112 protein-coding genes, 1 pseudogene and 1 other annotated feature (1 of these 114 running past the window's edge) are annotated in these 115,343 nt (G+C 35.2%); of the genes and pseudogenes, 87 read left to right on the top strand and 26 right to left on the bottom strand.

All coding sequences use genetic code 11. The features are described from left to right. The 4 genes from AB3I20_RS09330 to AB3I20_RS09315 form a co-directional block, all read left to right on the top strand. Window positions 1-1,561: the 3' portion of a DNA methyltransferase gene (locus AB3I20_RS09330; protein ID WP_367604306.1), read on the top strand. Its footprint begins 1,217 nt before the window's first position; the window shows 1,561 of its 2,778 coding nt (coding positions 1,218-2,778); the start codon falls outside the window, past its left edge; it ends in the stop codon at window positions 1,559-1,561. A 50-nt stretch (window positions 1,562-1,611) separates the two neighbouring features. Then, window positions 1,612-3,144 (top strand): BREX-3 system phosphatase PglZ, encoded by a 1,533-nt coding sequence (gene pglZ, locus AB3I20_RS09325; RefSeq protein ID WP_368027207.1) that lies wholly within the window; start codon window positions 1,612-1,614, stop codon window positions 3,142-3,144. After that, window positions 3,145-3,852 carry a hypothetical protein gene (locus AB3I20_RS09320; protein WP_367604308.1) on the top strand — a complete coding sequence of 236 codons (708 nt, stop codon included), beginning with the start codon at window positions 3,145-3,147 and terminating at the stop codon, window positions 3,850-3,852. A 713-nt stretch (window positions 3,853-4,565) separates the two neighbouring features. Continuing rightward, complete coding sequence (locus tag AB3I20_RS09315) at window positions 4,566-5,987, top strand: reverse transcriptase/maturase family protein (protein ID WP_367604309.1); 1,422 nt, start codon at window positions 4,566-4,568, stop codon at window positions 5,985-5,987. A 306-nt stretch (window positions 5,988-6,293) separates the two neighbouring features. On the opposite strand, the gene AB3I20_RS09310 is transcribed toward AB3I20_RS09315, so the two are convergent. The 5 genes from AB3I20_RS09310 to AB3I20_RS09290 form a co-directional block, all read right to left on the bottom strand. Next, window positions 6,294-7,529 (bottom strand): tyrosine-type recombinase/integrase, encoded by a 1,236-nt coding sequence (locus AB3I20_RS09310; protein ID WP_368027206.1) that lies wholly within the window; start codon window positions 7,527-7,529, stop codon window positions 6,294-6,296. A gap of 88 nt (window positions 7,530-7,617) precedes the next feature. Next, window positions 7,618-7,890 (bottom strand): DNA-binding protein, encoded by a 273-nt coding sequence (locus AB3I20_RS09305; RefSeq protein ID WP_201705517.1) that lies wholly within the window; start codon window positions 7,888-7,890, stop codon window positions 7,618-7,620. Continuing rightward, window positions 7,887-8,720 (bottom strand): Rep protein, encoded by an 834-nt coding sequence (locus AB3I20_RS09300; RefSeq protein WP_368027205.1) that lies wholly within the window; start codon window positions 8,718-8,720, stop codon window positions 7,887-7,889. The genes AB3I20_RS09305 and AB3I20_RS09300 overlap by 4 nt, the downstream gene beginning before the upstream one ends. A 203-nt stretch (window positions 8,721-8,923) precedes the next feature. Further along, window positions 8,924-9,427 (bottom strand): hypothetical protein, encoded by a 504-nt coding sequence (locus AB3I20_RS09295; protein WP_271027147.1) that lies wholly within the window; start codon window positions 9,425-9,427, stop codon window positions 8,924-8,926. After that, window positions 9,424-9,753, bottom strand: coding sequence for a hypothetical protein (locus tag AB3I20_RS09290; protein WP_271027148.1), 330 nt, complete (start codon window positions 9,751-9,753; stop codon window positions 9,424-9,426). Before AB3I20_RS09290 ends, AB3I20_RS09295 begins: the two co-directional genes overlap by 4 nt. A 183-nt stretch (window positions 9,754-9,936) precedes the next feature. Here AB3I20_RS09290 and AB3I20_RS09285 point away from each other — a divergent pair, with 183 nt between their 5' ends. Beyond that, window positions 9,937-10,767, top strand: a complete 831-nt coding sequence (locus AB3I20_RS09285; protein WP_271027149.1) for a helix-turn-helix domain-containing protein — start codon at window positions 9,937-9,939, stop codon at window positions 10,765-10,767. Window positions 10,768-10,865: 98 nt separating this feature from the next. On the opposite strand, the gene AB3I20_RS09280 is transcribed toward AB3I20_RS09285, so the two are convergent. Then, window positions 10,866-11,174, bottom strand: coding sequence for a hypothetical protein (locus tag AB3I20_RS09280; protein ID WP_368027204.1), 309 nt, complete (start codon window positions 11,172-11,174; stop codon window positions 10,866-10,868). A gap of 105 nt (window positions 11,175-11,279) precedes the next feature. Here AB3I20_RS09280 and AB3I20_RS09275 point away from each other — a divergent pair, with 105 nt between their 5' ends. The 11 genes from AB3I20_RS09275 to AB3I20_RS09225 all read left to right on the top strand — a co-directional run bounded on the left by AB3I20_RS09275 (window position 11,280) and on the right by AB3I20_RS09225 (window position 22,142). Beyond that, window positions 11,280-11,510 carry a helix-turn-helix transcriptional regulator gene (locus AB3I20_RS09275; RefSeq protein WP_271027151.1) on the top strand — a complete coding sequence of 77 codons (231 nt, stop codon included), beginning with the start codon at window positions 11,280-11,282 and terminating at the stop codon, window positions 11,508-11,510. A 46-nt stretch (window positions 11,511-11,556) separates the two neighbouring features. Further along, window positions 11,557-15,258: a hypothetical protein gene (locus AB3I20_RS09270; RefSeq protein WP_368027203.1), complete on the top strand. Its 3,702-nt coding sequence runs from the start codon at window positions 11,557-11,559 to the stop codon at window positions 15,256-15,258. Between the two features lie 290 nt (window positions 15,259-15,548). After that, window positions 15,549-15,752, top strand: coding sequence for a helix-turn-helix domain-containing protein (locus AB3I20_RS09265; protein WP_271027153.1), 204 nt, complete (start codon window positions 15,549-15,551; stop codon window positions 15,750-15,752). A 171-nt stretch (window positions 15,753-15,923) separates the two neighbouring features. Then, window positions 15,924-16,835: a ParA family protein gene (locus AB3I20_RS09260; RefSeq protein WP_271027154.1), complete on the top strand. Its 912-nt coding sequence runs from the start codon at window positions 15,924-15,926 to the stop codon at window positions 16,833-16,835. After that, a complete protein-coding gene (locus tag AB3I20_RS09255; protein WP_368027202.1) occupies window positions 16,825-17,247 on the top strand; it encodes a hypothetical protein in 423 nt (140 codons plus the stop codon). Before AB3I20_RS09260 ends, AB3I20_RS09255 begins: the two co-directional genes overlap by 11 nt. Further along, complete coding sequence (locus AB3I20_RS09250; RefSeq protein ID WP_271027156.1) at window positions 17,244-18,008, top strand: hypothetical protein; 765 nt, start codon at window positions 17,244-17,246, stop codon at window positions 18,006-18,008. The genes AB3I20_RS09255 and AB3I20_RS09250 overlap by 4 nt, the downstream gene beginning before the upstream one ends. Before the next feature lie 1,109 nt (window positions 18,009-19,117). After that, window positions 19,118-19,381: an uberolysin/carnocyclin family circular bacteriocin gene (locus tag AB3I20_RS09245; protein WP_067484535.1), complete on the top strand. Its 264-nt coding sequence runs from the start codon at window positions 19,118-19,120 to the stop codon at window positions 19,379-19,381. Continuing rightward, window positions 19,365-20,537, top strand: a complete 1,173-nt coding sequence (locus tag AB3I20_RS09240) for a hypothetical protein (protein ID WP_368027201.1) — start codon at window positions 19,365-19,367, stop codon at window positions 20,535-20,537. The genes AB3I20_RS09245 and AB3I20_RS09240 overlap by 17 nt, the downstream gene beginning before the upstream one ends. 71 nt (window positions 20,538-20,608) lie before the next feature. Continuing rightward, window positions 20,609-21,058, top strand: a complete 450-nt coding sequence (locus AB3I20_RS09235; RefSeq protein ID WP_368027200.1) for a hypothetical protein — start codon at window positions 20,609-20,611, stop codon at window positions 21,056-21,058. Next, a complete protein-coding gene (locus tag AB3I20_RS09230; protein ID WP_368027199.1) occupies window positions 21,058-21,648 on the top strand; it encodes an ATP-binding cassette domain-containing protein in 591 nt (196 codons plus the stop codon). The genes AB3I20_RS09235 and AB3I20_RS09230 overlap by 1 nt, the downstream gene beginning before the upstream one ends. Further along, entirely contained in the window at window positions 21,645-22,142 is a 498-nt protein-coding gene (locus AB3I20_RS09225) for a hypothetical protein (RefSeq protein WP_071869003.1), read from the top strand. The genes AB3I20_RS09230 and AB3I20_RS09225 overlap by 4 nt, the downstream gene beginning before the upstream one ends. 86 nt (window positions 22,143-22,228) lie before the next feature. Here the strand turns inward: AB3I20_RS09225 and AB3I20_RS09220 are convergent, their stop codons facing one another. From AB3I20_RS09220 to AB3I20_RS09205, 4 genes are all read right to left on the bottom strand, one after another. Next, on the bottom strand, window positions 22,229-23,539 hold the full coding sequence (locus AB3I20_RS09220) for a GHKL domain-containing protein (RefSeq protein WP_231885453.1): 1,311 nt from the start codon (window positions 23,537-23,539) through the stop codon (window positions 22,229-22,231). Further along, entirely contained in the window at window positions 23,536-23,694 is a 159-nt protein-coding gene (locus AB3I20_RS09215) for a hypothetical protein (protein WP_157495874.1), read from the bottom strand. Before AB3I20_RS09215 ends, AB3I20_RS09220 begins: the two co-directional genes overlap by 4 nt. Next, window positions 23,691-24,263 (bottom strand): accessory gene regulator B family protein, encoded by a 573-nt coding sequence (locus AB3I20_RS09210; protein ID WP_067484547.1) that lies wholly within the window; start codon window positions 24,261-24,263, stop codon window positions 23,691-23,693. Before AB3I20_RS09210 ends, AB3I20_RS09215 begins: the two co-directional genes overlap by 4 nt. 93 nt (window positions 24,264-24,356) lie before the next feature. Continuing rightward, complete coding sequence (locus tag AB3I20_RS09205; protein ID WP_218657998.1) at window positions 24,357-25,073, bottom strand: LytTR family DNA-binding domain-containing protein; 717 nt, start codon at window positions 25,071-25,073, stop codon at window positions 24,357-24,359. A 561-nt stretch (window positions 25,074-25,634) separates the two neighbouring features. Here AB3I20_RS09205 and AB3I20_RS09200 point away from each other — a divergent pair. After that, a complete protein-coding gene (locus tag AB3I20_RS09200) occupies window positions 25,635-27,083 on the top strand; it encodes a helix-turn-helix domain-containing protein (protein WP_067484550.1) in 1,449 nt (482 codons plus the stop codon). A 12-nt stretch (window positions 27,084-27,095) separates the two neighbouring features. Here the strand turns inward: AB3I20_RS09200 and AB3I20_RS09195 are convergent, their stop codons facing one another. Together AB3I20_RS09195 and AB3I20_RS09190 are read right to left on the bottom strand one after the other, a co-directional pair. After that, window positions 27,096-29,648, bottom strand: coding sequence for an HAD-IC family P-type ATPase (locus AB3I20_RS09195; protein ID WP_368027197.1), 2,553 nt, complete (start codon window positions 29,646-29,648; stop codon window positions 27,096-27,098). Window positions 29,649-29,793: 145 nt separating this feature from the next. Further along, entirely contained in the window at window positions 29,794-30,651 is an 858-nt protein-coding gene (locus AB3I20_RS09190; RefSeq protein ID WP_067484554.1) for an Rgg/GadR/MutR family transcriptional regulator, read from the bottom strand. A gap of 220 nt (window positions 30,652-30,871) precedes the next feature. Between AB3I20_RS09190 and AB3I20_RS09185 the strand changes: the two genes are divergently transcribed. The 5 genes from AB3I20_RS09185 to AB3I20_RS09165 all read left to right on the top strand — a co-directional run bounded on the left by AB3I20_RS09185 (window position 30,872) and on the right by AB3I20_RS09165 (window position 34,553). Beyond that, window positions 30,872-31,660 (top strand): hypothetical protein, encoded by a 789-nt coding sequence (locus tag AB3I20_RS09185; RefSeq protein WP_067484556.1) that lies wholly within the window; start codon window positions 30,872-30,874, stop codon window positions 31,658-31,660. A 5-nt stretch (window positions 31,661-31,665) separates the two neighbouring features. Continuing rightward, complete coding sequence (locus AB3I20_RS09180) at window positions 31,666-32,472, top strand: ParB N-terminal domain-containing protein (protein WP_067484559.1); 807 nt, start codon at window positions 31,666-31,668, stop codon at window positions 32,470-32,472. 441 nt (window positions 32,473-32,913) lie between these two features. Further along, window positions 32,914-33,354 carry a MarR family winged helix-turn-helix transcriptional regulator gene (locus AB3I20_RS09175; protein WP_067484562.1) on the top strand — a complete coding sequence of 147 codons (441 nt, stop codon included), beginning with the start codon at window positions 32,914-32,916 and terminating at the stop codon, window positions 33,352-33,354. 1 nt (window position 33,355) lies between these two features. Beyond that, the gene (locus AB3I20_RS09170; protein WP_368027196.1) at window positions 33,356-33,985 is read left to right on the top strand and encodes a nitroreductase family protein; all 630 of its coding nucleotides are present in this window, start codon (window positions 33,356-33,358) and stop codon (window positions 33,983-33,985) included. A 124-nt stretch (window positions 33,986-34,109) separates the two neighbouring features. Then, entirely contained in the window at window positions 34,110-34,553 is a 444-nt protein-coding gene (locus AB3I20_RS09165) for a DUF2798 domain-containing protein (protein ID WP_368027195.1), read from the top strand. A 40-nt stretch (window positions 34,554-34,593) separates the two neighbouring features. Here AB3I20_RS09165 and AB3I20_RS09160 read toward each other — a convergent pair whose 3' ends face one another. Further along, a complete protein-coding gene (locus AB3I20_RS09160; RefSeq protein WP_368027194.1) occupies window positions 34,594-35,109 on the bottom strand; it encodes a PadR family transcriptional regulator in 516 nt (171 codons plus the stop codon). A 112-nt stretch (window positions 35,110-35,221) separates the two neighbouring features. Here AB3I20_RS09160 and AB3I20_RS09155 point away from each other — a divergent pair, with 112 nt between their 5' ends. Further along, window positions 35,222-36,418 (top strand): MFS transporter, encoded by a 1,197-nt coding sequence (locus tag AB3I20_RS09155; RefSeq protein WP_368027193.1) that lies wholly within the window; start codon window positions 35,222-35,224, stop codon window positions 36,416-36,418. Between the two features lie 490 nt (window positions 36,419-36,908). Then, entirely contained in the window at window positions 36,909-37,238 is a 330-nt protein-coding gene (locus AB3I20_RS09150) for a hypothetical protein (protein ID WP_368027192.1), read from the top strand. Window positions 37,239-37,441: 203 nt separating this feature from the next. Here AB3I20_RS09150 and AB3I20_RS09145 read toward each other — a convergent pair whose 3' ends face one another. From AB3I20_RS09145 to AB3I20_RS09135, 3 genes are read right to left on the bottom strand one after another with little or no spacing between them, the layout of a single operon-like run. After that, a complete protein-coding gene (locus tag AB3I20_RS09145) occupies window positions 37,442-38,032 on the bottom strand; it encodes a helix-turn-helix domain-containing protein (RefSeq protein ID WP_095803868.1) in 591 nt (196 codons plus the stop codon). A 2-nt stretch (window positions 38,033-38,034) separates the two neighbouring features. Beyond that, window positions 38,035-38,235, bottom strand: coding sequence for a helix-turn-helix transcriptional regulator (locus tag AB3I20_RS09140; RefSeq protein ID WP_075491466.1), 201 nt, complete (start codon window positions 38,233-38,235; stop codon window positions 38,035-38,037). After that, window positions 38,225-38,533: a hypothetical protein gene (locus AB3I20_RS09135; RefSeq protein ID WP_075491467.1), complete on the bottom strand. Its 309-nt coding sequence runs from the start codon at window positions 38,531-38,533 to the stop codon at window positions 38,225-38,227. Before AB3I20_RS09135 ends, AB3I20_RS09140 begins: the two co-directional genes overlap by 11 nt. 171 nt (window positions 38,534-38,704) lie before the next feature. Here AB3I20_RS09135 and AB3I20_RS09130 point away from each other — a divergent pair, with 171 nt between their 5' ends. Next, entirely contained in the window at window positions 38,705-39,154 is a 450-nt protein-coding gene (locus AB3I20_RS09130; protein WP_368027191.1) for a hypothetical protein, read from the top strand. Further along, on the top strand, window positions 39,151-39,624 hold the full coding sequence (locus tag AB3I20_RS09125; protein ID WP_095803866.1) for a hypothetical protein: 474 nt from the start codon (window positions 39,151-39,153) through the stop codon (window positions 39,622-39,624). The genes AB3I20_RS09130 and AB3I20_RS09125 overlap by 4 nt, the downstream gene beginning before the upstream one ends. Window positions 39,625-39,914: 290 nt before the next feature. On the opposite strand, the gene AB3I20_RS09120 is transcribed toward AB3I20_RS09125, so the two are convergent. The 3 genes from AB3I20_RS09120 to proB form a co-directional block, all read right to left on the bottom strand. After that, on the bottom strand, window positions 39,915-40,259 hold the full coding sequence (locus tag AB3I20_RS09120; RefSeq protein ID WP_067484577.1) for a hypothetical protein: 345 nt from the start codon (window positions 40,257-40,259) through the stop codon (window positions 39,915-39,917). 116 nt (window positions 40,260-40,375) lie between these two features. Next, entirely contained in the window at window positions 40,376-41,623 is a 1,248-nt protein-coding gene (locus AB3I20_RS09115) for a glutamate-5-semialdehyde dehydrogenase (protein ID WP_368027190.1), read from the bottom strand. Between the two features lie 57 nt (window positions 41,624-41,680). Next, window positions 41,681-42,481, bottom strand: coding sequence for a glutamate 5-kinase (gene proB, locus AB3I20_RS09110; RefSeq protein ID WP_067484580.1), 801 nt, complete (start codon window positions 42,479-42,481; stop codon window positions 41,681-41,683). Window positions 42,482-42,720: 239 nt separating this feature from the next. Between proB and AB3I20_RS09105 the strand changes: the two genes are divergently transcribed. The 12 genes from AB3I20_RS09105 to AB3I20_RS09050 all read left to right on the top strand — a co-directional run bounded on the left by AB3I20_RS09105 (window position 42,721) and on the right by AB3I20_RS09050 (window position 53,023). Beyond that, window positions 42,721-43,254, top strand: a complete 534-nt coding sequence (locus tag AB3I20_RS09105; RefSeq protein WP_067484582.1) for a dUTP diphosphatase — start codon at window positions 42,721-42,723, stop codon at window positions 43,252-43,254. A 40-nt stretch (window positions 43,255-43,294) separates the two neighbouring features. Continuing rightward, the gene (radA, locus tag AB3I20_RS09100; protein WP_067484585.1) at window positions 43,295-44,668 is read left to right on the top strand and encodes a DNA repair protein RadA; all 1,374 of its coding nucleotides are present in this window, start codon (window positions 43,295-43,297) and stop codon (window positions 44,666-44,668) included. Window positions 44,669-44,697: 29 nt separating this feature from the next. Next, complete coding sequence (locus tag AB3I20_RS09095) at window positions 44,698-45,849, top strand: PIN/TRAM domain-containing protein (protein WP_067484588.1); 1,152 nt, start codon at window positions 44,698-44,700, stop codon at window positions 45,847-45,849. Between the two features lie 175 nt (window positions 45,850-46,024). Next, the gene (gltX, locus tag AB3I20_RS09090) at window positions 46,025-47,485 is read left to right on the top strand and encodes a glutamate--tRNA ligase (RefSeq protein WP_067484591.1); all 1,461 of its coding nucleotides are present in this window, start codon (window positions 46,025-46,027) and stop codon (window positions 47,483-47,485) included. Continuing rightward, window positions 47,482-47,693 (top strand) — a binding site (T-box leader). It overlaps the preceding gene by 4 nt. A gap of 79 nt (window positions 47,694-47,772) precedes the next feature. After that, window positions 47,773-48,309, top strand: a complete 537-nt coding sequence (epsC, locus tag AB3I20_RS09085) for a serine O-acetyltransferase EpsC (protein ID WP_067484593.1) — start codon at window positions 47,773-47,775, stop codon at window positions 48,307-48,309. After that, window positions 48,306-49,718 (top strand): cysteine--tRNA ligase, encoded by a 1,413-nt coding sequence (cysS, locus tag AB3I20_RS09080; RefSeq protein ID WP_071869012.1) that lies wholly within the window; start codon window positions 48,306-48,308, stop codon window positions 49,716-49,718. Before epsC ends, cysS begins: the two co-directional genes overlap by 4 nt. Then, window positions 49,715-50,110 carry a Mini-ribonuclease 3 gene (locus tag AB3I20_RS09075; RefSeq protein ID WP_067484597.1) on the top strand — a complete coding sequence of 132 codons (396 nt, stop codon included), beginning with the start codon at window positions 49,715-49,717 and terminating at the stop codon, window positions 50,108-50,110. The genes cysS and AB3I20_RS09075 overlap by 4 nt, the downstream gene beginning before the upstream one ends. Next, window positions 50,103-50,960: a 23S rRNA (guanosine(2251)-2'-O)-methyltransferase RlmB gene (gene rlmB, locus AB3I20_RS09070; protein WP_067484599.1), complete on the top strand. Its 858-nt coding sequence runs from the start codon at window positions 50,103-50,105 to the stop codon at window positions 50,958-50,960. The genes AB3I20_RS09075 and rlmB overlap by 8 nt, the downstream gene beginning before the upstream one ends. A 4-nt stretch (window positions 50,961-50,964) precedes the next feature. Next, window positions 50,965-51,495 (top strand): NYN domain-containing protein, encoded by a 531-nt coding sequence (locus AB3I20_RS09065; protein ID WP_067484601.1) that lies wholly within the window; start codon window positions 50,965-50,967, stop codon window positions 51,493-51,495. 75 nt (window positions 51,496-51,570) lie between these two features. After that, a complete protein-coding gene (locus AB3I20_RS09060; RefSeq protein ID WP_067484603.1) occupies window positions 51,571-52,152 on the top strand; it encodes a sigma-70 family RNA polymerase sigma factor in 582 nt (193 codons plus the stop codon). A gap of 107 nt (window positions 52,153-52,259) precedes the next feature. Beyond that, the gene (locus AB3I20_RS09055; RefSeq protein ID WP_067484607.1) at window positions 52,260-52,505 is read left to right on the top strand and encodes a Veg family protein; all 246 of its coding nucleotides are present in this window, start codon (window positions 52,260-52,262) and stop codon (window positions 52,503-52,505) included. 86 nt (window positions 52,506-52,591) lie between these two features. Then, the gene (locus AB3I20_RS09050; protein ID WP_067484610.1) at window positions 52,592-53,023 is read left to right on the top strand and encodes a GNAT family N-acetyltransferase; all 432 of its coding nucleotides are present in this window, start codon (window positions 52,592-52,594) and stop codon (window positions 53,021-53,023) included. A gap of 39 nt (window positions 53,024-53,062) precedes the next feature. Here the strand turns inward: AB3I20_RS09050 and mscL are convergent, their stop codons facing one another. Then, complete coding sequence (gene mscL, locus AB3I20_RS09045) at window positions 53,063-53,524, bottom strand: large conductance mechanosensitive channel protein MscL (protein WP_067484613.1); 462 nt, start codon at window positions 53,522-53,524, stop codon at window positions 53,063-53,065. A gap of 151 nt (window positions 53,525-53,675) precedes the next feature. Between mscL and AB3I20_RS09040 the strand changes: the two genes are divergently transcribed. The 8 genes from AB3I20_RS09040 (at window position 53,676) to rny (ending at window position 63,131) form a co-directional block, all read left to right on the top strand. After that, entirely contained in the window at window positions 53,676-54,944 is a 1,269-nt protein-coding gene (locus tag AB3I20_RS09040; RefSeq protein WP_067484616.1) for a pitrilysin family protein, read from the top strand. Further along, on the top strand, window positions 54,937-56,229 hold the full coding sequence (locus tag AB3I20_RS09035) for a pitrilysin family protein (RefSeq protein WP_067484618.1): 1,293 nt from the start codon (window positions 54,937-54,939) through the stop codon (window positions 56,227-56,229). The genes AB3I20_RS09040 and AB3I20_RS09035 overlap by 8 nt, the downstream gene beginning before the upstream one ends. A 1-nt stretch (window position 56,230) precedes the next feature. Continuing rightward, window positions 56,231-56,956 carry an SDR family oxidoreductase gene (locus tag AB3I20_RS09030; RefSeq protein ID WP_071869014.1) on the top strand — a complete coding sequence of 242 codons (726 nt, stop codon included), beginning with the start codon at window positions 56,231-56,233 and terminating at the stop codon, window positions 56,954-56,956. Window positions 56,957-56,978: 22 nt separating this feature from the next. After that, a complete protein-coding gene (locus AB3I20_RS09025; RefSeq protein WP_071869015.1) occupies window positions 56,979-57,863 on the top strand; it encodes a RodZ domain-containing protein in 885 nt (294 codons plus the stop codon). 154 nt (window positions 57,864-58,017) lie between these two features. Next, on the top strand, window positions 58,018-58,596 hold the full coding sequence (gene pgsA, locus AB3I20_RS09020; protein ID WP_368027189.1) for a CDP-diacylglycerol--glycerol-3-phosphate 3-phosphatidyltransferase: 579 nt from the start codon (window positions 58,018-58,020) through the stop codon (window positions 58,594-58,596). A gap of 96 nt (window positions 58,597-58,692) precedes the next feature. Beyond that, the gene (locus tag AB3I20_RS09015; RefSeq protein ID WP_368027188.1) at window positions 58,693-59,937 is read left to right on the top strand and encodes a competence/damage-inducible protein A; all 1,245 of its coding nucleotides are present in this window, start codon (window positions 58,693-58,695) and stop codon (window positions 59,935-59,937) included. 104 nt (window positions 59,938-60,041) lie between these two features. Continuing rightward, window positions 60,042-61,088, top strand: coding sequence for a recombinase RecA (gene recA / locus AB3I20_RS09010; RefSeq protein ID WP_067484637.1), 1,047 nt, complete (start codon window positions 60,042-60,044; stop codon window positions 61,086-61,088). Between the two features lie 486 nt (window positions 61,089-61,574). After that, window positions 61,575-63,131: a ribonuclease Y gene (gene rny, locus AB3I20_RS09005; protein WP_067484639.1), complete on the top strand. Its 1,557-nt coding sequence runs from the start codon at window positions 61,575-61,577 to the stop codon at window positions 63,129-63,131. Between the two features lie 42 nt (window positions 63,132-63,173). On the opposite strand, the gene proC is transcribed toward rny, so the two are convergent. Beyond that, window positions 63,174-63,989, bottom strand: a complete 816-nt coding sequence (gene proC / locus AB3I20_RS09000) for a pyrroline-5-carboxylate reductase (protein ID WP_067484643.1) — start codon at window positions 63,987-63,989, stop codon at window positions 63,174-63,176. Window positions 63,990-64,132: 143 nt separating this feature from the next. Between proC and mprF the strand changes: the two genes are divergently transcribed. From mprF to AB3I20_RS08960, 8 genes are all read left to right on the top strand, one after another. Continuing rightward, entirely contained in the window at window positions 64,133-66,706 is a 2,574-nt protein-coding gene (mprF, locus tag AB3I20_RS08995; protein ID WP_368027187.1) for a bifunctional lysylphosphatidylglycerol flippase/synthetase MprF, read from the top strand. 181 nt (window positions 66,707-66,887) lie between these two features. Next, on the top strand, window positions 66,888-67,739 hold the full coding sequence (gene ispE / locus AB3I20_RS08990; protein WP_071869017.1) for a 4-(cytidine 5'-diphospho)-2-C-methyl-D-erythritol kinase: 852 nt from the start codon (window positions 66,888-66,890) through the stop codon (window positions 67,737-67,739). Window positions 67,740-68,145: 406 nt separating this feature from the next. Beyond that, window positions 68,146-69,099, top strand: a complete 954-nt coding sequence (locus AB3I20_RS08985) for a metal ABC transporter substrate-binding protein (protein ID WP_071869038.1) — start codon at window positions 68,146-68,148, stop codon at window positions 69,097-69,099. 32 nt (window positions 69,100-69,131) lie between these two features. Beyond that, the gene (locus AB3I20_RS08980; protein WP_067484650.1) at window positions 69,132-69,812 is read left to right on the top strand and encodes a metal ABC transporter ATP-binding protein; all 681 of its coding nucleotides are present in this window, start codon (window positions 69,132-69,134) and stop codon (window positions 69,810-69,812) included. Beyond that, on the top strand, window positions 69,785-70,612 hold the full coding sequence (locus AB3I20_RS08975; protein ID WP_270608440.1) for a metal ABC transporter permease: 828 nt from the start codon (window positions 69,785-69,787) through the stop codon (window positions 70,610-70,612). The genes AB3I20_RS08980 and AB3I20_RS08975 overlap by 28 nt, the downstream gene beginning before the upstream one ends. A gap of 163 nt (window positions 70,613-70,775) precedes the next feature. After that, window positions 70,776-71,597, top strand: a complete 822-nt coding sequence (gene purR, locus AB3I20_RS08970) for a pur operon repressor (RefSeq protein WP_067484655.1) — start codon at window positions 70,776-70,778, stop codon at window positions 71,595-71,597. Between the two features lie 157 nt (window positions 71,598-71,754). Then, window positions 71,755-73,128 (top strand): bifunctional UDP-N-acetylglucosamine diphosphorylase/glucosamine-1-phosphate N-acetyltransferase GlmU, encoded by a 1,374-nt coding sequence (glmU, locus tag AB3I20_RS08965; RefSeq protein ID WP_067484657.1) that lies wholly within the window; start codon window positions 71,755-71,757, stop codon window positions 73,126-73,128. Window positions 73,129-73,220: 92 nt separating this feature from the next. Continuing rightward, window positions 73,221-74,189, top strand: coding sequence for a ribose-phosphate diphosphokinase (locus AB3I20_RS08960; protein ID WP_067484661.1), 969 nt, complete (start codon window positions 73,221-73,223; stop codon window positions 74,187-74,189). Window positions 74,190-74,300: 111 nt separating this feature from the next. Here AB3I20_RS08960 and AB3I20_RS08955 read toward each other — a convergent pair whose 3' ends face one another. Continuing rightward, on the bottom strand, window positions 74,301-75,077 hold the full coding sequence (locus AB3I20_RS08955; protein WP_095803862.1) for a hypothetical protein: 777 nt from the start codon (window positions 75,075-75,077) through the stop codon (window positions 74,301-74,303). A gap of 265 nt (window positions 75,078-75,342) precedes the next feature. On the opposite strand from AB3I20_RS08955, the gene AB3I20_RS08950 reads away from it, so the two are divergent. From AB3I20_RS08950 to AB3I20_RS08865, 18 genes are all read left to right on the top strand, one after another. After that, on the top strand, window positions 75,343-77,055 hold the full coding sequence (locus AB3I20_RS08950) for a patatin-like phospholipase family protein (RefSeq protein WP_270346727.1): 1,713 nt from the start codon (window positions 75,343-75,345) through the stop codon (window positions 77,053-77,055). Further along, window positions 77,025-77,243, top strand: a complete 219-nt coding sequence (locus AB3I20_RS08945; protein WP_067484668.1) for a YdbC family protein — start codon at window positions 77,025-77,027, stop codon at window positions 77,241-77,243. The genes AB3I20_RS08950 and AB3I20_RS08945 overlap by 31 nt, the downstream gene beginning before the upstream one ends. A gap of 16 nt (window positions 77,244-77,259) precedes the next feature. Then, window positions 77,260-78,150, top strand: a complete 891-nt coding sequence (locus AB3I20_RS08940) for a YicC/YloC family endoribonuclease (RefSeq protein WP_218657991.1) — start codon at window positions 77,260-77,262, stop codon at window positions 78,148-78,150. Between the two features lie 32 nt (window positions 78,151-78,182). Next, complete coding sequence (locus AB3I20_RS08935) at window positions 78,183-78,467, top strand: hypothetical protein (RefSeq protein ID WP_071869021.1); 285 nt, start codon at window positions 78,183-78,185, stop codon at window positions 78,465-78,467. A 234-nt stretch (window positions 78,468-78,701) separates the two neighbouring features. Continuing rightward, on the top strand, window positions 78,702-79,316 hold the full coding sequence (gene gmk, locus AB3I20_RS08930; RefSeq protein ID WP_067484676.1) for a guanylate kinase: 615 nt from the start codon (window positions 78,702-78,704) through the stop codon (window positions 79,314-79,316). A gap of 4 nt (window positions 79,317-79,320) precedes the next feature. Next, window positions 79,321-79,626, top strand: coding sequence for a DNA-directed RNA polymerase subunit omega (gene rpoZ, locus AB3I20_RS08925; protein WP_067484679.1), 306 nt, complete (start codon window positions 79,321-79,323; stop codon window positions 79,624-79,626). Between the two features lie 182 nt (window positions 79,627-79,808). After that, window positions 79,809-82,217, top strand: coding sequence for a primosomal protein N' (gene priA, locus AB3I20_RS08920; RefSeq protein WP_368027186.1), 2,409 nt, complete (start codon window positions 79,809-79,811; stop codon window positions 82,215-82,217). A gap of 13 nt (window positions 82,218-82,230) precedes the next feature. After that, window positions 82,231-82,722, top strand: coding sequence for a peptide deformylase (gene def / locus AB3I20_RS08915; protein ID WP_368027219.1), 492 nt, complete (start codon window positions 82,231-82,233; stop codon window positions 82,720-82,722). After that, on the top strand, window positions 82,715-83,656 hold the full coding sequence (gene fmt / locus AB3I20_RS08910) for a methionyl-tRNA formyltransferase (protein ID WP_270608429.1): 942 nt from the start codon (window positions 82,715-82,717) through the stop codon (window positions 83,654-83,656). Before def ends, fmt begins: the two co-directional genes overlap by 8 nt. Beyond that, window positions 83,656-85,014: a 16S rRNA (cytosine(967)-C(5))-methyltransferase RsmB gene (rsmB, locus tag AB3I20_RS08905; RefSeq protein ID WP_067484685.1), complete on the top strand. Its 1,359-nt coding sequence runs from the start codon at window positions 83,656-83,658 to the stop codon at window positions 85,012-85,014. The genes fmt and rsmB overlap by 1 nt, the downstream gene beginning before the upstream one ends. A 12-nt stretch (window positions 85,015-85,026) precedes the next feature. Beyond that, window positions 85,027-85,767 (top strand): Stp1/IreP family PP2C-type Ser/Thr phosphatase, encoded by a 741-nt coding sequence (locus AB3I20_RS08900; RefSeq protein WP_067484688.1) that lies wholly within the window; start codon window positions 85,027-85,029, stop codon window positions 85,765-85,767. Further along, window positions 85,764-87,800 (top strand): Stk1 family PASTA domain-containing Ser/Thr kinase, encoded by a 2,037-nt coding sequence (gene pknB, locus AB3I20_RS08895; protein ID WP_067484692.1) that lies wholly within the window; start codon window positions 85,764-85,766, stop codon window positions 87,798-87,800. Before AB3I20_RS08900 ends, pknB begins: the two co-directional genes overlap by 4 nt. 169 nt (window positions 87,801-87,969) lie before the next feature. Continuing rightward, window positions 87,970-88,866 carry a ribosome small subunit-dependent GTPase A gene (gene rsgA / locus AB3I20_RS08890; RefSeq protein WP_067484694.1) on the top strand — a complete coding sequence of 299 codons (897 nt, stop codon included), beginning with the start codon at window positions 87,970-87,972 and terminating at the stop codon, window positions 88,864-88,866. An 11-nt stretch (window positions 88,867-88,877) separates the two neighbouring features. Next, on the top strand, window positions 88,878-89,528 hold the full coding sequence (rpe, locus tag AB3I20_RS08885) for a ribulose-phosphate 3-epimerase (protein ID WP_067484696.1): 651 nt from the start codon (window positions 88,878-88,880) through the stop codon (window positions 89,526-89,528). 1 nt (window position 89,529) lies between these two features. After that, entirely contained in the window at window positions 89,530-90,168 is a 639-nt protein-coding gene (locus tag AB3I20_RS08880; RefSeq protein WP_067484698.1) for a thiamine diphosphokinase, read from the top strand. 167 nt (window positions 90,169-90,335) lie between these two features. Beyond that, window positions 90,336-91,193 carry a rod shape-determining protein MreC gene (gene mreC / locus AB3I20_RS08875; protein WP_067484700.1) on the top strand — a complete coding sequence of 286 codons (858 nt, stop codon included), beginning with the start codon at window positions 90,336-90,338 and terminating at the stop codon, window positions 91,191-91,193. Window positions 91,194-91,196: 3 nt separating this feature from the next. Then, a complete protein-coding gene (mreD, locus tag AB3I20_RS08870) occupies window positions 91,197-91,706 on the top strand; it encodes a rod shape-determining protein MreD (RefSeq protein WP_067484702.1) in 510 nt (169 codons plus the stop codon). Window positions 91,707-91,890: 184 nt separating this feature from the next. Further along, window positions 91,891-93,429 carry an NlpC/P60 family protein gene (locus AB3I20_RS08865; RefSeq protein ID WP_067484704.1) on the top strand — a complete coding sequence of 513 codons (1,539 nt, stop codon included), beginning with the start codon at window positions 91,891-91,893 and terminating at the stop codon, window positions 93,427-93,429. 123 nt (window positions 93,430-93,552) lie between these two features. Here AB3I20_RS08865 and AB3I20_RS08860 read toward each other — a convergent pair whose 3' ends face one another. Then, window positions 93,553-95,355, bottom strand: a complete 1,803-nt coding sequence (locus AB3I20_RS08860; RefSeq protein ID WP_368027184.1) for a M3 family oligoendopeptidase — start codon at window positions 95,353-95,355, stop codon at window positions 93,553-93,555. A 119-nt stretch (window positions 95,356-95,474) separates the two neighbouring features. Between AB3I20_RS08860 and AB3I20_RS08855 the strand changes: the two genes are divergently transcribed. Beyond that, a complete protein-coding gene (locus AB3I20_RS08855; protein WP_071869029.1) occupies window positions 95,475-95,981 on the top strand; it encodes a VanZ family protein in 507 nt (168 codons plus the stop codon). A 68-nt stretch (window positions 95,982-96,049) separates the two neighbouring features. Then, on the top strand, window positions 96,050-96,775 hold the full coding sequence (locus AB3I20_RS08850; protein ID WP_067484711.1) for a YebC/PmpR family DNA-binding transcriptional regulator: 726 nt from the start codon (window positions 96,050-96,052) through the stop codon (window positions 96,773-96,775). A gap of 50 nt (window positions 96,776-96,825) precedes the next feature. Here AB3I20_RS08850 and AB3I20_RS08845 read toward each other — a convergent pair whose 3' ends face one another. Beyond that, complete coding sequence (locus AB3I20_RS08845; RefSeq protein ID WP_067484712.1) at window positions 96,826-98,226, bottom strand: L,D-transpeptidase family protein; 1,401 nt, start codon at window positions 98,224-98,226, stop codon at window positions 96,826-96,828. A 200-nt stretch (window positions 98,227-98,426) separates the two neighbouring features. Continuing rightward, entirely contained in the window at window positions 98,427-99,398 is a 972-nt protein-coding gene (locus tag AB3I20_RS08840; protein ID WP_067484713.1) for an L-lactate dehydrogenase, read from the bottom strand. A 345-nt stretch (window positions 99,399-99,743) separates the two neighbouring features. Here AB3I20_RS08840 and pth point away from each other — a divergent pair, with 345 nt between their 5' ends. The 7 genes and pseudogenes from pth to tilS (AB3I20_RS08805) form a co-directional block, all read left to right on the top strand. After that, window positions 99,744-100,304 (top strand): aminoacyl-tRNA hydrolase, encoded by a 561-nt coding sequence (gene pth / locus AB3I20_RS08835; protein ID WP_368027183.1) that lies wholly within the window; start codon window positions 99,744-99,746, stop codon window positions 100,302-100,304. Between the two features lie 14 nt (window positions 100,305-100,318). Beyond that, window positions 100,319-103,840, top strand: coding sequence for a transcription-repair coupling factor (gene mfd, locus AB3I20_RS08830; protein ID WP_271027172.1), 3,522 nt, complete (start codon window positions 100,319-100,321; stop codon window positions 103,838-103,840). A 15-nt stretch (window positions 103,841-103,855) separates the two neighbouring features. Further along, window positions 103,856-105,454, top strand: a complete 1,599-nt coding sequence (locus AB3I20_RS08825) for an oligosaccharide flippase family protein (protein WP_083571974.1) — start codon at window positions 103,856-103,858, stop codon at window positions 105,452-105,454. 9 nt (window positions 105,455-105,463) lie between these two features. Then, a complete protein-coding gene (locus AB3I20_RS08820; RefSeq protein WP_067484722.1) occupies window positions 105,464-105,730 on the top strand; it encodes an RNA-binding S4 domain-containing protein in 267 nt (88 codons plus the stop codon). A 71-nt stretch (window positions 105,731-105,801) separates the two neighbouring features. Further along, complete coding sequence (locus AB3I20_RS08815) at window positions 105,802-106,227, top strand: septum formation initiator family protein (RefSeq protein WP_067484725.1); 426 nt, start codon at window positions 105,802-105,804, stop codon at window positions 106,225-106,227. Between the two features lie 44 nt (window positions 106,228-106,271). Beyond that, complete coding sequence (locus AB3I20_RS08810) at window positions 106,272-106,754, top strand: S1 domain-containing RNA-binding protein (protein ID WP_067484728.1); 483 nt, start codon at window positions 106,272-106,274, stop codon at window positions 106,752-106,754. A gap of 252 nt (window positions 106,755-107,006) precedes the next feature. Beyond that, a pseudogene (tilS, locus tag AB3I20_RS08805) lies at window positions 107,007-107,459 on the top strand (tRNA lysidine(34) synthetase TilS); the annotation flags it as partial. A gap of 183 nt (window positions 107,460-107,642) precedes the next feature. Here tilS (AB3I20_RS08805) and AB3I20_RS08800 read toward each other — a convergent pair. Continuing rightward, the gene (locus tag AB3I20_RS08800; protein WP_368027218.1) at window positions 107,643-107,771 is read right to left on the bottom strand and encodes a zinc-finger domain-containing protein; all 129 of its coding nucleotides are present in this window, start codon (window positions 107,769-107,771) and stop codon (window positions 107,643-107,645) included. Between the two features lie 138 nt (window positions 107,772-107,909). Between AB3I20_RS08800 and tilS (AB3I20_RS08795) the strand changes: the two genes are divergently transcribed. From tilS (AB3I20_RS08795) to lysS, 6 genes are all read left to right on the top strand, one after another. After that, window positions 107,910-108,329, top strand: coding sequence for a tRNA lysidine(34) synthetase TilS (tilS, locus tag AB3I20_RS08795; RefSeq protein ID WP_368027217.1), 420 nt, complete (start codon window positions 107,910-107,912; stop codon window positions 108,327-108,329). After that, window positions 108,310-108,855 (top strand): hypoxanthine phosphoribosyltransferase, encoded by a 546-nt coding sequence (gene hpt / locus AB3I20_RS08790; protein ID WP_067484734.1) that lies wholly within the window; start codon window positions 108,310-108,312, stop codon window positions 108,853-108,855. Before tilS (AB3I20_RS08795) ends, hpt begins: the two co-directional genes overlap by 20 nt. An 88-nt stretch (window positions 108,856-108,943) precedes the next feature. Then, entirely contained in the window at window positions 108,944-111,103 is a 2,160-nt protein-coding gene (gene ftsH / locus AB3I20_RS08785) for an ATP-dependent zinc metalloprotease FtsH (protein ID WP_067484737.1), read from the top strand. Between the two features lie 234 nt (window positions 111,104-111,337). After that, the gene (hslO, locus tag AB3I20_RS08780; protein ID WP_368027182.1) at window positions 111,338-112,225 is read left to right on the top strand and encodes an Hsp33 family molecular chaperone HslO; all 888 of its coding nucleotides are present in this window, start codon (window positions 111,338-111,340) and stop codon (window positions 112,223-112,225) included. Beyond that, window positions 112,226-113,224, top strand: coding sequence for a tRNA dihydrouridine synthase DusB (gene dusB, locus AB3I20_RS08775; RefSeq protein ID WP_095803856.1), 999 nt, complete (start codon window positions 112,226-112,228; stop codon window positions 113,222-113,224). 116 nt (window positions 113,225-113,340) lie between these two features. Further along, window positions 113,341-114,837: a lysine--tRNA ligase gene (gene lysS, locus AB3I20_RS08770; protein WP_368027181.1), complete on the top strand. Its 1,497-nt coding sequence runs from the start codon at window positions 113,341-113,343 to the stop codon at window positions 114,835-114,837. Window positions 114,838-115,343 lie beyond the last annotated feature (506 nt).

Genomic DNA, 115,343 nt, shown 5'->3' with positions numbered 1-115,343 from the left:
TGAGTTCTTGAATATTCTAAGGAGCAGTAATTCATACTCGACTAAAATGGTAAAAGTGAATGTTCCAAGGTTACTTGATAAAGGCGGAGTATTTTCATTTGGGTTTGTTAGCGGCACGTTGTATATTCCTAGTTTAAACGGCGAAAGACCAGTTCTGGATGCAATAAAATCTAAAACGAAGAGTATGATAGCAGTGATTGATGGTATTCAAAACTCATGTGTTGTGTCAAATCAAAGTACAACTGATTTAAGAAATATTCGAAGGAATAGTATTGATTATGTATTTGTTGATCCTCCCTTTGGGGCAAATCTGATGTATTCTGAATTGAACTATTCTTCAGAATCATGGATGAACTTATTCACAAATAATTCTCAAGAAGCAATAATGAATAACATGCAGAATAAAGCAATTGGTGATTACAAATATCTGATGAGCAGATGTTTTAGTGAATTGTATAGAGTTTTGAAACCGGGAAGATGGATGACAGTTGAATTTAGTAATTCAAAAGCAAATGTTTGGAACTCAATTCAGGAAGCCATTCAAAATGCAGGCTTTATAATCGCAAATGTCGCCGCATTGGATAAAAAGCAGGGAAGCTTTAAGGCAGTTACCACGACGACGGCAGTAAAGCAGGACTTAGTAATTTCTGCTTATAAGCCTACTGAAGAGAATATTGAGAAAATGAAGGCACAACGTAATAATGTGGAATCAGCTTGGACGTTTGTTACACAACACTTATCAAACCTTCCAGTATTTATGGGAGACAAAGGTGATGCGGTAATCATATCCGAGCGAACACCACGTATTCTATTTGATAGAATGGTTGCCTATCATGTTCAGCAAGGTCTACCAGTTCCAGTTTCTTCTGCTGACTTTCAATCAGGTATTGCTAGTCGTTATCCGATGCGTGATGGCATGGCTTTTTTAGACTCTCAAGTGGCAGAATATGATAAAAAACGAATTCTTGCAAAAGAGTTTGCTCAATTATCGCTATTTGTATCTGATGAAAATAGTGCTATTGAATGGATTCGTCAACAATTAATGAAAAAGCCACAATCTCGACAAGATATCCATCCGCAATTTATGAAAGAGATTCAGCATATTGCAAAGTATGAAGAATTACCTGAGCTCGATAAGTTGTTAGCACAAAACTTTTTATACTATGATGGAAATGGGGTAGTACCCAATCAAATTAGTACCTATTTGACAAAAAATTATCATGATTTACGTGGCTTAGAAAAAGATGATGCTTTATTAAGAGAAAAAGCAAAAAATCGGTGGTATGTGCCAAATCCTAATCAACAAGCTGATTTGGAAAAACTGCGAGAGAAGAATTTATTGCGTGAGTTTGGCCATTATCTTGATGAAATCAATAATAGCAAGAAGAAATTAAAAGCATTCCGTACAGAAGCAATCCGTGTTGGTTTTAAGAAGGCGTGGACAGAAAAAGAATATCAAACTATCGTAACAGTGGGTGAGCGTCTACCAGAAAAAGTAATCCAAGAAGACGATAAGCTCTTGATGTACTATGATAATGCTTTAATGCGAACAGAAATGTAGCAAATACTAATGATAAAGAAACTTGATAGATTCTACACATAGAGGAAGTGATGAAAATGAACTGGATAAACGAGATTACAGACAGGTTCCCGCAGAAAAAGATTTATCTTGTAAGAGATGACGATGGATTATTGATGATAGATAATGTTAAGGTCGAATTGTCTGAGTTAGATGTTTCTGTAATAACTTATGGAGATCCAGTTCATTTTCGTTATACATACGAAACTAAATTCGGTAGAAAATTTGATGGAACACTACTTATTCGCTTAGTAGATACTGGTTTTCAAGAGGTTCCTTGGGACGTGTATCAAAAGGCATTTCGGGAATCTATTGAAATTGCTGATATATTTCCCTTCCTGGATAGTAAAGCTGTGAAAGAGCTAGATATTGAAAAATGGGAGCAATTATACAATGCCCAGCAAAGTTTAACAACAAGACAAAATTATGTTTCTTCAATGAAATTTATAGAACGTGTGATTTACCATGAAGCTGAGGTACACATTTCAATGATACTTGATCCTTATGTCGAAGATCTTACGCTATTTAATAAAAAAGCTCCGGTCTTGCGTGAATGGGGCGAGATTGCTAGATTGATTGGTGAACATCGCTTATATCGTAGAATGGATGAGGAGTTTGAATTATTAGTCGATGGTGCCAATAAAAAATTTCAAGAGTATTTAAAAAAAGAGTATGATAGAAATCTTTCCCTCCCTCCGGCAAAACAGCCAAATTATGTAAATCAAATTTTGAATTATTTATACAGAATACAAGGTATTTCGGGTAGAAAATTAGCTTTGATTGTTATGGATGGAATGAGCTTTACTCAATGGAGTGTTGTTGAAAAATGGTTAGTTAATAAAAGCTTTGATTTCCGAACCGAGGCAACCATGGCGATGATTCCGACTATTACCTCTGTTTCAAGACAAGCAATTTTTTCTGGAAAAAGACCTAGTGAGTTCCCAGAAACAATTACCAGAACTTCCTCGGAGCCAATTCAATGGCGTAAATTTTGGAAAGAAAAAGGATTCCTCGAAAATTCAATCAAGTATCAGAAGGGTTTAGGGCACACAGACTATCAAGATACCGTTCTTGAGTTTAGATACGCGGGTACAGATATCTATGGGTGTGTCATCGATGTTGTGGATGGATTTATGCATGGTGCCAAGCAAGGTCTGGAGACAGTTCAATCAGAATTACGAATTTGGCTTGAGAAGGGATTCTTAGAATCTATGTTAAGTGACTTGATGAATTTGGATTATGATGTGTATATTACGTCTGACCATGGAAATGTGGAGGCAACTGGGATTGGACGAATTCAAGAAGGTATTCTTGCTACAGGGAAAGGTCAACGTGCTCGGATATATGACTCAGAAGTACTTAGGTCTAATACACATGATTTATATACTGAATCAACCATAGAATGGGAGAGTGTAACGTTACCGAATAAGGGGTATTTTTCGGTAATTGCTAAGGAAAAATTTGCATTTGTACCTGAAGGTGAAATAATTATGACCCATGGTGGAATGCATGTGGAAGAAGTAATTGTGCCTTTCGTAAAAGTTTTAAAAAGGGATGATCGATAGATGAAAAAAATGGTGGGATTATTTCGTGTAATGACATTTGAAGAGTTGGACAAAGCTGCTGAAGTGATGGTGAAATATTCACCTACAGACGCGTATCAAATATTAGATGAGACCTTTGCAAAAACAGTTAAGGGGGATACGTTCCGCAGAAAAGCTCTAAACAATTTAATGAAAGTATGGGGGAACGGCCAGAAGCCACTTTCTGATTTTCAAGAGAAAGTACTAGAACGATATGCTATTTCAAATTATGATGAGAAAAAATCGTTGCAAGTTTTGATGCTGCTTTATTCTTTTTCATTTTTTTCAGATACCATAAATATAATTGGGAAGTATCTACGTATGCAGGATACTTTTCAATCGAAAACAATTATGGAAGAAGTTCGTAGCACTTATGGAATGTCTGAGACAGTGAATAAAGGGTTGTTGACGGTTTTGGGTTCCTTGGTTGATTGGGGATTTCTATTTCGTAGCAAGCCTGGTGTATATGAACTTACGAAGCACAAAATTCTGATTACTGATGAGTTTATAAAGAACGTATTGATACGCTCTATTTTAGCTCATACGGATGCTGAATACCTTCCGCTAGAAATTATAAATAATCAAGCGGGATTATTTATGTTTGATTATCAGGTTAGCAGATTAGAAGTTCATCCTGATGATTTAAATGTGTTACGAGAAAGAACAGATACTTTCATAGGGTTAAAGTAACGATTATATGAATTGAAAGCAAACAACAATTGTAAGCTTTACATCAGTAATTTAGGGAATTTAGCAATTCGTTTTGCGAAATGTCTTCTTTTGAGTTGACACCATTCCGGATTGTATCTTTTGAGACAATTTACGATAGGCAATTTCACCGATTGGTATTTGAATGACGCTTTGTTTATTTACGTAGGGTCTCGCTATGCTGGTATTGGTATCGCTGTGAGTCAATGCCACAGAAGCCTGTTCCAGAGCTACATCAGATTGTTTGGTAAAATGCTGTTTTTCTATTGTAGTCATTGTGCTATAATTAACTAGCTAATACTAGCAATCATATTGTTGAGTATTAGGAAATTTGTATAACAAAGTAAAGTGATTTGACTTCAACAGAAGTAATTTGCCTGACGTATACAGAGCTTAATCTTAATATTAATATTAAGCTCTGCATACTAAGTATGGTAACCAAGACTGTCAGAAGAACCATTTCGCACCTCCAAGAGTAATAATCTGTTGGAGAAACTTTCTTAGTTATATTATATACTATTTGTATTTTGTGAGAATTTCTCACCCCGCCATATTACAGATGCGGTAATAGCCTTATTTGGCAGAAGTAGAGCCTAGGGGTCGCGCCTTAGGCAGTGTGCAAAGTAAATTACATAGTAGCGGGACTAAATTTACTGTTGTTGCTCCAATAAAATTAGTTGACCGAGGGACTCAAAATGAATAAAGATGTTTATAAATATTCAACAAAAAAATATCTTCATTTTGACAAAATCACTAGTTTTAATTCAAAGGTAGAAAAGTATGTGTATGAGTTTGAAAAAAATCCTACACATAGTTTCTTACCTTTGATTTTTAATGAAATCAATATTGAAAAATTTAGAGACTTAAAAGATGATCCTGAAAATGAAAATAAAAGTAGAAATGGACGGAAAGTCCCTGTCAAAGAAAAAAATAGACCAATTATGTACGCATCTCATATAGATAATTATATATATAAGCATTATGGGCTACAGTTGAATGAATTGTATAATATCTATGTAAGCGAAAAAAATTTTGATAGTTCTGTTTTAGCATATAGGACTAACAAACATGGTAAGAATAATGTTCATTTCGCAGCGGAAGTAATTAATTTTATAGCAGAGCATCCTAATTCTTTTGTTTACGTAGGAGATTACACAGGCTTTTTTGATAACTTGGATCATGAATATCTTAAACGAATGATTAATTGTTTATACGGTGATAATAGAATGCCAGATCATCAATTTAAGATTTATAAAAGTTTGACAAAATATTCGTACATTCACAAGGAAGATATAAACTATTTCGTTGCTCCAGATAAGGAAATTTATGCTAGTAGAAAAAATTTTTATTTTGCTAGTTTTGCTGACTTTAGGCGTTTCAAAAAAATGAAAAGTCATTATTTTAGTGATGGAAAAATAGTTGTTAGAACAAATAATGATGAAAAAGGAATCCCTCAAGGGACGGCGATAAGTGCGATATATTCAAATATATATATGCTGGAAATAGATGAATCTATTTCCAGTTTAGTAAATAATTATGGCGGAATTTATCGAAGATATTCAGATGATTTTATTATCATTTTGCCTGACATAAGTGAAGAATTATTCGATAGTTTAAGGCAAGAAATAGAAAATAATATTTTCGATAAAACTAAAATGTCTATTCAAAAAGAAAAAACTAATATAATGTATTTTGATGGTAAAGTATTGAGAAGAGTAAATGCGCATACGATGACTAAGCTAGACTATTTAGGTTTTGTATTTGATGGAACAAATGTGAAGATGAGGGAAAAAAGTATTACTAAGTTTTATAGAACTGCATATAAATTAATTAAAAAAGGAGAAATTGTCTCCAGACAGAAACGACATATTGGTGACAAAATGCGTTTAACATATAAACGTAAATTATATCAAAATTATCATCAACTTGGAGAACGCACTGATATTAAGTATCACTATAAGCAAAGGGAATTTGGAACTTTTATTACATATGCTCGAAAATCCCAGAAAATCTTTGATATATTATCACCAATGACTTGCAACCTCATGTCTTTTCAAATAAGAAATCATCAAAAAAATATTCAGAGAAAAATAAGAGATGCTGAAAAAAATTTATAGCATAAACAATATTCCGGCTCACATATTTTTGTTTAACAAATTGACACCATTGCTTTCAAATAAATTGAAAGTCAATAAAATTTTTTATGTTTCAATCTCTTTAAATCATTGCTATTAAAGCATTATGAAGCTGTTTGAAAAAATGGTTGGGCTAACCAGGTCTTAAAAAAGCTCGTAAAGCTTCACAATTTTCAAAACGTTAATATTCGCTATATGTCAACATTTCTGGCACTTTCCATATTTTGGAGAGTGTCTTTTTTTGTGTTTTTAGGTACGACAATGGGTACGAGCTTTTAAACCTGATATTCATTTTACATTTTTTGCCTTTGCTAATCTTTGTTCAAATTTTTCATAAGTAGATAGATCAACAATGTTTGGTGTGTTCACATAAACTTCTGTTGTTTTTGTATCAGAATGGGTGAGCGCTCTAGAAATTTGTTCCATGGTTGCGCCACCTTCATATGCTAGCGTACTAAAAGTATGTCTTAGCTTATGAGGGGAAGTTTTTATTAAGTGGTTGTGTCGACGTTTAACTGAATTGATGCGGTAGTTAAGGTAGTCTATGTGCACTGGAACATTCACATTTCCCTTTCTATCAATATAGGTGAAAAGAAATTGCTCTGCATTTTGTTTAATTCCAAGTTGTAAAAGTTCTTGTGCTTGTTCTTTTTTCCATTTCGTTAACAACTCTATAAGGGAGGAAGGTAGCTGGAATTTAGTGTTTTTTCTTCCTTTGGTAGGAGTTAAATTTCCTAGCTTGTCTTTGCTTTGGACAAGTAGTATTGTTCCATTCTGTAAATCAACATGTTTCCATTGCAGAGCATAACTTTCACTTTTACGATCGCCTAAATTCAATGTTAAGGTAAAAAGGACAAAATCTTGAAAGGCTAGATGTTTGTTATTGTAGTCTTGTTGAATAGCTTGAATCCACTCAAGAAGTTGTTCTGCGGTTAGTGCTTCTCCTTTTAGCGCTCGCTCCATTTTTCTACGTTGTTTTAGAGGATCTCCTACGTAACGAGTAATTTTAGCAACACGATTGTATTCAATGTAATCAAGAAGTTCTGCAATATCAAACAATTGATTTACATAGCTTTTAATTGTTTTGATATTTGCATATTTTTGCGCTTTCGCATTTAATTTTTGCAAAACTAGATCTTTATTTGTATTCAATTCAAAGAGAGAGTAACTACCAAACATAGGTAGAATATGAAGACGAAACAGATCTTTGGTGTTTAAAATTGTTTGTTTTGATGGAATCATTCGGTTTCTCCCACTAGAACCATTGCAATACATGTCTAGCCAGATCTGTTCATAAAATTCTTTGAAAGAAATGTTTGCTTTTAATTCAAAAGCTCGTTCATGTTTTTCAAGTTGTACTTTTTCAATTTTTTTAAGAATATCTTTTTCAGCTACCAGAGCTTCATTTTTGGAAGAGAACGTTTTTCTGTATCGCTGTGAAGTAACACCCAGAATTTCTCTTACTTCTTTAGGATAAAATACTTCGACTTTATAACTTCCGCTTTTCATTTTTTTGATTGCCATTAATATTTCCTACTTTCTTGCGTGAATCAGAACGTAGAAAGACTATCGTTTGATTATAGAGTAGACATTTGAACATTTATAGGTTGGTTTAAGCATATTTTTTTAACCAATTATCAATTTCTAACTTATCATAAAGTACTATTCCGTTAATACTGATTCGTGGAAGTCCAACTGTAATTAGTTTATCAATAGTATTATTGGAGAGATTAAGATATTGGCATAACTGATGCTTTTTAAGATAACGATTATTTAATCCTAAATCAATTTGAAATTGTGTGATTTCATTTTCTAATAGTTGGTGAATGGCTTCCTGTAATCTTTGTTTTTGAGTGTCAGACAATAAAATAGTGAGTTCGTTCATTTATGTGTTCCTCCATTTTTCTTGATTTTTGTGTAACGAACATTTTGTTCTTCAAAACCTATTTCTTTGTTTGGAATATTTTGTTCATTCCATTCTTGAAAGAAGATAGGTCTTTTACTTACATAATTGTTGGTAAATAAGACTTCTTGTTCTTTTACTTCATAAGGGCGATCTGTCAGTCTTTTTATTTCGAGTGGATGTTTCAAGTTTTGCGATTTAAAGAAGGCTTTTTTCTTATGCTCTTTTAGTTCTAAATCTTTATCAAAATACTTGCTGACATACCGTCCTCTATTTTCGGCGCTATCTACGTCAATTTTGTTGATTTTGATTAGTCCATGTCCCCAAATAGCTGTTAGTTCTGTATGAGGTAAATATGGAAAGCTGAATAAAACAACATGATAATGAATAGCGCCACGTTTTTGTTTCTCCCACGTAGCTAGGTACTTAATTTGGGATTTCTTTGTCTTGTATAAATGGTAGTTTAGTCGTTTCATAAATTTTTTGAACTCACTATTCGTATAGGTTATATCTGTTACATTCTTTTTAAAAGTTAAGGTTAAAAATTTTGTTTGATTATCAAAATTCGTATCAATGAGTCGAGCAACGACAAAGCGTTGATTTTTGTAATGTTTTTGTTTTCGCTTTAAACTGTCATATTGTTCTTGTGCGGTTAAATCATCAAATGTCTGTTTTGTATTTTTTAGCCAATCAGGTTTTTCTTTCTTTTCATCATTATCTGTTTTTCTTTTTGTTAAAATTAATTGTTCATATTCCCAAATTTCAATGTACGTAGGGGTTTCAATAATTTTTTGATTGTATCCATGTAGCAATCGCAATCACTCCTACTACAGAAATTGAGTGTTCTTACTGGTTATTCAATTGTCAAAGAACAAGTGCGAAACTTTTTGATTTTTCGCCAGATGGTGTTCTATAAATCAAGTTAAGTAGGAAGAAAGTCTACGTCTTTCTTCCAGAGCAACCATCCATCGTGTGGTTGATTTTCGAGCGGAAAGCGGCTTGAGCTTTGATGGCTCTACCGCTTCCGTCGAAACCACCCGCTGGAAGGATGCTCTTGGGTGGATAGTGATTCTTCAAGTTGAGCCAAGCGTTGTTCTAATGTTTGATAACTTCGTTCCAATTGTTGGTACTTTTTTGTTAATGCTTGAAATAACGCATCTTTGTTTGCCAACTTAATTTCAATTTGATTGATGATTTCAGTTAGTAATTCACTATGATTCATGGTATCTAAATGGTGTTTCTGATCAAAAAATTTTCGTAAAGAAGGGTCTCTACCCAATATAGGGATCAGTTCTATTACTTTTTGAAATTTTTGGATTTCTTCCAGTGAAAACATTCTGGTTTTACGGTGATTCATTGTTCTTTTAGTTTTTGTGTGACTGGCAAAACGAATATAATCATAGTGAAATTGGTAATCGCACTCTTTTTGAATAAAATTTGCCCATTTGTTTAAGGTAGAGAGGGAATTCAGCCCCTCTACTTTTTTAAGCACGTCATGGGCGGTGAAGTACTCAGTCATTTGTTTGGAACTAGTGTGGCTTTATTGGCTGTAGCAGCTAGTCCATAGCTAACAAATTGTCCATTTACACGACCCCAAGGTGTAATCGCAAGATTATCAAATCGAACGATTGCCATACCTTTTTCATCTAATGCTTCTTTCGTGATTACAGGAGCTTCACTTTTAACTTTGACACTGATTTTTTCAAATCGGAGTTTTGGAAGTACACATTCATACGTCCAACCCAACGCTTCGCCGTCTTTTTGCCAACGGGAGACTTGGACTACTTGGTATTCATTTTCAAGCTTTTCTTTTGGTAAAGTTAAATCGTTAATTTTTACTGCCATTTCATATTCCTCGCTTTCTTTTAGTACGTTTTTTAGTACAAATATAGTCTAATGGAGCTAGAAAGTTTTGTCAATATTTTTTAGTACAAAAAATAGTACAAAATTATTTTACTCTTAGTGCATTATTTGTTATGATTATTTTGATAAAAAATTGGCTTTTAACCATTGAGGAGATTGAGCTTTATGAAACCAAACAAAAAAAAAGTAGGCGAAAGAATTCGAGAAATTAGGACAAATCTAGGCTACAGTATGGACGAATTTGGAAGTTTATTAGGTGATTCTCCACGAAGTTCTGTGAACAATTGGGAAAAAGGGGTCAGTATTCCTAAAAGAGATAAACTAGAAAAAATTGCGATATTAGGGAATATGCTACCAGACCAAATATTATATGGTCGAGCAGATGAATATTTATATGATTTAATTGATAGCAGTTTCAATGTTAAATTCAGTGATAATATTCTTTATGAAATTTTTGAAAGTGTTCCGCCTGAAAAGCGATCTTATGATGATTTGATGTGGTTAGCCGTTGCGAAATATTTTATTGATAATGGTACATATGGAAAAGTTGTTGGAAAATTCAATTATAGTTCAATGCTAGGTATACCTAACCTTTATACAGGAAGCTATCAAAATGAATTTATTGAACAACGTGAAGATTATAAACAACAAGAAGTTAAATACTATGTATATGCAGATCCGGAAAAAAACATATTACACATTATGCCATTTGTTCCTAATGAGAAAAATATAGAACTGCTTTATGAATGTCCTGAATTATTAGAAGAACAAGCAGATCACGAAGTATTTACTTCAAATTTTGAACAAATTGGGCTTACCTTAAAAGATTCAACCATTATCTATTATGGAATCGATAAACAAAAATTAGAAGCTAAAACTCAGGCTTATAAATATGATGAAGCGGCTGATTTATATAGAGTAACTCAACTACCGGAAACTTTATCAATGTTTGATGATGAAATCCAAAAGCAAATTTCGATTTTAAAAAGTAAATAATTGCATATAAAAAGAAGTCAACAGTGTTTCATAACTGTTGGCTTCTTTGTTTTGCTATTCAGTTTATAAGTTAGGTCAGAACAAAATATATCGTAAGTCTAAATTCTAACCTTTTCTCTTCTTTTTAAATTTTCAAGCTGTTTTTCTAAACTCTCAGTACGTTGTAGAAAGTCATTGAGAAAGATTTTGAATATTTGGGCATTTGGATGGTATTTTCGAATGATCTTTTTTTTATTAATTGTTTCTTGTTCAAAATCAAAAAATTTGTTTAATATCTCTAATGTTGATGTCCATGATTGAAGTTGTTCAAGTGTTATTTCTAGCGCATTGATATCTTGTTGAGTAATGATTTTAATCGGCTGATTCTTCTTTGTTAGTAATTCTTTATTTTCTTTTTCCGATGTCATAAGGTTTCCTCCTGCTATTTTACAAAATCCATGTCTATACGAACAACAATCTAAAATTATTATACTATACCATGTTTATATAGACAACACGGGGAGTGAATATGAATGAACGAAAATGAAGGTGGTAGAAAAGTGGAAGTGCTGATCAACGATTTATTAGCAGAACGTCAAATGTCTTTAAGAGAACTCGCAAGATTGTCGGGAATTGAGCCTTCAAATTTAAGCAATTTGGCAAATGGAAAAAGACAGAAAATTTATTTAGAACACATTGAAAGAATCGCAGATGCGTTGGAGATTGATGATATATCGAGAATATTAAAGTTGAGTAGGAAGTAAATATTTACTTTTTTATGACGACATAAAATGTTAAGGAGATTGTACTATGACGGATTTAAAATTTGAGAAATTACTACCAGATAATAATGTAGATATCTCTTCGTATGAAGAAGCATTAGATTTTGCATTAAATAATAAAATGACTAATGTTGCTTTGTCTGGTCCATATGGTGCTGGGAAAAGTTCTGTAATTGAAACATACAAGAAAAAAAGACCAGAAAAAAATTACATGCATATTTCACTTTCTCATTTTGATGGTTCTAAAGAAATAGATACACAAATTCTAGAAGGAAAAATTATTAATCAATTATTACATCAAATCGAATATAAAAAGATACCTCAAACAATTTTTAAAGCTAAAGAAAATGCCAGTAGATTTACTATATCCGTTACGTCAATTGTTTTACTTTTAATTTTATTAAGTGGATTTATTACTTTCAAGTTTTCTACTTGGAAAAGTTTTATTGAGCAATTAAATATTGGAAAATTAGGGCGCTATTTTATTAATGATCAAATTCATGTTATTGTTGCAGTCTTTTTTTTCTGCTCAATAATATACTTAACATTTAGATTTGTCTCTGCTCAATTAAATCAAAAATTATTTAAAAAAATTATGCTTAAAGGAAATGAAATTGAAATTTTTAAAGATAGTGAAGAATCTTACTTTGATAAATTTATGAATGATGTGATTTATCTTTTTATAAACTCCGAGAAAGATATTATAATTTTTGAAGACTTAGACAGGTTTGATGACCCCACAATTTATGAGCGTTTACATGAAATCAATACCTTAATAAATAAAAGGTTAAGTATAAAAGACATAAGTAAAAAATTAGTTTTTATTTATTTAATAAAAGATGACACTTTCAAATCAAAGGATAGGGCAAAATTTTTTGACATGATAATTCCGATTGTACCAGTAATTGATGCATCAAATTCTTTTGATAAATTTTTATCTATTTTTGAAGAAAGTAATGTAAAAGAAGATTTTGATATACAAACTTTAAAAAAGATATCTTTATATATCGATGATATGCGTTTATTAAAAAATATAAATAATGAATATCTTATATATAAACAGAGATTATCAAGCATAACGTTAGATTATAACAAGCTTCTAGCAATGATTACCTATAAAAATCTTTTTCCAGAGGATTTTTCTTTATTTCAATCAGGTGTAGGATATATCAATAAAGTAATTAATAGAAAAAGTTATCTAATTGATGAAAAAAAACGAGAAATAGAAAATAAAGTTGATGAAATAAATGCAGATATTCAATCAGCCAAGAAAGAGATGTTAAATAATATTAATGAATTAGATGCTATTTACTTAAGTTCATCACCACAATATTATTTTACTGTAAATGGTAAAACTGAAAATGATTATTCTAATCGTAGTGAATTTATTAAAGCAATAAAAGAAAATAACTATGAAGTCTTTGTAAATAAACCTCAAGTTAATTATTATAGTCTTCAATGGAATCCAGAAAAAATTAACTTATTAGAGACATTCGAAGCTTTCAAATCAGATGAAAACTATAAAAAGAGACTGAAAAAAATAGAGGATAAAAATAAAATAGAACAGCTTGAGCAGGAGAAAACCAGGTTAATGCAGGAGCAGATGAAAATTGAGGGAAGCAACTTATCACTGTTACTTAACAATGTGGGAAATAATTTTTTCGAAGTCAAAGAAATTTTTAATCAGAAATTTCATTACTTATTCTCAAGTCAGTATTTTCCTTTAATAATTTTTCTATTAAGAGAAGGATTAATTGATGAAAACTATAGCGATTATTTGACATATTTTTATGAAAATAGTTTACGAAAAGAAGATAAAGAATTTCTTAGAGGTATATATGATAGAAGTCCTAAAGCTTTAACTTATGAACTTAAAAATTTAGAATTGATTATCTCAAATTTAGTTGCAATGGATATTATCACATATAAAATAAAAAACACTTATTTAGCAAAATATTTGCTTATTAATTCATATCAATATACTGACTATGTAAAAAATACAATCACTATTATGCAAGAAGAAAAAAATAATGATTATTTATTATCTTTGTACCAAGAGAGTTCTGATCATGAAGATCTTAGAGTTATTATCAGTGTTGTATTAAGTTTATGGCCTACAGTTATAGAGAATGTGATTAGTAAAAGTACCCACACTAGGGAAGAGTTAGAATTTGTTTATGCGTTGTCTTCATTCACTATGCTTGAAGGGTTGAAGATCAACAACATAGATAATATGTTAGCTAATCATATAGGAAATCGAGAGATAATGTATTTAAATAAATTATCATTATCAGAACAAATATCTTTGTTGAAGAAATTTGCATCTATAGGGGTAAAATATACTAATTTAATAAGTACTAAAGTTGGAGAACAAGAAATTAAAGAAGTTGTGAAACTAAGATTATTTACTATTTCTAAAGATAATTTACAAGATATCTTAGATATATATAGTGTTAATTACACTGAAGAAGAATTTTCAACAAGTAATATAAGTTTATTAGCAAAAACAAATCCAGAAAAAATTTATGATTACTTTTTTAGAGAAGAAATAGCTAACTATATAAATGCATATTTAGATTTTGGGTCAACAAAGCTAGTGGAGGATTCTAGATTTATTGTAAAAATACTTAATGAGAGTGAAATAGGGATAGACTTGTCAAAAAAATTATTGGACAGAATATATTTTACTGAACCTTTAGAAGATATAAGTATTATTGAAAATAAAGAATTATGGGACATTTTATTAGAAAATAAAAACTTGGAAATTACAGGAAATAATATACTCCATTTCTACAAAGAAAAAGAAGACAATATCACGGAAGAAATTGTACAAGCAATTAATGCAGAAGATGTCATGATTAGTTTTACAAAAGATCTTGATTCCATTGAAGATGTAAATGTATTTTTTAATGCAATAGCTAATAACGCCAATATTGTTACGAAACAATATATTTCAATGCTTAAAAGTTTAAATAGGGTTTATATAGAAGGATTCTCTTTGAGTGTTTCTCGTGAAAAAATCAAAAATTTGATTCAAGAAAAAATAATTAAATTAACTCAAAAAAATTTATATGAAGTAATCGAGAAGTATCCAGAAAACATAATAGATTTTGTGTTGATAGACATAGATGTATTCTGTGATATTTTTTCTAATGAAGACATATATAACCATAATATTCTTTTAAACTTAATAGATAATCCAACACTTACTGATATATATCGCAAAAAGCTTATTGATATTTCTGATCAAGATATTTCAATTGTAGGTAAAGAATTCTCTACAGGACTTCAATTGTATATTTTAAAAAATAAATATTCAGAGAACGATTTACAACTTATTGTAGAAAATTATTCTACTTTTGACAAAACAGTGAAAGCTGAAATAAAAAATATTTCTATTGAAAATATAGACAGTATAATAGATAAACAATTTAATATAGATACCATGCTGTTAGATGATTTGTTAGTTGATGAACAATTTCAAGGAAAACAAAAATTATTTTCTTGGTATATACAAAAATACAATGATAAACAAGTAATACATTATATAGAGAAGCTAAACTTTCCAAATGAATTTATTTCTGTTTTAAATAGGAAACGTCCTAAGTTCATTAACTCCGATTTAAACAATCGAATTTTAGAAGACTATAGAAGAAGAGAATGGATAACAAAAATTGATACAGAAGATGGCATGTTAAGAGTACAAGGGAGAAAAATTTTGCCTTTATGATTATAAATAATCGTACGACAGATATATAGCTTCCATAAAATGATATGAAGCTGTTAAACAATTAAATTTTTATAATTGTGTTATTTTTTATATTGACCTCATTAATAATAAAAAATTAGCATAGCTCAGGGCACTTTCTAAATTTGGAAAGTGTCTTTTTGTATAGGGGTAATACAAGAATAAATATGAAAATTCGAATTTTTCTTGGTAAATATTTTAATTTCATCTTTATTACAGATAAAAAATGTTATCTTTATTACAGATATCTATAATGATTGTAGGTGAGTAAATTGAAGTATAAGAATATTCGTTCAATAAGAGAAGATAATGATATGACACAGCAACAAATGGCTGAAATGTTAAATATTTCTCAAAATACTTATTCTCAATATGAGACAGGCAAAATTGAGTGGACAGCAAGTACATTGATTAAGATAGCTGATTATTTTGATGTTAGTTTAGATTATTTACTTGATAGGACAAAGAAAAAATGATTAGTTACTTAATTTTTATGTGAACTAAATAAAGTCTGTATAATTATTTCCTTTTATTTAATATTTGATACATGAAATATTAGTAATATAGTAAAAGAAAGAGGCAGAGATTTGTGACATATGTATAAATATAGAAGAGTTTATTAACGAAGAAATGGAGTGTGAGGTAATATGTCTAGTACAATAATATCAGTATTAAATATGAAAGGTGGTGTTGGGAAAACGACTTTATCATGTAATATTGCTATTGAATTAGCAGATCGAGGGAATCGTGTTTTGGTTATAGATTCTGATCCGCAGTTTAATACAACTCAAACCCTGTTTAAGTTTTATACTAATAGTGTAGATAAATATAATGAATTACGAGAAGAAGAGTTAACTATCAAGAGTATATTTAATCAAAACCAAAGAAAAAGTAGATTAACACGAGAAAAAGAGCGAACAGAACAGAGTTTAATATATAGCTTTCCCGACGTGGAAAAAGAATGGGGAATACAAAAAGGTTTATCATTGATACCCGGTGATTTAAGTTTAATAGTAGATATTAATGCAGCAGGAGCTGACCGATTTAAAGCATTCTTTTTTAAAGAAAAACTTAGTGAGAATTTTGATTTTATCATTATTGATTGTCCGCCAACTTGGGGAGAGTTAACTTCAATATCATTAACTATATCAGATTACTATTTAATTCCTACAAAATTAGATGAATTTTCTACTATAGGTATAACAATACTTTCAGAGTTATTATCAGAAAAAGTGGCTGCTTCAGAAGGGAATCTGAAGTGTTTGGGTGTCGTTTACATGATGTTAAATGAAACAACTGCTGAAAATGGGATTGCTCGAAGAAATAGACCTTTTAAAGAAGCAATAGAGAACTATTTTCCAGAAATGAGTGAAGAAGTTTTTTCTGATGTCAAAGAATTTCAAACTGTTATTTACACTAAACAATCTATAGCTACTTCTTCAGTTGTATATAAAGTATATAATGATAGGTATCCAGAACTTTCAGAAAGAATCAAAGATTTAGTGGATGAAATTGTTGGAAGATTAAAGCTGAAGGAGGAAGAGAATTATGGACAATAAAAACTCTACGAATTTATTGAAAAGTAGTAAATACTCTATGCGTGAAAAAAGATATGTATTTATAGGTACTCTAACAGAAATGATTTTTGATAAAAAGCTATTTCCAAAAAATAAGGATTTACATGAATATATAAATATATATGAAAACTTATTGGGAATAGATCCTTATAAAGATTATCTATACAAATCAAGAACCAACTTAGCAGCTAGAATAGTTAAAGACTTATTCTTTAATGCGAATGAAGAATTTATGGATACAAATGAAATATTAAAAAAGTCAATTTCTCAGCATCTATTTTTCCTGGAAAATCATTCGGAGCAAGTAGTAAATGATTCAAAAATTTTGAAAAGAAAAAAAGAAGCAACTTTATTGGATGATGTGATTAAATCAAAACAAGGTAATCGTAAATGAGCTATTTAGATGAAGTTGGTGCTGACTATAAGAGACTAAAAAGAATTTTAAATGAGTCTTTTGGAAAGTTACAGTGTTTTGTAGATGAAAATTTTGAAGAATATAAATTAGTAAGTTATCATTCTGGACTTTTTAAGCTTAGGGAACTCATATCAGAAAGTGAAAACCTTCCTAAAGAAGCTATTAAAGGACTAGATAATGGAATTAGTGATTTTTTAGACTTTATTTGGTTGATCTATGTAGGAAGATACAAAGCATCTATTGCTTCTTTAAGAAATGGTCTAGATATTTTTGGAAGAGGGCTAATAAGAATGAATAATAGTTCTTTAGAGACAAATTCTTTTTCAAATAATATCGAAAAGGTTCTTAAAGAAGCACGATTAAGAGAAGAAGCAAAACTTCACGGTGTTAAAAACAAAAAAGCGCATAAAAAATATATCAATGAAGAGTTTACAGAAAAAATTGTGAGCATGTATGGGACCTTGTCGGACTCCATACATGGTAAAGATGAAACTACTGCTAATCTATCTCACTATATCGAAAGTAGTTTAGACTTTTCTGGTAATCAGGATGCAGAAATATTTAATGAAGTTATTGAAATTGCTGGCGAAGTAATCCGATCATTATTATCAATATTTATTTTCACGAATTATAACTATCTATATAGTAGAATGAACACTTACAAACTAAATTTGATTATAGATACACTAGGAGACCCCTTCAAGAGTTATAAATACAAATATTTAAGTGGTGTGTCCTAAATATTTGTTTTTTTTTCATTATTTTTGATGTGATAACCATGCGAAGTAATCCTGTTTTTATCAATGAAATATCTTTGGAGCAAATTGTTAAAATGAGTATAGTATATTATGCATTAGAAAGTGAATTTAAATATTATGGAGAAGGTATGGTTGTTGAAATAGTCTTATTCTGATTCACGCATATTTTTTTGGTACGTCTTTAGGTACGAAGGTCTTAAAATGTGGTGAAATCCATTAAAACCATACCTGTTGAAAAGTTGCTCGATCCATTGCTGTTAATGGGTTTTCCAACTGTTTCAAAATCTCTGATACAGAACCAGGTCTTAAAAAAGCTCGTAAAGCATCTCAATTCTCAAAACGTTAATATATCTTATATATCAACATTTCAGACACTTTCCAATTTTTGGAAGGTGTCTTTTTTTTATTTATTACGACTTCGAATCTATAGGTTAGAGGCAACTTGCTTCTAATTATCATCTTTTTCGTCTAATCAGTGAAAAACTAGTTCTGCTCGTCCAACAAAAATTGAGGATCTAACAAATGAGATACGTTATTTCACGAAAATTGTAGAACAGTGAGCCTCTTTCCAAAAACTTTCATCTTCGTAGACTGAACTGCGCAATTCTCACTACACGGTTTTTGTACATTTTTGAACTAACTTGAGAAATTTTCCATCTTTAGAATTTTGTAAAGTCTTGTTGAGCCAAGCGTGATCTGTTTTTCATAAAAAAGTCTTTTTTAAAGAAAACAAATAATAGTTTATGGATAAGTACACAATTAAGCATGAGATCATCCAATGAGAAAGGATGAGATTGAGTCTAAAAGCACCTAGTACGTGCTAATAGGCTATCGTGTTTTTTAGTACGGCTGTAGATTGCTAGAAATTAGGATACTTTACCAATTAGGCACTTTAAACTGTTATTTAGGTAATTTCTAAAACATGGAACTTTTCAACGAATAAACTAAAAATATCTTATTAATTGATCAATATAAGAAAATAGCTTCAAGGAGATGATGAACCTGCTTTCTCACCTATTTATGGATAGCTAGGTGATTTATTCAGTGGTGGTAGTAACAGTTTTTAAATAATAAAACATGGAGGAAGTATTATGAAAAAGAATTTATTATTAGTTTTACCAATTGTAGGTATCGTAGGATTATTTGTGGGTGCACCAATGCTAACTGCTAACCTTGGGATCTCTTCTTATGCAGCAAAAAAAGTTATTGACATAATTAATACTGGTAGCGCAGTCGCTACAATCATTGCTCTTGTCACTGCTGTTGTTGGAGGCGGCTTGATTACAGCTGGGATTGTTGCTACAGCGAAATCATTGATTAAAAAATATGGAGCTAAATATGCAGCAGCTTGGTAAAAACGTATTAAAGGCGACTATCAAGTCGCCTTTAATTTTCCCAAAAAAACTTCTTTTAGCGCAATATCGGAAACGAATAAATTGGCCATGGTCAACAAAATCATTATTTTTTGTCGCTTCGAGTGTTTACCTTATTTCAGCACTACTATTGGGATTTTTTGATTCCGTTTTTTCTAATGTCATATTTTCATTCAGTGTTTTCGTCTTGCTACTAAATTATAATTTGCCTTTGACTAGTGATGTCTTCAACATGAAAAAATTCAGGGTAGTATTAGCGAATAATCATGGAAAAAAGAGATTTCTTTTATGGTTAATCCTTTATTATAATCCTTTTATTTTAGTAGGCGTTCTGTTTTTTGCTTCTTCTGTATGTGCTAGTTTCATTCAAGGTAATTTTATTCATTCGATTGATCTATTTTTTCTATTCATTCTGTCAATTCAAGTGTTGATTTCAGAAATAGTTATGTCAAGAAGAGGAAAGACAGTCACAACACTTCAATTAGTCTTTTTTTTAGCTACAACTATTTTGCAGATGAATCTTATTATTAAATATGTGCTTTATCTTTTATTGTCAATAATTGGTTATTTGTTTTTTAGGAATCCTAACGATTTTTATTTTCAAAAAGTAACTAAATCTAAAAATAGTACTAGTCGTTCTGTCTTAAAAACGATGTTATACAACGTAATATTCAGTGATAAGAAGCAAAAGATATTCATGCTGGTGCCAGGGGTGATTGCGCCATTAATCGCTAATAAATTAGGTGCTTCGTTTTCCCCTGCAATTACTTTTATTTTAATGTTACTTGTCCAATACGAAATTGTAATTGATAATCAGCTAGAAGATTTCGAAGTACCATTAGCAAAAATTAAAGCTCTAAAATCTGCAAAAATTTCATTTTTTAAAAGATTTGTTTCAACTCTATATTTTAAACTGTCAATGTTCACTATTTTTATTATTTTGATTGCAAATTATTTTTACTCTCGAAATTTTATTGAGTTTATTATTCCGAGTATCGTTGAGACTATCTACATACCGTTAATGTCCATGTATTATTTTTTCTTTTTGGAAAGAGAATTGATGACAAGATCTCATATAAATTCAGTTTTGCGTGAATTTTTGCCGATTACGATTATCTTCACTTTCTTTATTTTTTAGGATGGGGAGGAATTCTTATAGATACTTTAGATGTAAACATTAATATAAAGAAACGGGTAATACTATTTTTTGTGGTTTCAATTTTTATTTTTCTAATTCTATTCTTGTTTTACCAATATAGTGGAATTTTACAAACTGAAGAGTTAGTCTCAACCCCTCCTGTAAAAGGGATAGAATACGTTGAGGCCATTGTTGTCAACAATCTACTAAATTACTTACAGTATTTATTTTTTCCAGTTGCTCCGGTATTAATTATTAAAGACGATATCCTTCTTTCTGTACCTATTGCGCAATCTGCAATCAATTTTGGGGTGATTCAAACATTAAAAAATTTATTTCCTCATGGATTTTTGGAGATACCAAATATTCTTTGTTTTCAATTTTTGTCTATAACCATGTTTTATCAATTATTTTTTAAAGGCTGGAAAACTTTAGTACCAACTTTTATGAAGCTTCGAAAAGTATATTTAGCTTCATTATTAGTTATTTTAATTGCTGCAATAGTAGAAGGGGTATTCTAATGATAGAAATAAAAAACTTGAAAAAAAAATATACAAATAATCAAATTCTCAATGAGCTGAATTATACTTTAAAGGATGAAATTTACGTGCTATACGGAAAAAACGGAGTAGGAAAAACTACGTTAATGAATTTATTAACAGGGATAGAATCCCCAGATTCAGGAGAAATAAAAAACGAGTCAGGATTATCTTCCTTATATTTAGAAGCGGTAGGAATAGGAATGTCTGATATGTCAATCAGAGATAATATTAAATTGCTTTACTGGTTATATGGGGAGCGATGCACAGATGAAATTCTTGAATTGCTTTCAGAAACTTTATATAGTAAAGAACAGCTTGATACTGAGTATGCTTTAGCTTCTTTAGGAATGAAATTAAAGGTTGGTTTATCACTACTATATGCAGCCAAAGAGTGGGGATTGATCGTACTTGATGAAACATTATCTGGAATTGATCCACAATCTAAGAAAGTTATACTTGAGCAACTAAAAACTAAAAAATGTCCAGTAATTATAGTATCTCATAACTTTGATAATATAAATTCATACAAAAAAATTGAGCTAACGAAAGAAGGAATAGTAAATCAATGAAAGACAATATATTTTTTAAAGTGATTATGTCAGTTTTCTACTCAATTGTATTGATGTTGATGTTAATAGAGCTAATTACGAAACCGATATTCAAACCTGTATTTGATATAGCTGTTCACGAAACGGGAATACCTGCTAGTAAATTGCTAATAATTTGTGGAATTGCAATCTTTTTGTTTGGTTTTGTTTTACTTTTTTTTCAAACTGGAATTTATTTTATGGGACTTAAACTTTTTAACACTTCAAAAGAGAATCTAACTAAAATCTTTCCTTCAGTGACGCTTTCGATGAGTATTGTTGGAGTGATATTTTTATTTGTTTCAATGTTTATTGACGTTACTAACTCACTAGTTTTATTGACTACCCCAGCAATCGTTTTACTTTTAAATAGTATTATTTATTACATTCTTTCGAAAGATAGAAAAGGATTTTTAATCATATTGGTTATCTCAATGGTAATGTATGCTATGAATGGTTTAGTAAATAGAATATAAAAAAGAGGCTGTGAATATTCTGCATCCTTCAAAAAAGTTAGGTTTTAGTCTAACTTTTTGGGGCGGTGCATTCACAATCTCTTTTTTTATATTTTTATGGTTAATTTTTGAGAGAAAATTTGGTTTTCAATGGTTGTTTCTAAATCGTAGTTATCGTTTTCTTTAGTTATTTGATTTACATAAAGTAGTCCTAGTCCATGATTGTTTTTATCGCTTTTTGTGGTATATCGTTCTTTTTTTTTGTTCATTTCAGGGAAGGTTCCTTCAAAAGAGTTTTCAATAATAAAATTAGTGCTATTGATATCTTTGTTGATAGATATCCAAAGTGATTTATCTTCAGTAGGGATCGTATTTTCAATCGCATTATCTAATAGAATAGATAAAATACGTACTAACATGACTAAGTCAACTGTTTGATCAAAAAATATTGGCTGATTGATTGAGAGAAAAACGGATAGGTTCCTTCTTTTTGCATACTCATATTTATAACTAACTAAGCTTTTTATTTCAATATTTTTAATTTTTGAAAGAGCTGTATTTTGTTTACTTATATTTAAAAGGAACTTTTCTGTAGGTGCCAGCACATGCTCATAAGTATCCTTAATTTGCGCCAGATCCTCATTAGCAATAGCTATTCTAAGTGTGTGGAGTATATTTAAATAATCATGCCGAAACATTGCTAAATCATCATTTAAACGCTCAATCTCGTTATTGTAGTCACTTAGATTTCTCAAAAGTAAGATATTCTGTTCGTTCTCTGTGTGATGTTTTCCAAATTGGATAAGTACCAAAAGTGTAAATAATCCAAGTGAAAAGAACAAGTACATTAGTCCCTTGTCATTCAAAAATAAATCTTGGATAAATTCTATTGGAGCATAACTTGTTGTCAATTCAGAAAACAATACGAGCAAGAATATATTTATAAGTATCATTGGGATAAGATACTTATTGGGTCGTAAATAATCTCGCATTGAAGCGACTTTGTCTGGCTTTGCTACCCTGATTATAAATATATTAAAAGTAAGAAAAATGATGTTTAAAACAGAGACTATTAGTTCTTCTTTTGAATAATTCCTAAAGATGATTGTGTTGATAGATTGTTCGGTAAAATTCAAAAAGGCCGAAATCAATACAGTAAATATACTTAAAAATATGACTAAAGTTTTCTTTTCCTGTTTTTTTAAATAAAAACCAATCAGAACTAAAATTGCAATAACAAAAATATACTGAAATTGAGGGAAAGAGGAGGAGCCAATTACAAAAAGAAAAATAAAGATCAGTATAGCTGAAATTGCCTTATGTTTAAATTTAGTTTGAGAACTTCCTAACAGAAAAAAGTATAAAGAGGTAACAAAGTAACTGGATAAAAATGCCCCAATTAAGTAGAAAATAATCATTTTTTTATTTTAGGTTTTTCTACTTCATAAAACCATTGCCCCATAAATTTAGGTGATGTAATAGCAGTAACATCAATCGCTCCCTTTTCAGCTAACACAGCTGCATCCACTTTCTTTTCAATTTTTTCTTTGAAGTAAGATTTTAAACTTTTCATTTGTAAGCATCTCCTGTAATAAATTTTTTTAATGGAGGATAAATCATTAACGATTGTAATACTAATGTGTAAACAAGAAGATTTTGAATTTCATTAGGACAAAAGATGGAAATGATGAAAATGCCTAAATTTACACTGATCGCTTTAACTTTTGTATTCAAATTTTTTTCTTTTGTAGTTTTCATTTCTGCAGCGTTAAACTGTGGGGCATAAATAGCAGTTAGCACTAAGACTACAATCCCTATTATTGCTAAAGCAAAATAAGAAATTTGGAAATTCATTTTTCCAATAAAATAGGGAATAACTACATAAAAAAGTGCATTTAAAACGGAGCAACCCAGTTTAGATTTTGAATGCCAACCTTTTGAATATTTGCGCGTTACTGTCATTAAAAAGCCTACAATAATGGTTTCTTTGAAAGTCTTAAATAAAGCAGCCAATATGATTATTTCGCAAAGCTTCTGTAACCCTACTAAATAGCATTCAATATAATATCGAGTGTAAATTGATCTTTCGTCGTTATCATCTACTGAAATAAGGAAAATTTTTTGTGCGATGTAGTTTACCATTAAAACTTAATCCCTCCATATAAAAAATATAATAACCCAAATTTTCCCCATTTTAAGATGATCGTCCTATTTGACCATTAAACACTCCTAACATCACAGTATTAACTGTGTGATCTCTTTATAATATTTTCTAGAAATAGGAATTTGGTTCCTACTTTTGGTTTTAATAAGTTTATTTTTACGATCGATATCAGTAATATTATTTATGTTAACAATATAAGAATGATGTACTCTTTTAAAACTTTGATGTAACGGTAATATCTCACTTAACGAACCATAAAACTCCTTATAGAAAGATATACCGTAGATAGCAATTTTGTGCATTCCGATACTTTCAAAATAGCATATAAGAGAAGGATCGAGTCTAAATATATTTGATTTGGTTTCTATTGAGATGAAATCAGAGGTATTAGTTAATGCTTTTGAGTTATTATATGCTGAAACACAGTTAGCAATCTCAGTTGTAAATGTCTCTAAATCATCATTTTTATTGATGAATGTATAAGCATTTACGAGATATTTGTATGATTTCAAGGCAAGTTCATAGTGACTTGAAACAAAAACGATTAGCCCATCTTTATCAATTTCTCTAATTTTTTTCGCCCCATTAAAACCGCCTTCGATTTCTTTGTGTAGATCAATGTCAATGAAATACAGGTTCATTTCACTGTTTAAATATATTTTTTCATATATGCTTTCGATGTCTGAATGAAGATGAATTTGTTCATGAGGATCAAGTATCTTTTTTTCAAGAATTTGCTTTAAATAGATACCCTGAACAATATTGTCTTCTAAGATATATATAGCCAAATGATCACCCCTAAATTCATTATTATCATTAAAAACGTTTTATGCTTAATTATCGTACGTATTAAATATAAATAGTATATCATCTCATGGATTTTAATAGAACCCGTCTTTAACTGCTAGAGTCGTTGCGAACTCATTCGCTTACGAATATAGTATGGGACAGAGACTTTTAAGGCAATCGAGTACCATTCCATTCTATTTTTTCAAGGCACTTTCCAGGTTTTTGGAAGGATTATTTTTTATGAATGTTGCTTGTAATGAAAGTTATTCTGGAAAGTAAGTACTAATTAACTACCAAAATTCAAATTTAGTTTATCCCTTACCAAGTTAAGTCTTTCCATTTTATTTATTTAAAATTATACTTAGTAAAGTAATGAAAACGATGTCGGAAACCATGAAACTGCTACAAATCAGGGAATATCGAATCAAAATTCAATCATTTAATTAAAGTATGGATATAGATCAAAAAGATGAAATAACTATTTTTCAGTTGGTTTACACATAAAAAATTTGTCACACCAATTTTTACGAGCTGATTATTTTTTGGAAAGGGGGCTCCGTATGTACTCATTAGTGAAACAATTTATAACAGAAAAAGATTTATATCGACAGGTGTTATTGTTGGAACAACTTCTTAATAATTCACAAGTTACAGTCAAAGAGTTAGCCGAAAAAATCGAAACGACGGAACGAACCGTTTTTTCAGATTTGAATTCCGTTCGTAGTTATTTACCTTCTGGTTGGGAAATAGCTACAGACAATAATGGCATCAAATTGATTAGTGAAATTACAGTTGCAACAAATGATATTTGGGAAGTCTTCTTGCCACACTCGATTACTCTTCAATTAGTCAAGGAGCTACTCTTTACAAAGGAATTAAATTTATCCGATTTTTTGTATAACACAGGAATCTCAATGGAAACACTCAAACGCCACACCACAAAGGTCAATCAGAAACTAAAAAATTATCATATTCGCATTCGTTTAAAAGGCGGAACAGCACAGCTAGTTGGAGAAGAAAGCTCAATTCGGATTTTTTATCATAGATTACTTTTGCCATTTACCCATAATAATTATTTTTTTGAAGACTATTTTATTCACGAAGATCATTATCAATACTTTTTAGCGAAAGATATCTCAACTAAACTGAAAGTTGAAACAGAACAGATATTTGGCATTTGCTGGTTCTTTATCAATACGATCAGAATCAAGGCGGGTTGCCAGATCAACCAATTTTCATTTAATCAGAAGGATCCACTGTTATGTTTATATGTCCCATCATTAAAAAAGTTGTATAAAAAAGAAGGCATTTATCTTGAAGAATCAGAACTGTTTTTTGCTTTCTTCTGTTTTTTTGAAAGCTGGAATTATAACAATGAATTTGGTGAAGAAGTGAAGACTGTTTTAAATACTGACTATCCTAACTTACTTGAGAAAGCACAAGAAACGGTTCAAAAATTGGCTGAAAAACTCAATCTTCCCAAATTACACGAGACACACTTGAAGTGTAATTTATTGATCCTATTATTGAAATATGCTGAGTCACCCAGTCTTTCAGAGCAGTTTCAATTAGAGTATCAAGAACTGTTGATTCAACAAAATGAAGCATATCCCATCGTCCAAATGATAGGGGAAGAACTATTTCAAGAATTATTGAAAGTCGCATCGATTAAAGAGCAAGCATATTTTGTGAATATTTTTCTTTTGTTGTGCCAGCAAGCAATTTTCTCAATCAAAACACACACCATAACTATTTATCTTATTTTTCAAAGTGAACCTGCTTGGAAATTATTTTTACAACAAGAGTTGTCTGATTATTTAGGCAAACGGATTCGCATTGAACCAATTGAATTGACTCAATTAAATGAGCTCACGTATCAAGCCGGTGATTTGATTGTTTCAAATATCCCAATTGATAGTTCTCCGTTACCGGTTTTTTATCTTTCATTGATACCTACAAAAAATGAGCTCAGTCGGTTGACTGAACTCACGAATCATTCTTACATCTAGCCAGGTCTTCTCTTAGGAGACAGACTCATGGTTAGGTGCTTTTTTTTTGCTTAAAAAATTTTTACTGATTTTTTTCTCAAGCTCAACGATGAAAAACAGAGCCAATGCGTTGCCAAAAATCAATAATTGTTGGTTAAGGGATAAGCTAGTTGTGCCAATCAATTGTTGAGCAGCTGGTAAGAAAATCACGATTGCTTGAAGGATGAACAAGATGCCTAGTGAAATAAACAGGGCTTTGTTTTTCCAGATGCCTTGGTTGAGTGAAGGATCAAGTAATTCGCGACAATTAATCATGTAGACTGCTTGACCTAAAACGATGCTTTGTAACAAGACAGTTTGTTGTAATGCAGCGCCATCGAACTGAATGGATAAGAGGTAGGCAGGCACCATGATTAACAAGGATACGTAGAATATCCGAAAGCCATTATACAGTGACAAGATGCCAGCATTTGTTTCTCTAGGAGGGCGCTTCATCACGTTTGGACTTGCTTTTTCAAATCCTAAAGCGTAGGAAAGTGTAATGGTCGTAGCCATATTGACCCACAAAATTTGAACAGTAGTTAGGGGAAGTGGACGGTTCAACAATAAAGCAACAATCACGATTAGCCCTTGTGCTAATGCGGTGGGTAAGAAGAAATTGATTGTTTTTTGCAAATTATCAAAGAGTCTGCGTCCTTCTTTGACTGCTTTAGCAATCGTATGGAAGTCATCATCAGCTAAAACCATGTCTGCGGCTTGTTTGCTGACCTCACTACCTTTGATTCCCATAGCGATTCCAACATCTGCTTTCTTTAGTGCTGGCGCATCATTGACACCATCACCAGTCATCCCAACAATTTCGTCATTTTTTTGTAAAGTTGTGACGATTCGTAACTTATGTTCAGGCGTTGTTCGAGCAAAAACATCAACTTTTTGGACTTGTTTAGCAAGTTCTTCATCTGATAACAAATCGATGTCGACACCTTCTAACACATTTTCTGTGTGCTTCAATCCAATTTGAATGCCAATGGCTTTAGCTGTTTCTTTGTGATCTCCTGTGATCATTTTGACTGAAATTCCAGCTTGCTGAGCTTCTTTGACGGCTTGGATCGCACTCTCTTTTGGAGGATCAATGATACCAGATAAACCAACGAAGTTCAGATTGGTTAAAAGCTCATGGGTTAATTCTGTAGGCTCTGTGAAGGTCTTGTAGGCGAAACCAAGAACTCGTTGGCCTTTTTCTGCTAATTGTGTAGATTGTTTTTCCCAATTTAATTTTTCTTGTTCAGTTAATTGTGATTTTTTCATCAAAACTTCTGGTGCGCCTTTGATAAAAACAAGAAATTGCTTGTCGATAGAATGTGCAGTGGCCATGTATTTGTAACTTGAGCTAAAAGGAATCTTGCCTAGAACTGGTTTTAAAGTTAACTCATCATTTTTGACGTAGTTTAGTAAGGCTAATTCTGTTGGGTTCCCTTTTAATTGCTCGATTGGTTGATCGTCTTTAGTCTTTAATTCTTGACAGTTGTTCATGATCTCTTTCATCATTTGTGGTTCATCAGTTAAGACGTCCATCACGGTCATTTCGTTTTTGGTCAATGTTCCTGTTTTATCGGAGCAAATGACGGTCATCGAACCTAGTGTTTCAATTGTTGGCATGCCTTTGATGATAGCATTTTCTTTTGCCATTTCTTTGACGCCCATTGAAAGGATCATTGTTAAGACAGCGGGTAATCCTTCTGGAATCATTGAGACAATCAGTGCAACTGAAGCAGAGAACATCAGATTCAATTCCAGTCCGTATCTTAAACTAGAGAAGAAAAGTAAGAATACGATCAGGGCCAAAATGCCTTGAAAAATGTATTTATTTAATTGGTGCATTTTTTTAATAAGAGGGGTTGTCTGCACTTGTACAGACTGAAGTGCCTTGTTGATTTTCCCAATCTCAGTTTGATTTCCAATTTCGACAACGATACCTTGGGCAGAGCCTGTTTGAACTAATGTGCCAGAAAATGCCATATTCACTTGATCTCCTGTTGGTGATGTTTCTTCAATCGTGGCACTTTGCTTTTCAACGGCTAAAGATTCCCCGGTCAAAATAGCTTCTTCAATGGTTAAATCGTGTGTGTCAATCAAACGTAGATCTGCCGGGACAACATCTCCTGACTTTAGGATAACAATATCTCCTCGGACGAGTTGTTCCGCATCAATCGTTTCTTGAATACCAGCACTAAGGACGACTGATTCTTGTCCCATCATATTTCTGAGCCCATCTAAAGAGTCTTCAGCTTTTCTTTCTTGCCAGTAACTAATCAACCCATTGATAACGACTACTAACAAAATAATACTCCCGCCAATGATATCTCCGGTGAAAAACTTGAGTAATGCGGCAATCATCAAGACAATCATCAATAAATCCGTAAAATGTTTCGCAAACTTTTGCCATGGCTTCAATTGTTCTTGCTTTTCAATTTTATTTAATCCATCAGTTTCTAAACGAGCTTGACGTTCCTGTTGTGTCAGTCCAGCTGTTTCAGCACGTGTTTTTTGCTTCACTTGTTCAGTTGAAAGTTTATACCATTTCATCTTGTTTCCTCCTGTAATTATTTACTTGATACCTTAAGTATATAGAGAAATTTTCTGATTTCTGGTCGATAATTTCAGGGGAGGGTGAAAAAGATGCGTAGAAGAAAAGTATCTTTTAAATTATAAAAAATGAACGTATTAAAAATCAATAATCAGGATAAAAATCATGAATCTCGTCTTGTAATGATTCTGATAAACGATTGTTTGCTACTATGCGGAGCAATGTTAAACCATCATCTATATTCTTTCGATTTTTTGTGCAAATTCCTATTCTTACCATGGCTACTGCAATAAAATCTACCCTGTTTAATTTTTTAGCTAAAGATTCTGCTTGGTTTAAATAAATCATGCTATTCTTGAATAATTTTTTTTGCATATATGTAAAAGATAAATTAAGTAATAAACTTGTATGTAAAATGTTCACGTTTTTATAATTAGTATATTTATGTAAAGAAGTTATAAGTTTTGGTATTAGATGAATGATTGTATCAAAGTCTAAAGAATAGAAAATAGAATTTATCATCCTGATATCATCATAGGTCCAAGTATCAATTTTTTCTAATCGTTCCCATACTTTATCAACTAATTGCTTGGTTGATTTTGAAATGTGCTTAGAAGTATCTGAATTTAATTCTATTAGCGAGGTCAAAATAGTATAAATTTCTCTAATTTTATTATCTTCATATTTTTTTAAATAGTTCGAACAGTCTGTTTTCAAACAATTTATTTTTTCTATTTCAGCATTAGAAACTAATGAATAGTAATCAGTAATTATTTTTTCTCTAGCATCTGGTTGAAATTCATTACAAATATATTCAAACTCTTCCAAAGATACATTTATTTGATTGAGGAGATGTTGCATTGTTTCAAAACTTGTATTTTGGTTATAATTTTCAATCCGTGTTAGTGTCCCGCGATTCAGTTGTGGGTGACAAACATCTGTTTGAACGAGTCCTTTTCCTTTACGTATCGATTTGTAAATTTCGCCGTAGTTCCATTTCATTTAAAGTTCCTCCTTAGAAAATGTGCAGATATGCAACATAATTAATGAAACGTTTTCTTTTATTTTACACTAAAGAAAATAAAAAAATATAGGAGGACTAAATGACATGAACTTAGTAGTTGTTGTTGATGGATATAATCTATGGTTTATTGGTGCAAATATCCACAAGTGAAATGTTTTTTGATAGCTTGAAACTTTTAGGTGGAATGGAGGATAAGTAGTGGAACTAGTGGGGAAGATTTATATAACAAATGATTATAGTCAATTTAAAAAATTAATAGGTAATCGTAGAGTAAAGAAAAATATTAGTTTAGAGAAATCAATTGCAAAAATTGGAATTCTTGTACCGATTGAAATTAATGAAAAATTTGAAATTCTGGATGGTCAAAATCGTTTTGAAATAGCTAAAAAACTGGGTAAGGAAATCCTGTATCGTTTTATTGACGGGGGAGACATCCAGGAAGTTATTGAGCTGAATTCAATTACTAGATCTTGGACAGTTGAAGACTATATCAATAAATATGTAACAGATGAAAATAGTGAATATCAAAAATTAATGGATCTAATAGTCCAGTATGACAAAATACCTATATCTTCTTTAATAGCTGCTGCGGAAGGATATCTTACCTTAAATACAAGGTCACATAATAGTATTAGAGAGGGTAATTTTCAGTTTTATAATTATGAGGTCTTTTGCTTATTTTTAACAGATTATTATTTGTTTTTAAGTAAAACAGGAATTAAAGTTGGGCAAACCACTTTCTTTGCATTTTTAAATTTATATACGGTAAAAATTTTTAATTTTGAACACTTGGTCAAACATATCTATACTAAAGTAAAGATTATTAATGAAAATGTGAATGTGAATATTGTGACTGAGATTTTTTTAGAGGCTTATAATTATAAATTAGAGAAAACACCAGAGATGGTAATTATGTATGAACTTAACAAGAAAGAAAACCCAGTTATTAAGTCGAAAAGAAATACTATTTTACTGAATACGAGGTGACAAAAATGAACAAGGTTTATGGAGAAATTTATTTAGCAAGTGAATATGACCAGTTCAAATTAATTAAAGGTAATAGAAAAATTTCGTGTAATGCTAAATTAGAGAAATCAATAAAAGAAAAGGGGATACTAAGGCCTATTGCAGTAACAAGTAACATGGAAATTATTGATGGGCAGCATAGGTATATGATTGCTCAAAAATATAATATTCCTTTACCTTACTACATGAGTTCATCAAAGAATATTGATGATATTATTGACTTAAATAATGCTTCACATAAATGGACAATTGAAGATTACGTACATAAATATAAGGAGGATGGATTAGTTGACTACATTAGACTTGAACAATTAATAAAGCAGTATAATTATGTTTCATTGGGAGACTTGTGTTCTGCAGCAGAAGGTTATCTTAATAATTCACATAAGTCACTAAATAATATTAAAGAAGGGAAATTTAAATTTTATAATTACATAGAATTGACTAACTGTTTAGGAGAGTTTGAGGAATTCATTTATCAAACACAGGTAAGAAGTACTGCGGGAGTGTTTAACGCTTTTTTTAATATGTATATAATTAAAAAATTTGCTTTAGAAAATTTTGTTAAGCGAATAAATATGAAAGATGTAAAACGAAAAATTATTGGAATAAGAGATTCAAGAAAAATATTAAAGGAGTTTGTTGAAGCATACAACTATAACTTAACTGAAGGATCAAAAAATTATATAGAGTATAAATTAAATAAGGATAGAAGTGTTACTATTTTATCAGAAAGAAACTTTCAATCAATTCAGCTAGATTCTCAATCCTAATTATTTTTACTTTACTGCATTTTTTAATAAATAAAGAATAAACAATTTCACAATCTTACTCTTTTGGCAGTTTAATGGTTTAAAAATATAAACGGAGGATGCAAGATGGCTGACTTTACGAATTTAAAATAAAAATTCTCAGAAGTGAGTGATTTTTTGATCGCTTTGGGTGAGAAATTAATTTAATTAACGAACTAGCTAACTAACTTTCTTACGTTGTTGGCTAGTTTTTTTGTGCAGTAAGCTAATACCCTCTTGTCAAAAATATCACTAAGTTATTAACTTGTTCATATACATTATTAAAAAATATTAGTGGTTACATCTTGAATCGCCAATAAAAAAATTATTTAACAAGCAAAAATTCTTGCGTTTCTCAACAAATCGCTTTATTATTGACGAGTCAACGATTGACAAGTCAATGGTTAGTGTGAGGAGGAACAGATGTCTTTAGAAGAAATTAGTCATGTTTTATATCAAATTAAAGTAGCAGATCAAAAGATTATTCAAATTTTTGAAGAGAATATTGGATTGAGTTTGACGCGTTATGAATTATTAACGCTTTTAAGAGAAAAGAATCCTTGTTCACAAAATACGCTACAATCATTCTTACAAATCGATCAAGGAGCGGTAACTAGGCACCTGAAATTATTAGAAACAAAGGGTTACGTTACACGACAACGAAATCCTTTAAATAATCGTGAGGTAGTTGTTACCCTCACCGCTAAAGCAGAAGAGAAACTTTCAAACTGCGAAAGAGAGCACACGGATATGGCTAGCATTTTATCGCCGGCATTTGAACCAGAAGAAATGTCACAGCTATTAGTGTTGCTTAATAAATTAAATACGCAATTATCAGCAATCAAAACGAAAGAAGTGGAATAAAATGGAAAAAGCAAAAGATTTTTCAACAATTATGTATGGCAGAAAATCCGTCCGAGTGTACGATGAAACTTATAAAATCCCCCATGAAGAAATGTTAACCATGATTCAGAAAGCAACAACAGCTCCTTCTTCAGTGAACATGCAACCATGGCGTTTTGTTATTGCAGAAAGTGACGAAGCAAAAGAAAAATTGCGTCCACTGATTCGTTTCAATACAAAACAAAATGATACATCTTCAGCTATGGTGATGATTTTTGGTGATCTAGAATGTTATGAATATGGTGAAGAAATCTACAATCAAGCATATGAAGCTGGCAAGATGCCAAAAGAAGTTCGTGATCATCAATTGGCAGCAATCATTCCTTACTACAAATCATTTTCTAAGTCAGAAATGAACGATATAGTCAAAGTTGATTCTAGTCTTGCTGCAATGCAATTCATGTTGGTCGCACGTGAACACGGGTACGAAACGAATCCAATTGGTGGATTTGAAGCAGACCAACTAGCAGAAGCTTTTGATTTGGAGCAAGAAAGATACGTACCAGTAATCATTTTATCCATCGGAAAAGCAGTAGAAGAAGGGTATGAGTCTGTTCGCTTAGCTGCTGACAAACTAACTACTTTCAAATAAATTCTCATTTTTTAAGTACTCAAGTCAAGATTTATTTATTTTATGATAAATAAAATAAATGCTTACGAGAATTTTTTGTCTGTGCTACGATAATCCTCGTGACAAAATGAAAGGAATGATTTGAGTGCCTACAAATAAAAAAGAAGGAATTATTTTTACTACGATGATGTGCTTTTCAATGGTTTTTGGAATGAGCATCTATAATTTATGGTTACATCAGGAGCTTTACTTGACAAAATTTATGATAGGGCTACTTCCAGGATTTATTGTTGCCTTCATATTAGATGTTTTTGTCATCGGTGTTTTAGCAAAAAAAATTGTATTTAAACTGCCACTGAATCCAGAAAAAAAAGTACCTATTATCTTAACAATTTCTTGTTTAATGGTCACTGGCATGGTTACTTGTATGTCACTTTTTGGTGTAATAATGGAACAAGGAATCTCGGATAATTTATTACCGGCGTATCTGAACGCTTGGAAAATGAATGTCATTGTAGCTTTACCTTTACAACTCCTTTTCGTAGGACCTTTTTCTCGAAAAGTATTGAACATCATCCAAACAAAATAAAAATAGAGTGTGTCATCTCAACAGGTGACACACTCTATTTTTATTCAAAGAAAGCTTGCATTTGATCTCTTACCTGTTGGCACCATAAAATTTCTTGTTGGCAAAGAAGAACTTTTCGTTTGATGACGACATAGCGTCCAAAGTCTTCTTTTTTCGTTGAGGTAAGGCCATCTAATTTGGCTTGGTTTTTTTGAAGTATTTTATTCAATTGTTGTTCACGTGTAAATAGCAAACCATTTGCTGTGTTTTTATCTAATGTAGAAAAGGCATAGATTTTTGCTAAAAATTCGTCTTTTTGTGTTGGTGAGGGTGTCTCTTCCTTAATCCATTCTTCAACGAGTAAACGTCCTTCATTCGTTAGCTCATAAATTTTTTTCTGTGAATGTTGCTCGTTATCTAAGATAGACAAGTAATCTTGTTGCTCGAGTTTCGCTAAAGTTGTGTAAATTTGACTATGGTGTGCCTCCCAGAAAATATTAATCAATTGTTTTAACTCATAGCCAGATCGTGGCTTTGTTAAAAGAACACACAATAGAATATAAGATAAAGTATTCACTGAGTAATACTCCTTTCTCCGTTTTTTTTTATTATATCATAAAAAATATACTCAAATTACATGTGCATATTGACATGTAATTTGAGTCATGTATGATGCTAGGTAGAGGGGAATGATAAATTTGGAGAATAAAATTGAACTGGAAGAACAAACTTCCGAGAAAAATTCAGCATTGGTTGTGGCTGCAACCTGTATGATTGCTTTTATGGGAGTAGGATTAGTTGATCCCATTTTAAAAACAATTGCTTTACAATTAAATGCGACGCCTGCAGAAACCACGCTTTTATTTACGAGTTATATGTTAGTAACAGGTGTAGTCATGTTATTTACGGGATTTTTATCTAGCAGAATTGGTTTGAAAAAAACATTGATGATGGGCTTGTTGATTATTGTGTTATTTTCCGGACTAGGTGGATTATCAAATAATATTGGTTTATTGATTGGCTTGCGTGCTGGTTGGGGGATCGGTAATGCACTGTTTGTTTCAACAGCGTTAGCAACAATTGTTAGTATTTTGGTAGGAAACACAGAGAAAGCAATCATGATGTATGAAGCTGCAATTGGCTGTGGAATGGCAATTGGTCCGTTGTTAGGTGGCGTACTAGGAAGTGGATCATGGAGATACCCATTCTTTGGTGTCGCCTTTTTAATGTTGTGTGCTTTTGTTGCATTGGCTATTTTATTGCCTGAAATTGAAAAACCGAAACGTAAGGTTCAATTTTTAGAAGGAGTGAAAGCTTTAGCTAATCATAAATTACGTTCAGTTGGTTTAATTGCATTACTATACAATTTTGGCTTTTTTACTTTGCTGGCATATGCGCCCTTTCTGTTAACTGGTTATACTGAGATGCAAGTGGGATTTGTCTTTTTTGGTTGGGGTGTGTTGTTGGCAATTTCTTCCATTTTTGTAGCACCATTTTTAGAAAGAAAGTATACAACGTACCGTACAATCATGACTGCTTTTGTTTTCTTTACATTTTGTTTGATCCTACTTGGTTTGGGAACATCAATTCCGATACTTGTACCAATCAGTATTGTGTTAGCAGGATTTTTCCAAGGAATCATCAATACATTGTTAACAACTATTGCGATGGAAATTCCAGGTTTGGAGAGAAATGTGGCTTCTTCTAGTTATAGTTTTGTCCGCTTTTTTGGGGGAGCTTTGGCACCATTCATTGCGGGGAAAATAGGAGAAATCTTTGATGAAAAATATTCGTTTTATTTTGCAGCAATTATTGTTTTGTTAAGTTTAGGATTTATTGTTTATCATCGACAATATTTTGTAACAGAAGAAGGAAATCAGAAATAAAAATAAAAAAGATTCTAGATGCTTCGTTATAAAGTTTCTAGGATTTTTTTTATTTTCTTGCTGCGCTGATCTGTACCTTGAATCAAAGTAGATAACGAAGCAATACCTAAATAAATCCAGCTACGCAAATTGAGTATTCTTACTCAAATACTATAGCCAACTCGTTTGAGCCACTAGTAAAAAAGAATAATATCCGCTAAAATCAAAGGATAAAAGCTAGCGAGGATAGTATTTAAAAGAGAAGTGAGAGAAGATAATAGCAACCACATGCGCTAATTCATTAAAGGCAGAACAAATGCCAACTCTAAAAGGTTAAATAAAAATATAAGATGGAAATTAAATCTAATGTAAATATTTTTTCTCTTATTGAACCAGTAGCTAACAGGTAGCAATAAAAGAAATAAGATAGGAGTCATAGTTATCCTCCTAAATTAGTGTTATCTATTAATGTATCAGGTTTAGTGGGGAAATAGCGAGGAGTGAAGAAAAAATGTTTGAAGAAGATTTTCGTGAAGTGGGGCTAACGCTAGTTGAATTACCCATTGAATTGATTGATGGACGACCAGTGTATCGAAGCTATCTTAAAGAATTACCGACAATCAATGCACAAGGTGAGTCTAGAAAAGTCATGCAACAAAAATTAGCAACGATTTATCAAGCGTATCGTACAGAGATGCTGGAAGAATTGGAAGAAGAAAAAGAAAAGACGATGAACTTATCTGTTGATGAGTTGCTTCGATATTACGACGGAGAGACATTTGATGGTTTTTCAATTAATGAAGGAAGTTCTGAGACAGATTCAGAAAATCATTGGAGTTAATTAAATTAGGGAGTGGATAGCGTGGGGATGACTATAGTAATCTAAAAAAATTATCGTTTTTGGAGTTTTCTCTTCAGATTACTCTTTTTAAAAATTTAATGGAAGTTTTCTAGGTTAATCTATCTTTTTAGTAATAAAAATAACCGCACAGAAATTAGGTCAATGAGTTGATTTTTGTGCGGTTATTTTAGTTGAAGACGATTTTATAGTAGTGCATTTTTCACTGATAGGAGAGTGAAGTGATCTTTAGAAAATTCTTTTGTTTTCGGAGTTGATAAATGTAAATGACAAAATCGATCAAAAATATTTTTTTTGAACAATTCACTTGAATAGGGATAGTATAAGCTAATCAGTAAGACTTCAATATGACCAATATACTCCCACTCAAACATCAAAGATTCTATCTCTTTTTGTGTGATCAATGATTTTTCTGGTAGGCTAATCAAGTTAGAAATACTAAAGGCTATTCTGGATAAAGTGCAATCATGGTACAACAATTTTTGTTGAATGGGTTGAATATCCCCATTATTTTTTACACATAAGTTTAGTTCTTCTACAATGGACATCAGTGAGGTTTTTGTGTATTCTCTATCTAAAAATTTTGCTAATTCTGTAAATTCTTCAATACTAACTCCCATCTTGTCAATAAGCGCTAGAACTAAATCAAATGATACATTTGTCTGCTCATTTTCTAACTTTGAAAGAAATGAAGAAGAGATTATATTATTTGCTAATTCTGTTTGACTAATTCCTTTTCTAGTACGTATGAATTTTAATGCTTTCCCAACTAACATAGCTAGTCTCCCACGAAAAAAATAAATAGTTCATCTACGCTAGTATTTAATGATTTAGCTAATGAAAAGGCTAATTTCAAACTAGGGTCATATTTATCATTTTCAATTGCGATAATAGTTTGTCGAGTTACGTTTGTCATTTTTGCTAACTCGGATTGTGTCATTTTTTTAGCTTTCCGCAATTCCTTTACATTATTTTTCATCTTCAAAATACTTTCTGCTTTCCACTTTTAAATTAATAAAAATTATAATTAAAATTACAACTAAGATTGACCATAATTGATTATAAGAGGTTAAAAATGAAATGTTCAATAAATTCCCAATTAAATCTGCTATCAAAGAAATAATTATTAATCCGAGCGTCAGGAGCATTGATTTACTTAAAGCATTTTTTAATATCATCTTTCCTAGTTCATCTTTTTTCTTACCAATTTTAGAAAGTGTTGCACCAATAAGTAATGCAGTAGTGATTATTAAAATTACAGATAGTAGGTATACCATGTATTAATTCTCCTCTCAGTTTCCTTATAAAAATTAAAACATCCACTAGACAAAAAGTAAAGAACGTTTTACTTTTTTAGACTTGAACATATTCACTTTTTCTTCAAATAGGAAAATTACATTCGTTAAGTTCAATTATGTATTACTATTTTGAATAGGAGGAAAATAATTATGAAAAGGAGTAGCAGGAGAAAATTATTTATTTTTTGCTTTGTGTTTGTTCTGTGTTTTTTAGTTGTAAATAAAGGTGAAACTTTTTTGAGTTTAATGAAATATCGTTATCAATCAAGTGATTTTATTTCGATCACATCTATTTCAGAGATTAGCAATACAAAAAAGAATAGTATTATTTACTTAGGTCGAGAGACGTGTCCAACTTGTCGTGAATTTGTTTCACAAGTAAAAAAGGTAAATTCATCAGATAGACAAAAAATTTATTACATAGACACAAAAAAACAAAGTAATAATCCGCAATTTAAAAAATTCATAAAAAAAGAGAAGATAAGTACAGTTCCTACATTAATTTATATCAAGAGAAATAAGATTATTAAGATTTATAGTTATCCAGATTTAAATAAAAATAAACTAAAAATTATACTTAAGGGAGATATTTATTTATGAAATCAATCATTGAGAAAATGCCAATTTTAAAAATTATGATTATTGCAGTCGTATCGGCGTTACTTTTGAATATTGGATTTACCACAGCTAGTGTATATGCTTCTGAAGTTAGCAGTAAAGAACAAGTTGAATTAACAAATTCTTTACTTAAAAGTATCACCTTTGATAAAAATACCAATAAACTATTTATGGATGAAGAGAAGTTAATAAATACAACTGAACTTACTTCTACAGAAGCGAGTAAATTAGCAACTGAATTTAATTCTCTATCTAGTGAGGAGCAAAAAGACTTGATGAAGGATTTTAGTAAAAACAATACCGCTCGTGTTGCTCCTATTATAATTTGGGCAGCGGGAGTACTAGGTGGTTGGCTAGCAACTAAATTATTAAACTGGGGAGCACATAAATTCTGTAGTTCATATAAAAACTATAATTCTATTACAAAATATGTTTGTGAGGTTATTGATTAATTTAAAAAATATTATTTTGAGTAACTCAATTATTATTTTTGTTTTTAAGTAATGAATAAATAAAATGTTGGAAGCAACTATTATTACTGAAAGAAAAAAGCTAGTAGATTCAAAAATCTACTAGCTTTTTTTATGTTCAAATTCAATATTATTTTGTTCAGCTTTTTTAAATTGAACAGGGGGTAACAGCTTAATCCTTAAATTAATAGTGTAATGAAAATCTAACGTTCAGAGATTAGGTTGGAGGTTTAATTTCTAAAGAGTGGCTCATTAGCTACACACTGCCTAAATTAATGAAATGTGTGTTTCAAATGATCTTTATTCAATTGATATTTGTAAGTTAAATGGAAAAAACCTGCAATTAAAAGTGTGAATGTATATGGTAGCGAATAATTAAAAAATGATACGTAATTAATCGCTGCTAATAAACTCAAGGCTAACATATAGCTTACATAAAGCCGGATTAGTAATCCTTTTGGGCCGATTTTTTCAAAATACTTTGTCCATTTTTCTCGCTGCATGCCTTGACTTCTTTTTTTTATCTGAAAGAAAAGTGTTAGTAAAGCTACACCAAAAAAAGCGGCAATGTTTAGGGAAAATAAATAGACTAAAAAGACGGTTAAAATTTCAAACATGAGAATACCTTTCTATTAGTTGAATCATTAAAAAATAATTTAACTTTTTTTGCATAACTTATAGTGAGAGGAAACAACATATGATAACAAATGTTTCTTGTGAAACAAATTAGCTGTTACTCACGGACTTGGCCTTCGCCATAAATGATATATTTTGTTGTAGTTAGTTCATTAAGTCCCATTGGTCCTCTTGCGTGTAATTTTTGCGTGGAGATACCAATCTCAGCACCAAATCCAAAAACAGCACCATCAGTAAATCGTGTAGATGCATTAACATAGACTGCTGCGGCATCTACTTGATTTAAAAACATTTGACTAGCAGCATAGCTGTCTGTAACGATTGCTTCCGAATGTTTTGTGTTGTGGCGGTTGATATGGGTGATGGCTTCGTCGATTGAGTCGACGATTTTTACTGCTAAAACATAATCAAGATATTCTGTATCCCAATCTTCGTCTGTTGCTAAAGATGCCGTTTCTAAATATTCTAGGGAGCGTTGATCTGCGCGTAATACAACGCCACTGTCGACTAATGCTTTTTCAATTACTGGCAAGAAAAAAGGAGCGACTTCTGCATGAATCAATAACGTTTCAGCAGCATTACAAACAGAAGGACGAGAAGCTTTTGCATTGACGATAATTTTTTTTGCCATTTCTAATTGTGCGTCTTTATCAATATAAATATGATTGTTTCCTGTACCAGTTTCGATAATTGGAACAGTTGCATGAGCTTTGACTCGTTGGATTAAACTTGCTCCCCCACGAGGAATTAAAACATCTAAATAATCAGTCAGTTTCATCAGTTGATCAGCAACCTCGTGAGAAGTGTCTGTCACAAATTGAATTGCGCAAGGAGAATGTCCATTATCCACCAAAACTTGTTGTAGGATTTCTACCAGTTTTTGATTGGACACAAAGGCTTCTTTTCCACCGCGTAAGATAACTGCATTTCCAGATTTGAAAGCTAAGCTGGCAGCATCTGTTGTGACATTTGGTCGTGATTCATAAATAATTCCAATAACACCAAGAGGCACGCGTTTTTTTCCAATCAGCAAGCCATCCTCATTTTTCCACATATGATCAACTTTTCCGATTGGATCGTCCAGTTGGGCAACCTTTCTCATTTCCTCTGCCATTGAATGAATTCGTTCAGATGTGAGTCTTAATCGGTCTTGCATCGTCTCGCTAATTTTATTTTGTGTTGCATGAGTCAAGTCTTCTTTGTTTGCTTCGAGAATAGCCACTTGATTTTCTTCAATCGCATCCGCCATTTTAAGTAACAAGTCATTTTTATCCGTTGTACTCATTAAAGCTAAAGTAGTAGCACTGCTTTTAGCATTTTCTCCGAGCTGTCTTAAATCGATCATCATAAATCCTCCTTTGTTTTTATAAAAGTGGGTCGAGTTCTCTCATCGAAAGGTCTTTTAGTTGTGCTTGAAAAAAGTACCGATTTCTTTACCGGCTAAAATATCAAAAATGATTGCTGGATTTTTCCCGTTTGCAAGGACCATAGAGCGGTTTGCATCAAAAATCCGTTTTGCAGCTTGTAATTTGCTGTGCATACCACCTGTTCCAAATGTACTTCCCGCACCACCAGCTTTTGCCATTAAATCGTCATTGATTTCTGTGACCAATGAGTACAGTTCAGCTTGAGCGTTAGTTGAGGGATTGTCAGAATAAAAGCCATCAATATCAGATAAGACAATCAATAAATCCGCCGTAACTAATTGAGTTACGATTGCAGAAAGTTGGTCATTGTCTCCAAATTTTGTCGAATGATCTAACTCATCGACTGCAACGGTGTCGTTTTCATTTACAATGGGGATTGCACCAAGAGCGAGAAGCTGCTCTAAAGTATTGGTTACGTTTTTTCTGCTTTCTGGAAAATCGATTACGTCACGTGTTACTAAAACTTGTGCAGTTTGCTGACCGTAAGTTGCAAACCGTTGATTATAAATATTTATCAACTCACCTTGACCAATCGCGGCGATTGCTTGTTGTTCAGGAATCGTTTGTGGTCTTTGATTCAGATTCATTTTTGTCATTCCGACCCCGACAGCACCAGAGGAAACCAAAATGATTTCTTTTCCGCGATTGCGTAAATCGGTTAAAACAAAAGCAAGTTGATCAATCGCAGCGAGATTTACTTTTCCATTCGGATAAATCAATGTGCTTGTTCCTACCTTGATGATAATTCGTTTTGCTTGAGTTAGTTCTTTGCGCATGAGACACCTCTAATAATTATTTGAATAAATTTTGTATGTAATTTTTTTCTATTCTACTTGTTTTAGTGTCTAAAGTCATGTTTAAAAGAAGAAGTTTTTTTCAATTAAGAAGAAAAAAAGGTCTATCTTTGAAAACTTTTCTACAGGATAACAGAATTTCTTGAAGATTTTGCAAAGAAAGGCCTTTGGTAGTGTGAATATGGTAAAATAAAACATAGTTTATTCTAGGGGGAAGATTCGTGAAAAAAAGAGGTTTTGAAGTTGTTTCTAACTATGCGAGTCAAGAAATCAATTTACCAAAAAGAGCAACACACCACGCTGCAGGATATGATTTTGAAGCTGCGGCAGATATTATTATTCCAAGTATTTGGAAGTCAGGTATAAAAAATGGACTTACTACATTGATAAAATCAATGGGAGAAGAAGCAACAGCAATTGATGAAAAACAATTAAAACCTACTTTGGTGCCAACAGGTATCAAATCCTATATGGGAGAAGATGAATTTTTACAATTAGCTAATCGTTCAAGTAATCCTTTAAAACGGTTTTTGGTTTTAACAAATGGTGTTGGGGTCATTGATAGTGATTACTACAATAATCCAGATAATGAGGGACACATTATGTTCCAGTTTACTAATTTTGGTTTTAAAGATGTGATGATTAAAAAAGGTGAACGAATTGGTCAAGGCATTTTCTTGCCGTTTTTTAAGGCAGATCAAGATGAAACAACAACAAGTCGAGAAGGCGGGTTTGGTTCTTCGAATAAAAACTAAATTGGCCAGAATTTATTAGCTATTTAAAGGAGGCGAGACAATGGCAAAAAAATCAAAGACACAATTTGTTTGTCAAAATTGTGGTTATGTGTCGCCTAAATTTTTGGGACGTTGCCCAAATTGTGGAAAATGGAATACGATGGTCGAAGAGATTGAACAAGATACAAGTGATCGTCGAGTACGCACCAGTTTAACTGGTGAACGAGCAAAGCCTACCAAAATCGACGAAGTAGTCCCTAAAAAAGAGCCTCGTGTACAAACAAAGTTAACAGAGTTAAACCGTGTACTTGGGGGTGGGGTAGTTCCAGGCTCAATGGTATTGATTGGTGGAGATCCGGGGATTGGGAAGTCAACGTTGCTTTTACAGGTATCTCAGCAATTAGCAGCTATTGGGGGAAAAGTTTTATATGTTTCTGGTGAAGAAAGTGCGGAACAAATTAAGCTTCGTGCGGAACGATTAGGAAACATCGATACCGAATTTTATTTATATGCTGAAACAGATATGAATGAAATTAGTCATGCAATTGAACAGCTGAAACCAGACTATGTTATTATCGACTCGATTCAAACAATGACTCAACCAGATATTACAAGTGCGGCTGGTAGTGTTAGCCAGGTAAGGGAAACAACTGCTGAATTGTTGAAAATTGCGAAGACTAATGGTATTGCTATTTTTATTGTTGGACATGTTACTAAAGAAGGCTCGATTGCGGGACCAAGAATGTTGGAGCATATGGTGGATACTGTTTTGTATTTTGAAGGAGAAAAGCATCACAGTTTCCGAATTTTACGTGCGGTGAAAAATCGTTTTGGTTCAACGAATGAGATTGGTATTTTTGAAATGCGTGAACATGGACTAGAAGAAGTATCTAATCCTTCTCAAATCTTTTTGGAAGAACGTTTAGATGGCGCAACTGGCTCAGCAATTGTTGTTGCAATGGAAGGTACTCGTCCAATTTTAGTGGAAATCCAAGCTTTAGTTACACCAACTATGTTTGGAAATGCGAAACGCACGACTACAGGGCTAGATTTTAATCGTGTTTCTTTGATTATGGCAGTTTTGGAAAAACGAGCAGGATTGCTGTTACAAAATCAAGATGCTTACTTAAAAGCGGCTGGTGGAGTAAAATTAAATGAACCAGCAATTGATTTAGCGATTGCGGTAAGTATTGCATCAAGTTATAAAGAAAAAGGAACACAACCAACGGAATGTTTTATTGGCGAAATTGGGCTTACTGGTGAGATCCGACGTGTGAGTCATATTGAACAACGTGTCAAAGAGGTTCAAAAATTAGGATTTACGAAAGTCTATTTGCCAAAAAATAATCTAGGTGGGTGGAAGGCTCCTGTGGGTATTGAAGTTATTGGAGTCGCAACATTAAGCGAAACGCTTAAAAAAGTATTTCAAGCATAAAAATAAAAAAATGAAATGGAGGAACAACTATGCAAAAACGCGTCATTACATTGTTGATGATCATTGCGGGAGCAAGTCTAGGTATTTCTTTTTTACCAGCTGCTTGGCAAGCAATCGGCCAACAAACCAATGGCTGGCTGAACAATACGTTTACTAATAGCCTGTTAGGTGCACTTATTTTCTTTATTTTATCTCTGCTATTAGCAAAACATATTGCTGCTGTGCTGAAACAAGTAGAAGAAAAATTGAGTGAGATTAGTTTAACTTATTTATTGTTTGGAGCAATTGGTACAATTATTGGGTTAACTTTAGGGGTAATTATTTCAACTCCTCTTTACAATATGGAAATTCCATTTGTAAATAGTGTTTTACCCATTCTATTGATGATCTTTTTAGGTTATTTTGGTATGAGAATGGGCACAACTCGAATTGATGAATGGAAGAAAATCTTTGCGCCACGAAACAAGAAAGTGGAACAAGAATTACCAAATCAGTTTGAAAGCCAGTTATTAGAACGTAAATCAGGCGATAATTTCCACAAATATAAAATTTTAGATACGAGTGTTATCATTGACGGGCGAATTTATGATATTGCTAAAACAGGTTTCTTAGAAGGAACGTTAATGATTCCAAATTTTGTTTTATATGAATTGCAATACATCGCAGATTCTGGTGATAGTTTAAAACGAGTTCGTGGACGCCGCGGGCTAGATATTTTAAATGCTTTACAAAAAGAAGAAGGTATCTCTGTTGAAATGTATGATGGAGACTTTGAAGAAATCAGTGAGGTTGATAGTAAACTAATTAAATTAGCTAAACTGTTAGATGGCGTGATTGTTACTAATGATTATAACTTGAATAAGGTCTCTGAGTTTCAAAATGTGCCAGTCTTAAACATCAATGCGTTAGCAAATGCAGTTAAGCCAGTTGTGATTCCTGGTGAGACAATGAATGTTTTAGTCGTAAAAGTCGGAACAGAGCGTCAGCAAGGTGTTGCTTACTTAGATGATGGAACAATGGTTGTCGTTGAAGATGGCCAGCATTATATGAATGAGCATCTTGAAGTTGTCGTAACTAGTGCGTTGCAAACAGCAGCTGGTCGAATGATTTTTGCTAAACCAGCGCATGCAGGTCGGGGTATTGATAACAAAAAAAATTCTGAAACGAAGACAAAATCTTAATTTCATAAATAAAATGAGCCAACTGATGAGGAAATTCAATCGGTTGGCTTTACTATTTGCACTAGAAAAGGTAAAATTTTGCTGAGTGACTTTAAATAAATAATGTTTTTAAGGTCAAAGCTGACGGATTTTTGCTGTTAGTCACATAAGTCTAGTTTGAAAGAAGAGGAAGAAAATGACGAAAGTACGCGTACGCTATGCACCAAGTCCAACAGGGCATTTACATATTGGAAATGCACGAACTGCATTATTCAATTATTTATTTGCTCGCCACAATGATGGAGAATTCATCATCCGTATTGAAGACACTGACCAAAAACGTAACATTGAAGATGGAGAAAAAAGTCAGTTAGAAAATTTAGCTTGGTTAGGAATGGATTGGGACGAGTCTCCTGAAAATCCTGGAGAATATGGTCCTTATCGTCAATCTGAACGTAAAGAAATTTATCAACCACTGATTGATCAATTACTTGCAAGCAATCGAGCTTACAAATGTTACTGTACAGAAGAAGAATTAGAAGCGGAACGTGAAGCACAACGCGCTCGTGGTGAAATGCCTCACTATGGTGGGAAATGTGCAAACTTAACGCCAGAAGAACAAGCTGAAAAAGAAGCTCAAGGGCTAGAGTCAGTTGTTCGTTTCCGTGTGCCACGAAACACAGAATATAAGTTCAACGATATGGTCAAAGGTGAAATTTCATTTGAATCAGATAATATCGGCGGAGACTTCGTCATTCAAAAACGTGATGGCATGCCAACCTATAACTTTGCTGTAGCAGTGGATGATCACTTGATGAAAATTACTCATGTTTTGCGTGGAGATGACCATATTGCAAACACACCAAAACAATTAATGATCTATGAAGCATTTGGTTGGACACCACCAACATTTGGTCACATGACACTGATTATTAACAGCGAAACTGGTAAAAAATTAAGTAAACGCGATGAATCAATCCTTCAATTTATCGAACAATATCGTGAATTAGGTTATTTACCTGATGCAATGTTCAACTTTATTGCATTGCTTGGTTGGTCACCAGTAGGCGAAGAAGAAGTCTTCAGTCAAGAAGAATTAGTGAAAATGTTTGATCCAGAACGTTTGAGCAAATCACCTGCAGCATTTGATGCGAAAAAATTACAATGGGTAAACAACCATTACATGAAAGAAATGGATTTAGCTGAATTAACAGATATGTGTTTACCATATTTGATCGCAGATGGCCGAGTTGAAGAAAATCCTGATGAAAAAACAATTGAATGGGTGAAAAAAATTGTTCAATTATATCAACCACAAATGAGCTATGCTGCGGAAATCGTTGAAGTGTCAGAGTTATTCTTTAATGAACATCCAGTTTTAAATGATGCGGCAAAAGAAGTATTAGCTGGTGAAACAGTTCCAGCTGTTTTGACAGCATTTAAAGCACAGCTAGAAGAAATGGAAGTTGTTGATGCTCCAACAGTTAAAGCAGCTATCAAAGCTGTACAAAAAGAAACTGGTGTTAAGGGCAAAAACTTATTCATGCCAATTCGTGTTGCTGTTTCAGGACAAATGCATGGTCCTGAATTACCAGACACAGTTGAATTATTAGGCCGTGAAAAAGCACTTGCTCATTTAAACCAAGTAATAAAATAAACACGAAGAACAGAAGAAGTAAACAACTAGTTTGTTTTTAGAGAGGCGACGGAAGGTGAAAGTCGTTACAAAGTAGGTGTTGAAATGCCTCTGGGAGTGGTTTTAGCGAACACAAGTAGCTAAAAACGGGTAGCAGACGTTATTTTGCTTCGAGGTAATCTGTTTTGATTATGAAAAAAAGTGGAACCACGCCATTAGCGTCTTTTATTTAAGGAAACTTATTTAAAAGACGCTTTTTATTTATAGTTTTGGTTACATAAATCTGTTATGGAAAGGAGTGAAGGTGAATGAATTGGTTTACGCGAATAATTACTGCTACGAAAAAAAATGATCCTGCTGTACGTTCGACTTTAGAAATTGTTCTAACATATCCAGGATTCCATGCGTTACTTTGGCATCGTCTTTCTCATTTCTTATACCAGCATCGTTTGTATTTATTAGCTAAAATCATTGCCCAATTCTGGCGCTTTTTAACTGGGATTGAAATACATCCTGGTGCACAAATTGGTAAAGGCGTCTTTATTGATCATGGAATGGGCGTAGTGATTGGAGAAACGGCAGAAATTGAAGATGATGTGGTCTTGTTCCATGGTGTGACTTTAGGCGGGACAGGCAAACAAACAGGTAAACGACATCCTACAGTTAAACAGGGCGCGTTGCTCTCTGCAAATGTACAGATTTTAGGTCCAGTGACAATTGGGCGGCATGCAAAAGTCGGAGCAGGAGCAGTGGTACTTAATGATATACCAGATGATGCTACAGCAGTTGGTATTCCGGCAAAAGTTGTTCGGATTAAAGGTGAAAAGATAAGGAGAACAGAATGATAAAAATATATAATACGCTTACTCGAGAGAAAGAAAAATTTGTTCCTATTGTAGAAGGTCAGGTTGGAATGTATGTTTGTGGGCCAACCGTTTATAACTATATCCATATTGGAAATGCGCGGAGTACCATTGCATTTGATACAATTCGTCGTTATTTTGAATATCGCGGCTATCAAGTGAAATATGTTTCGAACTTTACGGATGTGGATGATAAAATCATCCGCGCAGCAAAAGACTTAGGGATCACAGCACCAGAAGTTGCGGATCGTTTTATCCAAGCATTTGAGGAAGATACTAAGGCGTTAAACGTGGAACCAGCAACCTTACATCCAAGAGTAATGGATCATATGCCAGACATTTTGTCGTTTATCCAAGTACTGATTGAAAAAGGCTATGCGTATGAAGCGCAAGGTGATGTTTATTATCGGACACGTCGTTTCAAGGATTATGGTCAGTTGAGCGATCAGTCAATTGATGAGCTTGAAATTGGTGCGAGTCAACGAACGGGTGAAGAACAACAGCTGAAAGAAGATCCATTGGATTTTGCTTTATGGAAAAATGCCAAACCGGGAGAAATTTTTTGGGAGTCGCCATGGGGAAATGGTCGTCCAGGCTGGCATATTGAATGCTCTGTTATGGCTACAAAACACTTGGGTGAAACAATTGATATTCATGGTGGTGGACAGGATTTAGAGTTTCCTCATCATGAGAATGAAATTGCCCAAAGTGAGGCCAAAACGGGACAAAAATTTGCAAATTATTGGATGCACAATGGTTATGTAACGATTGGCGAAGAAGATCAAAAAATGAGTAAGTCTCTTGGTAATTTCATTACTGTCCATGAAATGATTCAAACAGTGGATCCACAAGTTTTACGTTTCTTCATGGCAACAACGCAATATCGCCGACCAATTCGTTATAGTGAGGCAACGATAAAGGAAGCGGCAACAAATCTACAACGCTTAAAGAATACGTATGATAACGTTCAATTTCGTAAAGATAGTGCTGCTAGTTCATTGACAGATGATAGTGACAAAATGGCAGAATTAACTGAGTTAGAAACGCGCTTCATTCAAGAAATGGATGATGATTTCAACGCAGCAAATGGAATCACAGTTGTTTATGAGCTTGCAAAATGGTTAAATACTTATTTGGAACAAGAACAAGTTTCCCTACCAGTTTTAGACCAAGCAATAACTTTATATGCGCAATGGTTAGCGATTTTTGGAATTTTCTTTACTTCCGAAGCGTTACTAGATGAAGACATTGAACAATTGATTGAGGAAAGAAACCAAGCACGCCAAGCGAAAAATTTCGCGCGTAGTGATGAGATTCGGGACTTATTTAAAGAAAAAGGGATCATCCTGGAAGATACACCGCAAGGAACCCGTTGGAGAAGAGAAGTATGAGAGATTACACGCAGCTAAATGGTTTAGCTCTTGCATACGTTGGTGATGCAATTTATGAGATTTATATTCGAGACTACTTGATTGATCAAGGACAAACCAAACCAAATAAATTACACCATACGGCAACAAATTATGTATCTGCTAAAGCACAAGCTTATTTGATTCAAAAAATGTTAGAAGAAAATATTTTAACAGAAACAGAAGATATTTATTATCGTCGCGGTAGAAATGCCAAAAGTCATACAGGTGCTAAAAATGCAGACATCACGACTTATCGAATTGCTACAGGCTTCGAAGCGTTGATGGGGTATTTACATCTAACAAAGCAAACCGAACGAATGGAAGAATTGATTGAATGGTGTATTCAGAAAATAGGTGAAAAAAATGGATAGAAAAAATAATTTTAAAAATAAAAAACGACATACTAACGACTGGAGCAAGCAATCAAAAACATCTCAAAAAAGAACAAAGCAAGAATCAAATCATACGCAAGAAAAAGACGAATCAATTGAAGATAATTTTGTCTTTGGTCATCATGCTGCTGTGGAAGCACTTCAACAAGGACGAGGAAATAAATTGTTTCTCCAAGAAGACGCTCATGGCGAGAAGGTAGATGAGTTAAAAATAATTGCTCGTGACCAAGCAGTTCCCGTGAAATGGGTTCCTAAACAAAAATTGGATACATTAAGTGATCGAGGTGTACACCAAGGTGTGGTGTTGGCTATCACACCTTACGAATACTTATCGTTAGAACAGTTGCTTGAACAAACAAAAACAAAAAAAGAAAATCCTTTCTTTTTGATTTTAGATAGTCTAGAAGATCCTCACAATTTTGGCTCGATTTTGCGAACAGCTGATGCAAGTGGTGTGGACGGCGTAATTATCCCTAAGCATCGCGCAGTAGGAATCACACCAATCGTTACCAAAACGTCTACTGGAGCAGTTGAGCATGTGCCGGTAGCAAGAGTAACTAATTTGATTCAAGCAGCTCAGCAACTAAAAGAAGCTGGTTTTTGGATTTTTGGAACAGACATGTCTGGAACGAATTTTCAGAATTGGAATGCAAAAGGTTCAATTGCATTAGTAATTGGTAATGAAGGGCGCGGTATGAGTCAAGGATTGAAAAAAGAAATGGATGAATTATTGACAATCCCGATGGTAGGGCATGTTCAAAGCCTGAATGCAAGTGTTGCAGCAGGTCTGTTGATGTATCAGGCGTTTTCCCAACGACAGGGGGAGTAAGCTGATGAAGAAACAGTTATTGATTGTCGATGGTTACAATATGATTGGTTCTTGGCCAGAGCTTGTTTTGTTAAAGAAGCAAGACAAAATGGCTGATGCACGTGAAGCCTTGCTTCATCGGTTGTCTAATTATGCAAAATTTGAAGGAATTGAAGTAATTGTGGTTTTCGATGCGCAGCTGGTTCCTGGAATTCAACAAAACTATAAAAAATATCAGCTAGAAGTTGTATTCACCAAAGAAGATGAAACAGCAGATAGTTATATTGAGCGAGTAGCGGGTACGTTGAATGATCGATTGACACAAGTAACAGTTGCTACAAGTGATTTGGCTGAACAATGGGTAGTGTTTTCACAAGGAGCCTTACGAACTTCTGCGTATGAGTTGTATAAAACAATCAAAAAAACAGAAGAAACAATAGCCCAAGAGAATATAAATATGCGTTTTATTGATTTTCGACGTAATTCTCCTTGGAATGATGAACAATTGCATAAATTGTCTAAAAAGTTAGACGATTTAATGAAAAAGGACAGATAACCACGTTATCAGATTAAATAACACGATTTTTGATGCTAATATTCCTCCATAATAGAGATTATGGAGGATTTATTTATGCCTGAGGAGTTATTACGTGCTGCACGCAATGGTGATGAAGAAGCATTTTCTACCCTTTATCAGAAATATTATCCACTTTTATTACGCTTAAAAAATAGTTATTATGTGCGGAATTTTATGAATGAAGATTGGGAGCAAGAAGCACGTGTTGCGTTATATCAAGCATTAAAAACCTATGAAAATAACAAAGGAGTTAGTTTCGGTAGTTATTACAAAAGCGTTATTACTAACCAAATTTATTCGTTATTAAGGAAACAAAACGCATTAAAACGCAGAGATCAAAAAGACGAAGTTTCTATGGAACAGAAAATGGAATCTGAAGGACCAGATTTCTTAGCAGAAGTGACAACTCAAGAACCTGTAGCAGTCCAACAACTGCTGTTGAATGAAGCAATTGAAACATGTGAAATCCATTTTTCAAAAAGAGAAGCGCAAATTTTTCATCATTACATGCAAGGAAGTGATTTTTCCTACATCGCAAAAGATTTATCAATGGATATTCAGCAAGTAATGAGTGGATACAGTCGTGTAAAACAGAAAATCAAGAAGCATTTGAAAGCGTACAGTGAAGAATGCTAGTTAACATTCTTGTTTCAACTGTTTTTTTTTATTGCATTTCTTTTTTTTATATGGTAGACTTGAAAAGTTTTGGACTATCTGTTATAATCGATAACGAGGTGAACTGTATGCCAACAACTTTAGCTACAATCAAGAAAGATTTAGAAGGTCGTATCGGCAGCCAAATCATGTTGGTTGCTCAGACAGGAAGAAAGCGTCAAACAGAACGCCGCGGCGTTTTAACAGAAACCTATCCTTCAGTATTTGTCGTTGACTTAGATCCTGAAGAAAACTCTTTTGAACGAGTGTCTTACAGCTACTCTGATGTATTAACTCGTACAGTAGAGATTGAATTTTTAACAGAAGCAGTTTAAAAGCTGACGGGCCTTGTGTGGTTCGTTTGCTTTTTTATTTTTGAACAAGTAATCTATAAAAAGAAAACTTGTTAGGAGGCTACTGAATGAATTACCAAGTGAAAACATTTGATGAATTAACGACAAAAGAATTTTATATGCTAGTAAAAGAAAGAATTGCCGTTTTTGTGGTCGAACAAAATTGTCCATATCAAGAAGTGGATGAAATCGATCCTGAGGCATTGCATACGTTTCTGACAGATGAGCAAGGAAATGTAGCAGCTTACACACGAATTTACAAAGAAGAAGATGCTGTTCATTTTGGTCGAGTCTTGGTAGCCAAGGAACATCGTCAATCGGGATTAGGTAAGCAAATTGTTCAACGGACGTTGGAAGTTATTGAACAAAAGTATCCAAATACGCCAATTATTATTGGTGCACAAGATTATCTACGTTCGTTTTACGAATCATTTGGTTTTAATGCCATTTCCGATGTTTATTTGGAAGATGACATTCCTCATATTGATATGAAAAAATAAAAAAACTTGAAACAACAAATCTTGTTGTTTCAAGTTTTTTTATTTTGTGGTTGATTCGTCTTCTACTTTTGCTTGAAGTGTTGAACGACCATTATCTTCAGCTACTTGTTGTGCCAGTAAATCACGAATGTCACTTAAGTATTGTTCAGCAGTTGGCTCATCAAGAACCTCTTCTTCTGTTTTACGTAAATCTTTTGCACTGTTGGCTGCTTTGACCACTAAGAACAAAACAAAACCTGTAATTAAAAATGTAATAATAGCACTAACAACATTACCAAATGAAAAAGTTACGCCTTTGACAGGTGTGACATCTAATACAGACAATGCTCCGTCCAAATCAGAAGTACCAGTGACAAGAGCAACTATCCAACCAATTAATGGTGTAATCAATCCTTCTACGATTTGATTAACGATTCCCGTGAATGCACTCCCAATAACAACCCCAACAGCTAGGTCGAGCACGTCGCCACGCATAATAAACTCTTTAAATTCTTTAATCATAAAACCCCTACTTTCTTTTTCCTTACCCTTAGTATATCTAAGAATAAAAAAATATAAAAACAATAAACGCTTTTGTTCGCGAAATGCTTGAATATTAACCTTCTATGCTATACTAGAAACAACTGTAACGATAAAAGGAGCACAACGACTTATGACGAATAAATTGGCGGAGGGCGTGAATTTACATGTCCTGCAAACAAAAAAATATAAAACGATTCGAATCTTTATTCGATTCACAACACGTCTTGATCGAGCAGTCATTACGCAACGGTCATTACTGAGCAGTTTGTTAGAAACAAATAGCTTAAACTATCCAGATCAAACACAGCTTAGCGCGAAATTAGCTGAATTATATGGTGCAAGTTTTGGCTGGAATGTAAGCAAAAAAGGAAATTTGCATTGGCTGAACGCAGGCATCAGTTTTGTTAATGGTGATTATGTAAATGACTCAAAGATTCTGCTCCAAGTTGTTGACTTTTTGAAAGAGGTTATCTTTGCACCAAATATTGTGGCGGGGCAGTTCGATAATCAAACGTTTGATTTAGAAAAAAATAATTTGAAAACTTATTTAGAAAGTTTGGACGAAGATAAGCAAACCTTAGCTTCATTAGCACTACAACGTCTTTACTTTGAGCAAACAGATGCTCAAAGAATCCCTAGTTTTGGAACAGTAAAAGACTTAAAAGAAATTACAGCAGAGTCACTTGCTACGTATTACCAGAAAGTCTTAGCGGAAGATCAAGTCGACATTTTTGTAATTGGAGATGTGAATGAGACGGAAGTTACTGAAGCAATTCAAACATTACCATTTACTGACCGCGAATTTGTACACCCAGAAATTTTTTATGCGCAACCACAATCAAATGTAATCAAAGAACGCCAAATGCATGAATCTGTTGTACAAGCAAAGTTAAACTTAGCTTATCAAACCAATGTTTATTACAACCAACCTGAGCGTTTTTCATTAATGGTGTTCAATGGTTTGTTTGGTGGGTTTCCGCATTCAAAATTATTTATGAATGTGCGCGAAAAAGAAAGCTTGGCTTACTATGCTTCTAGCAGTGTGGACACGTTCCGTGGATTTATGACTGTTCAAACAGGCATTGATGGGAAAAATCGCGAAAAAGTTTTACATTTGATTCATAAACAATTAGAAAGTTTACGAAATGGAGAAATCACTGACCTTGATTTAGCTCAAACAAAAGCAATGTTGAAAAATCAATACTTGCTATCACTTGATGCACCTCAAGCAGCGATTGAATCGACTTATTTAGATAACTGGCTACCAGAAACCAAATTAACAGATGACGAGTGGCTAGCTCGACTGGAAAGTATCACAATCAAAGATGTTCAAAAAATTGCAGATCAAGTAGAGCTTCAAGCAATTTTCTTTTTAGATGGAGGAAGCATGAATGAATAAAACTGAGTATTCACAAATTAACGAAACGCTTTATCATGAAGTGCTACCAAATGGGTTGACCGTTTACTTGTTGCCAAAAAATGAGTACCACAAAACTTATGGCTTATTTAGCACCAATTATGGCTCAATCGATAATGAATTTATTCCTTATGGAGCAACTGAAAAGATAAAGGTACCTGATGGAATTGCCCATTTCTTAGAACACAAATTATTTGAAAAAGAAGACGGAGATGTTTTCCAATTGTTTGGACAACAAGGTGCGTCTGCAAATGCATTTACTAGTTTTACCAAAACAAGTTATTTGTTTTCAACGACGGATCAAGTGGAAAAAAATTTATTGACACTATTGGACTTTGTACAAGCACCTTATTTTACTGAGGAAACAGTCAACAAAGAAAAAGGGATCATTGGACAAGAAATTCAAATGTATGAAGATGATCCTAACTGGCGTCTATTTTTTGGTATTTTGAATAACTTATATCCAAACCATCCTTTACACATTGATATTGCAGGGACGGTTGATAGCATCGACAAAATTACTGCCGATGATTTGTATACTTGTTATCACACGTTTTATCAGCCAAGTAATATGGTTTTGTTTTTAGTTGGAAATTTAGATCCAGAGAAACTAATGGAAGTTATTAAAGAAAATCAAATGAGTAAAGAATTTCCACCAGCACAAGAAATCAAGCGATACTTCCCTGAAAATAATGATGAAATTATCGAGGAAAGTCGTCTGAGAGCAGCTGTGACACGTAAAAAATTCGTATTGGGAATTAAAGGTGTTGACGAGTTGCCAGCAGATGGCTATCAATTGATGCGCTATAAAACAGCATTGAATCTCTTATTCCAATTACTGCTAGGAAATACTTCCCAAAACTATTTGAAACTTTACAATGAAGGAATCATTGATGACAGTTTTGGTTTTGAATTTAGTTTAGATCGTGAATTTCATTTTGCTGATTTTAGTGGTGATACGGATGAACCAAAACTTGCTGCGCAGCAAGTACGGAAAATCATTCTTGGTTTTGAGAAAGATCCAGAAGTAAATGAAAAAAATCTTGAATTATTGAAGAAAAAAATGTTAGGGAAATACTTCCAATCACTTAACTCCATTGAGTATATTGCTAACCAATTTACCCAAAGTCTTTATGGTGCATATACTTTATTTGATTTGCCAGAAGTGATCGAATCAATCCAATTAGCTGATGTATTAGCTGTTGGTTCGGCATTTTTAGTGGCAGAGACGTTTAGTGAGTTTTATATGGAACCACAGGGTGAGTGAGATGCCAACGGCGTTAGTTATGGGAGCTAGTGGGGATATTGGTGAAGCGATTTGTCGTCAGTTGGCGCAAGAGGGCTGGTCATTGTATTGTCACTATCATCGCAATGAAAAAAAAGTATTAAATTTCGTTTTAGACTTGCAAAAATGTTATCCGCTGCAAGATTTTTTTATGGTATCCTTAGACATGTTAAGCATGGAAGAAATACCGAAATTTACACAAGGATTATTTCAAGTTGACAGTGTCATTTTTGCATCAGGATTTACGAAATATGCTTTGTTTAAGGAGTATACGGAATTAGACATGGACCAGCTTTGGCAAATTCATGTGAAATCTCCGCTATTGCTTTTGCAAAGGCTAGAAACAAAACTTGCTCGGTCTGATTATGGCAGAATTGTGTTTATTGGTTCTGTTTACGGGATGCAAGGAAGCAGTATGGAAACAGTTTACAGTGCTGTTAAAGGTGCCCAACAAGCATTTGTTAAAGCATATGCAAAAGAAGTTGCAACATTAGGAATAACGGCCAATGTCATAGCGCCAGGAGCTGTCGCAACAGCGATGAATCAGGACTGGTCTAAGACAGAATTAACGGAATTAAAAGAGGCAATCCCGCTAGGAAGACTAGCTCAGCCAAAAGAAATTGCTGCTGCTGTCACATTTTTATTACAAAAAGAAGCGGCCTATGTCACCGGAATTACACTACCAGTAACGGGTGGTTGGCTAGAATAAAAAGACTGGAGAAGATGAACGAGTGGCTTTTGAAACCATTGGGGAAAAATTACGGCAAGCTCGTCTAAATAAAAAAATATCTTTAGACGAATTACAACAAATTACAAAAATTCAAAAACGTTACCTTGAAGCAATCGATAACGACGAATTCGATCAACTTCCTGGTAAGTTTTATGTACGTGCATTTATTCGTCAGTATGCGCAAGCTGTTGGAGAAGATGGCGATAAACTTGTGGATGTTTTCGATGGAAAAAGAAAATTATCTGATGGCTCAGAAATTAAAAGACCAGAGCCAGAAACTGTTAGTGGTTCACGAAAAGCAATGCACCAAGAAGAATTTAAACCAAGTAAATTTTGGACAAGTCTGCCTGTTGTTTTGTTAGGATTGGTTGCAGTTGCAATCGTGATTGTTGTTGGTTATATGACGTGGCAAGATCGACAAGCGGCACCAATTATTAGTGAAGCGAGCTCATCAATGACAGTCGATGGATCAATTGAGGAAACAAAGCAATCCTCACAATCAAGTGAATCAACGTCAGCACAATCTTCGACAGTTGAATCCACGACTGAAGAAAAGAAGATGACGATTACTGCTGGTACAGATACAACGAATGCAATTGATGTGAACATTATTGATGCAACGGAGCCTTTAACACTGGAATTCACAGCGAAAGATCGTGTGTGGGTAGGTGTGATGGTTAATGGTGCGTATGTTTACCAAGGAACACTTGCAACTGGTGAATCACAGAGTACACAGATTGCTGCTAATGTGCCTAATGCAGTTGTGACAATTGGTGCAGCAAGCAATATTTCAATTAAAGCAAATGGGGAAGATGTTCCAGTGAATGCTGGAGAAAATAATTTAAGTCCCAAAAACGTTAACCTTGCTATCCAATACGCAGAATAATTCAAACAAAACTGCAATAAAAATCCACTCGATTTTTATTGCAGTTTTTCAATAGTAAAATGAATAATTTTTTTCGTGAGTGAAAAAAGTAAGTTATTTCTGTGGAAACTTTAGTGAGACTCACGTAAAATGAACAAGAAAGGAGTGCAATAGTGTGAATTTACCAAATAAATTAACTGTATTAAGAATTTGTATGATTCCAATCTTTATCCTTGTTGTAGGAATACCTTTGGATTGGGGACAATTGACGGTGGGAACAACAACTGTTGCTGTAACACAAATAGTTGGAGCAATCATTTTTGCAATTGCAAGTATTACTGACTGGCTTGACGGGAAAATTGCTCGTTCTCAAGGTTTAGTAACAAACTTCGGGAAATTTGCCGATCCTTTAGCAGACAAAATGTTAGTTATGACAGCATTTATTATGTTAGTTGGTCAAGATAAAGCACCAGCATGGGTTGTTGCGATTATTGTTTGCCGAGAATTAGCGGTAACAGGTTTACGCCTATTATTAGTTGAACATGGTGAAGTAATGGCAGCTGCATGGCCTGGAAAAGTGAAAACTGCTACTCAAATGGTTGCAATCATTTTGTTGCTTATCAATAACATTCCATTTAACTTGATTGGTCTTCCATTAGATCAAATTATGCTTTATGCATGTTTAGTATTCACAATCTATTCTGGTGTTGATTACTTTGCCAAAAATAGTGCTGTGTTTAAAGGCTCAATGTAATTTCGATAAAAGCTTGGTGACAATTTTGTCCCAAGCTTTTTTAAATAAAAAAATATTTTCGTTATAGCGTATTAATTATTAGGGAGAGGAAAATTTATGAAAGCAGAGATTATTGCAGTAGGAACAGAGCTACTTCTTGGTCAAGTGGTCAATACAAACGCAACTTTTTTGGCTGAGCAGTTAGCAGATCTTGGTATTGAAGTTTACTATCAGACAGTTGTTGGGGATAACAAACAAAGACTAGATGAGTTGATAGGCTTAGCAGAGTCACGAAGCGAGTTAATTATTTTGTGTGGTGGGTTAGGTCCTACAGAGGATGACTTAACCAAAGAAGTAACCGCTGACCATTTGGGGAAAGGGTTGGTTCAAGATAGAGAAGCCTATCAAAAATTATTAGAGTTTTTTGAAACAACCAAGCGTAAAATGACTGCGAATAATTTACAACAGTCACAAACTATTGAAGGAGGTATTGTTTTACCAAATCGTACAGGGCTAGCTGTTGGGACATTTATCCAAGAAGAATCTCATGCGTATATCTTACTCCCTGGGCCACCAAGTGAACTGAAACCAATGTTCATTGAGCAAGTGCGTCCATTATTGATCGAAAAATTTCCTTCAAAAGAAAAATTAATTTCACGCGTCTTACGTTTTTATGGCATTGGTGAATCACGATTAGTTACAGAACTAGCCGAACTAATCTCAACACAAATCAATCCGACGATTGCACCCTATGCGAAACCCAATGAAGTTACCTTACGTTTAACGGTTAAAACCAATGATATTCATGCCGGTAATCAAGCATTGCTTGCACTGGAAGAAAAAATTCAGGAACGGGTGGGCAAATATTTTTATGGCTATGGAGATGATAATTCGTTAGAAAAAGTTGTAGTCGATTTGCTAAAAGAAAGAGGGAAAACAGTAACTGCTGCTGAAAGTTTAACTGCAGGAGAGTTTCAAGCAACATTAGGAAAACTTTCCGGTGTTTCTGAAGTTTTTCCTGGAGGATTCGTGACATACTCAGAAGAAACAAAAGCCGATTTTTTAAACATCGATCCGCAATTTCTGGAAAAATATGGAACTGTGAGTCAAGAGTGTGCCGAAAAAATGGCTGAGCAAGCAAGAAAGTTAGCGAAAACGGACTATGCGGTATCGTTTACAGGCGTTGCAGGACCAGGTATGCTTGAAAACCAATCCGTCGGAACAGTTTGGATTGCTGTAGCTTCAGCTGAGGAAGTAAGTGCAACTAAGTTTCAATTTACGCGCGGACGTGAAGCAATTCGTCGCAACTCGGTAATGGAAGGTCTGAATATGTTACGTAAGCGGATTTTAAGAAAAAAATAAAATGCGAATATTTGTTCGGTTTTTCTTGCTTTTTAATTCTAAAACCGCTATGATAATTGTATTGAAATGACGTTGTTAATGTGAATATAAGGAGGATTATCGTATTGGCAGATGATCGTAAAGCGGCCTTAGATGCTGCGTTAAAGAAAATTGAAAAAAGTTATGGTAAAGGTTCTATTATGAAATTGGGCGAGAAAATCGACCAACAAATCTCAACAATTCCAAGTGGTTCACTTGCTTTAGATGTAGCATTGGGAGTAGGTGGTTATCCACGAGGAAGAATCATCGAAGTTTACGGGCCAGAAAGTTCTGGTAAAACAACGGTTGCACTTCATGCAATTGCCGAAGTACAAAAAAATGGTGGGACAGCAGCCTTTATTGATGCTGAACACGCATTGGATCCTCAATATGCCCAAAAATTAGGCGTTAATATCGATGAATTGTTGTTATCACAACCAGATACAGGTGAACAAGGATTAGAGATTGCTGATGCATTGGTTTCAAGTGGTGCAGTAGATATCGTTGTTGTCGATTCAGTAGCAGCGTTAGTTCCACGAGCAGAAATTGATGGTGAAATGGGTGACGCTCACGTTGGATTACAGGCTCGTTTGATGTCCCAAGCTTTGCGTAAATTGTCAGGTTCAATTAATAAAACAAAAACAATTGCGATTTTTATCAACCAAATTCGTGAAAAAGTAGGCGTAATGTTTGGTAACCCAGAAGTAACACCTGGGGGACGTGCATTGAAGTTCTATGCAACGATTCGTTTAGAAGTACGTCGTGCAGAACAATTGAAACAAGGGACAGATATTGTCGGAAACCGTACGAAAATTAAGGTAGTTAAAAACAAAGTTGCACCACCATTTAAAGTAGCAGAAGTTGATGTAATGTATGGACTAGGAATCTCACAAGAGGGAGAACTACTTGATATGGCGGTAGAAAAAGATATCGTTGATAAAAGTGGCGCTTGGTATTCATATAAAGAAGATCGTATCGGCCAAGGACGCGAAAATGCAAAAATTTATATGTCTACTCACCCAGAAATGATGAATGAAATTTCTGGCTTGGTTCGCGAAGCTTATGGAATTGGTGAAGGTATTGAAACAGAGGAAAAACCTGAACAGGAAGAATTACCTTTAACAGAAGAATAATGAATTTGACTTTCAAAGGTCGGGACAAACTGTCTCGACCTTTTTTGTCGAGGGTGAAACTAGAAGTTAGAGTCTTCATCAAGAGTAAGAGGTTTTCTCAAAAATAAAAGAACATTTGTAATCGTTAATTTATATTTATAGGACAATTTGCATTCGGATATAACAGTTGCGGTTATCTAGTTCAACGGAAATAATCGAAAACTTGACTTTTATCTGTGAAAAGAAAAAAGGATTAAGTCTAGCGAATAAACCAAGTGCTATCAAGACCTCTTTCTGTCGGTAATGATAAAAAACCACCGTTTAATATAAATTTAGAAAGCAGTTTCTTTGTTTATTTAAAGTTGACACTAAGGGGTACAAACATTAGAATAAACTTGTGTACTTTTTGTGCACATATGCAAGTAGGCATATTGATAAGATTAAAATAGTTTATCAGAAAAACTACGTGATTGATAAAATGAAAAAGATAGTATGGAGGTGGATTTTATGGTATTCAACATTCTCCTCGCTATCATCGGTTTAATTGTCGGTCTTGGTTTAGGGTTGGTCGTTGCGAAGTCACGTCACGAAAAAGAGATAGCTGGTGCAAAAACATCAGCTGTGGGTATTATCGACAGTGCAAAGAAAGAAGCAGAGACTCTAAAAAAAGAAGCATTGTTGGAAGCTAAGGAAGAAAATCAGAAATATCGTTCTGAAGTTGAAAGTGAGCTGAGAGAAAGCAAATTAGAATTAAAATCTCAAGAAAATCGATTGATTCAACGTGAACAAACATTGAATCGTAAAGATGACTCATTGGAAAAACGTGAGAACTCACTTGAAAGCAAAGAAGAAATACTTAGTTCAAAACAGCAATTAATTGAAGAGCGAGAACAAGACGTTGAAAAATTGATTGAAGATCAACAAAAAGAGTTAGAGAAAATTGCTGGTTTATCTAAAGAAGATGCAAAGGATGTTATCATGAAGTCAACCGAGGAAGAGTTGAATCATGAGTTAACTGTTATGGTGAAAGAATCTGAACAGCGTGCAAAAGAAGAGGCTGATCGTAAAGCGAAGAACTTGCTTTCATTAGCTATTCAACGTTGTGCGGCAGATCAAGTTTCTGAAACCACAGTATCAGTTGTTACTTTGCCAAATGATGAGATGAAAGGTCGCATTATTGGTAGAGAAGGTCGTAACATTCGCACATTAGAAACACTAACAGGAATTGATTTGATTATCGATGACACTCCTGAAGCAGTTGTTCTTTCTGGTTTTGATCCAATTCGGAGAGAAATCGCAAGAATGACGTTGGAAAAATTAATTCAAGATGGGCGTATCCATCCAGCTCGTATTGAAGAAATGGTTGAAAAATCACGTAAAGAAATGGATGAACGTATTCGCGAATATGGAGAAGAGGCTGCGTTTGAAGTTGGTGCGCATACACTCCATCCAGATTTAATTAAGATTTTGGGACGATTACGCTTTAGAACAAGTTATGGTCAAAATGTGTTGAAACATTCAGTGGAAGTTGCTAAACTATCTGGAATTTTAGCTGCAGAATTAGGCGAAGATATCCAATTAGCTAAACGAGCAGGCTTGCTACATGATATTGGGAAAGCACTTGACCATGAAATTGAAGGTTCTCATGTTGAGATTGGTGCAGAATTAGCTGCCAAATACAAAGAAAATCCAGTGGTTATCAATGCGATTGCTTCTCACCATGGTGATGTGGAAGCGACATCGGTTATTTCAGTACTTGTTGCTGCAGCCGATGCTTTATCAGCTGCTCGACCTGGTGCACGAAGCGAATCTTTAGAAAACTATATTCGTCGTCTTCAAAACTTAGAAAATATTTCTAATAGTTTTGCCGGCGTAGATTCAAGTTTTGCTGTACAAGCAGGACGTGAAGTACGTGTAATGGTAAAACCTGAAGAAATTTCTGACTTAGAAGCAGTTCGTTTGGTTAGAGATATTCGTAAGCGAATTGAAGAAGAATTAGATTATCCTGGACACATTAAAGTAACTGTTATTCGCGAAACACGAGCAACAGATTACGCTAAATAAAAAAACGACCAATGACTATTTTAGTCATTGGTCGTTTTTTTATTATTGTTGATTTTTTTGTGCAAGCATTTCTTGATCTTTTTCAATGGTAGTATTGATTCCCTTGATGATTGCTGGAATAAACCCAGCTTCTTCAAGTGCAACGACCCCGGCAACTGTTGTTCCTCCTGGAGAGGAAACTTGGTCAACTAATTCCCAAGGATTTTCATTGCTCTCAAGGAATTTTTCGCACGAACCTAAAATTGCTTTGGCAGAGATTTCAGTGGCTAATTTTTTGGGTAAGCCATTGAACACCCCGGCTCTTCCCATAGCGTCAATGAGCATGTAAACAAACGCAGGAGAACTTCCAGCCAAGCCAATAAAAGCACTAAAATCTGCTTCGGCTAAAGGATAGACGCTCCCGATTGCTTCAAAGATTCGTGTTGCGTGTGCGAATTGTTCTTCGGTAGCAACAGAATTTTTACAAATGGCAGAAACTCCGGCACCAACGCTGACATTGACATTTGGCATGACGCGGATTATCGCAGCTTGCGAGCTATTTAAGGCTGTTTCAAGATCATTTAAAGTTGTGCCAGATGCAATAGAAATAAAAAGAATTTTTTGACTATAGTCTTGTAGTTCATGAAGTACGGTTGAAATAATTTTAGGTTTTACTGCGAGTAGAAGAATGTCTACTTGTTCAGCGACTTCTTGGTTTGTTTGACAAGCAGTGACTCCTGTTTGCTTGGCAAAGGCTTGTGCGTTTTCAAAATGGCCACTCGAAACAAAAATTTCATCTTTTGAAAAAGTTTCTTTTTCAAGTAGCCCACGAATAATTGCTTGTGCCATATTTCCTGTTCCAATAAATCCAATGTTCATTTTATTTCCTCCCTTTTGATTTTAGAATAGCTTTGTTTGTTAGGAATCGCAAGCAACGTGCTAAGCAAAAGTGGAAAATTATAATTAAATAAGCTAACATTAGTGTTATGAAATGAAAGTACATGAGTTTGGAAGGTAAAAATGTGAAAAATAAAATACAATTGATTCTTCAATGGATGAAAAGTCATAGTCTGATTTTAAAATTGATTTTTTTTGGTTCAGTATTAGTCTTTGTCGCGAATCAGGTTGCTAATATCGCAAATGGTATGAGTTGGCAAGATATTTTGGAAACAATGGATAAGCAGAATCACCTAACAATTGTTTTAATGACGTTGCTTGGATTACTGGGTGTGTTACCAATGCTTTTATATGATTGGGTGACACTTAGAGTATTGGAAAAGCAAGGAAAGCCTAAGATGCCAAGGCAAGAATTTTTTCTAGCGGCTTGGATTACGAATACAATCAACAATTTGGCAGGATTTGGTGGTGTCGTGGGTGCAAGCTTGCGCGCTAATTTTTATGGTAAGCAGGCGGATCGAAAAAAGGTACTGGCAACTGTTTCAAAAGTAGCAGTCTTTATGATAACAGGTTTATCTGTGTGGTCGCTGTTCACTTTTGTGGATGTCTTTTTCATTCAAACAGAGAGTATTTTTCGAAGTTATTGGATTTGGTTACTAGGTGGAAGTTTTGTTGCACCGGTCATTTTCTTTTTTGCGTATCTTAAAAGAAGGACCTTGTTTTCAGAATTTTATCCAAAAGGCTTGGTGGGTTTGTTTTTTGCCTCGTTTGGTCAGTGGACAGGTGCGCTAACCGTATTTCTATTAATCGGCAAGCTGATGGGAATCAACGTATCCCTTCATTCGATTTATCCCATGTTTATTGTGGCAACGCTGATAGGTATGTTAACGATGGTTCCGGGTGGCATGGGAACGTTTGACGTGTTGATGATTCTTGGTATGAGTCAGTTAGCTGTTCGTCAAAATGTAGCAGTTGTTTGGTTATTGTATTATCGCCTATTTTATTATGTAGTGCCATTTTTAACAGGTATTCTTTTGTTTATCACGCATACTGGTGTGAAAGTGAACAGGTTTCTTGATAATATCCCACGGTTGTTTTTCCAAAAAGTGGCACATATCATTTTAGTTAGTGCTGTTTATTTTGCGGGTATCATGATGGTTTTACTATCAACAATTACAAATTTATCTGCGATTAGTCGCCTATTTCAAATTTTGTTGCCTTTTTCATTTAATTTCTTAGATCAGACACTCAACCTACTTGTCGGATTTTTACTGTTAGGCTTGGCTCGTGGTTTAGCGATGAAGGTGAAAAAAGCGTATTTGCCAACAATCACCTTGTTGATTTTTGGTATTTTAAATACGATTACTCGAACGTTGTCGTGGGAATTGATTTTAGTTTATGTCCTTATTTTGTTAGCAGTTTGGCTGGCACGCAAGGAGTTTTATCGCAAAAAATTTGTCTATTCTTGGGGAGCAATCGCTTTTGATGCTTGCTTATTCGGGTTCTTGTTTGTTGTTTATGCAATTGCAGGTTATCATAGTGATCAATTTTGGGTAGGACGAATGACTGCGAACAATTTTATTCTGTTTCCTTCAGATGAGGTCTGGTTTTCTGGACTGGTTGGTTTAGGTATTTCGTTGTTAGCGCTGGTGGCGTTATATCAGTATTTATCTACGGCAACGGAGGAGCTTGGAACGGAGCTAGAGGCAGAGCGATTGGATCAGCTGATTGATCAATATGGTGGAACAGCTTCTAGTCATTATTTGCAATTGTCGGGATATAAATATTTTTATTATCAAGAAGGTAGCAAAGATCAAGTAGTTTTTGGCTATCAGGTGAAGGGAAATAAATGCTTTGTGCTTGGAGATCCAATTGGTAATCCAGCTATGTGGCGAACGGCAACCAAAAGCTTTCTGAAAAAAGCTGATTGTTTAGGTTATCAGCTGGCTTTTTATAAGGTGTCAGAAAAATATGTTGTGATGCTGCATGAAGTTGGGTTTCGTTTTGTTAAAGTAGGGGAAGCAGGGATTGCTGACTTAACGATTGCAGATGTTCCTTGGCTGAATCAACAATTAGAATATCAACGATTAACAAATGAAGGTTATCATTTTACTTGGTATGATGAAATTCCTGAGGAACTGCTTGCAACACTGGGAGAGGTGTCACATGCTTGGTTGAACGGCGAAACAGAGAAACATTTTTCTGTTGGCCGATTTGACAAAGAGTACGTGAAGACCAGTGGCGTGGGTGTTGTTCGAAAAGACCAACAAGTAGTTGGTTTTGTGACGGCACAACCGATGACACAAACACAAGCAGGATATGATTTGTTGCGAGTGTTGCCGGGAGAACCTGTCGCATTGAGTGACTACCTGTTAGCAAATTTGTTTGTTGTGTATCAAAAACAAGGTTACTTGGAAGCAAATCTTGGTCTAGCACCTTTGGCGAACGTTGGAGAAACAGATTTTTCATTTATTCAAGAAAAAATGATGAACATCGTTTATAATTATGGAAACTTTTTCTATGCTTTCCAAACGACTTATGAAAGAAAATCAAGGTATGTCAGTCGTTGGGAAGGACGTTACTTTGCTTATATGAAAGGTAGCAATTTTGTATTCGCAACTCTTCAATTATTTATTCTGATTGGTCGCGGGAAAGGGAAAAATCCAAGCTTAGCTCAAGAAGTTTTGACTGAACTATAAATAGGTAATGAGAATAAAAATCGATTTGAAAGATTGAGAGGATAAGAATGAATAACGTCTTATCCTCTTTTTTTCTTTTTGCTTCAGTTGAAATAGGAATTTAAGGCGGAAGTTAGCTATACTTTTATTTTCCCCTATGATAGAATACTTTCGACTTAGACTTTTCGAATGGGTGAGAGGTATGGAACTAATTGAAAAAGCACCAGCCAAAATAAATTTAGGATTGGATGTATTATATAAACGGCCAGATGGGTACCATGAACTTGAGATGGTTATGTCGAGTGTGGACTTAGCAGATCATTTGATTTTTGAAGAATTACCTGAAGATCAAATCGTGGTGGAAACAAATAAAGCTTTCTTGCCTGTAGATCAACGAAATAATGTCTATCAAGCAGCCGTATTACTGAAAAATAAATTTAATATCAAAAAAGGCGTTAAAATCGTTGTTCAAAAAAATATCCCAGTGGCTGCTGGCCTAGGTGGAGGCAGTACTGATTGTGCCGCAGCCTTGCGCGGAATCAATCAATTATGGGATTTGGGCTGTTCCTTAGAAGAATTAGCAGCAATCGGCTTAGAAGTTGGTACAGATGTTCCTTACTGTGTATATGGGAATACGGCATTTATTGGTGGTAAGGGTGAGGAAGTAAAACTTATTCCATCTATGCCACAGTGTTGGGTTATTCTAGTCAAACCAAGAATGAGTGTTTCTACACGAACAGTGTTTAGAGATCTTGACACGCAATCCATTCAGCATCAGGACGTCGCTGGATTGGTGGAAGCAATCCAACAACAAGACTATCAACAAATGATTCAAAAAATGGGAAACAGTTTAGAAGATGTGACTGGGAAAAGGCATCCTGTCATTCATCAGATCAAAGAACGAATGATTAAATATGGAGCGGACGTGGCTTTGATGAGCGGTAGTGGACCAACAGTTTTTGGTTTGTGCCAACACTATTCGAGAGCACAACGAGTATATAATGGATTAAAAGGGTTTTGTGATGAAGTTTATCTTGTACGCACATTGCGTTAAAGCTTAAGTGAATTTCGGAAAAGATTTTTGTAGTCGATTTAATAACTGAGAAGCAATTAAAAAGCATATAAGTTTAGTTTTCTTTTGCGGCTAAACTTATGTGCTTTTTTTTATTCCAGGGAAATGGTGGAAGCATGACCTTTATCCAATTGTAACAATTCATGGGATCACCCCTTTCGTAAAGTTTACGCCATTTTATCTGAGAATAGAATGATGGTCTAGTTGCTGAAAAGAAAGCCTATTCTATGAAAAAGTATTCAAGTGTTTTACGGTTTACTTCTAAATATGCGTTGTAAATCAGAAATTTTCCGAATCCTATTGACTGCGATTTTTTATTTTGATACATTAGTCCACGTTGACAAATCGTAAAATTCCGATTTGCTATTTTAGAAAGGGGTAAACAATGATTAAAAAATATGTATGGGCAACGATAGCTGTTGCAGGAATGTTGTTATTTGCTGCTTGTGGACAAACTGAAAAGAAAAGTGAGTCAAAGACAGACGAATTAACCATTATTACTTCTTTTTATCCAATGTATGATTTTACGAAGGAAGTTGTTGGTGACGAAGGCAAAGTTGAGTTACTGATACCTGCAGGAACAGAACCCCATGATTTTGAACCAAGTGCAAAAGAGATGGCAAAAATTTCAGATGCAGATGTTTTCGTGTATAATAGTTCAGACATGGAAATTTTTGTTGATTCAATAAAGAAATCAGTTGATCAAGAAAAAACATTGATGATTGAGGCAGCTAAGGGAATTGAACGCTTAGAAGGAACGGAAGACCATGATCACGAAGCTGAAGATGAGCATGAAGAGAGCCATGACGGACATGAGCACGAATATGATCCTCATGTATGGTTAGACCCAGTATTAGCAATTCAAGAAGTTCAAACCATTGCGAAAGAATTGGGAGATAAATATCCTGAAAAGAAAGCGACATTTGATAAAAACGCGGAAGCTTATATCAAAAAGTTAGAAGAGTTAAATCAAAAATACGCAACAGAATTAAAAGATGCAAAAAATCGGACATTTGTTACGCAACATGCTGCATTTGCTTATTTAGCTAATCAATATAACTTAACGCAAAAATCAATTTCAGGTATTTCACCAGATCAAGAGCCGACACCAAGTCGCTTGGCAGAACTGAAATCATTTGTTGAGGAAAATCAGACAAAAGTCATTTATTTTGAAGAAAATGCTTCTTCGAAAGTGGCTGAGACGCTAGCTGCTGAAACAGGCGTGAAGCTTGAAGTGCTAAATCCACTGGAAAGCTTAACGGAAAAACAAATGGCTGCTGGTGAGAATTATATTTCTGTAATGGAAGAAAATTTAGCGGCATTGAAAGAAAGCATTAAGTAAGTTATCGAGTAAGTTTAGAAGGAGGTCTTGTGATGCATTATATCGAAGTATCTGATTTGACCTTTTATTATGAAGAAGAACCAGTATTAGAAGATGTATCTTATCATGTTGATGCTGGGGAGTTTGTCATTTTAACTGGAGAAAATGGAGCAGCAAAGTCAACGTTGATTAAAGCAACTTTGGGATTATTAAAGCCCACTAAAGGAACTGTCACGATTGCTACGGAAAATCAAGAAGGAAAAAAATTGAAGATTGGCTACATTCCCCAACAAGTAGCATCATTTAACGCGGGATTTCCAAGCACAGTAATTGAATTAGTTCGTTCAGGACGGTTTCCTAGAGGTAAGTGGTTCAAACGTCTGACTAAAAAGGATCACGAATACGTGAAGCTTGCCTTGGAGTCTGTTGGAATGTGGGATATGCGGCATCGTCGAATTGGTGAGCTGTCAGGCGGACAAAAACAACGAATTAGTTTGGCACGTTTGTTTGCAACTGATCCAGATTTATTTATTTTAGATGAACCAACGACAGGGATGGATGAAGAATCTAGAAATGAATTTTATCGTTTGTTGCGACATAGTGCGCATGTGCATGGAAAATCAGTTTTGATGATTACTCACGATCATGAGGACATCAAGCAGTATGCAGATCGACAAATTCGTTTGGTAAGGAAGGAGGATTCTCAATGGCGTTGCTTTCATATGAATTCATGAGAAGAGCATTTCTTGCTGCGATTTTTATTGCGGGAATTGCCCCAATGCTGGGCGTTTTCTTAGTAATTAGAAGACAGTCGTTGATGGCTGATACACTTTCTCATGTTTCGTTAGCAGGTGTGGCGTTGGGGTTCTTTCTCAATTTGAACCCAACAGTTACCACAATGATTGTTGTGGTCTTAGCAGCAATCGTTTTAGAATATCTACGTACGATTTATCGGACGTACTCTGAGATTTCGATTGCAATTTTAATGGCCGGAGGACTAGCGTTAGCGTTAGTCTTGATGAATTTGAGTGGTGGGAATTCTGCAACGAGCATTCAATCTTATTTATTTGGATCAATTGTGACCATCACGTGGGATCAAGTCATTTTTTTAGGTATTTTATTTGTAGTCATTGGTATCTTATTTGTTTTATTCAAACGTCCAATGTATGTCCTAACTTTCGATGAAGATGTGGCGCATGTTGACGGATTGCCTATCCATGCGATGTCGATGATGTTTAACGTGATCACAGGTATTGCGATTGCGGTAATGATTCCAATTGCAGGGGCATTGTTGATTTCTGCAATCATGGTGTTACCAGCAGCAATCGGCATGCGCTTAGGTCGGAGCTTCAACGTCGTGATTGCAATTAGTATTTTTGTTGGCTTTGTCGGGATGCTTTCTGGATTAGGTAGTTCCTTTTACTTGGACACACCGCCGGGAGCAACAATCACGTTAGTCTTTATTGCATTATTCTTAATCGTTAATATAGTGAAACGACTATCAATTGGGTTAAAACGAAAAAATCGAGCATAAAATGTGTTGAAAGAAACGGCGGAAACGAAATATTTCCACCGTTTCTTTTTTTATAAATCAGAAATACCGAACTATTTTCTTATTTTTTTATAAAATGCTCGAATTTTTGAAAAAAAACTTATATAATGAAAAACGACAATTTTAAAAAAGGGAGCTGGAATATGTGAAAGTACGTCGCAGTGAGCGTCTTGTTGATATGACTCAATACTTATTAGATCATCCACACGAATTGATTTCGTTAACAAGTTTTGCCGAACGTTATGAATCTGCTAAATCTTCCATCAGTGAGGACTTAGCGATTATCAAGAAAACATTTAAAGAAAGAGGTTACGGCACACTAGAGACAATTCCTGGTGCGGCGGGTGGTGTCTTGTTTATTCCCGAGATTCCTTACGAAGAAGCAAAAAAATATATTGAATCTTTAGCCGAACGTTTATCAGAACAAGATCGCTTGTTGCCAGGTGGCTATGTTTATCTATCAGATTTATTAGGAGAACCTGAGTTATTAAGACAAGTTGGGAAAATCATCGCATCAAAATATTTAGGTGAAAAAATTGATGCCGTGATGACAGTTGCGACAAAAGGTGTACCAATTGCCCAAGCTGTTTCTTATTATTTAAATGCTCCGTTTGTCATTGTTCGACGTGATTCAAAAATCACTGAGGGCTCGACTGTGAGTGTAAATTATGTTTCAGGCTCATCTGAGCGAATTGAAAAAATGGAACTTTCAAAAAGAAGTTTGAAACGTGGTTCAAGAGTTCTTGTCGTCGACGACTTTATGAAAGGCGGCGGAACAGTCAACGGAATGAAGAGTTTGATTGAAGAATTCGAATCTGAATTAGTTGGTATCACTGTTTTTGCAGAATCAAAATTCCATGGACATCGTGCAATCGATGATTATACTTCACTACTTTATGTGAAAGATGTTGATACAAAAACGAAAAACATCACAGTTGTTCCTGGAAATTATTTCTCAGAAGAATAACTTTATCAGCGAAACGAATCAAGTTAGAAGAGGTTGGGACAAAAAGCTGTCCCAACTTTTTTATTTTTAACGCAATTTTTTAAAATAATCGTTAGTTGAAAAAAAGCGAGCACTGGGCTAAACTTAACACAGGAAATGATAACTAGGAGTGAAGTAAGTGGAAGCACGTTATGCAATTATTTTGGCAGCGGGAAAAGGAACTCGTATGAAGTCAAAATTATATAAAGTATTACATCCAGTTTCTGGAAAACCAATGGTCGAACATATTATCAATCGAGTAAGTGAAACTAATCCTGACGAAATCATTACCATCGTTGGTCATGGGGCTGAACAAGTAAAAGCACAATTAGGTGAACGTAGTGAGTATGCTTTACAAGCAGAACAACTAGGCACTGGGCACGCAGTTTTACAAGCAGCCTCTTTCTTAGAAGGCAAAAAAGGAACAACGTTAGTCATCAGTGGTGACACACCATTATTAACAACAGAAACACTAAACAATTTATTTGAATACCATCAAGGAAAAAATGCTAGTGCAACGATTTTAACAGCACAAGCACAAAATCCTACTGGTTACGGACGAATCATCCGCGACCATGTTGGAATCGTAGAAAAAATTGTCGAACAAAAAGATGCTTCACCAGAAGAAGCACGCGTAAAAGAAATCAACACAGGTACTTACTGTTTTGACAACGAAGCATTATTTACTGCCTTGAATAAAGTGGGTACGAACAATGCCCAAGGTGAATATTACTTAACTGATATTATTGAAATTCTAAAAGAAGATGGCAATACGGTTGCTGCCTATCAAACAGAAAATTTTGAAGAATCAATGGGTGTAAATGATCGTATCGCATTGGCAAAAGCAAATGAAATCATGCGTAAACGAATTAATGAAGCACACATGACTAATGGTGTCACTTTTGTTGATCCAGCGTCAACTTATATTGATGCGGGTGTTGTTATTGGTTCAGATACAGTGATTGAAGCAGGCGTACAATTACAAGGCGAAACAGTCATTGGGATGGATTGCATGATTGGTGCACATTCACGAATTGTGGACAGTGTGATTGAAGATAACGTTGTAATTACTAATTCTGTGATTGAAAGCAGTCATGTGAAAAAAGCAGCAGATGTTGGCCCATTTGCTCACTTACGTCCAAACGCTGAAATTGGTGAAGGGGCGCACATTGGAAACTTTGTTGAAGTGAAAAATGCTGAGATTGGCAATCATACAAAAGTTGGTCATTTGACTTACGTTGGTGATGCAACATTAGGTGAGGACATCAATGTTGGTTGTGGTGTGGTTTTCGTTAACTATGATGGTAAACAAAAACATCATACAAAAGTCGGTGCCCACAGCTTCATTGGCTCAAACTCAAACATCGTTGCACCGGTGACAATCGAAGATCATAGTTCGATTGCAGCGGGCTCAACCATTACAAATGATGTTCCTGAATATGCACTTGCAATTGCACGTGCGCGACAAGTAAACAAAGAAGGATATGCGAAAAAACTCCCTTATCTCAATTAGTTTTTTGTAAAATAACTTGATTTATTTAAAAAATATGTCTACTATTTACTAGGAAGAATTCCAGAGTTGTGAAAAAGAAAGTGGAGGTCCCCATGTCAAATCATTATTTTGATCCAAGATTAAAAATTTTTGCATTAAACTCAAATCGCCCATTAGCTGAGAAAATCGCTGCAGCTGTTGGTGTAGAATTAGGTAAATCATCTGTTACTCAATTCAGTGATGGTGAGATTCAAGTAAATATTGAAGAAAGTATTCGTGGTTCACATGTGTATGTTATCCAATCAACAAGTAGTCCAGTAAATGATAATTTAATGGAACTGTTGATTATGATCGATGCTTTGAAACGCGCTAGTGCAAAAACAATTAATGTAGTTATGCCGTACTATGGTTATGCTCGTCAAGACCGTAAAGCGCGTGCGCGGGAACCAATCACTGCTAAATTAGTTGCAAACATGATTCAAAAAGCAGGAGCAACAAGAATGTTGACCCTAGACCTTCACGCTGTTCAAATTCAAGGTTTCTTTGATATTCCTGTTGACCATTTAATGGGTGCACCATTAATTGCTAATTATTTCTTAGAAAAAGGAATCAAAGGCGACGATGTTGTTGTTGTTTCACCTGACCACGGTGGCGTAACTCGTGCGCGTAAATTGGCTGAGTTCCTAAAAGCACCAATTGCAATCATCGACAAAAGACGTCCTAAAGCAAATGTTGCAGAAGTAATGAATATCATCGGTAAAGTTGAAGGAAAAACATGTGTCTTGATCGATGACATGATTGATACTGCAGGTACGATCACCTTAGCAGCTAACGCGTTGAAAGAAGCAGGAGCAACAAGTGTTTATGCTTCTTGTACACATCCAGTCTTATCTGGTCCAGCTTTGCAAAGAATTGAAGATTCAGCAATTGAACGCTTAGTTGTAACGGACTCAATTTATCTACCAGAAGATCGTAAAATTGATAAAATCGACGAAGTTAGCGTTGGTGGTTTGATGGGTGACGCAATTAAACGTATCCATGAAAATAAACCAGTTAGCCCACTTTTTGAAACAAAAAAATAAGCACTTAAAAAGATTGAACAAAGAGCCTATGGCTTTTTGTTCAATCTTTTTTTGCGAAAAAAGGAACGTAACATCTAACTGTTACGTTCCTTTACACAGGTAAAAAATTTTTTAATTTAGTGTACCGTAGGCAAAGTCATCCACATCACTGATTAGACGCCAACGTCGGTCAAGTGTGTTGTAGACGAGTGTACCAATTACAGGTTCTTCACGGTAGCGAGTCCCTTTTAATTTCCAAATGTAGTCTTCGATCACATAGATGGGGATTCGATACTCATCATTGATCAATCCAGCTTGTTCAAATGAAAAAATAATGCCTTCTTGCATCAATGGACGCATTTCTTTTAGTAAATCACCATTGATTTTTTCAACAGTGATGCCACGGCGAAAGAATGATTTCTTTTCGTTGATTTTATCTGCAAGAATTTGACTCATCTTGTCTGCAAAAATTCGGTAAAATTCATCCAGGTAACGATAATAAATTCGGTTCAACTGATCGCTTAAATCAAAATAAACAAAATTATTTTGTAATTTATAGAAAAATGGTGAGTGCAGATGCGTTTTCATATGCCCAAAATACAATAATTCTGAAATTTCTAATGGTGATAGTTCTTTTAGCATAGTTAGGTCTGTAAAATCGATCCACTTTAAGTCGTCCGCATTATGACGATTACGAAGTGAGGAGAAGAAATGTTGAATATTTTCTGTTCCACGAATGATTTTCAAACCAGTGTGAGGTTCATATTCTCCTGCTGAAGCAGCAGGATCTAATAATAGCAAGTTTTGAGGATAATGCACGATGCTGTTTGAAAAATCATTTGCAGTTAATCCTTTGGTTAAAACAGCGTTACTAGTTGTGTCGATATGTACATAAACTGAATCAGTCATCATGCTCCTCCTTACTTGATTTCTCAACTATTTTATTTTACAACAATTGTAAGAAAAAAGCTTGTTTCTTTTATTTTAAAATTCCATTACAAAGTCACGTTTTCATTGAAAATAATCGTAGCTTTCAAATTGCTTTAAATTTGATATCAGTTATTTTTTAGAAAAGATAAATGAACTCTTTTGTTTTTGTAAAGGATAGGCGCAATTAGTTCAGACAAGAAATTTTTTTCAGAGACTGCTATACTTGGAGAAAAAGGAGAGAACGATGGATATCCAACCAATTTATTGGTCAGAAAGGCAGCGTCTACACAATGAAAGTCGAAAAATGGAACAACCATTTCCGTTTTTCAATGAACAACAAAAAAGTCGTGATTCTTTTTGGCAAACGGCAAAAAAGAAAAATGCATGGCGAGTCAAAGCTGGTAAACTAGTGCTCTACTTTGAGAAGAAAACAGGAGAAGCAAGTGAGTCAGATCATTTGGTGATAACAAATGTGTTAGCCAACGAATCTTTCCGGCAATGGCGTCAATTATTTACATTGCTGGAAAGTTGTGCGCGCTACTTTTTGAAATCGGCTTGTCAGTTTTCCTTTTCACAACCACTTTCTTCCCAAATGACCGAATTATTTATTCAATTTGGGTACCAAACAGTTGATACCAGGACTACTCAGTGGGTGAAAAATGTTTCTGGAAAATCTGCTGTGGTTTTTGGCGGGGGCGGCGCACATGGGGCCTACCAAATTGGTGTGTGGAAGGCATTACAAGAAGCTGGCTTTTCGATTGAACTTATTACCGGCACGTCAGTTGGTGCAATCAATGGCGTCTTGATGTTGCAAGGTGATTTGGATCAAGCTGAATTTTTATGGACGAATTTATCCACCAATCAGATTTTGGCTGTACCAGAGAACGTGCCTTTAACTGATTTGCGTCAACAGTTGTTGACTGATATTCGTCGAATGACCAAGACGGCTGTTTTAACTCGCGGTATTTCTTCACAGCCTTTAGAAGAACTGCTAAGAAAATCATTGGATTTGAAAAGCATAGTTCAAAAAACGAAGCCACAACTATTTACAGTTACGACTAAAATTCCTGAAATGATTGAGAAAGTGGTGCCTATTCAAAAAATGCCACCAGAGCAGATTCCGGAGTGGATTGTTGCTTCCGCTTCTTTTTATCCAGCGATGGCCTATAAAAAAATTGACAAAGATCGCTATATTGATGGCGGATATAAAAATAATCTGCCAGTGGATGTTGCGATTGAACAAGGAGCAACTGAAGCTTTTGTGGTAGATGTTCAAGGACCAGGAATTACAAAAAGAGTCAAAAAACCATTAGGATTTGTTGAATGGCGTTGTCGCTCACTTTGGACGCTAGGTACATTTTTGATTTTTGATGGACAGCGTAATTCAATGAATTTACAATTAGGTTATTTAGAAACAAAAAAACAGCTGCACCAATATGAAGGTCATTGGTATACCTTTGATTCGACCGTGTTGGCTGAAAAAATTTGGAAAAAATTTCTGCGCACGTTAGCCAAGGAAAAAAATTTAGAGCTTTCTTTTTTCTATGACGTAAAATTTTGGGAGAATTTGCGTAATGTATATAAAGACAGGGTCGTTATTGAAACTTGCGGATTAGCAATGCTAGAACTATTGGCAAAACAAATGTATTTACTGCCTAATAAAGTTTATCAAGTACCAGAAATGATAACGTTGATTCGTGAAAAAGAACAACGTCCATTTACAGAAATTGTTACGAATGAAATTGGGTTACTAAGTATGGAAGAGTGGTGGTCTTCTTCAAGAGAACAACGTTTAGAACAAAAGTTGACGGAACTAGCAAAAGAACTTTATGCTAGTACGAAAGAGAAGGTTCAAACGTTGCTTAAGGAACAACCATTGAACACATTATTTGTTTTATATGCACATTATCTTAAGGAGGAACAAGAATGGCACAAGAATTTTCCTATGAAATCATAGAAGAAATCGCAATTTTATCTGAAAACGCAAAGGGCTGGCGTAAAGAATTAAACTTAGTTAGCTGGAATGGTCGCCCGCCGAAATTTGATTTGCGTGACTGGTCACCGGAACACGAAAAAATGGGGAAAGGATTGACATTGACGAACGAAGAGTTTGAAGCATTGCAAAAAGCGATAGAAAACATGTAAGAAAGGACCCTGTCGAATGAAAAGTATGACCGGTTTTGGCAAAGCAATCCGTGAAACACAAGAGTATCAACTGGATATTGAAATCAAAAGTGTGAATCAACGTTTTTTGGATATTCAATTACGCAGTCCGAAGCTTTTGAATTTTCTTGAAGGTACTATGCGTCAGTTGATTAAACAACAACTCACTCGCGGACGAGTTGAAGTTTTTGTGAATGTAACGCATATCGGGGAAAATACGAAACAAGTTGAAATTGACTGGTCGCTGATTGATTCGTTAGTGACGCAACTTTCGCAAGGCGTACATGATCGCTTCGGTGGTGAAGTCCAACTTTCGGTAGCGTCATTAATTGAACGTCTAGCGTTACAGGAAAAGTTTGTTTCAGTCAGTGAACCAGAAAAAACAGATGAAGAGCAACTCAGTCTATTAGTTCAAGAAACGTTGTCTGAGGCCTTAGCAGCAATTGAACGTAGCCGTGAAGCAGAAGGTCAGGCTTTAGCTGCTGTATTGTTGCAAAACAAAGAAGAGTTTTCGCAAGTGTTAGACAACCTTGTAGCGTTTGTTGAAACATATGAACAAGAATTCCAAGTACGCTATCAAAAAAAATTGGAAGAATTTTTAGGCGACAAAGTTGATGAGCAACGATTGTTGACAGAGTTGGCCATTTTGTTAGAACGTGGAGATATTCACGAGGAACTAGATCGTTTGTTTATCCATCTCGTAAAGCTAAATGAATTAATTTTGATGTCTACACCAGTTGGTCGAGAACTTGATTTTCTAATTCAAGAAATGAATCGAGAAGTGAACACCATTGGATCCAAGTCAAGTGCAATTGAAATCAAAAACCAAGTAGTCCAATTAAAAACGATTTTGGAAAAAATTCGTGAGCAAGTTCAAAATATTGAATAATTTTATAAAATAGAAACAGGAGGAAGTTTGTAATGACCTATTATGATATTACTTTTCATGAGTTAAGCGGAAAAAGTGTGGTTAAAAGAAATGTTCCATCAGATAAAGAAGGATTTGATGCCTGGCAAGACGCATGCGTAAAAATTTCGGATCAAGAACTAAATATTTTGATCAATGATGGGACATATGTAACGCTTAATCGAAAATTTATTGTGCGTATGGATACACAAGAAGTTAGTGATCCAACAGAAAAAGTACTTAGCCGAAAAGACGAAATCATTGGTGTCGTGAATACTTTGTCTAACATGGGATTTTAATTCTTTTGGCTAAAATCAAGTATGTTGAAACATCAAAGACTATCTAAAGCTGCACCAGAAATTTGGTTGCAGTTTTTTTGTTTTGTCGAGGAAATCAAGCTTTTCTTTTCTAGTTTCAAGCAAAGGTGGCTTTTTTAGGAAAATCTGTCTATAATAAAGAGAACCTTGAAAGTTGCAGAAAAAAAGTGCAAAATAAACGATAAGCAAGAAAAGACTAGTTGAAAGGACGTCGTCATGTCAGAGCGTGGATTATTAATCGTATTGTCAGGTCCATCCGGTGTAGGAAAAGGAACCGTACGTAAAGCAATTTTTGAGAGTGAGGGTAATGATTTTCAATATTCAATCTCAATGACTACTCGTAAAATGCGAGAAGGAGAAGTCGAAGGAGTCGACTATTTCTTTCGGAGCAAAGAAGAATTTGAAGCGATGATTGAAGCTGGTGAGATGCTTGAATACGCAGAGTATGTTGGAAATTATTATGGCACACCATTATCATATGTGAATCAAACCTTGGACGAAGGAAAAGATGTATTTTTAGAAATCGAAGTTCAAGGAGCACAGCAAGTAAAAGATAAAGTACCAGATGGTGTATTTATCTTTTTGACACCGCCCGATCTAGTAGAATTAAAATCAAGAATTGTTGGTCGTGGAACGGATGCAGAAGAAGTAATTGAAGAACGTATGAGAGTTGCTAAAGAAGAAATCGAAATGATGGCCCTTTATGATTATGCCGTTGTAAATGATGAAGTTCCGTTAGCTGTTAATCGAATTAAAGATATTATTGCTAGCGAACACTTTCGAGTAGATCGGGTAATCGGAAAATATATTAAAATGTTAAAGGAGATGTAGTCTTATGATGTTGAAACCTTCAATTGACTCATTGTTAGACCGAGTAAATTCAAAATACTCATTAGTAATTTTATCAAGTAAACGCGCCCACGAATTAGATGCGGGAGCACAACCAACATTGGATTCATTTGAATCTGTAAAAAGTGTTGGTCAAGCACTTGAAGAAATTGATGCGGGAAATGTGATCAATGATCCACATCCTGAATTGAAACGTGAACGTCTACGTATGGAAAATGAAGAACGCCAAGCACAAAAAGAACGTGAACAACAAGAATTAGAATCACGCATTCGCGAAGAACAAAAACTATAATTTCAGGGGCTGTGACCAGGGTCACGGCTCTCTTTTTAATTATTCAAATAAAAGAAGACGTGAGTTAGCTAGTTTATTTTTTTGTTACGAAATGGCAGAAATCAGGACAAGCTAAGGGTTTTCTAGTAAAATAAGCACGGATCTTTTTCACTAAAAAATGGTTATCAAAGGAGGGGAAAGTTGTGGGAGTAATTGCAGAAGTAATTGTAGACGTGCCGACGATGCAAACAGATCAACCTTTCACTTATCTCGTTCCCTTCACATTAGAAGCGGAGTTGCAAGTGGGCATGCGTGTGGAAGTTCCCTTTGGAAAAGGCGATCGACATGTTCAGGGATTTGTTGTTGGATTGAACGACGAAGCTGTTCAGACTGAAGTCCAACTTAAATCAATTATTCGTGTGCTTGACTTAGCACCAGTTGTTAATCAAGAGCTTTTAGCGTTGGCTGATTATATGAAGACAATTACCTACGCATTTAAAATCACTTGTCTTCAAACGATGTTGCCAAGTGTCATGAAAGCGGAGTATGACAAAATCATTTATCCGTTGAAACCTGCAGTTGAAACACAAGCATTTTTTCAAGAACGAGAAATGATTTCTTGGAAAGAGGCAGAGTCTTTAGGCATGGTTTCTCAGTTGATGCGTTGGCGAAAAAAGAAATTAGTTGATATTCGTTATGAAGTTCATATTAAAAACAAAGTGAAGACAATTCGAATGGTTCACTCACTTTTGAAAGAAGAACAGATCGAGGAAGAGTGGGGAAAGCTACGTCAAAATGCTAAAAAACAAAAAGAATTGTTGCTTTGCTTATCTGAAGTAGTTAAAGATGAGCCACTTGCGTACTTTAAAGATAAAGGAATCAGTAGCACTGTGTTGAATCAAGGAAAAGAAAAGGGCTGGCTTCGTTTTGAAGAAGTCGAACGTTATCGTGATCCATATCAACACCGTTCATTTGAGCAAACCAGCGCGTTAGATTTGAACCAAGAACAACAATTTGCAGTCGATCAAATTACCACAGCATGTCAAACACAACAAGAACCGATTTTCTTATTAGAAGGCATTACCGGAAGTGGAAAAACAGAAGTCTACCTGCAAAGTATTGCCGAAGTTTTAGCTGCGAAAAAGACAGCAATCATGTTAGTCCCAGAAATTGCATTGACACCACAAATGGTTGAGCGATTCAAAGGACGTTTTGGTGAAGCCGTTGCGGTATTACATAGTGGATTATCGCAGGGAGAAAAATATGACGAGTGGCGTAAAATCGAACGAAACGAGGCACAAGTAGTTGTTGGTGCTCGCTCGGCGATTTTTGCACCGTTAGAAAATATTGGCTTGATTATTATTGATGAGGAACATGAATCAAGTTATAAACAAGATGAAACACCACGCTATCATGCGAGAGATTTAGCTATTTGGCGTGGGAAGTACCATCATTGTCCAGTCGTATTAGGAAGTGCGACACCTTCTCTTGAATCACGTGCGAGAGCACAAAAGGGAGTGTATCAACTTTTGACCTTGAACAAACGAGCAAAAAGTAGTGCACAGCTACCTGTGATTGACATTGTGGACATGCGAGAAGAGTTTCAAAAACATCAGGCATCTACTTTCTCTAGCCAATTACAAGAAAAAATTCAAGATCGTTTAGAAAAGAAGGAACAGACGGTTCTGTTATTAAATCGTCGTGGCTATTCTTCGTTTGTTATGTGTCGTGACTGTGGGTTTGTTTTACCTTGTCCAAACTGTGACATTTCCTTGACGTTACACATGGATAGTAAGTCAATGCGTTGCCATTACTGTGGACATGAAGAGCCAATCCCTCATCGTTGCCCAAATTGTGGTGGGAATAAAATTCGGTATTATGGTACAGGTACGCAAAAAGTGGAAGAAGAATTGCAAACTTTGTATCCGGAAGCGCGTATTTTACGAATGGATGTCGATACTACCCGAAAAAAAGGAGCACATGAACGTATCTTGCAAAAATTTGGTGCGAAGGAAGCAGATATTCTTTTAGGTACGCAGATGATTGCTAAAGGACTAGATTTTCCAGATGTAACGTTAGTAGGTGTTTTAAATGCAGACACGTCACTCAACTTACCAGATTTCCGATCAAGTGAGCATACTTTCCAACTGTTAACGCAAGTTTCAGGTCGAGCTGGCCGAGCTGAAAAAGCTGGAGAGGTAGTCATTCAAACATTTAACCCAGAACATTACGCAATTGAGTTAGTAAAAGAACAAAATTATGAACGCTTTTATCAAAAAGAAATGCAAGTTCGTCATCGCGGAGGCTACCCACCGTATTATTTTACGGTGAAAATTACCACGAGCCACCCAGAAGAACAAGTAGCTGCAAAAAAAATCTTCCAAATTGGGCAATTGCTCAAACAGACGTTAAGTGACCAAAGTTTGATTTTAGGTCCAACACCAAGTATGATTTTGCGTGTGAAGAATCGTTATTACTATCAGCTGATTATTAAATACAAGCACGAACCACAACTAGCCAATGTGTTGGATGACATTTTATATAAAAGCCAAAAAGAACAACGCCATGGACTATTCGTGGCAATTGATAATGAACCATTACATTTTATTTGAGAAAGGATACTATATGCGCTACCCAATCTTGATTCACCCAAATGATAAATTAAAACGAACAGCTCAACCTATCGATGTCATCACAGATGAAACAGTTGCCCTACTAGATGACCTGTATGAAACAATGGTTGCGATGGACGGTATTGGTATTGCAGCACCGCAAGTAGGAAAAAATCTTCGTTTAGCAATCGTTGAAGTTGATGAAGGGGACAAATTTGAATTGATCAATCCTGAAATTATTGAGGCAAAAGGAGAAAGCTTAGATGTGGAAGGTTGTTTGAGTATCCCGCATGTTTATGGGACTGTAAAACGTGCAGACGAGGTGACTGTTCGCTATTTTGATCGTGAAGGTCAAGAAATGGAAGTAACGGCATTCGACTATTTAGCACGAACCTTTCAACATGAAATCGATCATTTAAACGGTGTTTTGTTTGTTGAAAAAATGATTGAACAAATTCCTGAAGAAGAACTTGAAAAATATATGGAGGAGCACATGAATGACTAATATTGTATTTATGGGAACACCAGCTTTTTCCGTCCCAATACTAGAGGGATTATTGGAAGCTGGCTATACAGTTCAAGCTGTAGTGACACAGCCTGATCGACCAGTTGGTAGAAAAAAAGTGATTACACCAACGCCAGTCAAAGAAGCAGCATTGAAGCACGATTTACTAGTACTACAACCAGAAAAGATTTCTGGCTCAGAAGAAATGGAAAAAATCGTTGAATTACAACCAGATATTTTGATTACGGCTGCCTTCGGTCAATTTTTACCAGAAAAATTACTTCAAGTTCCTAAACATGGAGCAATCAATGTCCATGCTTCTTTATTACCTAAATATCGTGGAGGAGCACCTGTACATTATTCGATTATCAATGGTGAAAAAGAAACAGGTGTCACCATTATGGAAATGATTAAAAAAATGGATGCTGGTGGTATTTTTGCGCAAGAAAGCTTGCCCATTACCAAACAAGATGATGTTGGAACAATGTTTGATAAATTGAGTTTATTAGGAAAAGAACTCTTATTAAAAACATTACCAAGTATTTTAGATGGTAGCTTAACACCAACTCCTCAAGATGAAGAAAAAGTGACCTTTTCTCCTAACATTACAAGAGAACAAGAAGCAATCGATTGGAATAAAACGGCTGAAGAAGTTGATAATCAAGTACGCGGGATGCGTCCTTGGCCAATCGCATTTACAACGTATGAAGATGTTCGTTGGAAATTACTAGCTGTGGAGCCACTTGCAGAGGAAACAACCGAAGCTCCCGGTACAATCATTCGCAAAGATAAAAAGAACCTTTGGATCGCGTGTGGCAATCAAACGGTATTAGCAATCAAAGAATTACAACCTGCAGGTAAAGGGAAGCAAACCATTCAAGCATTTCTAAATGGTAGCGGCCAGCATGTAATGGTTGGACAGCAGGTGAAATAATGACAAAAATCCCAAACAGTATGAAAAAATCTGTACGCTACATGGCTTTAATGACCTTAGAACGAGTTTCTAAAGGTGGTGCGTACTCCAATCTTTTATTAAACGAAATGATTAACAAAGGAAAGCTTAATCCAAAAGATATCGGACTATTTACAGAACTTGTTTATGGAACGATTAGTCATCAATTATTACTTGAATTTTATATTACTCCTTTTATTGCTAAAGCAAAAAAAGTAGATGAATGGGTCAAAACATTGCTGTTGTTGTCTGTTTATCAGCTGGAATTTTTAGACAAGGTTCCAGACCATGCGATTTTGAACGAAGCTGTGGAAATTGCGAAAATAAAAGGAAACCCCGGAACAGGAAAATTCGTGAATGGCGTATTGAGAAGTTATCAACGCCAAGGAAAACCTGACGTAGAAACAATCAAAGATCCCGTAGAGCGATTGGCAGTGAAAATCAGTTTACCTGTTTGGCTGACTCAACGTTTTATTGATCAAATTGGGTTTGAAGAAACAGAAAAACTAGGTTATTCACTCTATGAATCAAGCCATGCAAGTGGACGGGTGGATGTTCGTCGCTTGTCACGTGAACAAGCAATCACTGTTTTGAATGAAGAAGATATCTCTGTGAAAGAAAGCCAAGTTAGCCCTTATGGTGTTGTTGCTGAAAAAGGTCATTTAGCTTCGAGTTCACTATTTCATGATGGTTTGCTAACTGTCCAAGATGAAAGCTCCATGTTAGTTGCACCAGCCATGCAAATTGAGCCAGAGCATCATGTGCTGGATGCATGTGCTGCGCCAGGCGGTAAAACAACGCATATTGCAACATTTTTAGATTCAACATGTGGTGGCGAAGTGATTGCTCTTGATGTTCATGATCATAAAGTAAAGCTAATTGACGAAAATGCTGCTCGCTTAAATGTGTCGTCAGCAGTTTTTGCACAAAAAATGGATGCACGAGAAGTACAACAAACTTTTGAATCAGAACAATTTGATCGTATTTTGGTTGATGCACCATGTTCTGGTTTAGGCTTATTGCGTCGGAAACCAGACATTCGCTACAAAAAAAATCCACAAGATTTAGAAAATTTACCTAAAATTCAATTAGCAATTTTGGAAAGCTGTGCTCCTACGTTAAAATCGTCAGGAATCTTGACTTATAGCACTTGCACCATTCTAGCTGATGAAAATCAAGGGGTCATTTCGACCTTTTTAAAACGACATCCTGAATTTGAAAGGATTGATGTTTTAGTGAGTCCTGTGCTAAAATCATCAATCGAAGATAAAATGTTAACTTTGTATCCACATCAATTTAATACAGATGGCTTTTTTATCTGTTGTTTGCGTAAAAAGTAATGAGGTGAAGAAATGCAAATTGAATTTCAATCAGATGTAGGAAGACGCCGTAATACCAACCAAGACTATGCGAGTGTATTTACTAATCAAGAAGGAATCAAACTGGCAGTTTTAGCTGATGGAATGGGTGGGCATCGAGCTGGTGATATTGCCAGTCAAATGGCTGTGACCAATTTGGGTGCTGACTGGGAAGGACAAGCACTAAAAGATAGTGAAAAAATTGCCCAGTGGTTTATTCAAACAATCCAAAATGAAAATGGTAAAATTTATCAGCGAGGACAAGAAAAGCCAGAATATAATGGTATGGGGACAACCATTGTTGCTGCAGCTCTGTCAGAAACAAGATTTACGATTGCAAATGTTGGGGATAGTCGTGCTTATCTAGTACGTGAAGACCAATTAAAGCAGTTAACAGAAGACCATTCATTAGTGAATGAACTGGTCAAATCTGGTGAAATCAGTCAAGAAATGGCAGTGAACCATCCAAGAAAAAATATTTTGACACGATCGGTAGGAATGCCGGGAACAGTTGAAGTAGATGTAGCAACTTATTCTTGGCAATTGGGTGATCGATTATTACTTTGCTCAGATGGACTTACTAATATGTTGTCAGAAGAAATGATTGGGTCAATTATCAATGGTGCCGGTTCGCTTACGGATAAAGTAAAAGAATTGATCGATCGTGCAAACGAGGCAGGTGGCGCTGATAACATTACTGCACTCCTTATTGAGTACAAGGAGGACTGTGCATGATCGAGTTAGGTAAGAAATTAAATGGACGTTACCAAATCACTGGCAATATTGGCAGTGGCGGAATGGCAAATGTTTTCTTGGCCCATGACCTAATCTTAGACCGTGATGTAGCTGTCAAGGTTTTACGGTTTGACTTTCAAAACGACAAAACTGCTATCCGCAGATTCCAAAGAGAAGCTTTAGCAGCAACTGAATTGGTTCATCCAAACATCGTGAGTGTTTATGATGTTGGTGAAGAAGCTGGTATGCAATATTTAGTAATGGAATATGTGAAGGGAATGGATCTCAAGCGATACATCCAAACCCATTATCCAATTCCATATCAGACAGCTGTTGATATTATGCAACAAATTTTATCAGCGATTTCTTTGGCTCATAATCATCAAATCATCCATCGCGATTTAAAACCTCAAAATATTTTGATTGACCATGAAGGTGTCGTGAAGATTACTGATTTTGGAATTGCGATTGCATTATCTGAAACATCAATTACTCAAACGAATACAATGTTAGGCTCCGTGCATTACTTGTCACCTGAACAAGCAAGAGGAAGTATGGCTACGAAACAGTCCGATATTTATGCGCTTGGAATCATTCTTTATGAAATGTTGACAGGTAGTGTGCCATTTGACGGTGAGTCAGCAGTAACGATCGCTTTGAAACATTTTCAAGATGAGCTACCTTCGATTAAAGCGATTGATCCGGGAGCGCCACAGGCATTGGAAAATGTTGTATTGAAAGCAACTGCCAAAGAACCAACGGATCGGTATTTGACTGCGGATGAAATGAATGAAGACTTAGCAACGGTTCTTTCACCTGCGCGTGCGAATGAACCAAAGTGGGAACCGCAAGCTATGCTGAATGAAACCAAAGTGCTGACACCGATTGATGCAGACTCACCAATGCCAGATTCGTTCAAATCGATGCGTTTACCAGATGAACATGACGTGTGGGAACAACCAAATCATCAGCCAGAAGAAGAGGAAGAAAAACCAAAGAAAAAACGAAAAAAATGGTGGATTTTACTCATTCTGGTCTTACTGGGCTTAGGCATCGGCGCAGGCGTATTTTTTGCTTCTGGTGGTCGAGGCGAAGTGGAAGTACCAGATGTATCAGATTTAACGGAAGCAGCGGCTCGAACGGTGTTGGAAAACGCGAATCTAAAAGTAGCGAGCGAGACAGAAGAAATTGCTGATGACAAAATTGAAGAAGGAAGTGTGGTTAAAACAGATCCTGCAGCAAAAACAACTGTGAAAAGGAATCGCGAAGTAAAATTATATTTAAGCAGTGGCTCGAAAAAAATCAAATTAAAAGATTATGCTGGCGTAAACTACGATGAAGCAAAAGCAAATTTAATTGAATTAGGTTTTTCAGAAAACCAAATTAAGTCGGAAGAAGAATATAGTTCTGAAGTTGAGAAGGGTGCAATTATTTCTCAAACACCTGCGGACGGAGAAGTTGATCCGGATTCTGATACAATTACTTTCAAAGTGAGCAAGGGAGCGGAACCAGTTTATTTGTATAATCATACAGGCGAAAACTATGATGAAGTTTATAGTACGTTGATATCTGCAGGCTTTTTAGCATCGAATATTAGCGTGAGCTATGATTATAGCGATACGATAGCTGCGGGAAATATTATTAGTCAAAATCCCGGGTCAGGCGAATTCACGGCAGCAGAAACAGCTGTTAGTTTTGTAGTCAGCCAAGGAGCTGAGGAAAAACCAAGTCGTCTAAATGATATTTCAGGCTATTCAAAGAGTGAAGCACAAAATTATTTATCTGGGATTGGCGCTGAATACATTGGACATGAAACTTCTGAATACTCAGATACTGTCGACAAGGATAAAGTTATTCGTACTAATCCAGGTGTCGGAGCAAGTATTGCTAAAGGTGATATCGTGAGTGTTGTTTACTCCAAGGGGCCAGATCCAGCAAAAGCTTCTTCAGAAAAAGATTCATCAAGTAGTTCAACAAAAGAAACGACAGAGACAACAGGAGAATCAAAGGAAGAAAATAAATCACAAGAGTAACCACATGTGACTTAACTAAGCACAAAAGAATTATGTTGTTAGTGAAAAACTAATGACATAATTCTTTTTTTGTAGAAAAATGTAAAAATAAATTTTCTAGAGTTTAATAAGTTTACTTGTAAAGGCATAAGAATTCTTTTTCCTGTGTTAAAATAAATAAAAAACGGAGGTGGCACAAATCAGAGGACAAATTAGAAAAGCAATCAGTGGTTTTTATTATGTTTATGCCGATGGGGAAACCTACCAAACACGAGGAAGAGGAAATTTTCGTAATCGAAAAATTAGTCCATTAGTTGGTGACCAAGTCATTTTTGAAAGTGAAAATAAAACAGATGGTTATTTGCTGGAAATTTTGCCACGAAAAAATCAATTAGTAAGACCGCCGGTGACGAATGTTGATTTAGGTGTAATCGTAACCAGTTTAGTTGAACCAAATTTCTCAGCGAATTTACTTGATCGCTTTTTAGTGATGCTTGAGTATGAAATGATTCGACCAATTATTTTTCTAACAAAGACAGATTTAGCACCGAATGATCCCAAAATTAAAGAGATTAAAGAAACCTACGAAAAAATTGGTTATCCAGTTATAGTACCGAAGCAATCAGGAGATACAGATGAATTAATTCGTTACTTTCCAGAGCAGCTAACTGTTTTTATGGGGCAATCGGGGGCAGGCAAGTCGACTTTACTTAATCAAATCTCGCCAGAATTACAGTTAGCAACAGCAGAAATTTCAGATTCTCTTGGTCGAGGGAAGCATACTACGCGTCATGTTGAATTGATTCCGTTGTATGATGGATTGGTTGCTGATACACCAGGCTTTAGCTCGATTGACTTTCTGACGATTGAAGCAACGGAGCTACCAAAACAATTTCCGGAATTTGTTGAGGCGTCTGCACATTGTCGTTTCCGTGAATGCATGCATGCGAAAGAACCGGGGTGTGAGGTCAAACGCCGAGTAGAAAATGGCGAAATTGCACAAACGCGTTATGATAACTATTTGCAATTTCTACAAGAAGTTGAAAAGCGCAGACCTGTTTATAAAAAAGAAAGCAAAAGAAAATAGGGGGAAATGAAATGAAATTAGCACCATCAATCTTAAGTGCAGACTTTGCCAACTTACAACGTGATATTGAGTTAGTAGAAAAAGGTGGAGCAGATTACATCCACGTCGATGTTATGGATGGTCAATTTGTACCAAACATTACATTAGGACCAAATGTTGTCCAAGCAATCCGTCCAGTGACTAAATTGCCTTTAGATGTTCATTTGATGATCGTAAATCCAGAAAATTATATTACAGATTTCGCAAAAGCTGGTTCCGACATCATTACTGTTCACGCTGAATCAACACCACATATTCATCGTGCTGTTCAAATGATTAATGATCTAGGAGTGAAATCTGGTGTGGTAATCAATCCTGGCACACCAGTTTCAGCAATTCAGCACGTGTTATCTATAGTTGATCAGGTCTTGGTCATGACGGTAAATCCTGGTTTTGGCGGTCAAAGCTTTATTGAAGAAACTGTTGTTAAAATTGCTGAATTAGACTTGCTTCGCCAAGAAAATGGCTATCATTACGCAATCGAAGTTGATGGTGGAATCGTTCCGGAAACAGCGAAAATTTGTAAAGAGGCAGGAGCAGATGTTTTTGTAGCAGGATCTTACATCTATGCCTCTGAAAATCCAATCCATCAAATTAATCAACTCAAAGAGGCTTTGAGCTAAAATGAAAATTTTATTAGCAGCAGGCGGATCACCACAAGAATGGCCAGAGATAACAGGCTCTGAGTATGACTATCATGTTGGCATTGACCGTGGAGCGTTATATTTATTGCAACAAGGATTTTCTTTGGAACTAGCTGTAGGTGATTTTGATTCGTTAAATGAGGAAGAACGTACTTATGTTTTCTCACAAGCAGAGCTGGTTATTCAATCGCCAGCAGAAAAAGACGATACTGACACGCAATTAGCATTAGTGTCTACATTCGAGCGCTATCCCGATGCAGATTATACCTTAGTAGGTGCGACTGGTGGACGTTTGGATCATTTATTATCTAATTTGTGGTTAGGACTGGAGCCAAGGTTTCAGCCATATATTCAGCATTTGACTTTGGCAGATCGTCAAAATAATTTGAGTTATTACTTGCCAGGCAGCTACTCAATCAAAAAGATACCAGAAATGAAATACTTGGCTTATTGCTGTTTGACGCCCGTCAGCCATCTGGATATCAAAGAAAGCAAATATGAGTTAGAAAATGCAACTGTTACTCAGCCAACTTCGTATGCAAGTAATGAATTTGTTTCTGATACAGCTAAATTTTCATTTGAAACGGGTGTAATAGCTGTAATTCAAAGCAAAGATTAAGGAACTTCTTTGGCTAGAATTTCACAAACGTGGACACTTGAATAACTAAAGCAAGCATAGTGAAAAAGATTTGCTAAAAAAAGATTAAGAGAAGTAACTTGCCTTTTGTTTCAAGGTGTTTAGTGCTAAAATTAAAAACAAGAGTCTAATTAATTCGAGGTGTCTTTGTGAAGAAGTTCAATCCCAATAAAAATATTATTATTACGTTGATTATTGTCATTATTGTGGTGACGATTTTAAGTGTAACGGCTGCTCAACGAGCAAATGAAGGAAAAACTAATATATTTCAATCTGTTGTCAACGACAGTGTTGCTATTATTGACAAAGCTGTTTTCGCACCAGCAAGATGGGTCGGAAATGGTGTGAATTCTGTGCATAATTTATTTTCTACTTATTCTGAGAATGAGCGACTAAAAGAGCGTTTAGATAGTTATGATGAAGTAGCACAGCAAAATAAAAATTATCAAAAAGAAATTGAGTCATTGAAGAAAGAACTTGATTTGAATCAAACATTAACCAGTTATGAGAAAGTCACTGCCAACGTTATTACTCGCTCACCTGATAGTTGGCAAGACATGTTGACTGTTGATAAAGGTTCAAGAGATGGTATCGAACCAAACATGGCTGTTATGTCACAAAAAGGCTTAGTTGGACGTATAGTTGAGGTAAATGCAGCTTCTTCCAAAGTTGAGTTATTAACTTCAGCTAATGAAAGCTCAGATCATTTTCCGGTAAAAATTAATTCTGCCAACGGGAATGCTTTTGGATTGCTCAAAGGATATGATGAAGCAAACCAAGCGTTGGTTGCAACACAATTGACTGGTGATACAGACATCAAGGAAGGCGATGTTGTACAGACATCTGGTTTAGGAGGTAATTCACCTGCTAACTTATCAATCGGGACAGTTACAAAAGTTAAACCTGACAGTAACGGTTTAGATCGAGAAGTTTATATCAAACCTTATGCACAGATGTATGACTTATCAGTTGTCACAATCATCCAACGATTAGTGGAGGATGAGTAGCTTATGCTGAAAAAAGAAACGATGAAGTATTACCTACCTGTTATCCTGTTCTTTCTTATGCTTTTGGATGGGCAGGTAACTAGAGTTTTAGGTGAGTGGACAAAAGGTGTCTACATGGCAAATGCGCATTTTTTGATTCTGGCATTACTATTTTGTAGTCTAAGCTTCTCAAAAAGATATCTGTTAATTACGACAATCGTCTTAGGTGCCATTTTTGATATGTATTATATTGGTGTAATTGGTATTTATGCGGTAGCACTTCCCTTAATTGTTTTTATCATGTACTCAATGAGTCAAATTATTCATACAAATATATTTACCGAATTTTTTAGTATGATTATTTTTGTGACTGGATATGAACTATTTACGTTAATTATTCAGCTGATTTTTAAACTTGCGATAGTGAATAAGAATTATTTTATTACCCAGTTTTTAGGCCCAACATTGCTGTTGAACATGATTATTTTTGCTATTTTTGTATTTCCATTTAAGAAATTATTCAGTGATGAATAATTTCTTTTTTTGTTTCTATTTCCTTTTCTAACAATTTTGTCATTTTATAAATGTATTTTGAAATATTTTTGTAACATAACTATTATATCGCTGACATACAGCTATGGTACAATTTTCTTATCGTTAAGAAAGACTTAAATATTTTTAGATATTTATTAAATTAAGCCAGTCGGAGGAATGAAGAGTGAAAAAGAGTTTATTATCAGCAGTAATGGTTTGTTCAATGACTTTAACTGCCGTAGCATCACCGATCGCTGCCGCGGCAGATGATTTCGATTCACAGATCCAACAACAAGATAAGAAAATTGCAGACCTACAAAACCAACAATTAGATGCACAATCACAAATTGATGCTTTGGAAAGTCAAGTTACTGATATTAACACACAAGCTCAAGATTTATTATCAAAACAAGAAACTTTACGTAATGAATCTGCACAATTAGAAAAAGAAATTGCAGATTTACAAGAACGTATTGAAAAACGCCAAGATACAATTCAAAATCAAGCGCGTGAAGCACAAGTGAAAAATACAAGCTCAAATTACATTGATGCTGTAATGGATGCAGACTCATTTGCAGATGCTGTTGGTCGTATTCATGCGATGACAACAATCGTTAAAGCAAACAATGAATTAATTGAACAACAAAAAGAAGATAAAAAAGCTGTTGAAGACAAACAAGCTGAAAACAAACAAAAACAACAAGAACTTGCTGAAAACCAAGCAGCTTTAGAAGCTCAAAAAGGTGATCTTTTATCTGCACAAGCTGACTTAAACGTAATGAAAACTTCATTAGCTGCTGAACAAGCAACTGCTGAAGATAAGAAAGCTGATTTAAATCGCCAAAAAGCAGAAGCAGAAGCAGAACAAGCTCGTATTCGCGAACAAGAACGTTTAGCAGAACAAGCACGTCAACAAGCAGCTCAAGAAAAAGCTGAAAAAGAAGCACGTGAACAAGCAGAAGCTCAAGCTGCTGCACAAACAGCAGTTTCTGAATCTACAGCTACTGAATCAACTGTAGTATCTGAATCTTCAGAAGCAGCAACATCTGATTCTTCAGTAGTAGAAGAATCAACAACGCCTGAATCTTCAGCAACAGAAGAGTCTACAGTACCTGAAACTTCAACGCCTGAAGAATCAACTGTACCTGAAACTTCAACACCTGAAGAGTCTACAGTACCTGAAACTTCAGCACCTGAAGAATCAACAACACCGGAAGCTCCTGTAACAGAAGATTCTTCTTCAGAAGCTCCTGTAGTTCAAGAACCAACAACACCAAGTACTGGTAATGGAAACTCAAATACTGGTAACGATGGTTCAACTACACCATCTAAACCTGTTACACCTCCATCAACTGGTGGTTCATCATCTGTTAATGGTTCAGCTATCGTAGCAGAAGCTTACAAATATATTGGTACACCATATGTTTGGGGTGGAAAAACTCCATCAGGATTTGACTGCTCAGGTTTCACACGCTATGTATACTTACAAGTAACTGGTCGTGACATCGGTGGCTATACTGTTCCTCAAGAACAAGCTGGAACAAAAATTTCAGTTTCTCAAGCTAAAGCAGGAGACCTATTATTCTGGGGTTCAGCTGGTGGAACTTACCACGTAGCAATTGCTTTAGGTGGCGGACAATACATCCATGCACCTCAACCAGGTGAAAGTGTAAAAGTTGGCTCAGTTCAATGGTTTGCACCTGACTTTGCAGTTAGCATGTAATTTTAATTGAAAAAATAAAAGAGTTAGGCTGATGCCTAACTCTTTTCTGTTTTTTTACTTAAATAAAAAGCCTGAACAACTTTTTGGATTGAAAAGTCGTTCAGGTTTTTTGTGTTAAAAGAATTATTGAACAAATTCTTCCGTTAATTCCATGAATTGTTGAATATTATCTAAAACCATGTCAATTCCGGCTTGCCAGAAATCTGGTTTTGTTAGATCAACACCAAGATGTTTTTCAGCTAGCTCTTCTGTAGTCATTGAAGCTGTATCTCTTAGTAAATCAATGTATTCTTGTTCAAAATTTGTGCCTTTTTGATTAGCATAAGCATAAATTCCCATACTGAATAGATAGCCAAATGTATACGGAAAATTATAAAATGGTACATCATCAATAAAGAAATGTAATTTTGCTGACCAGAAATATGGATGGTAACTAGCCAAGGCATCTTGATAACCTTCTTTTTGCGCGTCAATCATCATCGAAGTTATTTCTTCTTCAGAAACTAATCCTTTTTGACGAGCAGTATAAAAACTGTTTTCAAAAATAAAACGTGAATGAATGTTCATGAACATGGCGAGCGCATTTTGTAATTTAGTATCTAGTAAATTGATTTGCTCTTCTTTGGATTTTGCAGCTTTTAGGGTAGCATCCGCTACAATCAGTTCTGCAAAAGTACTAGCAGTTTCTGCTACATTCATAGCATATTCACGGTTTAATGAAGGAAGATCCCACATTGTACTACTGTGAAAGGCATGACCAAGTTCATGTGCTAAGGTAGCAACCTCATTTACAGAATTGCTATAAGTCATGAAAATTCTTGATTCTTTTGTTTCAGGTAATTCAGTACAGTAACCACCTGGGCGTTTTCCTGGACGATCTTCCGCTTCAATCCAACTTTTTTCAAATGCTGATCGAGCAAAGTCAGCCATTTTAGGACTGAATTTTTTAAAGTTTTCGACGATAAACGCCGCAGCTTCATCAAAGGTAAATGTTTTTTCTTCTAGGTCGCCTAAAATGATTGGTGCATCTTGATCTTGCCATTCCATTTTTTCTTTGCCAAAAAGATTTGCTTTTCGGGTCAAATAGTCTGCTAAAGGTTGTTTGTTTTTCTCAATCGTTGACCACATAACATCAAGAGTTTCTTTTTTCAAGCGATTGTATTCTAACGGTTTTTGCAGATAATCAGTAATGCCGTGAAGCTTATAAGTAGAGAGACGGAAACCATCTAAATGATTTAGTGTATCGCCAAATAGGGGTGCTTTTTCTTTCCATGCTGTTTCCCAAGCAACAAATAATGTTTTACGAATTTCTTGATCAGGATCACTCATCATTTTATTGAATGCTTGTCCAGCGGAAAGTTCAACTGTTTCACCGTTTTGAGTAAAAGGAATCTTAATGCTGGCAACGATGGTATCGTAGTGACTACTCCAAGCGTTTAACCCATCAAGTGATAATGTATTGATAATATTTTCTTCAGATTCTGATAATAATTGCGCACCATCACGACGAAGTTCATTTAAACGAAACGCAAGTAGTTGAAAATTAGAATTTGTGATTAGTGTTTGCCAGTGTTCTTCATTTATTTTTGCAAATTTTGTCGAAAGGACAGTTTCTGCTGACTGTAGTCGAGGAAGAAGTGCATAAAGTTTTCCAGATAAAATTTTCGCTTGTGAATCGTTTACATTTGCAGATAATAATGCAGTGATGTAGCTGTCACATTGAGTGAATCCATCAGAAATTTTTGCTTGTAATTGTAAAATGGTTTGTAGTTGTTCAAAGTCTTCTGGTGTGAATTCCCAATTCCCAACTAATTGATAATAGTTTTCCATCTGTGATTCAAGCTCAGTCATACGCTCATTTAAGGCTAAAGAATTGCTTCCCCCAGAAAAAATGGAGTCAAGATCCCAGTTTAATGAATAGTTCATAAAAAATCTCCCTTCAATTTTTTGTTCAACATTTAGTATAGCATTATCTAGTAGAAGAAGTCTTTTTTTAGATTGTCGTTTCCGAAAAAAAAAGCTAAGATAAGTAGGAGAGGTGACTTATGAATTCAATCCAAAAACAAATGAAAAATGGAAACTTTTATTTGGTCATTGCTTTGCTGATTGTAGCTGTATTATTTTATAGTTCATCGCAAACGTATGTAGAGCAGTCACAAGTTTCCAGATTAGAAGGCTGGCTTTCTTCACAGCCATTTAAAGAAACATTCGCAACGATTCGCTTTGATTATGGCGGAAGCGAAGTGAGTATTGAGCATTTAGGCTATTTCAAATTTGTAGAGTTTTTTATCCGAAAAGCAGCTCATTTTGGAACATATTTTATTCTAGGGGGGAGTTTGTTCTTAGGTGTGTTTCCTAAGCTAAAAATTTGGTGGTTAACAGGAATTTTAGCATGGTTATCGGCGACAGGATATGCTGGTCTAGATGAGTTTCATCAAATGATGACCGGTGGTAGATCGCCAATGTTTCAAGATGTGATGCTTGACTCAATGGGTGCATTGACGGCTGTTTTATTGTGTATTTTGGTGAAAGGCTGGAAAAAGAAATTATAAATTTGGAAGATTGCTTTTTTTGTCAGAGGGTCTAAAATGATTAGTGTGAACATAAAGGAGGAGTAGAAATGTCAGGACACAGTAAATGGCACAATATTCAAGGAAGAAAAAATGCCCAAGATGCAAAACGTGGTAAAATTTTTCAAAAACTTTCACGAGAAATCTATATGGCAGCAAAATCAGGTGGGCCTGATCCTACAATGAATCCTGCACTACGTTTAGTGGTAGACAAAGCAAAAGCGGCTAATATGCCAAATGATAATGTAGAACGTGCCATCAAAAAAGCGACAACTGCGGCAGATGAAGCAAATTATGATGAAATTACGTACGAAGGGTACGGTCCAGGTGGCGTAGCGATCTTGGTACATGCGTTGACAGATAATCGAAATCGAACAGCAACCAATGTTCGCGTAGCTTTTACACGTAATGGAGGATCTTTGGGAGAAACGGGGTCCGTTAATTATTTGTTTGATCGTAAGGGCTATTTGGTCATTCAACGTGAAGGATTAGCAGTAGATGAGGAGACAATGTTTGAAGATGTGCTAGAAGCTGGAGCGGAAGATCTGCAAACTTCAGCTGAAGTATTTGAAATCTACACAGCACCTGAAGATTTTGTAGCTGTTCGTGATCAATTAGAAAAAGATGGATTTACTTTTGTCCAGGCTGAATTGACAATGTTTCCCCAAACGATGATTTCATTAACAGATGAGCAACGCGAACAATTAGATAAACTAGTCGATAAATTGGAAGACGACGATGATGTCTCAGAGGTCTTTACTTCTGCTGAAATGTAAAAATAAAAAGGAGTCAACGAACATTTTGTTCGTTGACTCCTTTTTGAGTATTAGAATACCAAAACAGGCGTACCTACTTCGACCATTCCAAATAATTCTTTCATGACACTTGGTGGTGTATTAATACAACCGTGTGAGCCACGAGTTTTCCATAACTCGCCACCATACTCCGGCTGCCAGTCAGAATCATGGATTCCGACGCCGGTCCAGTCGATTGGCATCCAGTAATCTACAGGACTTGCATATGGCGTGCCATCATCGTTGGTTCCCTTTAGAACGGAATTGGTTTCTTTGTTCCAAACGTAAAAGACACCAGCAGGGGTTTGAGTTGTTGGTTTACCAGAAACGATATCTGTTTCAAGTGCGACTTTGCCGTCTTTGTAGTACCACATGTGTTGGTTTTGTAAATCAACTTCAATGTAAGTATCTTCAATTAAAGCATGATCAGCAGTTGTGCTTCCTTGAACAATCGGTGAGCGAGTAAAATCTTGACCAGCTAAAATTTGTTTCTTTAGAGCTGCGACTTCATCTTCTGTTTGAATGGTCCAACTGTACGTTCCTGTTGGGACATTTACTTCGCCGCGTTTTGTGCTGTTAAACACGGTATCATTTGTACTTGTATTATATTCTTGACCTAGCTCAGTCACATATTGCGTCATTTTGTCAGTATCTAAATCAATTTTGCCGTCTGAATAAATCAGCCAGCTAGCTAAATCGTTTGTAGGAATTTGGAATGTTTGTCCATTAATGCTATAAGTTGCTTTGACTTTAGCAATATTGTTCATAGCTGTTAATTGTTGATTTAGCTCTTTGTCGTCAGCAGTAACTTTAGCTTTTTGCTTAAAGTCATTCAAGTCAATTTGCTTTTCATTTGTAGCAGCAACTTCTTTGATTTCTTTTACGGTTGCGTCTACGTCAATTGAATCACCGTTAACTTCAGGTGTAATGGCGAAGCCGTCATCTGTTTTTTTGATGGTAGCATCTTGTGTTTGCTTTCGATTACTATTTAAATCATTTAGCTTTGTTGTCAGCGTATCGATTGTAGCGTCTAGTTTTGAATGATCTTGACTAACAGGATCAATTTCTTGTTTTTCAGCTGCTGAAACATAAGTCATCCCCCAAGTCCAACCGTTTTGCTTGGATAAGAGTTTACTTAAATCATCTGAAAAATCATCGCGATAACCTAATTCTGATTTAGCGATTTCTTGCCAAACTTTACCATTTTCTTCAATTGCTAAAGTTGTATTAGAGTAAGTGTCTTTTAATTTCTTGTTTGCCTGATCAACAGTCATATTACTTACATCAATTTCGTTGATCTCAGTATGAGGTAAGAAGTGACTTGTGTAATATGTACTGCGGAAGGTATAAAAGCTGACTAATATCAACAGAACACCAAGTGCTGAAAGAATGCCAATGTGTATCTTTTTTTTGTGTTGGGAAGATCTTGTCATAGAACGATAACTCCTTGAATAATAGAATAGGGTGCATATCGAGTTCATCATAGCATAATTTATTTAAAAAGACGAAGTTTAAATATTCATTATGGAAAAAATTAAACAAAATCTTTTTTGATAATTATTTCAAAATAATAAAAAAGCCGAGACATACATTGTCCCGGCTACAAGTTTCACTTTAACGAAGAAGCACTCAATTAGTCTTCTAAGTTTGCGAATGCTTGGTCTAAAATTTCTTTTAATTGTTTAGCTGAAGCATTCATACGATCTTGTTCTGCATCAGATAATGGAATTTCGATAACTTTTTGGATACCTTGAGCATTGATAACAGCAGGTGCGCCGATATAAATGTCGTTTAATCCATATTGATCTTCCATGTAAACAGATAAAGGTAATACAGCATTTTCGTCATCAAGGATAGCACGAGTAATACGAGCTAATGCAACTGCGATACCATAGAAAGTAGCGCCTTTTTTCTCAATGATTGTGTAAGCTGCGTCGCGTACGCCGAAGAAGATATTTACTAATGCTTCTTCATCTACTTCTGGGTTATTTTTAACCCATTCGTAAATTTGTAGTCCAGCAACGTTTGCGTGTGACCAAACTGGGAATTCTGAGTCACCGTGTTCGCCAAGGATGTAAGCATGGACGTTACGAGCATCAACGTCAACTAATTCAGCAATCTTTTGACGGAAACGAGCTGAGTCAAGAGATGTACCTGAACCGATAACGCGTTCTTTAGGGAAGCCAGAGAATTTCCAAGTTGAGTAAGTCAAGATATCAACTGGGTTAGCAGCAACTAAGAAAATACCATTGAAACCTGATTCAACGATTTGTGTAACAACGTCACGGTTAATTTTTAAGTTTTTATTTACTAAATCTAAACGAGTTTCACCTGGTTTTTGTGGAGCACCAGCAGTGATAACTACAAGGTCAGCATCATGTGCATCTGCATAAGTAGCTGAGTAGATTTTTTTAGGTTGTGTCCAAGCAAGAGCATCAGTTAAGTCTAATGCGTCTCCTTCAGTTTTAGCTGTGTTAATATCTACAATTCCAACTTCTTGAGCGATATTTTGAGTCACTAGAGCGAAAGCATAACTAGAACCTACGGCACCGTCTCCAACAAGAATAACTTTTTTGTGATCTTTAATTTCTGCAGTTGCAGTCATATGTGTATCAATCCTTCCATTGATTTGTTTTTCCCTTGACTATGCTAACACGGATCAGCCTTGCTGTCACGCTATTTGACTAGGAAATATAACAGATAACAAGGTTGTATCATATGTAAAAGCTTACATGTGCGTTATTTCACTATTTCTTGAAACCAATGATTTCATTAAGTTTTGAAGAAATTTTTAATATTTTTATCATTTATTAAACATTCTGTTTTAGTCGAAACAGCTGTTTATGTGTTATACTGTTTTAAAAAATAAAAAAGAAGAATGAACCTTTTAACTGGACTGCTGATTAGCTGTCCAGCATTTTGTGTTCTTTAGAATTAGGTGAATAAATAAATGAAAATGATCGTAGGATTAGGTAATCCTGGAACGAAGTATGAACAAACAAAACACAACATTGGATTTATGGTTGTTGATCGTCTTGCAAAAGAGCATCAAGCGACATTTAAAAAAAATACCTTTGAAGCGGAAGTTGCAGAATTCTTTTACAAGGGAGAAAAGATTTTACTTGTAAAACCGCAAACTTTCATGAATGAATCAGGTCGTTCGGTCGGACCGTTAATGACTTATTTTGGTATTTATCCAGAAGAGTTAATTGTTGTATATGATGATTTAGATTTGGCAGTCGGAAAGATTCGTTTACGCCAAAAGGGAAGTGCCGGCGGACATAATGGAATGAAAAGTATCATTTCTCACTTGGATACGAATATTTTTAATCGTGTAAAAGTTGGGATTGGTCGACCCGAAGGTAAAAAGACGGTGGTTTCACATGTGCTTAGTCCTTTTAGTAAAGAAACACAACCTTTAATAGAAGAAAGTATTCATCAATCGGTTCAAGCAATCAATTTTGTTCTCGAAGGGCATTCATTTATTGATACAATGAATCAGTTTAACTAAGAAGGAGAAGCGAAATGGATATTGTTCAATTAGTGGGTCAAGAACCTCAAGTAAAAGAATGGGTGGCTCAGTTAGAAGCAAATACGCCACGGCAACTGATTACTGGGCTAGCAGGATCTGCTAAAACATTACTGATTGCCCACGTTTTCAAAAAAACGAATAAAAATATAATCGTTTTGTTACCAAATTTATATTACGCAAATCAATTAGCGGAAGATTTGCAACACGTCGTTGATCAAGACAACATTCATCTATTTCCAGTAGATGAAGTCTTGTCTGCGGAAATGGCTTTTTCTTCGCCAGAAGCAAGAGCAGAGCGAGTAGCCACATTAAATGCATTGCAGGAAAAGCAAGCAGGAATTTATCTTTTGCCAGTTGCTGCATTACACAAAAGATTACCGAGTAAGAATGCTTGGGTTGATGCACAACTCAACTGGAAAATTGGCGATGAAATTGATGTAGAAAATCTACCGCTCCAATTAGTCCTGATGGGATATGAACGTCAAGAAATGGTTGCAAAACCCGGTGAGTTTAGTATTCGCGGAAGTATTGTTGACATTTATCCTTTAACGATGGAACATCCTGTACGGGTGGAGTTGTTTGATGTTGAAATTGATTCGATGCGTTACTTTGAAGCAGAAACACAACGTTCTATTGGACCAACGGAAGAGATTTGGATTTCGCCAACATCAGAGCAAATCTACACAGGAACTGATCTGGAACATGGAATGAAAGAGTTAGAAAAATTACTTGAAAAAAGATTAGCAACGACTGCTGAAAAAGTCGATCAAGTATTTTTACAAGACTATTTCGGTCAAATTTTGTCAAACTGGCAAGCGGGAATACCAACGGAAGAGGCAAAGCTTTACGCTGATTTGCTGTATCCAACGTCAACCACGATTTTAGATTATTTTCACTCTGATAGCTTCTTGATGGTGGATGATTATCCAAGGATGATGGAAACAAATCGAGAAATTGAACGAGAAGCAGCTGAATGGCAGACACAAAAAATTAGTGAACTTCGTGTTTTTTCAGAACAGAGTTTTGTTACAGATGTTCATAAATTGATTCAAAAAGAACAGTTTTCGACAACCTTTTTTGCTTTGTTCCAAAAAGGAATGGGCAATTTGAAATTTCACGCCATTTATTCGTTTCAATATCGGACGATGCAGCAATTTTTTGGTCAAATGCCGTTGTTGAAAACGGAAATTGATCGTTGGCGCAAACAAAAGCAGACAGTCATGATTTATATTCCAACCAAGGAACGAATTCGTAAAGTAGAAGAATTATTACGCGATGACGATATTTTAGCCATTGAAACGGCAAATGATGAGCTAATCGTCGGACAAGTGCAATTAGTTGAAGGGGCACTACAAAATGGTTTTGAATTGCCACAAGAAAAAATCGTGGTCATCACCGAAAAAGAAATTTTCCAAAAGACAACGAAAAAACGAGCTCGTCGCCAAACGGTTACGAATGCAGAACGTTTAAAGAGTTATAACGAATTAAAAGCTGGCGATTATGTTGTTCATGCGAATCATGGGATCGGAAAATATATCGGGATGGAAACGCTCGAAGTCGATGGCGTTCATCAAGATTATATGACGATTTTATACCAAAATGACGACAAATTATTTATCCCTGTCACTCAGTTGAATTTGATTCAAAAATATGTTGCGTCTGAATCAAAAGCTCCACGAATCAATAAGCTGGGTGGTAGTGAGTGGACGAAAACCAAGCGGAAAGTATCTTCTAAAATCGAAGATATCGCGGATGATCTAATCAAATTATACGCAGCCAGAGAGTCCGAAATTGGCTATGCTTTTGGGCCAGATGATGGGTATCAAAAAGAATTTGAAGAAGCATTTCCTTATTCTGAAACAGATGACCAACTGCGTAGTTCTTCGGAAATCAAGCGTGATATGGAAAAAGAAAAACCAATGGATCGTCTGCTGGTAGGTGATGTAGGATATGGTAAAACGGAAGTTGCTTTGCGAGCTGCTTTTAAAGCTGTGAAGGAAAGCAAACAAGTGGCATTTTTAGTTCCCACGACCATTCTTGCACAACAACATTATGAAACGATGCTCGAACGTTTTGAAGGTTTTCCAATTAATATTGGCTTGCTGAGCCGTTTTCGAACGAAAAAGCAACAAAAAGAAACGATTGAACAATTGCGTACGGGACAAGTAGACATTGTTGTCGGAACGCATCGTATTTTATCAAAAGATATTGAATTTAGTGACTTAGGCTTATTGATTATTGATGAAGAACAACGATTTGGCGTGAAGCACAAAGAACGGTTGAAACAGCTTCGGGCGCAAGTAGATGTATTGACATTAACAGCGACACCAATACCGAGAACGTTGCATATGTCGATGTTGGGTGTACGAGATTTATCGGTGATTGAAACACCGCCGGCAAATCGTTACCCAATTCAAACTTATGTTATGGAGAAGAATCCTGGAGCAATTCGAGAAGCGATTCATCGTGAAATGGGACGCGGTGGTCAAGTTTTTTATCTCTATAATCGAGTGGAAACCATTGAGCAAAAGGTTGAAGAAATCCAAGAGTTAGTTCCGGAAGCGAGAATTGGTTACGCTCATGGTCAAATGACGGAAGTTCAATTAGAAAATACGTTGTTTGATTTTGTTGAAGGACAATATGATGTGTTAGTCACGACCACAATTATTGAAACAGGCGTGGATATTCCAAATGCAAATACGCTATTTGTTGAAAATGCCGATTATATGGGTTTATCAACTCTTTATCAGCTACGTGGCCGAGTGGGGCGAAGCAATCGAGTGGCATATGCTTACTTCATGTATGAACCACAAAAGATTCTCAATGAAGTCAGTGAAAAACGATTGCAAGCAATCAAGGATTTTACAGAACTAGGATCAGGCTTTAAAATTGCGATGCGTGATTTGTCTATTCGTGGTGCTGGTAATCTATTAGGTGCGCAACAGCATGGCTTTATCGATGCAGTCGGTTTTGATATGTATTCACAAATGTTAAGTGAAGCTGTCGCTCGTAAACAAGGAAAAAATAATCAAGTTGAAAAAACGACTGTGGAGATCGACCTCGGTGTGGATGCTTACTTACCAGATACTTATGTTTCAGATCAACGTCAAAAAATTGAAATCTATAAGCGGATTCGGGAGCTGGAATCACAAGAAATGTTGGACGAGCTTGAAGATGATCTATTGGATCGTTTTGGTGAGTACCCTGAAGAAGTTGCTCATCTATTAACAGTTGGACAATTGAAAATGGATGGTGATCGTGCCTTATTAGAAACGATGCGTAAGCAACAAGAAACAGTAATTTTCACGCTAAGTAAGGTTGGTACGAAACGCTATTCTGTTGAACAATTGTTTGAGGCGTTAAGTGAAACAACGTTGAAAGCAGGTTTAGGTGTTGAAAAGGAAAAAATGGTTATCCGCTTAACCATTCCTAAAACAATGAGTGAAGCTGTTTGGTTATTAGAAATCCAACGTTTTGTTAAAGCATTGCGACAACAAAAATATTTGTCGGTATAGGAAGGAGCGATTCCCTTGGACCACAAAGAAATGCGTCAAGTGATGCAAGGAGCGGTGATTTTGACCGTAGCTTCTTTTATTGCTAAAGTTTTAAGCGCACTTTATCGAATTCCTCTTCAAAACTTAGTTGGTGATGAAGGATTTTATGTTTATCAACAAGTGTATCCGATTTATGGCATTGCGATGGCCTTGGCACTATCGGGGTTACCACAATTTATTTCAAAATATGTTGCAGAAAAAAAAGAACCATTAAAACAACGGGAAGCACTAAAAGAACTATATCCCTTAGTTTTTTGGACAGGGGTTTGTTTATGGTTAGGTGTCTGGTTATTTAGTGGCGTTTTAGCACAAATGATGGGTGATTATCAACTGAAACCTTTGATTGAAGTTGTTTCCTTCACCTTTTTATTGATGCCTGGTTTGTCTTTTTATCGAGGAAACTTTCAGGGGCATTTTTTGATGGAGCCAACGGCTATCTCACAAGTTGTGGAACAAATTGTTCGCGTGTCGATTATCGTGTTCAGTGCATTTGCGTTTAAACAGTATAGTTGGGATGTTTACGAAACGGGAACTGCTGCAATGAGTGGTGCCGTAGTAGGTGGCTTATGCGCGTATCTTGTTCTTTATTATTATGAACAAAAAATTCATGGAGGGGCAATGCGCTTTCGAAGCTTCCCTATTTTCTCGCAACCAAGTAAGTGGCTGATACGTCGTTTCTTGGTTGAGGGTGGTTTAGTTTCGATTTACAGTGGATTATTGATTTTCTTTCAATTAATTGATTCATTTTTTGTAAAGAATGCGTTGCAAATCTATGGTTTGAGTGAACATGCGTCTAAAATAGCTAAAGGAGTCTACGATCGTGGCCAGCCATTAGTACAATTAGGGCTAGTTATTGCAACGGCATTGAGTGCCACTTTTTTACCGACGTTGACTAGATATTTAGCAGATGCTGTTTATGGACAATTTGTGAAGACTGCTAAGATGTATCTGCGGTTAACGACGGCACTAGCTTTGGCGGCTTCCGTCGGGTTAGCAATGTTACTACCTTATATCAACTATGCGTTGTTTAAAGACTACGCAGGAAATGCGACTTTAGTGCTGTTTGTGTTTGCAATTGTCTTAACCGCCGTGATCCAAGCTTACCAAAGTATTGCGCAAAGTAAGAATTCTTTTCGTCCATCCTTGAAAGGTGCTGGCTGGGGACTATTAGTAAAATTATTAACAACAGCATTGTTTACACAATGGTTTGGAACGATTGGGGCAAGTCTATCAACCTTACTTGGTTTAGTAGTGACTCTTTGGTATTTTATTCATATAGAAACAACTGAAGTGAATGCCTTTTGGAAAGAGCGGGCTTTTGGCAAAAAATTGTTACAAAGTTTAGCTTGGATGATTTTTGTTCTATTTATTTATTATGGAGTAATCCAAGTGATTGTTGGACCGGTCATGCATCGGTCGGGTGCATTACTCATTAGTCTTATCGGTGTCGCAATTGGCGGATTAACATTTGTCTTTGCGGTCATCTCGTTGAAAGTTTTTACCATTCGTGAGTGGTTGTTGTTGCCTTTTGGTAAAAAAATTCTACGATTCAATCAAAAATTCAAGAAAAAGTGAGGATATTTTATGCGATTAGATAAATTTATGAAAATTTCTCGAATTATCAAGCGACGTTCTGTAGCAAAAGAAGTGGCTGATAAAGGAAGAATTCAAGTAAATGGCAAGTTAGCAAAATCTTCAAGTGATGTAAAAGTTGGCGATGTCTTAAAAATCCAATTTGGGAACAAGACAATGGAAATCAAAGTCAATGAACTTCATGAGTCAACCAAAAAAGAAGATGCACAAAAAATGTACGAAATTATTTCAGAAACAAGAACAGAAAACGTAAATTAATAGATTAGACAAGCTTTATTGATATTGGTATAATGGAAAAGACAAGCCAAAACAGATTGGAGCGAAAGCAAGTGGCAAAAAAAAGCAATAAAATTGCTGCGTTAGATACAGATTACACAAAGAAAAAATACGCTGAGTTTCAAAAGCAACAACGTCAGCTCGTTTTTCGCAGACGTCGGTTAGCGGTCATCTTATTAGGCGCTTTGGTCATTTTTTCAATCATTGGTGTGCAGATTTTCCGAGATATGCAACGTCTAGATAAACTAGCTGAGCTAAAAGTCGAAGCTACCACGGAAATGAAAGAAGTCAAAGCAGACGTCTCGCAATTAAAATCAGATGTCTCGCTGCTGAAGGATGACGACTATGTCGCAAAGCTTGCCAGAAGCAAATTCTTTTATTCCAAAGAAGGCGAGCAAGTCTATCCAGTATTAGAATCTAATACAAGCAGTTCAACAGAAGAAACAAACCAATCAACGAGTTCTACAACTGCAAAATAAGCAGGAATATAAATTGGGTAATAAATAGGAGGAACATTTTTTTTATGTCAATCGAGGTAGGAGCAAAACTGCAAGGAAAAGTATCAGGTATTACAAATTTTGGTGCATTTATTGATTTAGGTTCTGGTAAAACAGGTTTAGTCCATATCAGTGAAGTATCAAACGGTTTTGTAAAAGATATTCATGATGTATTAAGTGTTGGCGATGAGGTGACAGTAAAAGTTACATCTGTTGGTGATGACGGAAAAATTGGATTATCCATTCGTAAAGCACAAGAACAACCAGAAAGCGCTGGTAAAGAAACAAGTCATAATGCAAAGAAATTTCAACATCAAAATAAGGAACCTCGAGAAAATCGTACTCGCTCAACACCTAAAAAATCTTTCTCTCGCAGTCAGCCTTCAAATACGAAAGAAGACTTCGATTCATTGATGAGTTCATTTTTGAAAGATAGTGATGATCGACTAACTTCATTAAAACGTAACACTGAAGGAAAACGTGGAGGTCGCGGCGGACGTCGTAGCTAATAAAGATGACGAATCATCCGAACGTTTTTCTTGCCATTCGTAGCTTAGGAGAACGTTTGTTGAACACATCATTATTCGTACCAAACAAAAATATAGCTGGGACAAAACATTGGCTTCGTTTTGTCTCGGCTTTTCTTTTTTGAGAGGAGGTAGATTATCGTGAAAGAACGGTTTAGTAGAGTAGGACAGCAAAAAAAATTTTGGTCGGAAACAACCAAAATTTTAGTTGCAGTTTCTGGTGGAGTAGATTCAATGGTTTTATTGGATTTATTGTTAGCTGCACAACAAAAAAATTTCTTTGCTTTGGGCGTTGTTCATATCAATCATCAGTTACGGGTAGAATCTGCTGAGGAAGAACATTATTTACAAACGTATACGGCAGCAAAGAACCTTCCATTTTATTCCATTACATGGGAACGGCCTGCTGAAACAGGAATTGAAACAGCTGCGCGTCAATTTCGTTATCAAACTTTTTCTCGAATCATGCACGAGGAAGGCTATGATACGTTGATGACTGCCCATCATGGAGATGACCAAATTGAAACGATTTTGATGAAAATTTTAAGAGGGGGACAATTGAGTAGCTTTGCTGGAATCAAAGAAATACAACCATTTGCAACAGGAAGGTTAATTCGTCCATTACTAAGTTATAGTAAGGAACAATTATATGAATATGCTAAAGAACGGCAGTTGATTTATTTTGAAGATGTAACAAATCAGAAATTAGATGTACAAAGAAATCGGCTGCGTCACTTAGTTATCCCACGATTAAAAGAAGAAAACTCGCAAACTTTAAGTCATTTCCAACGATTTTCAAAGCAAATTCAATGGGCGGATGAACTGATTCAAAAACAGATGAATGAAAAAGTAACTGAACTTCTCCAACCATTAGCCAATGGCTGGCAAATTTCTGTAGCGAAAATTTCCGAAATGGCTGAAAGTGAACGCTATTTTTTTCTTCATGCGCTTTTTGAACAGTTGTTTAACGAAACAACGGTCGCAGTAAAAGAGCAGCAAATTTTATTTCTAGTAAATCAATGGAAAAGTGATAAAAGCCAATGGCAGTTTGATTTAGGTAAAGGCTGGCTGTTTAAAAAAGAGTATACGAATGTCAGAATTGAACAGCTCCAACCAGTGCAAAGCTTCGTGCCACGGATGCTGCTTCCAAACCAGCCGATTTATTTAAGTGATTCACAATGGATTGGTTTGTTTTCAAGTGACAAGCTAGCTGTACCAGAAAATCTTGCTGATTGGTCGGAGTTTAGACATGATTTGTGGCTCGAAGACGGTACGAAACTTCAGGTGGATCAACGACATCCGGGTGATCGGATTCGTTTGACTGAAACGCTTACGAAGAAAGTTTCCCGTTACTTTATTGACAAAAAAATCCCTGATTCACACAGGGAACAAGCATGGTTGATTACAGATGAGCAAAGAAACGTGTATAGTGTTGTTCCTTTTACCTTTTCTTATTTGAGTATTGACAAAGAAACTGATAAAATACACTACATACTTCTTTACAAATATCAAAAGAAGCAACTGGAAGGAGAACCCAATGTTAGAAAAGGATATTGAGAAAGTTTTGATTTCAAAAGAAGAAATACAAGCTCGTTGTGAAGAACTGGGCAAAGAATTAACTGAAACTTATCGTGATAAAAATCCACTAGTAGTCGGCGTATTAAAAGGAGCTGTTCCTTTTATGGCAGACATCGTGCGTTCAATTGACACTTATTTAGAGTTAGATTTCATGGATGTTTCAAGTTACGGAAATGCTACTGTATCTTCTGGTGAAGTAAAAATCGTAAAAGACTTAGATACAAACGTTGAAGGTCGCGACTTGTTGATCGTTGAAGATATCATCGATAGTGGTCGAACACTTGCATACTTAGTTGATCTTTTTAAATATCGTAAAGCAAATTCCGTGAAAATTGTTACTTTATTAGATAAACGAGAAGGACGCGTAGTGGATATCGAAGCGGATTATGTTGGTTTTAACGTACCTAATGAATTTGTTGTAGGTTACGGTTTAGACTATGCAGAAGCTTATCGAAACCTTCCTTATGTTGGGGTCTTAAAACCTAGTGTTTATCAGTCAAATTAGTGCCTTTTCTGAAATGAGTTATGTTACAATGAAATGGTCAGGATTGATAAAAATTTCTAAATCAAATTAGTGTTTAAGGAGGGTAACTATGAACAAAAAGAATAACGGCATGATGAAAAATGCCTTATATTATGTCCTCGTAATTTTGGCGATGGTCATGGTGGTCTATTTTATTTTTGGTAACAATAGCCAGCAGTCGTCAGACATCGAGTACTCAAAATTTACTGAACAATTAGAGTCAGGGAAAATCAAAGAATTTAGTGTTCAACCTGCAAACGGTGTGTATAAAATCACTGGTGAATACAAGGAACAACAAACAGTTAGCAACAGTGGCGGTTTAGCGATCCTAGGTTCAACTGATGTATCAACAACACACTTCACAACTATCATTTTGCCAAACGACACAACGTTAAGTCAGGTAACAGACTTGGCAAGACAACATGATGTAGGAACAACAATTAAAGAAGAGTCAAGTAGCGGTATTTGGGTATCTCTACTATTAAGCTTCTTGCCAATTGTCATCATCATTTTCTTCTTCTATATGATGATGGGTCAACAAGGTGGTGGCGGTGGCGGCGGTGGCCGAGTGATGAACTTCGGTAAATCAAAAGCCAAAGAAGCCGACAAAAAAGCCAACCGTGTTCGTTTTTCTGACGTTGCTGGTGCAGAAGAAGAAAAACAAGAACTTGTTGAAGTCGTTGAGTTTTTGAAAGATCCTCGTCGATTTGTTGAATTAGGTGCAAGAATTCCAGCGGGTGTTCTTTTAGAAGGACCTCCAGGAACAGGTAAAACGTTATTAGCGAAAGCTGTTGCCGGTGAAGCTGGCGTACCTTTCTACTCCATTTCTGGTTCTGATTTCGTTGAAATGTTCGTCGGTGTTGGGGCAAGTCGTGTACGTGATTTGTTTGAAACAGCGAAGAAAAATGCACCAGCAATCATTTTCATTGACGAAATTGATGCTGTTGGTCGTCAACGTGGAGCTGGTATGGGTGGCGGACACGATGAACGTGAACAAACATTGAACCAATTATTGGTAGAAATGGATGGATTTGACGGAAATGAAGGCGTAATTGTGATTGCCGCAACGAACCGTTCAGATGTCTTAGATCCAGCGTTGTTACGTCCAGGCCGTTTTGACCGCCAAATTTTGGTTGGTCGTCCAGATGTCAAAGGTCGTGAAGCCATTTTACGTGTTCATGCTAAAAATAAACCTTTAGCAGACGACGTTGATTTAAAAGTGGTTGCACAACAAACACCAGGATTTGCTGGTGCAGACTTAGAAAATGTCTTAAACGAAGCTGCCTTGGTAGCCGCTCGTCGTAATAAAAAGAAAATTGATGCATCTGATATTGATGAAGCAGAAGATCGCGTTATTGCTGGTCCTGCTAAGAAAGATCGCGTAATTAATAAGAAAGAACGCGAAATGGTTGCTTATCATGAAGCTGGTCATACAATCGTTGGTTTAGTCTTAAGCCGCGCGCGTATCGTTCATAAAGTAACAATCATCCCTCGTGGCCGTGCGGGCGGATACATGATTGCTTTACCAAAAGAAGATCAGTTCTTGATGACAAAAGAAGATATGTTTGAACAAATCGTTGGCTTACTTGGTGGTCGTACAGCTGAAGAAATTATTTTTGGCGTTCAATCAACGGGTGCTTCAAATGACTTTGAACAAGCTACTTCATTAGCTAGAAGCATGGTTACTGAATATGGAATGAGTGATCGACTTGGTCCAGTTCAATACGAAGGAAACCATCAAGTCTTTGTTGGCCGTGATTATGGTCAAACAAAAGCTTACTCTGAACAAGTTGCATTTGAAATTGACCAAGAAGTTCGCAAGATTTTGATGGATGCTCATCAAAAAGCGCATGAAATTATCGAAGCACACCGTGAACAACATAAATTGATCGCAGAAAAACTTCTTGAGTTTGAAACATTAGATGCAAAAGCAATTAAATCATTGTTCGAACGTGGCGTGATGCCAGAAGGAACAGAGTCTGCGGATTATCCAAGTGAGAAAGAAGCACAAACGTTTGAAGAAGCAAAACGTGCTTTAGAAGAAAAAGATGCGGAGAAACAAGCAGAAGAAAAACAAGATTTTGAAGAAACAAAACAAGAACTAAAAGACGAAGCTGAAGAAGTAAAATTGGCCAGTGAAGAAACTGGTTCAGAAGTTGCTGAAGAAGAAAAAGACAAAGACACAGAGTCTGATTACGACAAAAATAACTTTGAAGATCGTTATAAATAGTAAAATGTTTTGAAGCTGGGACAATTAAATGTCCCAGCTTTTTTCTTTGGATTCACTCAATTTAGTTTTTCTATTGAGTAGTTTGAACTAGAAATTTGTACACAAACAAAATTGATTTCTTTTTTGTTCAGTTTTATTTATTATTAAGCTCTGATTTCAAAAGTTGAAAAAAATGAAAGTTGCTAGTATGATTCACTAGGAGCTGAAAAATCAAAAAAAGGGGTACATACAATAATGGAAGATTATTTAGTTAAAGCACTAGCACATGATGGTTCTGTTCGTGCTTATGCAGTACAAGCAACAAATACAGTGGCAGAAGCACAACGTCGCCACGATACATGGCATACATCGTCGGCAGCGTTAGGCCGTACACTAGTCGGTAGTTTATTATTAGGAGCGACACTAAAAGGTGAAGATAAATTAACGGTTCGCATTCAAGGCGACGGTCCAGCTGTTGGAATCGTTGTTGACGCAAATGGTAAAGGCGATGTAAAAGGATATATTAAAAATCCACATTTGAGTTTGCCGTTGAATGCTGAAGGGAAAATTGATGTTCGTGGTGCAGTAGGTACACAAGGAATGTTCACTGTAACTAAGGATTTGGGATTAAAAGAACCTTTTTCTGGACAGACACCCATCGTTTCGGGGGAAATTGCGGAAGACTTTACTTACTACTTAGCTATTTCTGAGCAAATTCCATCAGCAGTTGGCCTAAGTGTCCTAGTAAATACAGATGACAGCATCAAAACAGCTGGTGGATTTATGATCCAAATTATGCCAGGTGCAGATGAAGAAACAATTTCAAAAATTGAAGACCAATTGAAAACAACACCAAGAATATCAACATTGCTTGATGAAGGTCACACACCTGAAGAAATTTTGAAGGGATTATTAGGAGCAGAAGAGTTAAATATCTTAGAAAAAATGCCTGTTCAATTTGCTTGTGACTGCTCAAAAGAAAAATTTGCAGAAGCTATCATTGCACTGGGCACAGAAGAAATTCAAGCAATGATTGATGAAGACCATGGTGCAGAAGCAGTTTGTTCATTTTGTAATAATAAGTACGAGTATTCTGAACAAGAATTATTAGCGCTGAAAGAAGAAGCAGTAGGAGGAATTTAGTTGAAACATCAATGGAAAATTGGAAACGTTGAAATTCCGAATCGCGTAGTTGTTGCGCCAATGGCTGGAATTAGTAACTCTGCTTTTCGAGTAACAGTTAAAGAATTTGGTGCAGGACTAGTCGTTTGTGAGATGATTAGCGATCAAGGTATTCATTTTCGAAACAAAAAAACGTTAGAAATGCTTCATATTGAAGAGGCAGAACATCCACTAAGTGTCCAAATTTTTGGTGGAAATAAAGATAGCTTGGTTGAGGCTGCACAGTTTGTACAAGAAAACACGACAGCAGATATTATTGATATCAATATGGGGTGTCCTGTAAACAAAGTTATTAAGGCGGAAGCGGGAGCAAAATGGTTACTTGATCCCGATAAGGTTTATGAAATGGTTCATGCTGTATCTTCTGCTGTAGACATTCCTGTCACGGTTAAGATGCGAATTGGTTGGGATGATCAACACATTTTTGCCGTGCAAAACGCGTTAGCAGCAGAGTCGGCTGGAGCAGGAGCAATTGCTATGCATGGTCGTACTAGGGTGCAGATGTATGAGGGGGAAGCTGATTGGGAAGTCTTGAAAGAAGTTAAACAGCATTTAACGATTCCTTTTATGGGAAACGGAGATGTCAAAACACCCGAAGATGCGAAGCGTATGTTGGAGTATGTCGGAGCAGATGGTGTGATGATTGGGCGAGCAGCATTAGGCAACCCTTGGATGATTCACCGTACGCAACATTATTTAGAAACAGGTGAACTAATCCCTGAACCAACGCCGGCTGAAAAAATTGCGACAGCAAAACTTCATTTGCAACGTTTAACTGACTTAAAAGGGGAACAAGTAGCCTGCCGCGAATTTCGAACACATGCTTCCTACTATTTAAAAGGAATTCCTCGCGCAGCTAAAGTAAAAGTAGCAATCAACCATTCTGAAAACCAACAGGAAATCAATGATTTGCTTGAAGCTTTTTTAGAAAAAACGGAAAAAGTTGCTATAAAACATTAAACAGATTTCTAAGATTTTTGTGAATTTCAAGCCGAAAATTTAAGTTCGGCTTGCTTTTTTTGTGTTTCATTGGCATTATTAGAACTGAGAACAACTAGGAGAATGGAGGAACTTTTGTGACTGAGGAACAACAACATCAAGTAGAAGATTTAAATGATCAAATGCTTGTTCGCCGCCAAAAGATGGAAGAACTAAGAGAAACTGGAATCGATCCGTTCGGTAAGCGATTTGAACGTACACATAACTCAGAAGAGTTGCATGAATTATTTAATTCAAGAACAAAAGAAGAATTAGCTGAGATGGGTTTGACTGCTAGTGTAGCTGGACGAATGATGACTCGCCGCGGAAAAGGAAAAGCGGGCTTCGCGCATCTTCAAGATCGTGAAGGTCAAATCCAAATTTATGTACGTAAAGATCAAGTAGGTGATGATGCCTATGAGATTTTCAAACATGCTGACTTAGGAGATTTCTTCGGAGTTACGGGTCAAATCATGAAAACTGATACAGGTGAAGTAACAATCAAAGCAACAGAATTTACAATTCTTTCAAAAGCTTTGCGTCCATTACCTGATAAATATCATGGGTTAACAAATATTGAACAACGTTACCGTCAACGCTATTTAGATTTGATTAGTAATCGCGAAAGCTTTGATCGTTTTATGAAACGTAGTCAAATCATTAGCGAAATTCGTCGTTATCTGGATGGAAATGGCTACATTGAAGTAGAAACACCTGTTTTACACAATGAAGCTGGTGGAGCAGCTGCTCGTCCATTTACTACACACCACAATGCTCTAGATATTGATTTATATTTACGTATTGCACTAGAGTTACACTTAAAACGTTTAATTGTTGGCGGAATGGAAAAAGTTTATGAAATTGGTCGAGTTTTCCGTAATGAGGGAATTGATACAACGCATAACCCTGAGTTCACAATGCTAGAAGCTTATACTGCTTATACGGATTATCGCGATGTAATGAATTTAACTGAGGGAATTATTCGTAACGCAGCAGAAAAAGTTTTAGGAACAGCGCGCATTACCTATGATGGTCAAGCAGTTGACCTTGAGAGTGATTTCAAACGTGTTCATATGGTCGATGCAATTAAAGAGCAAACTGGTGTTGATTTCTGGAAAGAAATGACGTTAGATGAAGCTCTTGCAATTGCTAAAGAACATAACGTGGAAGTAACAGATGCAATGGGTGTGGGACATGTAATTAATGAATTCTTTGAAGAATTTGTTGAAGAAACATTAACACAACCAACTTTTGTTTATGGACATCCAGTGGAAGTTTCACCATTAGCGAAGAAAAATCCTGAAGATCCACGTTTTACTGATCGCTTTGAATTGTTTATTATTGGTAGAGAATTTGCAAATGCCTTTACTGAGTTGAATGATCCAATTGATCAAAGAGAACGTTTTGAAGCGCAAGAAAAAGAGCGTGAGTTGGGTAATGATGAAGCACACGGTGTAGATGAAGACTTCTTGGAAGCTTTAGAATATGGCATGCCACCAACTGGCGGATTAGGAATCGGAATTGACCGTTTAGTAATGTTACTTACAGATGTACAGTCAATTCGTGACGTTTTGTTGTTCCCAACAATGCGTTAAACAATAGAGTGTATGGTATAGAAGAAAGCTATCTGGCTAAACAGATAGCTTCTTTTTTTACTAGAAAATCAAAAAGGGATTTAATAAATTCTTTCTGCTTTTTCGAAATAACATCTTAAATATTCACTTTAAAAACGAACAAAAAATATATTTTGAATAACAATGATCGGACAAGTGAAAAAAAGTAGAAAAAAGAAAAAAATTCATTGACCTGCCTTGTTTTAGTTGGTATATTATTATTTGTTCGCAAGGCGGACAACTGCTGAAAGTTGAAAATTCTTTCAGAAAATAAATTTCAAAAAGTTATTGACGTGTGAGTAATCACATGATAAGATAACTAAGTCGTTTAAAAAGGACTGCTTATGAAGCTTGATTTCATCAAGAAAAACTTTAAAAAAGTTCTTGACAAATAACAAACGATGCGATATGATAAATGAGTTGCTGGAAGATTTCTCAAACGAAATCAAAAAAACTTTTTGTAAAAAAGAGTTGACATTCAAACGTCG

The sequence above is a fragment of the Enterococcus sp. C50 genome (assembly GCF_040887505.1).
Classification (GTDB): domain Bacteria; phylum Bacillota; class Bacilli; order Lactobacillales; family Enterococcaceae; genus Enterococcus_B; species Enterococcus_B thailandicus.
The sequence above is the reverse complement of the archived record's forward strand: the minus strand, read 5'-3'. Positions and strand labels throughout refer to the sequence as shown.

Coding starts and splice junctions, on each gene's coding strand:
- proB (WP_067484580.1), bottom strand. CDS start 42,481: ATGCGCAAAGAACTAACTCAAGCAAAACGAATTATCATCAAGGTAGGA.
- AB3I20_RS09030 (WP_071869014.1), top strand. CDS start 56,231: ATGCCAACGGCGTTAGTTATGGGAGCTAGTGGGGATATTGGTGAAGCG.
- AB3I20_RS09135 (WP_075491467.1), bottom strand. CDS start 38,533: ATGGTATACCTACTATCTGTAATTTTAATAATCACTACTGCATTACTT.
- AB3I20_RS09270 (WP_368027203.1), top strand. CDS start 11,557: ATGACGGATTTAAAATTTGAGAAATTACTACCAGATAATAATGTAGAT.
- AB3I20_RS09120 (WP_067484577.1), bottom strand. CDS start 40,259: ATGTTTGAAATTTTAACCGTCTTTTTAGTCTATTTATTTTCCCTAAAC.
- AB3I20_RS09280 (WP_368027204.1), bottom strand. CDS start 11,174: ATGACATCGGAAAAAGAAAATAAAGAATTACTAACAAAGAAGAATCAG.
- AB3I20_RS09170 (WP_368027196.1), top strand. CDS start 33,356: ATGGAAAAAGCAAAAGATTTTTCAACAATTATGTATGGCAGAAAATCC.
- AB3I20_RS09250 (WP_271027156.1), top strand. CDS start 17,244: ATGAGCTATTTAGATGAAGTTGGTGCTGACTATAAGAGACTAAAAAGA.
- cysS (WP_071869012.1), top strand. CDS start 48,306: ATGATAAAAATATATAATACGCTTACTCGAGAGAAAGAAAAATTTGTT.
- AB3I20_RS08940 (WP_218657991.1), top strand. CDS start 77,260: ATGAAAAGTATGACCGGTTTTGGCAAAGCAATCCGTGAAACACAAGAG.
- AB3I20_RS09130 (WP_368027191.1), top strand. CDS start 38,705: ATGAAAAGGAGTAGCAGGAGAAAATTATTTATTTTTTGCTTTGTGTTT.
- AB3I20_RS08840 (WP_067484713.1), bottom strand. CDS start 99,398: ATGACTGCAACTGCAGAAATTAAAGATCACAAAAAAGTTATTCTTGTT.
- AB3I20_RS09060 (WP_067484603.1), top strand. CDS start 51,571: ATGCCTGAGGAGTTATTACGTGCTGCACGCAATGGTGATGAAGAAGCA.
- AB3I20_RS09240 (WP_368027201.1), top strand. CDS start 19,365: ATGCAGCAGCTTGGTAAAAACGTATTAAAGGCGACTATCAAGTCGCCT.
- gmk (WP_067484676.1), top strand. CDS start 78,702: ATGTCAGAGCGTGGATTATTAATCGTATTGTCAGGTCCATCCGGTGTA.
- epsC (WP_067484593.1), top strand. CDS start 47,773: ATGAATTGGTTTACGCGAATAATTACTGCTACGAAAAAAAATGATCCT.
- rpoZ (WP_067484679.1), top strand. CDS start 79,321: ATGATGTTGAAACCTTCAATTGACTCATTGTTAGACCGAGTAAATTCA.
- pth (WP_368027183.1), top strand. CDS start 99,744: ATGAAAATGATCGTAGGATTAGGTAATCCTGGAACGAAGTATGAACAA.
- AB3I20_RS09015 (WP_368027188.1), top strand. CDS start 58,693: ATGAAAGCAGAGATTATTGCAGTAGGAACAGAGCTACTTCTTGGTCAA.
- fmt (WP_270608429.1), top strand. CDS start 82,715: ATGACTAATATTGTATTTATGGGAACACCAGCTTTTTCCGTCCCAATA.
- AB3I20_RS09180 (WP_067484559.1), top strand. CDS start 31,666: ATGAACAAGGTTTATGGAGAAATTTATTTAGCAAGTGAATATGACCAG.
- mfd (WP_271027172.1), top strand. CDS start 100,319: ATGGATATTGTTCAATTAGTGGGTCAAGAACCTCAAGTAAAAGAATGG.
- AB3I20_RS09275 (WP_271027151.1), top strand. CDS start 11,280: ATGAACGAAAATGAAGGTGGTAGAAAAGTGGAAGTGCTGATCAACGAT.
- AB3I20_RS08980 (WP_067484650.1), top strand. CDS start 69,132: ATGCATTATATCGAAGTATCTGATTTGACCTTTTATTATGAAGAAGAA.
- AB3I20_RS09140 (WP_075491466.1), bottom strand. CDS start 38,235: ATGAAAAATAATGTAAAGGAATTGCGGAAAGCTAAAAAAATGACACAA.
- AB3I20_RS08810 (WP_067484728.1), top strand. CDS start 106,272: ATGTCAATCGAGGTAGGAGCAAAACTGCAAGGAAAAGTATCAGGTATT.
- AB3I20_RS08850 (WP_067484711.1), top strand. CDS start 96,050: ATGTCAGGACACAGTAAATGGCACAATATTCAAGGAAGAAAAAATGCC.
- hpt (WP_067484734.1), top strand. CDS start 108,310: ATGTTAGAAAAGGATATTGAGAAAGTTTTGATTTCAAAAGAAGAAATA.
- hslO (WP_368027182.1), top strand. CDS start 111,338: ATGGAAGATTATTTAGTTAAAGCACTAGCACATGATGGTTCTGTTCGT.
- AB3I20_RS09210 (WP_067484547.1), bottom strand. CDS start 24,263: ATGGTAAACTACATCGCACAAAAAATTTTCCTTATTTCAGTAGATGAT.
- AB3I20_RS08860 (WP_368027184.1), bottom strand. CDS start 95,355: ATGAACTATTCATTAAACTGGGATCTTGACTCCATTTTTTCTGGGGGA.
- ftsH (WP_067484737.1), top strand. CDS start 108,944: ATGAACAAAAAGAATAACGGCATGATGAAAAATGCCTTATATTATGTC.
- AB3I20_RS09115 (WP_368027190.1), bottom strand. CDS start 41,623: ATGATCGATTTAAGACAGCTCGGAGAAAATGCTAAAAGCAGTGCTACT.
- AB3I20_RS09225 (WP_071869003.1), top strand. CDS start 21,645: ATGAAAGACAATATATTTTTTAAAGTGATTATGTCAGTTTTCTACTCA.
- AB3I20_RS09200 (WP_067484550.1), top strand. CDS start 25,635: ATGTACTCATTAGTGAAACAATTTATAACAGAAAAAGATTTATATCGA.
- AB3I20_RS08960 (WP_067484661.1), top strand. CDS start 73,221: ATGTCAAATCATTATTTTGATCCAAGATTAAAAATTTTTGCATTAAAC.
- AB3I20_RS09305 (WP_201705517.1), bottom strand. CDS start 7,890: ATGAACGAACTCACTATTTTATTGTCTGACACTCAAAAACAAAGATTA.
- rlmB (WP_067484599.1), top strand. CDS start 50,103: ATGGATAGAAAAAATAATTTTAAAAATAAAAAACGACATACTAACGAC.
- AB3I20_RS09245 (WP_067484535.1), top strand. CDS start 19,118: ATGAAAAAGAATTTATTATTAGTTTTACCAATTGTAGGTATCGTAGGA.
- AB3I20_RS09195 (WP_368027197.1), bottom strand. CDS start 29,648: ATGAAATGGTATAAACTTTCAACTGAACAAGTGAAGCAAAAAACACGT.
- AB3I20_RS09125 (WP_095803866.1), top strand. CDS start 39,151: ATGAAATCAATCATTGAGAAAATGCCAATTTTAAAAATTATGATTATT.
- AB3I20_RS09035 (WP_067484618.1), top strand. CDS start 54,937: ATGAATAAAACTGAGTATTCACAAATTAACGAAACGCTTTATCATGAA.
- ispE (WP_071869017.1), top strand. CDS start 66,888: ATGGAACTAATTGAAAAAGCACCAGCCAAAATAAATTTAGGATTGGAT.
- AB3I20_RS09230 (WP_368027199.1), top strand. CDS start 21,058: ATGATAGAAATAAAAAACTTGAAAAAAAAATATACAAATAATCAAATT.
- AB3I20_RS08855 (WP_071869029.1), top strand. CDS start 95,475: ATGAATTCAATCCAAAAACAAATGAAAAATGGAAACTTTTATTTGGTC.
- AB3I20_RS09175 (WP_067484562.1), top strand. CDS start 32,914: ATGTCTTTAGAAGAAATTAGTCATGTTTTATATCAAATTAAAGTAGCA.
- AB3I20_RS09150 (WP_368027192.1), top strand. CDS start 36,909: ATGTTTGAAGAAGATTTTCGTGAAGTGGGGCTAACGCTAGTTGAATTA.
- AB3I20_RS09040 (WP_067484616.1), top strand. CDS start 53,676: ATGACGAATAAATTGGCGGAGGGCGTGAATTTACATGTCCTGCAAACA.
- AB3I20_RS08900 (WP_067484688.1), top strand. CDS start 85,027: ATGCAAATTGAATTTCAATCAGATGTAGGAAGACGCCGTAATACCAAC.
- mreD (WP_067484702.1), top strand. CDS start 91,197: ATGCTGAAAAAAGAAACGATGAAGTATTACCTACCTGTTATCCTGTTC.
- rpe (WP_067484696.1), top strand. CDS start 88,878: ATGAAATTAGCACCATCAATCTTAAGTGCAGACTTTGCCAACTTACAA.
- AB3I20_RS09315 (WP_367604309.1), top strand. CDS start 4,566: ATGAATAAAGATGTTTATAAATATTCAACAAAAAAATATCTTCATTTT.
- def (WP_368027219.1), top strand. CDS start 82,231: ATGCGCTACCCAATCTTGATTCACCCAAATGATAAATTAAAACGAACA.
- AB3I20_RS09310 (WP_368027206.1), bottom strand. CDS start 7,529: ATGGCAATCAAAAAAATGAAAAGCGGAAGTTATAAAGTCGAAGTATTT.
- AB3I20_RS09215 (WP_157495874.1), bottom strand. CDS start 23,694: ATGAAAAGTTTAAAATCTTACTTCAAAGAAAAAATTGAAAAGAAAGTG.
- AB3I20_RS09190 (WP_067484554.1), bottom strand. CDS start 30,651: ATGAAATGGAACTACGGCGAAATTTACAAATCGATACGTAAAGGAAAA.
- AB3I20_RS08950 (WP_270346727.1), top strand. CDS start 75,343: ATGGATATCCAACCAATTTATTGGTCAGAAAGGCAGCGTCTACACAAT.
- AB3I20_RS08880 (WP_067484698.1), top strand. CDS start 89,530: ATGAAAATTTTATTAGCAGCAGGCGGATCACCACAAGAATGGCCAGAG.
- rny (WP_067484639.1), top strand. CDS start 61,575: ATGGTATTCAACATTCTCCTCGCTATCATCGGTTTAATTGTCGGTCTT.
- pglZ (WP_368027207.1), top strand. CDS start 1,612: ATGAAAATGAACTGGATAAACGAGATTACAGACAGGTTCCCGCAGAAA.
- AB3I20_RS08955 (WP_095803862.1), bottom strand. CDS start 75,077: ATGACTGATTCAGTTTATGTACATATCGACACAACTAGTAACGCTGTT.
- tilS (WP_368027217.1), top strand. CDS start 107,910: ATGCTGCTTCCAAACCAGCCGATTTATTTAAGTGATTCACAATGGATT.
- radA (WP_067484585.1), top strand. CDS start 43,295: ATGGCAAAAAAATCAAAGACACAATTTGTTTGTCAAAATTGTGGTTAT.
- AB3I20_RS09260 (WP_271027154.1), top strand. CDS start 15,924: ATGTCTAGTACAATAATATCAGTATTAAATATGAAAGGTGGTGTTGGG.
- pknB (WP_067484692.1), top strand. CDS start 85,764: ATGATCGAGTTAGGTAAGAAATTAAATGGACGTTACCAAATCACTGGC.
- AB3I20_RS09220 (WP_231885453.1), bottom strand. CDS start 23,539: ATGATTATTTTCTACTTAATTGGGGCATTTTTATCCAGTTACTTTGTT.
- AB3I20_RS08935 (WP_071869021.1), top strand. CDS start 78,183: ATGACCTATTATGATATTACTTTTCATGAGTTAAGCGGAAAAAGTGTG.
- mscL (WP_067484613.1), bottom strand. CDS start 53,524: ATGATTAAAGAATTTAAAGAGTTTATTATGCGTGGCGACGTGCTCGAC.
- AB3I20_RS09155 (WP_368027193.1), top strand. CDS start 35,222: ATGATAAATTTGGAGAATAAAATTGAACTGGAAGAACAAACTTCCGAG.
- AB3I20_RS09095 (WP_067484588.1), top strand. CDS start 44,698: ATGCAAAAACGCGTCATTACATTGTTGATGATCATTGCGGGAGCAAGT.
- proC (WP_067484643.1), bottom strand. CDS start 63,989: ATGAACATTGGATTTATTGGAACAGGAAATATGGCACAAGCAATTATT.
- AB3I20_RS09055 (WP_067484607.1), top strand. CDS start 52,260: ATGCCAACAACTTTAGCTACAATCAAGAAAGATTTAGAAGGTCGTATC.
- AB3I20_RS09290 (WP_271027148.1), bottom strand. CDS start 9,753: ATGGCAGTAAAAATTAACGATTTAACTTTACCAAAAGAAAAGCTTGAA.
- AB3I20_RS08975 (WP_270608440.1), top strand. CDS start 69,785: ATGGCGTTGCTTTCATATGAATTCATGAGAAGAGCATTTCTTGCTGCG.
- AB3I20_RS09320 (WP_367604308.1), top strand. CDS start 3,145: ATGAAAAAAATGGTGGGATTATTTCGTGTAATGACATTTGAAGAGTTG.
- AB3I20_RS08845 (WP_067484712.1), bottom strand. CDS start 98,226: ATGACAAGATCTTCCCAACACAAAAAAAAGATACACATTGGCATTCTT.
- gltX (WP_067484591.1), top strand. CDS start 46,025: ATGACGAAAGTACGCGTACGCTATGCACCAAGTCCAACAGGGCATTTA.
- AB3I20_RS09255 (WP_368027202.1), top strand. CDS start 16,825: ATGGACAATAAAAACTCTACGAATTTATTGAAAAGTAGTAAATACTCT.
- AB3I20_RS09050 (WP_067484610.1), top strand. CDS start 52,592: ATGAATTACCAAGTGAAAACATTTGATGAATTAACGACAAAAGAATTT.
- AB3I20_RS08820 (WP_067484722.1), top strand. CDS start 105,464: ATGCGATTAGATAAATTTATGAAAATTTCTCGAATTATCAAGCGACGT.
- AB3I20_RS09145 (WP_095803868.1), bottom strand. CDS start 38,032: ATGTTAGTTGGGAAAGCATTAAAATTCATACGTACTAGAAAAGGAATT.
- AB3I20_RS09295 (WP_271027147.1), bottom strand. CDS start 9,427: ATGACTGAGTACTTCACCGCCCATGACGTGCTTAAAAAAGTAGAGGGG.
- AB3I20_RS09075 (WP_067484597.1), top strand. CDS start 49,715: ATGAGAGATTACACGCAGCTAAATGGTTTAGCTCTTGCATACGTTGGT.
- AB3I20_RS08945 (WP_067484668.1), top strand. CDS start 77,025: ATGGCACAAGAATTTTCCTATGAAATCATAGAAGAAATCGCAATTTTA.
- AB3I20_RS09065 (WP_067484601.1), top strand. CDS start 50,965: ATGAAGAAACAGTTATTGATTGTCGATGGTTACAATATGATTGGTTCT.
- rsmB (WP_067484685.1), top strand. CDS start 83,656: ATGACAAAAATCCCAAACAGTATGAAAAAATCTGTACGCTACATGGCT.
- AB3I20_RS09285 (WP_271027149.1), top strand. CDS start 9,937: ATGAAACCAAACAAAAAAAAAGTAGGCGAAAGAATTCGAGAAATTAGG.